This window comes from Microbulbifer bruguierae (assembly GCF_029869925.1).
Lineage (GTDB): Bacteria > Pseudomonadota > Gammaproteobacteria > Pseudomonadales > Cellvibrionaceae > Microbulbifer > Microbulbifer bruguierae.
The window spans coordinates 2,300,172-2,415,514 of the sequence record NZ_CP118605.1 but is presented as its reverse complement, the minus strand read 5'-3'; the positions used below and the strand labels follow the sequence as shown (position 1 = coordinate 2,415,514).

90 protein-coding genes and 2 tRNA genes (2 of these 92 cut by a window edge) are annotated in these 115,343 nt (G+C 58.0%); 60 read left to right on the top strand and 32 right to left on the bottom strand.

Features of this window, described 5'->3' with window-relative positions:
- The 4 genes from ruvX to gshB all read right to left on the bottom strand — a co-directional run.
- Positions 1-121 carry the start of a Holliday junction resolvase RuvX gene (gene ruvX, locus PVT68_RS10035; protein ID WP_280317658.1) on the bottom strand. Its footprint begins 317 nt before the window's first position, so only the first 121 of its 438 coding nucleotides appear in the window; the start codon lies at positions 119-121; the stop codon falls past the left edge of the window.
- 147 nt (positions 122-268) lie between these two features.
- The gene (locus PVT68_RS10030) at positions 269-862 is read right to left on the bottom strand and encodes a YqgE/AlgH family protein (RefSeq protein WP_280317656.1); all 594 of its coding nucleotides are present in this window, start codon (positions 860-862) and stop codon (positions 269-271) included.
- Positions 863-896: 34 nt separating this feature from the next.
- Entirely contained in the window at positions 897-1,838 is a 942-nt protein-coding gene (locus PVT68_RS10025) for an energy transducer TonB (RefSeq protein WP_280317654.1), read from the bottom strand.
- Positions 1,839-1,920: 82 nt separating this feature from the next.
- On the bottom strand, positions 1,921-2,877 hold the full coding sequence (gene gshB / locus PVT68_RS10020; protein WP_280317652.1) for a glutathione synthase: 957 nt from the start codon (positions 2,875-2,877) through the stop codon (positions 1,921-1,923).
- 415 nt (positions 2,878-3,292) lie between these two features.
- Here gshB and pilG point away from each other — a divergent pair, with 415 nt between their 5' ends.
- From pilG to PVT68_RS09990, 6 genes are all read left to right on the top strand, one after another.
- Complete coding sequence (pilG, locus tag PVT68_RS10015) at positions 3,293-3,688, top strand: twitching motility response regulator PilG (RefSeq protein ID WP_105102769.1); 396 nt, start codon at positions 3,293-3,295, stop codon at positions 3,686-3,688.
- A 240-nt stretch (positions 3,689-3,928) separates the two neighbouring features.
- Complete coding sequence (gene pilH / locus PVT68_RS10010; RefSeq protein WP_280317647.1) at positions 3,929-4,291, top strand: twitching motility response regulator PilH; 363 nt, start codon at positions 3,929-3,931, stop codon at positions 4,289-4,291.
- Positions 4,292-4,309: 18 nt separating this feature from the next.
- Positions 4,310-4,852: a chemotaxis protein CheW gene (locus tag PVT68_RS10005; RefSeq protein WP_280317646.1), complete on the top strand. Its 543-nt coding sequence runs from the start codon at positions 4,310-4,312 to the stop codon at positions 4,850-4,852.
- 262 nt (positions 4,853-5,114) lie between these two features.
- Entirely contained in the window at positions 5,115-7,271 is a 2,157-nt protein-coding gene (locus PVT68_RS10000; RefSeq protein WP_280317644.1) for a methyl-accepting chemotaxis protein, read from the top strand.
- A gap of 130 nt (positions 7,272-7,401) precedes the next feature.
- Positions 7,402-13,857, top strand: coding sequence for an Hpt domain-containing protein (locus PVT68_RS09995; protein WP_407666148.1), 6,456 nt, complete (start codon positions 7,402-7,404; stop codon positions 13,855-13,857).
- Positions 13,858-13,924: 67 nt separating this feature from the next.
- Entirely contained in the window at positions 13,925-14,410 is a 486-nt protein-coding gene (locus PVT68_RS09990; RefSeq protein ID WP_280317641.1) for a chemotaxis protein CheW, read from the top strand.
- A 94-nt stretch (positions 14,411-14,504) separates the two neighbouring features.
- Here PVT68_RS09990 and PVT68_RS09985 read toward each other — a convergent pair whose 3' ends face one another.
- Positions 14,505-17,195, bottom strand: coding sequence for a penicillin-binding protein 1A (locus tag PVT68_RS09985; RefSeq protein WP_280317639.1), 2,691 nt, complete (start codon positions 17,193-17,195; stop codon positions 14,505-14,507).
- A 155-nt stretch (positions 17,196-17,350) separates the two neighbouring features.
- Here PVT68_RS09985 and PVT68_RS09980 point away from each other — a divergent pair, with 155 nt between their 5' ends.
- From PVT68_RS09980 to PVT68_RS09940, 9 genes are all read left to right on the top strand, one after another.
- Positions 17,351-18,427: a pilus assembly protein PilM gene (locus PVT68_RS09980; protein ID WP_280317637.1), complete on the top strand. Its 1,077-nt coding sequence runs from the start codon at positions 17,351-17,353 to the stop codon at positions 18,425-18,427.
- 3 nt (positions 18,428-18,430) lie between these two features.
- A complete protein-coding gene (locus PVT68_RS09975) occupies positions 18,431-19,012 on the top strand; it encodes a PilN domain-containing protein (protein WP_280317635.1) in 582 nt (193 codons plus the stop codon).
- Between the two features lie 2 nt (positions 19,013-19,014).
- Positions 19,015-19,635: a type IV pilus inner membrane component PilO gene (locus PVT68_RS09970; RefSeq protein WP_280317633.1), complete on the top strand. Its 621-nt coding sequence runs from the start codon at positions 19,015-19,017 to the stop codon at positions 19,633-19,635.
- Positions 19,632-20,159, top strand: coding sequence for a pilus assembly protein PilP (locus PVT68_RS09965; protein WP_280317631.1), 528 nt, complete (start codon positions 19,632-19,634; stop codon positions 20,157-20,159). Before PVT68_RS09970 ends, PVT68_RS09965 begins: the two co-directional genes overlap by 4 nt.
- Before the next feature lies 1 nt (position 20,160).
- Complete coding sequence (pilQ, locus tag PVT68_RS09960) at positions 20,161-22,386, top strand: type IV pilus secretin PilQ family protein (RefSeq protein ID WP_280317629.1); 2,226 nt, start codon at positions 20,161-20,163, stop codon at positions 22,384-22,386.
- The gene (locus PVT68_RS09955) at positions 22,386-22,907 is read left to right on the top strand and encodes a shikimate kinase (RefSeq protein WP_280322498.1); all 522 of its coding nucleotides are present in this window, start codon (positions 22,386-22,388) and stop codon (positions 22,905-22,907) included. Before pilQ ends, PVT68_RS09955 begins: the two co-directional genes overlap by 1 nt.
- A gap of 90 nt (positions 22,908-22,997) precedes the next feature.
- The gene (aroB, locus tag PVT68_RS09950) at positions 22,998-24,083 is read left to right on the top strand and encodes a 3-dehydroquinate synthase (RefSeq protein WP_280317627.1); all 1,086 of its coding nucleotides are present in this window, start codon (positions 22,998-23,000) and stop codon (positions 24,081-24,083) included.
- Positions 24,084-24,488: 405 nt separating this feature from the next.
- Positions 24,489-28,940: a glutamate synthase large subunit gene (gene gltB / locus PVT68_RS09945; RefSeq protein ID WP_280317625.1), complete on the top strand. Its 4,452-nt coding sequence runs from the start codon at positions 24,489-24,491 to the stop codon at positions 28,938-28,940.
- Positions 28,941-28,954: 14 nt separating this feature from the next.
- Complete coding sequence (locus PVT68_RS09940) at positions 28,955-30,373, top strand: FAD-dependent oxidoreductase (protein WP_280317624.1); 1,419 nt, start codon at positions 28,955-28,957, stop codon at positions 30,371-30,373.
- Between the two features lie 76 nt (positions 30,374-30,449).
- On the opposite strand, the gene PVT68_RS09935 is transcribed toward PVT68_RS09940, so the two are convergent.
- The 3 genes from PVT68_RS09935 to PVT68_RS09925 all read right to left on the bottom strand — a co-directional run bounded on the left by PVT68_RS09935 (position 30,450) and on the right by PVT68_RS09925 (position 35,252).
- Positions 30,450-31,811, bottom strand: a complete 1,362-nt coding sequence (locus tag PVT68_RS09935) for a Na+/H+ antiporter NhaC family protein (RefSeq protein WP_280317622.1) — start codon at positions 31,809-31,811, stop codon at positions 30,450-30,452.
- Between the two features lie 134 nt (positions 31,812-31,945).
- Entirely contained in the window at positions 31,946-34,246 is a 2,301-nt protein-coding gene (locus tag PVT68_RS09930) for a TonB-dependent receptor (protein ID WP_280317620.1), read from the bottom strand.
- Positions 34,247-34,400: 154 nt separating this feature from the next.
- Positions 34,401-35,252: a helix-turn-helix transcriptional regulator gene (locus PVT68_RS09925; protein WP_280317618.1), complete on the bottom strand. Its 852-nt coding sequence runs from the start codon at positions 35,250-35,252 to the stop codon at positions 34,401-34,403.
- Between the two features lie 225 nt (positions 35,253-35,477).
- On the opposite strand from PVT68_RS09925, the gene hemE reads away from it, so the two are divergent.
- Complete coding sequence (gene hemE / locus PVT68_RS09920) at positions 35,478-36,563, top strand: uroporphyrinogen decarboxylase (protein ID WP_280317616.1); 1,086 nt, start codon at positions 35,478-35,480, stop codon at positions 36,561-36,563.
- Positions 36,564-36,878: 315 nt separating this feature from the next.
- Positions 36,879-38,249: an HD-GYP domain-containing protein gene (locus tag PVT68_RS09915; RefSeq protein ID WP_280317614.1), complete on the top strand. Its 1,371-nt coding sequence runs from the start codon at positions 36,879-36,881 to the stop codon at positions 38,247-38,249.
- A 28-nt stretch (positions 38,250-38,277) separates the two neighbouring features.
- Here the strand turns inward: PVT68_RS09915 and PVT68_RS09910 are convergent, their stop codons facing one another.
- The 4 genes from PVT68_RS09910 to rsgA all read right to left on the bottom strand — a co-directional run bounded on the left by PVT68_RS09910 (position 38,278) and on the right by rsgA (position 42,603).
- Positions 38,278-39,510 (bottom strand): MFS transporter, encoded by a 1,233-nt coding sequence (locus PVT68_RS09910; RefSeq protein WP_280317612.1) that lies wholly within the window; start codon positions 39,508-39,510, stop codon positions 38,278-38,280.
- A 118-nt stretch (positions 39,511-39,628) separates the two neighbouring features.
- Positions 39,629-40,480 carry an archaetidylserine decarboxylase gene (asd, locus tag PVT68_RS09905; RefSeq protein WP_280317610.1) on the bottom strand — a complete coding sequence of 284 codons (852 nt, stop codon included), beginning with the start codon at positions 40,478-40,480 and terminating at the stop codon, positions 39,629-39,631.
- A 244-nt stretch (positions 40,481-40,724) separates the two neighbouring features.
- Entirely contained in the window at positions 40,725-41,531 is an 807-nt protein-coding gene (locus tag PVT68_RS09900) for a sulfurtransferase (RefSeq protein ID WP_407666089.1), read from the bottom strand.
- 40 nt (positions 41,532-41,571) lie between these two features.
- Entirely contained in the window at positions 41,572-42,603 is a 1,032-nt protein-coding gene (gene rsgA / locus PVT68_RS09895; RefSeq protein WP_280317608.1) for a small ribosomal subunit biogenesis GTPase RsgA, read from the bottom strand.
- Between the two features lie 137 nt (positions 42,604-42,740).
- On the opposite strand from rsgA, the gene orn reads away from it, so the two are divergent.
- On the top strand, positions 42,741-43,283 hold the full coding sequence (gene orn, locus PVT68_RS09890; protein ID WP_280317606.1) for an oligoribonuclease: 543 nt from the start codon (positions 42,741-42,743) through the stop codon (positions 43,281-43,283).
- Between the two features lie 262 nt (positions 43,284-43,545).
- Here orn and queG read toward each other — a convergent pair whose 3' ends face one another.
- On the bottom strand, positions 43,546-44,676 hold the full coding sequence (queG, locus tag PVT68_RS09885) for a tRNA epoxyqueuosine(34) reductase QueG (protein ID WP_280317604.1): 1,131 nt from the start codon (positions 44,674-44,676) through the stop codon (positions 43,546-43,548).
- A 91-nt stretch (positions 44,677-44,767) separates the two neighbouring features.
- Here queG and PVT68_RS09880 point away from each other — a divergent pair, with 91 nt between their 5' ends.
- The 14 genes from PVT68_RS09880 to PVT68_RS09815 all read left to right on the top strand — a co-directional run bounded on the left by PVT68_RS09880 (position 44,768) and on the right by PVT68_RS09815 (position 60,997).
- Positions 44,768-46,273: an NAD(P)H-hydrate dehydratase gene (locus PVT68_RS09880; protein ID WP_280317602.1), complete on the top strand. Its 1,506-nt coding sequence runs from the start codon at positions 44,768-44,770 to the stop codon at positions 46,271-46,273.
- Between the two features lie 24 nt (positions 46,274-46,297).
- Complete coding sequence (gene tsaE, locus PVT68_RS09875) at positions 46,298-46,810, top strand: tRNA (adenosine(37)-N6)-threonylcarbamoyltransferase complex ATPase subunit type 1 TsaE (protein ID WP_280322495.1); 513 nt, start codon at positions 46,298-46,300, stop codon at positions 46,808-46,810.
- Positions 46,811-46,891: 81 nt separating this feature from the next.
- Positions 46,892-48,217, top strand: coding sequence for an N-acetylmuramoyl-L-alanine amidase (locus PVT68_RS09870; protein WP_280317600.1), 1,326 nt, complete (start codon positions 46,892-46,894; stop codon positions 48,215-48,217).
- Between the two features lie 400 nt (positions 48,218-48,617).
- On the top strand, positions 48,618-50,513 hold the full coding sequence (gene mutL / locus PVT68_RS09865; RefSeq protein WP_280317598.1) for a DNA mismatch repair endonuclease MutL: 1,896 nt from the start codon (positions 48,618-48,620) through the stop codon (positions 50,511-50,513).
- 13 nt (positions 50,514-50,526) lie between these two features.
- Positions 50,527-51,528, top strand: a complete 1,002-nt coding sequence (gene miaA / locus PVT68_RS09860; RefSeq protein WP_280317596.1) for a tRNA (adenosine(37)-N6)-dimethylallyltransferase MiaA — start codon at positions 50,527-50,529, stop codon at positions 51,526-51,528.
- Between the two features lie 180 nt (positions 51,529-51,708).
- Complete coding sequence (gene hfq, locus PVT68_RS09855) at positions 51,709-51,987, top strand: RNA chaperone Hfq (protein WP_280317594.1); 279 nt, start codon at positions 51,709-51,711, stop codon at positions 51,985-51,987.
- 177 nt (positions 51,988-52,164) lie between these two features.
- Complete coding sequence (gene hflX / locus PVT68_RS09850) at positions 52,165-53,502, top strand: ribosome rescue GTPase HflX (protein WP_280317592.1); 1,338 nt, start codon at positions 52,165-52,167, stop codon at positions 53,500-53,502.
- Positions 53,503-53,698: 196 nt separating this feature from the next.
- Entirely contained in the window at positions 53,699-54,850 is a 1,152-nt protein-coding gene (gene hflK, locus PVT68_RS09845; protein WP_280317590.1) for an FtsH protease activity modulator HflK, read from the top strand.
- A gap of 12 nt (positions 54,851-54,862) precedes the next feature.
- Entirely contained in the window at positions 54,863-55,738 is an 876-nt protein-coding gene (gene hflC, locus PVT68_RS09840; protein ID WP_280317588.1) for a protease modulator HflC, read from the top strand.
- Positions 55,739-55,885: 147 nt separating this feature from the next.
- Entirely contained in the window at positions 55,886-56,071 is a 186-nt protein-coding gene (locus PVT68_RS09835) for a DUF2065 domain-containing protein (RefSeq protein ID WP_280317586.1), read from the top strand.
- 76 nt (positions 56,072-56,147) lie between these two features.
- Positions 56,148-57,332: an ATP phosphoribosyltransferase regulatory subunit gene (locus PVT68_RS09830; RefSeq protein ID WP_280317584.1), complete on the top strand. Its 1,185-nt coding sequence runs from the start codon at positions 56,148-56,150 to the stop codon at positions 57,330-57,332.
- Between the two features lie 100 nt (positions 57,333-57,432).
- A complete protein-coding gene (locus PVT68_RS09825; RefSeq protein ID WP_280317582.1) occupies positions 57,433-58,755 on the top strand; it encodes an adenylosuccinate synthase in 1,323 nt (440 codons plus the stop codon).
- A 150-nt stretch (positions 58,756-58,905) separates the two neighbouring features.
- Positions 58,906-59,574 carry a PAQR family membrane homeostasis protein TrhA gene (trhA, locus tag PVT68_RS09820; RefSeq protein WP_280317580.1) on the top strand — a complete coding sequence of 223 codons (669 nt, stop codon included), beginning with the start codon at positions 58,906-58,908 and terminating at the stop codon, positions 59,572-59,574.
- A gap of 196 nt (positions 59,575-59,770) precedes the next feature.
- Entirely contained in the window at positions 59,771-60,997 is a 1,227-nt protein-coding gene (locus PVT68_RS09815; RefSeq protein WP_280317578.1) for a lytic murein transglycosylase, read from the top strand.
- A gap of 7 nt (positions 60,998-61,004) precedes the next feature.
- Here the strand turns inward: PVT68_RS09815 and PVT68_RS09810 are convergent, their stop codons facing one another.
- Positions 61,005-62,027, bottom strand: a complete 1,023-nt coding sequence (locus tag PVT68_RS09810) for a succinylglutamate desuccinylase/aspartoacylase family protein (protein ID WP_280317577.1) — start codon at positions 62,025-62,027, stop codon at positions 61,005-61,007.
- Between the two features lie 183 nt (positions 62,028-62,210).
- Here PVT68_RS09810 and PVT68_RS09805 point away from each other — a divergent pair, with 183 nt between their 5' ends.
- From PVT68_RS09805 to PVT68_RS09780, 6 genes are all read left to right on the top strand, one after another.
- Positions 62,211-63,410 carry a multidrug effflux MFS transporter gene (locus PVT68_RS09805; RefSeq protein WP_280317576.1) on the top strand — a complete coding sequence of 400 codons (1,200 nt, stop codon included), beginning with the start codon at positions 62,211-62,213 and terminating at the stop codon, positions 63,408-63,410.
- Positions 63,411-63,639: 229 nt separating this feature from the next.
- The gene (locus PVT68_RS09800; protein ID WP_280317575.1) at positions 63,640-65,349 is read left to right on the top strand and encodes a phytoene desaturase family protein; all 1,710 of its coding nucleotides are present in this window, start codon (positions 63,640-63,642) and stop codon (positions 65,347-65,349) included.
- Positions 65,350-65,514: 165 nt separating this feature from the next.
- Positions 65,515-66,204, top strand: a complete 690-nt coding sequence (locus PVT68_RS09795; RefSeq protein ID WP_280317574.1) for a TetR/AcrR family transcriptional regulator — start codon at positions 65,515-65,517, stop codon at positions 66,202-66,204.
- A 124-nt stretch (positions 66,205-66,328) separates the two neighbouring features.
- Positions 66,329-67,492 (top strand): iron-containing alcohol dehydrogenase, encoded by a 1,164-nt coding sequence (locus tag PVT68_RS09790; protein ID WP_280317572.1) that lies wholly within the window; start codon positions 66,329-66,331, stop codon positions 67,490-67,492.
- A 21-nt stretch (positions 67,493-67,513) separates the two neighbouring features.
- Positions 67,514-67,960, top strand: coding sequence for an acyl-CoA thioesterase (locus tag PVT68_RS09785; RefSeq protein WP_280317570.1), 447 nt, complete (start codon positions 67,514-67,516; stop codon positions 67,958-67,960).
- A 307-nt stretch (positions 67,961-68,267) separates the two neighbouring features.
- Positions 68,268-68,936: a pseudouridine synthase gene (locus PVT68_RS09780; protein WP_407666088.1), complete on the top strand. Its 669-nt coding sequence runs from the start codon at positions 68,268-68,270 to the stop codon at positions 68,934-68,936.
- A 138-nt stretch (positions 68,937-69,074) separates the two neighbouring features.
- On the opposite strand, the gene PVT68_RS09775 is transcribed toward PVT68_RS09780, so the two are convergent.
- A tRNA-Leu gene (locus PVT68_RS09775) sits at positions 69,075-69,161 on the bottom strand.
- Between the two features lie 182 nt (positions 69,162-69,343).
- Between PVT68_RS09775 and ppc the strand changes: the two genes are divergently transcribed.
- Entirely contained in the window at positions 69,344-72,001 is a 2,658-nt protein-coding gene (gene ppc, locus PVT68_RS09770; RefSeq protein ID WP_280317567.1) for a phosphoenolpyruvate carboxylase, read from the top strand.
- Positions 72,002-72,123: 122 nt separating this feature from the next.
- Here ppc and PVT68_RS09765 read toward each other — a convergent pair.
- Positions 72,124-72,210 (bottom strand) — tRNA-Leu (locus PVT68_RS09765).
- 365 nt (positions 72,211-72,575) lie between these two features.
- Here PVT68_RS09765 and rnr point away from each other — a divergent pair.
- Both rnr and rlmB read left to right on the top strand, forming a co-directional pair.
- On the top strand, positions 72,576-75,455 hold the full coding sequence (rnr, locus tag PVT68_RS09760) for a ribonuclease R (protein WP_280317565.1): 2,880 nt from the start codon (positions 72,576-72,578) through the stop codon (positions 75,453-75,455).
- A gap of 3 nt (positions 75,456-75,458) precedes the next feature.
- The gene (rlmB, locus tag PVT68_RS09755; RefSeq protein ID WP_280317564.1) at positions 75,459-76,214 is read left to right on the top strand and encodes a 23S rRNA (guanosine(2251)-2'-O)-methyltransferase RlmB; all 756 of its coding nucleotides are present in this window, start codon (positions 75,459-75,461) and stop codon (positions 76,212-76,214) included.
- Between the two features lie 247 nt (positions 76,215-76,461).
- On the opposite strand, the gene PVT68_RS09750 is transcribed toward rlmB, so the two are convergent.
- On the bottom strand, positions 76,462-77,316 hold the full coding sequence (locus PVT68_RS09750; RefSeq protein ID WP_280317562.1) for an alpha/beta fold hydrolase: 855 nt from the start codon (positions 77,314-77,316) through the stop codon (positions 76,462-76,464).
- Between the two features lie 288 nt (positions 77,317-77,604).
- Here PVT68_RS09750 and rpsF point away from each other — a divergent pair, with 288 nt between their 5' ends.
- The 5 genes from rpsF to dnaB all read left to right on the top strand — a co-directional run bounded on the left by rpsF (position 77,605) and on the right by dnaB (position 81,278).
- Complete coding sequence (rpsF, locus tag PVT68_RS09745; RefSeq protein ID WP_280317560.1) at positions 77,605-78,051, top strand: 30S ribosomal protein S6; 447 nt, start codon at positions 77,605-77,607, stop codon at positions 78,049-78,051.
- 12 nt (positions 78,052-78,063) lie between these two features.
- Complete coding sequence (rpsR, locus tag PVT68_RS09740) at positions 78,064-78,294, top strand: 30S ribosomal protein S18 (RefSeq protein WP_010133305.1); 231 nt, start codon at positions 78,064-78,066, stop codon at positions 78,292-78,294.
- Between the two features lie 70 nt (positions 78,295-78,364).
- A complete protein-coding gene (locus PVT68_RS09735) occupies positions 78,365-79,189 on the top strand; it encodes a hypothetical protein (protein WP_280317556.1) in 825 nt (274 codons plus the stop codon).
- Positions 79,190-79,223: 34 nt separating this feature from the next.
- Entirely contained in the window at positions 79,224-79,670 is a 447-nt protein-coding gene (rplI, locus tag PVT68_RS09730) for a 50S ribosomal protein L9 (RefSeq protein WP_280317554.1), read from the top strand.
- A gap of 162 nt (positions 79,671-79,832) precedes the next feature.
- The gene (dnaB, locus tag PVT68_RS09725; protein WP_280317553.1) at positions 79,833-81,278 is read left to right on the top strand and encodes a replicative DNA helicase; all 1,446 of its coding nucleotides are present in this window, start codon (positions 79,833-79,835) and stop codon (positions 81,276-81,278) included.
- A 123-nt stretch (positions 81,279-81,401) separates the two neighbouring features.
- Here dnaB and PVT68_RS09720 read toward each other — a convergent pair whose 3' ends face one another.
- Complete coding sequence (locus tag PVT68_RS09720; protein ID WP_280317551.1) at positions 81,402-81,893, bottom strand: L,D-transpeptidase family protein; 492 nt, start codon at positions 81,891-81,893, stop codon at positions 81,402-81,404.
- A 372-nt stretch (positions 81,894-82,265) separates the two neighbouring features.
- Here PVT68_RS09720 and bioD point away from each other — a divergent pair, with 372 nt between their 5' ends.
- From bioD to alaC, 4 genes are all read left to right on the top strand, one after another.
- Entirely contained in the window at positions 82,266-82,967 is a 702-nt protein-coding gene (bioD, locus tag PVT68_RS09715; protein ID WP_280317549.1) for a dethiobiotin synthase, read from the top strand.
- A gap of 151 nt (positions 82,968-83,118) precedes the next feature.
- Complete coding sequence (locus tag PVT68_RS09710; RefSeq protein ID WP_280317547.1) at positions 83,119-84,900, top strand: acyl-CoA dehydrogenase C-terminal domain-containing protein; 1,782 nt, start codon at positions 83,119-83,121, stop codon at positions 84,898-84,900.
- A 127-nt stretch (positions 84,901-85,027) separates the two neighbouring features.
- The gene (locus tag PVT68_RS09705; RefSeq protein WP_280317546.1) at positions 85,028-85,231 is read left to right on the top strand and encodes a DUF3094 family protein; all 204 of its coding nucleotides are present in this window, start codon (positions 85,028-85,030) and stop codon (positions 85,229-85,231) included.
- A gap of 175 nt (positions 85,232-85,406) precedes the next feature.
- Entirely contained in the window at positions 85,407-86,666 is a 1,260-nt protein-coding gene (gene alaC / locus PVT68_RS09700) for an alanine transaminase (protein ID WP_280317544.1), read from the top strand.
- Positions 86,667-86,785: 119 nt separating this feature from the next.
- Here the strand turns inward: alaC and PVT68_RS09695 are convergent, their stop codons facing one another.
- On the bottom strand, positions 86,786-87,244 hold the full coding sequence (locus PVT68_RS09695; RefSeq protein WP_280317541.1) for an EVE domain-containing protein: 459 nt from the start codon (positions 87,242-87,244) through the stop codon (positions 86,786-86,788).
- A gap of 162 nt (positions 87,245-87,406) precedes the next feature.
- On the opposite strand from PVT68_RS09695, the gene PVT68_RS09690 reads away from it, so the two are divergent.
- The 3 genes from PVT68_RS09690 to PVT68_RS09680 all read left to right on the top strand — a co-directional run bounded on the left by PVT68_RS09690 (position 87,407) and on the right by PVT68_RS09680 (position 90,007).
- Entirely contained in the window at positions 87,407-88,495 is a 1,089-nt protein-coding gene (locus PVT68_RS09690; protein WP_280317539.1) for a sensor histidine kinase, read from the top strand.
- Between the two features lie 42 nt (positions 88,496-88,537).
- Positions 88,538-89,350: a LytR/AlgR family response regulator transcription factor gene (locus tag PVT68_RS09685; RefSeq protein WP_280317537.1), complete on the top strand. Its 813-nt coding sequence runs from the start codon at positions 88,538-88,540 to the stop codon at positions 89,348-89,350.
- A 69-nt stretch (positions 89,351-89,419) separates the two neighbouring features.
- Complete coding sequence (locus tag PVT68_RS09680; protein WP_280317535.1) at positions 89,420-90,007, top strand: HdeD family acid-resistance protein; 588 nt, start codon at positions 89,420-89,422, stop codon at positions 90,005-90,007.
- 93 nt (positions 90,008-90,100) lie between these two features.
- Here PVT68_RS09680 and PVT68_RS09675 read toward each other — a convergent pair whose 3' ends face one another.
- A complete protein-coding gene (locus PVT68_RS09675; protein ID WP_280317533.1) occupies positions 90,101-92,872 on the bottom strand; it encodes a M1 family metallopeptidase in 2,772 nt (923 codons plus the stop codon).
- A 387-nt stretch (positions 92,873-93,259) separates the two neighbouring features.
- Between PVT68_RS09675 and PVT68_RS09670 the strand changes: the two genes are divergently transcribed.
- Positions 93,260-94,843, top strand: a complete 1,584-nt coding sequence (locus PVT68_RS09670) for a hypothetical protein (RefSeq protein WP_280317532.1) — start codon at positions 93,260-93,262, stop codon at positions 94,841-94,843.
- A 76-nt stretch (positions 94,844-94,919) separates the two neighbouring features.
- On the opposite strand, the gene gloA2 is transcribed toward PVT68_RS09670, so the two are convergent.
- From gloA2 to PVT68_RS09650, 4 genes are all read right to left on the bottom strand, one after another.
- A complete protein-coding gene (gloA2, locus tag PVT68_RS09665) occupies positions 94,920-95,303 on the bottom strand; it encodes an SMU1112c/YaeR family gloxylase I-like metalloprotein (protein ID WP_280317530.1) in 384 nt (127 codons plus the stop codon).
- 23 nt (positions 95,304-95,326) lie between these two features.
- A complete protein-coding gene (locus PVT68_RS09660; protein ID WP_280317528.1) occupies positions 95,327-95,950 on the bottom strand; it encodes a sugar O-acetyltransferase in 624 nt (207 codons plus the stop codon).
- Between the two features lie 66 nt (positions 95,951-96,016).
- Positions 96,017-96,604, bottom strand: coding sequence for an FMN-binding negative transcriptional regulator (locus PVT68_RS09655; RefSeq protein WP_280317526.1), 588 nt, complete (start codon positions 96,602-96,604; stop codon positions 96,017-96,019).
- Entirely contained in the window at positions 96,604-96,912 is a 309-nt protein-coding gene (locus PVT68_RS09650; protein WP_280317524.1) for a hypothetical protein, read from the bottom strand. The genes PVT68_RS09655 and PVT68_RS09650 overlap by 1 nt, the downstream gene beginning before the upstream one ends.
- A 146-nt stretch (positions 96,913-97,058) precedes the next feature.
- Between PVT68_RS09650 and PVT68_RS09645 the strand changes: the two genes are divergently transcribed.
- A complete protein-coding gene (locus PVT68_RS09645; RefSeq protein ID WP_280317522.1) occupies positions 97,059-98,003 on the top strand; it encodes a dihydroorotate oxidase in 945 nt (314 codons plus the stop codon).
- A gap of 199 nt (positions 98,004-98,202) precedes the next feature.
- Complete coding sequence (locus PVT68_RS09640; protein WP_280317521.1) at positions 98,203-98,721, top strand: peroxiredoxin; 519 nt, start codon at positions 98,203-98,205, stop codon at positions 98,719-98,721.
- Between the two features lie 122 nt (positions 98,722-98,843).
- Here the strand turns inward: PVT68_RS09640 and PVT68_RS09635 are convergent, their stop codons facing one another.
- Positions 98,844-99,632, bottom strand: a complete 789-nt coding sequence (locus tag PVT68_RS09635) for a DUF2884 family protein (protein WP_280317520.1) — start codon at positions 99,630-99,632, stop codon at positions 98,844-98,846.
- Positions 99,633-99,923: 291 nt separating this feature from the next.
- Here PVT68_RS09635 and PVT68_RS09630 point away from each other — a divergent pair, with 291 nt between their 5' ends.
- Positions 99,924-102,506, top strand: a complete 2,583-nt coding sequence (locus tag PVT68_RS09630) for a TonB-dependent receptor plug domain-containing protein (RefSeq protein WP_280317519.1) — start codon at positions 99,924-99,926, stop codon at positions 102,504-102,506.
- A 315-nt stretch (positions 102,507-102,821) separates the two neighbouring features.
- Here the strand turns inward: PVT68_RS09630 and PVT68_RS09625 are convergent, their stop codons facing one another.
- Positions 102,822-103,967 carry a pyridoxal phosphate-dependent aminotransferase gene (locus PVT68_RS09625; protein WP_280317518.1) on the bottom strand — a complete coding sequence of 382 codons (1,146 nt, stop codon included), beginning with the start codon at positions 103,965-103,967 and terminating at the stop codon, positions 102,822-102,824.
- A gap of 51 nt (positions 103,968-104,018) precedes the next feature.
- Complete coding sequence (locus tag PVT68_RS09620) at positions 104,019-104,837, bottom strand: sulfite exporter TauE/SafE family protein (RefSeq protein ID WP_280317517.1); 819 nt, start codon at positions 104,835-104,837, stop codon at positions 104,019-104,021.
- 202 nt (positions 104,838-105,039) lie between these two features.
- Here PVT68_RS09620 and PVT68_RS09615 point away from each other — a divergent pair, with 202 nt between their 5' ends.
- Positions 105,040-107,430 carry a zinc-dependent metalloprotease gene (locus PVT68_RS09615; RefSeq protein WP_280317516.1) on the top strand — a complete coding sequence of 797 codons (2,391 nt, stop codon included), beginning with the start codon at positions 105,040-105,042 and terminating at the stop codon, positions 107,428-107,430.
- A 27-nt stretch (positions 107,431-107,457) separates the two neighbouring features.
- On the opposite strand, the gene PVT68_RS09610 is transcribed toward PVT68_RS09615, so the two are convergent.
- From PVT68_RS09610 to PVT68_RS09600, 3 genes are read right to left on the bottom strand one after another with little or no spacing between them, the layout of a single operon-like run.
- Complete coding sequence (locus tag PVT68_RS09610) at positions 107,458-108,702, bottom strand: GGDEF domain-containing protein (RefSeq protein WP_280317514.1); 1,245 nt, start codon at positions 108,700-108,702, stop codon at positions 107,458-107,460.
- 50 nt (positions 108,703-108,752) lie between these two features.
- Entirely contained in the window at positions 108,753-109,565 is an 813-nt protein-coding gene (locus PVT68_RS09605; RefSeq protein WP_280317513.1) for a transglutaminase domain-containing protein, read from the bottom strand.
- Between the two features lie 12 nt (positions 109,566-109,577).
- Positions 109,578-109,808, bottom strand: coding sequence for a DUF350 domain-containing protein (locus PVT68_RS09600; protein ID WP_280317511.1), 231 nt, complete (start codon positions 109,806-109,808; stop codon positions 109,578-109,580).
- 213 nt (positions 109,809-110,021) lie between these two features.
- Here PVT68_RS09600 and PVT68_RS09595 point away from each other — a divergent pair, with 213 nt between their 5' ends.
- Positions 110,022-110,411 (top strand): hypothetical protein, encoded by a 390-nt coding sequence (locus PVT68_RS09595; protein WP_280317509.1) that lies wholly within the window; start codon positions 110,022-110,024, stop codon positions 110,409-110,411.
- 239 nt (positions 110,412-110,650) lie between these two features.
- Here PVT68_RS09595 and PVT68_RS09590 read toward each other — a convergent pair whose 3' ends face one another.
- Together PVT68_RS09590 and PVT68_RS09585 are read right to left on the bottom strand one after the other, a co-directional pair.
- Positions 110,651-110,776 carry a hypothetical protein gene (locus PVT68_RS09590; RefSeq protein WP_280317508.1) on the bottom strand — a complete coding sequence of 42 codons (126 nt, stop codon included), beginning with the start codon at positions 110,774-110,776 and terminating at the stop codon, positions 110,651-110,653.
- 144 nt (positions 110,777-110,920) lie between these two features.
- Positions 110,921-111,319, bottom strand: coding sequence for a globin (locus tag PVT68_RS09585; RefSeq protein WP_280317507.1), 399 nt, complete (start codon positions 111,317-111,319; stop codon positions 110,921-110,923).
- 471 nt (positions 111,320-111,790) lie between these two features.
- Between PVT68_RS09585 and PVT68_RS09580 the strand changes: the two genes are divergently transcribed.
- Positions 111,791-115,343: the beginning of a PQQ-binding-like beta-propeller repeat protein gene (locus PVT68_RS09580; RefSeq protein ID WP_280317506.1), read on the top strand. Its footprint extends 7,277 nt past the window's final position; the window shows 3,553 of its 10,830 coding nt (coding positions 1-3,553); its start codon is at positions 111,791-111,793; its stop codon lies beyond the right edge, outside the window.

The following is a 115,343-nucleotide window of genomic DNA, read 5'->3' as shown; positions in this document are numbered from 1 at the left end:
TGGCAGGCAACGGGTCTAACTCGCGTGCACTGCCGGTCAGACTCTGGCCATAGGCGAGACCGATGGAGTTAGTGCCGAAATCGAAGGCCAGGGCAGTAATAGGATTGTTGCTTTTTGACAAGGAAACCTCGGGAAAACGTAGCGAGTGCGCATGGCGCTTGTGCGCTGGAGCGGAGCAAGCGGAGTGTACTTGAACTACATGGGAATTGTGACCGGGCTGGCGCACCAGCGCCGCCATGCTCCGGCGCAGCAGTTTTAGTGAGGTTTCTTAAGCATGGCCGGACTGGGTGCCAATGCCGCTCAGGTCGATACCGTGGCGGGCTGCGGCAGTCTGCCAGCGCTTTTCCCAGGGGGTCGCGAAGAGGATTTCCGGTTCTGCGGGCAGGGTGAGCCAGGCATTTTCCGTGATTTCCTCTTCCAGCTGCCCGGGCCCCCAGCCTGCGTAGCCCAGTGCCAGCAGTACGTCGTCTGGCCCGCGACCGGCGGCGAGGGATTCAATGATGTCCTTGGATGCGGTAAGGCTGATGTGCTCGGAGACTTCTGCTGTGGACGCAAACTGCATGCCGCGACCGTGCAGTACAAATCCTTGTTCCTGAGCTACCGGGCCGCCTACCAGCACCGGTTCGTCGCCGCGCAGGCTGGCGTCGTCGAGGGACAGCTGGGCAAAGACTTCCTTCCAGGTCACACGGCTGGGGGCGTTGACGACGATCCCCATGGTGCCTTCGCTGGTGTGCTCGCAGATAAAGGTAACCGCCTGTTTGAAGCGCGGATCCTGCATGCCGGGCATGGCGATCAGGAACTGCCCGCGCAGACTGCTGTGGGTAAGATCGCTGTCGATATTCTGGGATTGTTTGAAAGGCATGGGGGTAGTTTAGCGTTAGCTGGCCCGGACTGGGTCAACTGCGATTGTCGGATTTGCCGGCAGCAGTGGAGAAACCGGTCATTTCAAAGCGCCAGGTGCGAATAATCTCCAGGCGGTCTGCCTGCTTGCGGATTTCCGGCGGGAAAGGTGCAAAGGGGGCCGCCAGGCGCACTATCTGCTGTGCGGCGTCGTCGAGGATGCGTTCGCCAGAGGACTCGAGGATGACCACTTCCTCCACGGCCCCGGTGGGCAGCAGGCGTACCATGAGACGCAGGTCGCCAGTGATCTGGCGCGCGAGCGCCTCCTCGGGGAAGTTGTCGTTGCCGATGGCTTCCACCTTCTGGCGCCAGTCGTGCAGATACGCGGCATCTGCTGAGGCTTTGGTCGCTACCGATGTAAGGCGGCGCACCCGTGGGCGCTGGGCGATGGTTTGGCGGATCTTGTCCAGGCGCGCCTGCAGGCTGGCGATCTCGGGGTTGGTGGGTGGCAGATCGGTGGGGGCATCACCGCGCTTTTCTTCCGAGCGCTTGTCTTCCGCAGGCAGTTCCGGAGCCCTGAAAGGGCTGTCGCCGATGGTGGTCACCAGCTGGCGCAACTGGTCTGCGGGGCGCGCCGCTTGCTGTTGCGGCAGGGGGCTGACCTGGCGAATGCTGGTGTCTGCGATTTCCGCACGGCGGTCGGTGGAAAGCTCCTGCGGGGTATCGGCAGTGCCACTGGCCTGCTGGTTGTGCTGGGCCAGGTAGTCGGCGTCTTCTGGTGCATCGAGGGCGCGGTGCTGTGCCAGGGTGACTTCCAGTGTGGGGGGCGCCTCGCGGGCCTCCGGTGCGGAGAAGGCTACACCAAAAATGATCAATGCGTGCATTGCGCAGGCCAGAAACAGCGCAAAGGTAAAACGGTCCCCTTGGGTGGTGGGGGTTGCCGGAATGGGTGCCGACGGATTGGTCTCGGCTCTGGATTGGCTGGCTGCTGCGGTCATTGTGGTTATTGCTTTTACTACTGCCGTGAAACTGCCGCCGCCCGGATGTGTCGATACCCGGTTGCGGCGGCGAGGGGTGAGTTTACCCTTTTTGAACCAGTTGGTCTGTGATCGCGCGCATCAATAGTCCGCCGATGTCGGTACCGTAGGCGGCATCGATTTCGCGCACGCAGGTCGGACTGGTGACATTCACTTCGGTAAGGTAGTCGCCGATGACGTCGAGACCGACAAACAGCAGTCCGCGTTTTTTTAGTTCAGGGCCGACCCGGCGGGCTATCCACAGGTCCCGTTCGGACAGGGGGCGTGCTTCGCCGCGGCCCCCGGCCGCCAGATTGCCGCGGGTTTCACCGGCTTCGGGGATGCGCGCCAGGCAGTAGGGTACCGGTTCACCATCCACCATCAGAATGCGCTTGTCGCCATCTTTGATTTCGGGAATATAGCGCTGGCCCATGATCTGGCGCTTGCCGTTGTCGGTGAGCATTTCCAGAATGGCACCGAGATTGCCGCCGTCCGGTTTGACGTGAAACACGCCGGTGCCGCCCATGCCGTCTAGCGGTTTGAAAATCGCGTCTTTGTGTTTTGCGTGGAAGGCGCGTAGCTGCTGCATGTCGCGACTGACAATCAGCGGCGGGCAGCATTCGCCAAAATAGGTGGCAAAGATTTTTTCATTGCAGTCGCGCAGGGACTGGGGGTTGTTGACCACCAGGGCGCCAGCGCGCTCGGCGGCTTCAAGGATGTAGGTGGAGTAGATGTACTCGTTGTCGAAGGGTGGGTCGACCCGCATCAGCAGCACATCGAGATCTCCCAGGTGTACGGGGTTGCGCTCGCCCAGTTTGAACCAGTTGTCGGGATCCTCGAACACCTGTAGTGGTGAGCCGTTCCCCATTGGTTTGCCGCAGTCCAGATACAGATCCGATTGCAGAAAATACACCAGTTCGAAACCTGCGCGCTGGGCGGCGAGCAGCATTGCCAGGGTGGTGTCTTTTTTGTAGTTGATGTTGGCGATCGGGTCCATGACCACGCCGAGGGTCTGGCTCATAGGGCAGTCCGTAAATCTGATGTTGCAGCGGGAGGGAAATAGCGGCACAGGGGTATTCTTTCCAGTGTCCGCTTGTTGTTCATCGAAAACTCAGAGCCGCTAAATTAAAAGTAGTAGAGTGAGTCTGCAAGGCCGGCTTGCGCGTTTCAGTCAGTTATAACTGCGCTATTGCTCACAAATTGATCATTGGTCCCCATGGGCTCCGGTCGTCGCTAGATTCACTGTGGTATCTGTGATAAAAGTTTGCCTTGATCTGCGCTTGCCAGCACGCAGTGGTGGTTACAGCACTTCTCGACTGAACGCGGCGACGATCGGACCCCGTTAAGAGGTTGCGCATAAGGCGCTGCGATGGATGACGATTTACCGCGTTTTACGCAGCGCCTGGAAAAATAAGTAAAGGGGATTCAGGAACACTATGGAGCTCAACTGGGAAAGTCTCACCGTGATGGTGATCGACGACAGTAAAACTATTCGTCGCACCGCCGAGACGCTGCTGCAGAAAGCAGGCTGTACGGTGGTTACGGCTACCGATGGCTTCGATGCGCTGGCAAAGATCGCCGATTCACGTCCCGACATCATTTTTGTAGACATTATGATGCCGCGCCTTGATGGCTATCAGACTTGCGCGCTGATCAAAAACAACAGTGAATTCCGCAGTACGCCGGTCATCATGCTCTCCAGTAAGGATGGCCTGTTCGACAAGGCGAAAGGTCGTGTGGTGGGGTGCGACCAGTACCTGACCAAGCCTTTCAGCAAAAGCGAACTGCTGGGGGCAATTTCTGCGCACGCAAAGCCTCACCATGCAGCTTGAGACTCGTATCTCATTTTTTGTGTGAAAGGCTATGCGGAAATGGCGTAGACTGTGCCAAATTCTCGTTCTTTGGCGCTGGAACCATTAAATAAAAGCAAAAAAGTTCCGCACGGCACAAAAGTCAACTTCATATAACAAAGCGTGTGGTCGCGACGTCGATTTCGGCGTCCGGCCTGTAGCAACAACAGTCACCCGGATGTAAGCGATCAGTCGGGTGGGAAACACTATCTCGGGGGAAACATGGCCAGAGTTCTTATCGTAGATGATTCGCCAACCGAAACTCACAAGCTGACCACCATTCTGGAAAAAAACGGCCACGCGGTGCTTACTGCCACCAGTGGCGAGAGCGGCGTCGACACGGCCCGCGAGCAGCGTCCTGATGTAATCCTGATGGATATCGTTATGCCGGGGCTGAATGGTTTTCAGGCTACCCGTCAGCTGAGCAAGGGCGACGAAACCAGTGGGATTCCGATTGTTATCGTAACCACCAAGGACCAGGATACCGACCGCGTATGGGGTATGCGCCAGGGCGCGCGTGCTTACCTGACCAAGCCGGTTGACGAGAGTAAGCTGCTCGGCACCATCGAAGAGGTGTTGGCCTGAGGCCGGCATTGAACCTCCGTGCATTCCACACTTACCCCGTATCTCGCACTGGTTGATATAGCCCGGCGTGCGAAAGCACAAGCGCAGGGACTGCCTGCTCGCCAGGAAATTAAGCCTTACTGGACGGGCATTGGTTTTTCCCTGTTGGGCCATCGTTTCGTTGCCGCCATGGAAGATGTGGTGGAACTGTTGGAAGTGCCCCACTACACCTTCATTCCCGGGGTTCAGCCCTGGGTGCGTGGGGTGGCCAACGTGCGTGGCCGCTTGCTGCCGCTGTTCGATATGGCGGCGTTTTTCGGCGGCCACCTGACCAGTCCGCGCCAGCGTCGCAGGGTGTTGGTACTGGAGCGGGATAAGGTGTACGCGGGTCTGATTGTCGATGAGCTGCACGGTATGCAGCATTTGGCTCTGGAATATGGCCAGATGCCGCCAGCTGACCTGGCGGAGCCGTTTGCACCCATGGTCAGCGGCCAGTTTGTGTTGCAGCAGGGGCGCTGGTTGGTGTTCGACCTGCAGGCCCTGATAGGTGATTTTCAATTTGCGGATGCCGCGGCTCATTGAGCTGCGGCTTTCTGTTTTTGGTGGTACGTACTCGCGGGCCTGGTTTTAACCCTGCCCAAAGGTTACTGAGGTGAAGCGCATTTAGTGCGTTACACCTCTATAGGGAGCGGGCCGTTACCCCGCCCCCGGCAATATCCCTTGTCGGTGTCTGCCGATTTAGGGGCGCCCAAATGCTTGGGCAGTTAAGGGATGGGGGGCCGTAGGCCCAGAAAGTGGTGATAACAAGAGTTGGCCTGAGGGACAGGTTCGCCAGGAGTAATTTATGAAAACAGGCTCCCAGAGTTCATTTTCCGCGCTGCGCAGTAATCCTGCCGCGCTGTTTATGGGTTTGCTGGTACTCGCCACACTGGCGGGACTGATCGTTAGCATCTTCTTGGTGCAGCGCAACGCCGACCGCGACCAGGAACACCTTGAGGATGTGGCCGAATTGCGCGCACTGTCCTATCAGGTGGTGTCCTACGCGCCCGCAGCCACCGCCGGCGATGAGCAGGCGTTCGTAGACCTGGAGCGGACCGTCAACCAGATGTCGGCCACCTGGAGCGAGCTACAGGGGATGGATAGGGCCAGTAGTAAGGCACTGGAGAGCGAACTGGCCAACTACGGCCAGGTATGGCGCCAGCTGCGCGAACAGGCCGATACCATTCTGGGCAACAAGGATTCGATCATCTTCCTGAATGACGTGGCGAGTACCCTGAACGACTCGCTGCCGGAACTGCAGGCAGAGCACAACAATATTGTGGAAATCCTGCTGGCTAACAACGCCCCGGCGAACCAGGTCGAACAAGCCCAGCTGCAGGTATGGCGCGCCGAACGTATCGGTCGAAACATCGATAAAATGCTGCAGGGTGGTGATGACGCGGAATCCGCGGCGGACCAGTTCAATACCGACGCCAGCCTGTTCGGTAAAGTGGTTGAGGGCATGAAGGGCGGCGACGTGGTGATGGGTATCTCCCGCGTAACCGACGACGAAGCCCGCGAGTCCCTGGAAGAAATTACCGAACTGTTTGAATTCGTAAGCTCCTCGGTACGCGAAATCTTTGAAGCCACGCCAGCGCTGTTCGCCACCCGCCAGGCCGCTGACGGTATTGCTACTTCTTCGCCGCAGCTGCTGGAAGCTCTGTCTATCCTGAACGACCGTATTGTCAGCCTGTCCGACGAGCGTCAGCCCAATAACCAGACCATTGCCATTATCGCCGGCGTCTTCGTACTGTTGATCTTTGCCATGATGGTGCAGGCCTTCTCCGGAACCCGCCGCAGTCTGCGTGAAGAGTCCGAAACCAACGAGCGTAACCAGCAGGCGATTATGCAGCTGCTGGACGAACTGGCCGACCTTGCAGACGGTGACTTGACCACCACCGCAACGGTAACCGAGGCCTTCACCGGTGCGATTGCGGACTCTATCAACTACACCATCGACCAGCTGCGGGTACTGGTATCGCGAATTAATGGCGCGGCTCAGGAAGTATCTTCCCTGTCTCAGGAAACCCAGCAGACGGCATTACACCTGGCCGAAGCCTCCGAGCACCAGGCGCAGGAAATTGCTGGTGCATCTGCGGCGGTAAATGAGATGGCCGTGACCATTGACCAGGTATCTGCTAACGCCGCCGAATCGGCGCAGGTAGCGGAGCGCTCGGTACAGATCGCGAGCAACGGCGCCAAGGTGGTACAGAACACCATCAAGGGCATGGATACCATTCGCGAGCAGATTCAGGACACCTCCAAACGAATCAAGCGCCTGGGTGAATCCTCCCAGGAGATCGGTGACATCGTTAGCCTGATTAACGACATTGCCGACCAGACCAACATTCTGGCACTTAACGCCGCCATTCAGGCGAGCATGGCCGGTGATGCCGGTCGAGGCTTCGCGGTGGTTGCGGACGAGGTACAGCGACTTGCGGAACGTTCCGCCGCTGCAACCAAGCAGATTGAGGGCCTGGTAAAAGCGATTCAGTCGGACACCAACGAAGCGGTTGTATCGATGGAATCCACCACCACCGAGGTGGTGCGCGGTGCCCGCCTGGCACAGGACGCGGGTGTTGCCCTGGAAGAGATCGAAACGGTATCTACCAACCTCGCATCCTTGATTCAGAACATCTCCAACGCGGCACGCCAACAGGCCTCGTCCGCAGGTCATATCTCCAACACGATGAACGTGATTCAGGAGATTACCTCGCAGACTTCCGCGGGTACCCAGGCCACTGCACAGTCCATTGGTAACCTGGCCCAGACCGCTTCTGCCCTGCGCGATTCCGTTGCCGGCTTCAAGCTGCCCACCGATGACGAGGTGGAAGGCGAAAGTGACCTGTACGATGGGGATCTGGCGGAGCTGTCTGAAGAGTTCCCAATGCTGGACGACGATACCATCGGCGAAGACGCACTGGATACTGAGCGGGAGCGCGAAGAGCGAGCTCTGGCCTGATAAGCCGCTAAACCCATAACGAAAAGCGGACGTCCCCGTATCGGTGAGAGCGGGGGTGCACAGTCGCAGACCGGGTGTCGCCCCCGCGCGTTACCCGGCTGCGGCGAAATCGAATTACCGAGGACTTGGCGTGAATCGGGACAATCCCAATTTTGTAGCCCTGGATTGGCTGATAGGCGAAATCAACGAAACGCTGGCTCAGGCGCGTCAGCACCTGGAAACTTTTGCCTCGGATTCTTCCACGCCGGATAGTTCCGGTGATTCCTCCGGTTTACTGAAAAACTGCCTGGACCTGATTCACCAGGTGCACGGCTCCCTGCACATGGCGGAGCTTACCGGTGCCGCCATGCTCGCGGAAGAGATGGAGCAGTTGGTGCAAGCGCTGGCCAGCGGCGAAGTCGAGAACAGCGATGAAACCCGCGAATTTCTTATGCGGGCATTGCTGGAGCTTCCCCTCTACCTGGAAAAAACCGCATTCCAGCGCCGTGACAATGCGGTGCTGTTGTTGCCGTTGCTGAATGATTTGCGCGCGGTACGCCGCGAGAGACTGATCACTGAGGGCGCGCTGTTTGCCCCGGATTTGTCTGCGCTGGAAGAGATCGTGGGCAAGCGCCAGGCCCTGCTGAATAGCCCGGAAAAACTGCAGCAGCTGGTGCTCAAATTGCGCAAGATGTATCACGTTGCGGCGGCTTCGCTGATTCGCGATGTGAACAGCGGTGAGAGTATCGCTTACCTGGGTAAGGTCAGTGAGAAGATGGCGCTGTTGTACAGCGGCAGCCAGCGCCGGCACCTGTGGGAAATACTGCAGGCACTGCTAGAAGGCATCTCCGACCACCGCATCAATGTGTTGCCCGCCTTGCGACAGCTGCTGCGCCGCATCGATGTGGAATTCCGTCTTCTGCAGGGCCAGGGTGTGCGGGTACTGGATTTGCGTCCGGATCGCGATTTGCTGCGCAACCTGCTGTTTTACGTATACCTGAGCGGACCCAATGGACCGCGCACCAGCGCGCTGTATACGAAGTACGCCCTTGATCAGGCTGTGCCGGGTACCCCACGACCGGATACCGAAGATGCACTGGCTATGGGCCCTGAGGCGATGGGTACCGCAGTCGCTGCACTGCGGGAAGAACTCGCCAGCGTGCGCGAAGCGTTGGACCCCAGTGTTACCACTACCGAGCGTCCACCGCTCGCGGATACCGCGATAATTGCCAAGCGCATCGCCGACACCCTCGGCGTGTTGGGCCTGGAAAATCAACGCACCCGCGCGCGCAGCATATACGAACATCTGCGTGACGCTTCTCGCAGCTCCGATCCGGATGAGTTGCTGATGCAGGCAGCGTCAGAACTGGTGCAACTGGACTCGGGTCTCGCTGCGGCGGTGGAGCGCGACAAAAAGATCGACAGCGATTCCCCGCTCATGGGAGAAGCCACCGAACGCGTACTGCGCGAGGCGCGTATTGGCCTGGAAAATGTAAAAGAGGCCGTTGTCGAGTACATCGCCAGTCACTGGGATGCCGGCCAATTGTCACAAGTGCCGCAGCGTCTGCAGGAAGTCTGTGGCGGCCTGGATATGGTGGGTTACCAGCGCGCCGCTGAAATCGTCGGAGCGTGTAAAAAATATATTGAAGAGCGTCTGATCCACGCCGGTGAGCAGCCGGACTGGAAGCTGTTGGATACCCTGGCCGACGCCGTTACCAGTGTCGAGTACTACCTGGAGCGTCGCGCGGAGGGCATCGAAGATGCGGATATGCTGTTGGCCCTGGCGGAAGAAAGCGTCGCTACGCTCGGCTACGCCGTTGCCGGCGGCCAGGATCCCGAGAATATCCAGAGTCAAAAGACTCTGTCCGATAGTGTTATAGAGCCGCCGGATCTGGATGTTATAGCGGAAGACCAGGCACTCTCACAGGAGCAACTGGAAGAGCGGGGGCTCGCCAGTTTTGAATTTTCGCTCGATGACATAGCCGCTGAAACCGCGGTTATCGACGCATCGGAAAGCGCAGATCCGCTGGCCGATCTGGCGGCCGGTCTGACCGCAGAGCCAACAACAGATCTGACAAAAGAATCGTACGCGGATGAGCGCCTTTATGAATCTGCCGTAGACCACTTCGCCGTAGATTCGGCGAGGCCGGTGACACCAAATACAGTACCTGCTCCGGTGTTGGCGGATGACGATGAAACCAGCATCATCGACGACGAAATTCTGGAAATTTTCCTCGAGGAAGCGGCGGAAGTACTGGAGACCATCGAGCATTACTTCCCGCAGTGGGTGGCCAATTTTGGCAACCGCGATGCGCTGGTGGAATTCCGACGGGGTTTCCATACCCTGAAAGGTTCCGGCCGCATGGTGGAAGCGATGGAAGTCGGTGAGCTGGCCTGGGCCGTGGAAAATATGCTGAACCGGGTCCTTGATGACACCATCACCCCGGGCCGTGCCCATGCGTTGCTGATTGAACAGGTGCTGGCGAAACTTCCTTCCATGGTCGACGCTTTCCGCACCCGCAGCGGTGATCCCGAACCCGCACGTACTGCGGAGCTGGAACACTGGGCCAAGCAGCTTTCCATGGGGGAAGTTCCCCAGGCGTTACTGCAGTCCGCCGAGCAGGAGGACGAGACCGGCGCGGCGATTGAAGATGAATTGGTTGACGCTGATGACAATGCCCAGCTGTGGGAAATTTTTGCCCAGGAGGCAGAGACACACCTGGCGACCGTGGCAGAATTTCTGTCGGAGATGGACCGTGCTGCGCCACTGTACGGGATTCCTTCCGATCCGCTGCACCGCGCCCTGCATACCCTGAAAGGCTCCGCGCACATGGCCGAGGTTACCCCGGTTGCGGAATTGATGGCGCCGCTCGAGCGCTTTGTGAAGGAATTGCGCACCTATCAGGTCCCCATCGATAGCGATATCTACGAGCTAATCGGCGATGCAGCCAGCTATGTAAAAGTTGCGCTGAACCAGATTTATTGCGGCGAGCCACTGTTGGTGGAGCGCAGTGAGCAGTTTCTGGCGCGGGTGGCTGAGCTGCAGGAACGCGCGGTTGGGCACCTCATTCGCGAACGCGAGGCCAACGAACCGAAAGCGGTAGATCCGCAGTTGCTGGCGGTCATCATGGCCGACGGCATGAAAGTATTGCTGGATGCAGATCAGATGCTGCACCAGTGGCGTCAGCAGCCGATGGATACGAGCATCCTGCTGCCGGTTGCGGAAGAGCTGGATGTGCTGCAACAGGCCGCCGGTCAGGCGCAATTGCCAGCCCTGCAGGAGTTGTCACAGTTGCTGTTGGCAGTATATCGCCAGGTCATCGACGGACACCTCGAAGTGGAGCCCGCACTATGGGCGGCCCTGGAGCAGGGACACAACGAGCTGCTGGATCTCGTCGACGCGGTGGCGGCGTCTACCGACCTGCCTCCAGTAAGCGAAGCAGTGGGTGAGGCTCTGCGCTATCTGGCTCAGGGCGACGATGGTGGCGAGGACGAGGATATCGACCTGTCCGAATACGGCATCGACAGCGACGTATTCGGCGTAGAGGACAACGGTGATTCCGTCGTTGCGGAAGCGGACGAATCGGAACTGCTCATTGAACTCGAACTTCCCCGTGACGAGGCGGGCGAAGAAATTGTTATCGAGATGTCGCAAGTCGACGCTGATGGCAATGAAGGAATGCTTGCCGACCTCAATTTCGACGACCTGCTGGCAGAACAGGCGGCCCGCAGCGATTCCCTGATTCCGCAGGCGACGTCGGACAGTGAAATTCCGGAACAAGAGCCGGAGCTCACCGTCGAATGGCTCGAAGCCGAGTTGAGTGCGGCGCAGTCACATGTTGAGCCTGAACTGGACGATATCGTTATCGTCGACGTGCCGGAAGCGCCGGTTACAGAAGACTCAGTCGAAGAAAGCCAGATTTTTGATGAGATGGCGGTTGTTGGCTCGTCAATTGAAGACCAGTCTGCACCGGTAAACGCCGCCGAGGTGGAACCTGAAGTGCCAGCGCAAGAGATTGCGAGCGAACAGGTTTCTGTGCCAGTTGCGCCGGCTCTCGAGGTTGAGCCGGGCACCGGTGAAATCAGTGAATCTCAGCGTGGCCTGCTGGCGGATATCGATCCGGATGTGGTGGAAGTATTCCTGGAAGAGGCTAGCGACCTGATGGATGAGCTGGAAGAGCTGATCCAGAACTGGGAGCAGTCTCCAGAAGACCGTGAGCCCCCCGAGGCGCTCAAGCGTGTGCTGCACACCTTCAAGGGCGGTGCACGCATGGCGGCATTGATGGGACTTGGTGAAGTCGCGCACCGTTTTGAAACGGTGATCGAAAATATGCAGAGCGGCAGTTCGCCCTCCGCTGAGTTCTTCGCCGATGCCCACGCAATCTACGATCGTCTCGCCGCCGGTGTCGAAACCGTGCGCGCATGGATGGGGGGCGATGAGCTGCCCGCTTTCTGCGCCCTGCTGGAAACCAGTTGGGCGGATGAGCAGGTGGCGGTAGACGCAAGTCCCGTCGACTACGGTATCGAAGCCACTGAACCGGATACCCGGCCTGAGCCGGAGCTGCTGTCCGAGGATCGCGACGAGACCCCTGAAGTGGTTGCTGAAGAACCGGATTCCGGCGATGTCAAACTGCCGGCGGTGGAAGTGATCGAGAAGGTAGCTGCGGCGCAGGCTCCAGTGCCCGCCAGCAACGTGCTGCCGTTTGTGCGCAAATCGAAGAATATTGGCGAGCGCGATGGCGGCCAGCCGCGCAACCAACCCCAGGAAATGGTGCGGGTTGCCTCGGAGCTACTTGAAGAACTGGTAAACCTCGCCGGTGAGACCTCGATTTCCCGCGGGCGTCTGGAAGAGCAGGTCAGTGAGTTTGGTCTGGCGCTGGACGAGATGGACTCGACCCTCTCCCGCCTCAACGAACAGCTGCGCAGGCTGGACAAGGAGACTGAAGCTCAGATCCAGTTCCGTCAGGAGCAGCTGGCGGAGCAGGACGTTGATTTTGACCCGCTGGAAATGGACCGCTATTCGTCCATCCAGCACCTGTCGCGCTCACTGCTGGAGTCCACCTCGGACTTGCTGGAGTTGCGCCAGACCCTGGGCAACAAGGCCCGGGATACGGAAACCCTGCTGCTGCAGCAGTCGCGGGTAAACACCGAACTTCAGGAAGGCCTGATGCGCAGCCGCATGGTGCCTTTCTCCCGCCTGGTGCCGCGACTGCGCCGTATTGTGCGCCAGGTAAGCGCGGAATTGAGCAAACAGGTGGATCTGGTGTTTTCCAACGTTGAGGGAGAACTGGACAGATCCATGCTGGAGCGCATGGTGGCGCCCCTGGAGCATATGCTGCGCAACGCGGTGGACCACGGGATTGAATCGCCGCAGGCGCGTCGCGACGCCGGCAAAGCGGAACGCGGGCGTATTTCCGTGGCGCTCGCACGGGAAGGCAGTGAGGTGGTGATTACCATCAGTGACGACGGGGCCGGGATCAACCTGATGCGGGTGCGCGAAAAGGCGATCGAAACCGGCCTGATGCGCCCGGACGCAGAGCTGTCCAATAGTGAGATTATGCAGTTCATTCTGCATGCAGGTTTCAGTACCGCAGAGCAGGTCACGCAGATTTCGGGCCGTGGTGTCGGCATGGACGTGGTGTCTGCGGAAATCAAGCTGATTGGTGGCAGTGTAACCATCGCCTCCCAGGCGGGTGAGGGCACCGAGTTTGTGGTGCGGCTGCCGTTTACGGTTTCCGTGAACCGCGCGCTGATGGTGAAAGTGGGCGAGGATATGTTCGCACTGCCGCTGAACACCATCGAAGGTATCGTGCGTCTCAGCCCGTTCGAGCTGGAGCATTACTATCGCACGCCGGACGCACGCTTCGAATACGCCGGTGAGCCCTACCTGGTGAGTTATTTTGGTAGCCTGCTGCAGTCCAGTGCGCAACCGCGCCTTGTGGTGGAAGACATGCAGATGCCGGTACTGCTGGTGCGCTCGGACAATTCCGCCATGGCCCTGCAGGTCGACGCCATCCTGGGCAGCCGCGAGATTGTGGTGAAGAGCCTCGGGCCGCAGTTCGCCAGTGTTCAGGGGGTATCCGGTGCTACGGTGACCGGTGACGGGACGGTGGTGGTGATTCTCGACGCCCACGCCCTGCTGCGGAAGCACTCGGCACAGTTGGCACGTCCGGAGATTCCCCTGCTGGAGGAAAAGCCTGTAATCAGTGGTCGCGAGGAGCCGGAAACCCAGAAACTGGTGATGGTGGTGGACGACTCGGTAACGGTGCGCAAGGTAACCACTCGCTTCCTGGAACGCGAAGGCTTCCGGGTGATTACCGCGAAAGACGGTCAGGACGCCATTATCCAGCTCCAGGATGTCATTCCGGACGTGATGTTGCTGGATATCGAGATGCCGCGGATGGATGGTTTCGAAGTGGCGCGCAATATGCGCTCGAGTGGCCGCTTGCGGGATATCCCGATCATTATGATCACCTCCCGTACCGGTAAGAAGCACCGGGATCATGCCCTGTCGTTGGGGGTAAACCACTATCTGGGTAAACCCTATCAGGAGGAAGTGCTGTTGGCGGCGATCCGCGACTTTACCGATGCGGAGGCCGAGGTGTGATGGCGACGGCGTCAGCAACGAGCAACGAATATATGCAAGCCCGAGTGCGCGGCGGAGAACACAAAGCATGAGCGGAGTAGACGCCTTGCCCACTACCGAAGTACCGCAGGAGGTCAGCAGCCTGCTTTTGCCGCTGGCGGATGGTCAGTTGCTGGTGCCGGTGGAAACCCTATCCGAAATTATTGCGCTGCAGAGCCCTGTCACCGCGTTTGATGCGCCGGACTGGTATATGGGGGAGTTACACTGGCGGGAATTGCGCCTGCCGCTGATGTCCTTTGAGGTGATGCGCGGCAATCCTATGCCTACCCTGCGCAGTAACTGTCGTATCGCGGTCCTGAGTACCGGCCAGGCGGAAGGCGATCTGCCGTTTTTTGCCCTGGTACTTCAGGGTACACCGCGTCTGGTCCGGGTTACGCCGGAAGAACTGGCGGGGCGCGATGCCGAATGCGCCATGGGAGAGTTGATGCACGTGGCACTTTCCGGCGAAGCGGCGGTGATCCCTGATCTGGCAGAAATGGAAGAAGCCTGTCTGGCGTACCGCAAACGCCGCTGATTTTCCTATTGCAACGACTGCTGGACATAAGGCCAAAAAAAGCCGCCCTGTGACATAACAGGGCGGCTTTTTTGTTTCTGCCCTTGGTAGGAGGTCAGAACAACTCTTCTGGCAATGACTCCTGGGCCTGGTCGTCATTTGTCGCCGGCGTATCCGGGCTCTCTGAGTAAATCGACGGGTAGTTACCATAGTTTTCGCGCCCCGGCAGGCGGTCCGCACGGAAGATCTCGAAGATGCCGCCGCGGGATGTGCGCAGTCCGGTGCGTGGATTGATACGCATGGTCACTATATCGTCTGGCTGCGCCAGGTGGCGCTCCGGCAGGCCTTCGAGTGCCTCGGACATGAAGTCGATCCAGATTGGCAGCGCTGCCGAACCACCGTACTCATTCTTGCCAAGTTCAGAGTTGGAGTCGAAACCGACCCAAACACTGGTCGCCAGGTGGGGACTATAGCCTGAGAACCAGGCGTCCCGGGGGCCGTTTGTGGTGCCGGTTTTACCGGCGATATCACCGCGCTTCATGGATAGCGCCATACGTCCGGTGCCCTTCTTGATGACATCCTTGAGCATCGAATCCATGATGTAAGCGGTCTCCGCCGAGATGGCGCGGGGTGCCCTTGGGCGGGCCTGTTCATCCGCATGCAGCGGTGCAACCGGCAGGGTCCGCAATTCCAGTGGTTCTCGTTCACCGGATGCCAGCGCTGTTTCCTGGGGAATTGATTGAAGGTCGATGGGCTCGGGCTCACCGCCATACTGCTCACTGGTTTCCGGGCAGTCACTACACACAGTCAGCGGCAGCGCCTGATAGATAGTGTCACCGTGTACGTCCAGAACCTGGTCCACCAGATAGGGCTCGACCCGGAAGCCGCCATTGGCGAAAGCCGCATAGCCCCGCGCGATCTCAAGCGGCGTCAATGCCGAGCTGCCAAGGGCAATAGTGAGGTTGCGCGCGAGCTTACTGCGATCGAAACCGAAGTTTTCGACGAAGTTGAGCGCGTAGTCGATGCCCAGGGCCTGCAGCAGGCGGATGGATACCAGGTTTTTCGACAGATACAGCGCCTGGCGCAGGCGAATGGGGCCGAGAAAATCACCACTGGAGTTTTCCGGACGCCAAACGTCTTCGAGGTTGGTCTGTTCAAAGATGATGGGGGCATCGTTAATGATACTGGCGGCGGTGTATCCCCGCTCGATGGCGGAAGAGTAAATAAAGGGTTTGAAATTGGAGCCGGGCTGGCGCGCCGCCTGGGTGACGCGATTGAAGTGGCTCTGGCGGAAATCATAGCCGCCAACCAGGGCACGGATAGCGCCGTCTTCCGGTTGCAGCGACACCAGCGCACTCTGCGCTGCCGGTACCTGGGTCAGGTGCCACTCTTCACGGGGCTGAGGCGTTTCCGTTTGTTCGTCGTCAGCGAGTCCTTCCGGAGTCGTGAAGGGGTCGTCGGTAACGGTGGCATCGGCGAGCGATTCTGCGGCATTCTCAATTGCTGCCACACGGGCATTTTCCCGTTCTTTTTCCACCTCTTCTGCGGAGATGAGTACCCTGCGCAGGCGCACCACGTCACCAGGGGCGAACATTTCGTCGGCGGACTTGAGCCGCGGACCGCGGGCGTTTTCAGAGATATAGGGGCGAATGGTGCTGAGGCCGCGATCCCAGGGAATTTCAATTACGCGGCGGTCCCGCAACTGTACACTGAGGCTCTGTGGCGCTACCGCGGTCACCACGGCGGGCTCCAGGTCGCCGAGTAGCGGGATCTCCCGCAGCAGATCAACCAGTTGGTCATTGTCCGCCAGAAGCTCAGGGTCAAGCCGCTGCTCTGGGCCGCGGTAGCCGTGGCGGCTGTCGTAGGTTTCGAGGCCATTCTGCAGAGCCTTGCGCGCCGCGTCCTGCAGCTTGCTGTCGACGGTGGTGATTACCTGGTAGCCGTCGGTGTAGGCGGCGTCGCCGAACAGCTCCACAGCTTCCTTGCGCGCCATTTCCGCCACATAGGGCGCGCTCATGTCCAGATCGCGGCCGTGATAGCGGGCGGTAACCGGCGCAGTGATGGAGTTTTTGTAAGCGTCCTGGTCGATATACCCCAGATCCAGCATGCGCTTCAGGATCCAGTTGCGGCGCACCAGCGCGCGGGAGGGATTGGCGATGGGGTTATAGGTGGACGGCGCCTTGGGCAGGCCCGCCATCATCGCCCACTGGGCCAGATTCAGCTCGTTGATGTCCTTACCGTAGTACACCTGCGCTGCAGCCTGGAAGCCGTAAGCGCGGTTGCCCAGAAAGATCTTGTTGATATACAGGGCCAGGATTTCGTCCTTGCTGAGCTCCTGTTCAATCTGCAGCGATAGGAGAATTTCGTTGAATTTGCGGATAAAGTGCTGATCGCGGCTGAGAAAGAAGTTTCGCGCCACCTGCATGGTGAGGGTGCTACCGCCGGACTGGATGGAGCCACTGGCCACCAGCTGGCGTGCGGCGCGCATCAACCCCTTAATGGAGACACCGCTGTGGGAATAAAAGGCGTCGTCCTCCGCGGCCAGAATGGCCTTGATGAACATGTCCGGGGTCTGCGCGATGGTAATCGGACTGCGGCGTTTTTCGCCAAATTCGCCGATTAGCTTCATATCTCGCGAGTATATCCGCAGGGGGGTTTGCAGGCGGATATCGCGCAGGCTTTCCACCGACGGCAGTCCGGGCTTCAAATAGAGATAAATGCTGGAAAACGCCATAGCACCGGCGGCGGCGCCGGCGAGAGCCAGCCACAGCAGGGAAAGCAGGCGGTTGCGGGCTTTTTCGGTCATGGAAATCTTTCTGTCTACGTCTTGATCAATTATATCGGCACTGTTCGACAATTATACGAATAATGTGCACTGTTACCTATGCAAAAGGCGGTTGCGACGGTAATTTAAAGTGCTATACCATCAAACCTCCATAACCCACGGAAAAGATAAGAAAAATGGGGATGCTCCCTTTTCTCAGTAAGGGTCCTAAAGCCATGCTTGGGCTCGATATTAGCTCCACCTCGGTAAAGTTGCTCGAACTGAGTCGCAATGGCGACAAATACCGCGTGGAAAGCTATGCAAGTGAGCCGTTGCCCCCGAATGCGGTGGTGGACAAAAATATCAACGACGTGGGTGCCATTGCCGAAGCCATCCGCAAGGTCGTACGGCGTTCCAAGACTCGCCTGCGCCAGGCTGCAGTGGCGGTATCCGGGTCCGCGGTAATTACCAAGACCCTGGACATGCCTGCAGATCTCTCGGACGACGCTCTGGAAGCGCAGATTGCGCTGGAGGCGGACCAATATATCCCCTATCCGCTGGATGAAGTGAATCTGGATTTTGAGGTGCAGGGACCGTCGGAGCGCGGCGAAGGCCAGGTGGAAGTGCTACTGGCGGCATGCCGCAGCGAGAACGTGGAACAGCGCGTATCCGCTTTGAACGAAGCGGATCTACTGCCCGGGGTGGTGGATGTGGAAGCCTACGCCATTGAGCGGGCCTATACCCTGATGGACAACCAGTTCCCGGCTCAGGAGCAGCTGGTGGTCGCGGTGATCGATATCGGTGCCACCATGAGTGCGCTTTCGGTGCTGGTTGACGGTCGTACCGTATACACCCGCGAACAGCTGTTTGGCGGGCGTCAGCTTACCGATGAAATCCAGCGCCGCTACGGTCTGTCTTCGGAGGAAGCCATGCTGGCCAAGCGCCAGGGTGGCAGCGGCTTGCCCGACGACTACTACCCCGAAGTGCTGGAGCCTTTCCGCGATGCGGTAGTGCAACAGGTCACTCGTTCCCTGCAATTCTTTTATTCTTCGACCTCCTACAGCGATGTGGATTACATCCTGCTCGGTGGCGGCGTCGCCGCGATGGACGGGCTCGCTGAGCTGGTGGGTCAGAAACTCAACAAGCCCACTATGGTGGCCAATCCCTTCCGGGATATGAGTGTGGCCTCCCGGGTCAATCGTCAGGCACTGGCGGTGGAAGCGCCGTCACTGATGATTGCCGCGGGTCTCGCCATGCGCGAGCGGGAGTTTTAACACATGGCAAAGATCAATCTACTCCCGTGGCGCCAGGAATACCGGGAGCAAAAGCAGAAAGAATTCCAGCAGGTCGCCGTGCTGGTTGTGATTGTTGCTGCTGTCTCAGTCTTTATGTGGATGAAGACGGTCGATGCGCAAATCGATAATCAGAAAGAGCGCAATCAGCTGTTGAATACAGAAATCATGGCGCTGAATAAGCAGGTGAGGGAGATCAAGGATCTCAAGAAGCGTCGCCAGCAGCTGATCGATCGTATGCGCGTGATTCAGGAGCTGCAGGGCAATCGCCCGCTGGCAGTGCGCTACTTCGATGAGATGGTGCGGGCAGCGCCGGAAGGTCTGTGGCTCACCAACCTCAAGCGCACCGGTAAGACCCTGAAGATATCCGGGGTAGCAGAGTCCAACAACCGGGTGTCCTCCTTTATGCGAAGCCTCGACCAGTCTGAATGGTTTGAGTCTCCGAATCTGACCGGGGTGACGGCGAAGCCGGCATTTGGCGAGCAGGCCAGCGCATTTGAGATGACAGTCAGTGTCAGCGGCCGCAAAAAAGAAGAAGATGGCGATGCCGCCAACAATGGAGCCTAATCGTGGCGCTTGAAGATACTCTCAAACAGCTGAATCAGCTGGATATCAGTGATATCGACTTTTCCCGTGTCGGCGTCTGGCCGTTGGCGGGGCGGATAGTGTTGTTGATCGTAATTGCCGCGGTGCTGGTGGGCGGAGGATATTATTTTCTGGTCAAGGACCGCTACGCCGCGCTGAACATCGCCGTGAATAAAGAGCGTGATCTGTTTACCCAGTTTGAGCGCAAATCCCACGAGGCGGCCAATCTGGATGTCTATCGCGAGCAGCTTGCCGAAATGGAAGAAACCTTCGGTGCGCTGCTCAAGCAGTTGCCCAAAGATACTGAGGTGCCGGGGCTGCTGGAAGATATCGACGAGTTCGGTCGCGGCAGCGGCCTGACAATTCAGAAGATTGCGCTGGAAGGCGAGCAGGTAGGTGAGTTCTATGTCGAACTGCCAATCCGTATTGAGGTCCAGGGCGGCTACCACGAGTTCGGAGCCTTTATCAGTGGTATCGCGGGCATGCCGCGGATTGTCACACTGCATGATTTCGATATCAAAACGACGAAAAATAGCGCGGCGCTGTTGAACATGGTAGTGAGCGCAAAAACCTACCGTTATAAGGATCAGGGGGAAGAGGGATGAAAAAGTACTTCGCTCTGACCACCGTGCTATTGGCGATGGCTGGCTGTAGCATGGACGGGGGGCACGCGGATCTTCGTAAAAAGATGACCGAGGTCAAACTCAAGCCGCGCGGCCAGATTGATCCTATCCCCACCTTTACGCCTTACAGTCCCTATGTATACAGCGCTGCCGCGCTGCGCAGCCCGTTCCTGCGCCCGGTACTCGAGGCCGATCAGCGCCTGGTGGGGCGCAAGCTGGATGTGGCCCCGGATTTGAACCGAAAAAAAGAAATGCTGGAAAGCTACCCCTTTGATGCGCTGGCCATGGTGGGCACCCTGTCCCGGGGCGGGCAGTTATGGGCGCTGGTGAACGATGGTGATGGCGGTATCCACCGCATCACCATCGGCAATTACATGGGTAAAAATCACGGGCGTGTGGTCAACGCCTCATCGTCGCAAATCGATGTACTGGAAATTGTGCCGGATGGTACCGGTGGCTGGATTGAACGGCCGCGGGCTCTGACTTTGGAAGAGAAGGAAAACTAAAATGATCACCACGCAACTCGCCAAAGTATTGGCGCGGATCGCCAATGCACTACCGCGTGTGAAAGCACTGTTGTTTGGCCTGGTGTTGCTGCCGCTGGCGGCTCCGTCTCTGGCCAGCCAGCTGAACGATATCCAGTTTTCCGAGCTGCCCGGCAGCCGCCTGCAGCTGCGCCTCACTTTCAGTGATGTGCCGCCGGAACCTACGGGCTACACCATCGAGCAACCGGCCCGTATCGTTATGGACTTTGCCGGGGTCGAGAGCGTGCTGCCGCAGAAAAAATACAGTCTGGATATCGGTGCCGCGCGCAGTGCGGTGATCGTCTCCGGTGAAGATCGCACCCGTCTGATTCTCAATCTGGACCAGCTGCCGGTGTACACCAGTGAGCGCATTGGCAATCAGGTGATATTGGAAGTGGGTGCGGACGTTGCGACAACCGCTGCAGTGACAGCTGCACCGGTACTCAGCAGCACCAATATTGGCGGTAACGCCCAGTTCAAGCCTGCGGGCGGTGTGGCGATCAGAAATGTCGACTTTCGCCGCGGTGAGGGCGGCGAGGGCAAAGTGATTGTCAGTCTGACCGACCCCGCAGTGAACATTGATGTAGAGCGCACCAAGGGCAAGATTATTCTGACATTCCTCGGTGCTGAACTGCCGCAGTCCCTGCGCCAGCGTCTCGATGTCACCGACTTTGCTACCCCGGTGAACGCCATCAGTGTTGATTACGATGGTCGCAATACCGTGATTTCTGTAGATCCCCACGCTGGTGATTACGACTACCTCGCCTACCAGGCGGACACCGAGTACGTTCTGAGTGTGAAACCACTCAGTGTTGCCCAGGTACGCGAAAAGCAGCAAGAATTCCAGTTTACCGGAGAGAAGCTGTCCCTGAATTTCCAGGATATCGAGGTTCGTTCGGTATTGCAGTTGATTGCCGATTTCACCGATCTCAACCTGGTGGCCAGCGATACCGTACAGGGGCGTATTACCTTACGCCTTGACGGTGTGCCCTGGGACCAGGCGCTGGAGTTGATCCTCAAGGCCAAGGGCCTGGACAAGCGCCAGGACGGCAATGTAATCATGGTGGCGCCGGCGGCAGAGATTGCCGAGCGCGAGCGCCGCGAACTGGAGACCCGCAAGCAGCTGGAAGAGCTGGCGCCGCTGCGCACCGAATATATCCAGATTCGCTACGCCGATGCCCGTGAACTCTTTTCCCTGTTTGCCGGAGCTCAGGGTGGCAGACAGGGTGGCGGTATGGGGCGGGGTAACTTCGCCGGTGGGCGCGAGGATCAGGAGAGCCGCAGTATCCTGTCTTCCCGCGGTAGTGCCATTGTGGACGAGCGCACCAATACCATTATCCTCACCGATACCGAAGACAAGATCGCCCAGTTCCGCGATCTTATCGGCGCCATCGATATCCCCATCCGCCAGGTAATGATCGAGGCGCGTATCGTGACTGCCAACACCGACTTTGAGAAAAGTCTCGGTGTGCGCTGGAGCTATATGGAGGATCACAACACCAGTGACGACACCATTGGTATTGGTTCCGGTGGTCTGGCCTCGTTCCCTTCAGACGGTGACGGCAATGGCCCAGACATGTCTGCGCCGACCACGTTGCACGATCCGATGCTGATCGACTTGGGAATCACCAACCCGGCGGGTAGTGTGGCTTATGCGATCCTGAAAGAAGACTTCCTGCTAGGTCTGGAGCTGTCTGCGCTGGAAGATTCCGGCAAGGCGGAAATCGTCTCCCAGCCGAAAGTAGTGACGGGTGACAAACAGGAAGCGAGCATCCGTTCCGGTGTACAGATTCCCTATCTGGAAGCCACTTCTTCCGGGGCCGCTTCGGTGACCTTCAAGGAAGCGGTACTTTTATTGAATGTGACTCCGCAGATCACTCCGGATGACAACATCATCATGGACCTGAACATCGACCAGAACAGTGTCGGTGAGCTGTTCACCAATGTGGTTACGGGTGCGCAGATTCCGGCGATCAACGTGAACTCCCTGCAGACCAAAGTGCTGGTTGCCAACGGTGAGACCATTGTGCTCGGTGGTATCTTCGAAGCGCAGTCCATCGAAGGTGAAGTGAAGGTGCCATTGCTGGGTGACATCCCGTTCCTGGGCCATCTGTTCAAGCAGTCCACCAGGCAGGAAGACAAGCGCGAGCTGCTGATCTTCATCACCCCGCGCATCATGCAAGACGAGTTCCTGTCCTTCAGCAAGTGATTTCCCAGCCTATCTTCCTTGTCGGCCCCATGGGGGCCGGCAAATCCACCATCGGTAAATTACTGGCGACCCAGCTAGGGTTGCCTTTTGCCGATTCCGACAAGGTGCTGGAAGATCGCACCGGAGCCGATATTCCCTGGATTTTTGATGTAGAGGGGGAGGCCGGCTTCCGCCGTCGTGAAAGCGAGGTGTTGCGGGATCTGTGCAGTGGTGCGCCGCAAGTTGTCGCTACCGGCGGCGGTATCGTATTGCTGCCGGAAAACCGCGTTCTGCTCAAACAGCAGGGATTTGTTGTGTACCTGCGGGCGGGGCTTGACCAGCTTGTGGAGCGCACTTCAAAAAGCAACAATCGGCCATTGCTGCGGGTAGCGGATCCGCGCACAAAGTTGCAGGAAATCTTGCAGCAGCGCGAGCCGTTTTACACCGAGGTTGCGGACCTGGTCTGCGATACCGATCACTGTAGCCCCAGGCAGGCGGCGCAGCTGGTAGCGGACCGGCTGTTTGCTGAGACGTCTGGCTAATACAGCGGTTCTCCCGTAGGCACGCAGGCCTGTGCTAGAGTGCCGCCCTCCTGAATTTTCTATTTATTGTGTACGCGAAAGGGAGCAGCCATGCACAGTCTCAATGTCGACCTGGGTGAGCGCAGTTATCCGATTCTGATCGGATCCGGATTACTGAAACAATCCATGTATTTCGCCGAGCATATTCGCGGCCGGCAGGTTCTGGTGGTCACCAACGAGACCATTGCTCCATTGTTTCTGGAAACACTGCTATCGAGTCTGTCCTCATTCGATAAGGTCGACAGCGTGCAGCTCCCCGACGGCGAAGCCTTCAAAACCCTGGATACCCTCAATCGTATCTTTGATGCACTGCTCGAAAAACGCCACGACCGTAGCACCACCATTGTTGCCCTCGGCGGCGGAGTGGTGGGAGATATGAGCGGCTTTGCTGCGGCTTGCTATCAGCGCGGCGTGGATTTCGTACAGGTTCCCACGACCCTGCTATCCCAGGTGGATTCCTCCGTTGGTGGTAAAACCGGCGTGAATCATCCTCTGGGAAAAAATATGATCGGCGCATTTTACCAGCCGCAGCTGGTGCTGATCGATATCGATACTCTTGCCACCCTGCCGGATCGCGAATTGTCGGCGGGCATCGCCGAAGTGATCAAATACGGCATGATTTGTGATGCGCCGTTTTTTGCCTGGCTCGAGGAAAACATGGATGCCCTGCTGGCGAGGAACCCGGAAGCACTATCCTATGCGGTTCAGCGCAGTTGTACTGACAAGGCGGCCGTTGTCGCCGAAGATGAGCGGGAGTCCGGGCGCCGCGCGATCCTCAATTTTGGCCACACTTTTGGCCACGCCATCGAGGCTGTGCAAGGTTACGGCAAATGGCTGCACGGCGAAGCGGTCGCTGCGGGGATGGTGATGGCAGCCAGGTTGTCGCACTTGCGCGGCTGGATCTCTGCGGGCGACGTAGATCGTCTTTGCTCGCTGCTAAGTAGAGCCAATCTTCCGCAACAATCCCCTTCTGATATGACGGTGGATGATTATCTGCAGGCAATGGCTGTGGATAAAAAGGTGCAAAATGGCAAATTGCGCCTGGTGCTGCTCGAGGCCCTGGGAAATGCGCAAATTAGCGACGACACGCCCAAAGATCAGCTGGTAGAAGCTTTGCGCGCCTGTGGTGCAAAGTGACAGGGATTTGGGATTTTGCGCTGGGTGAGGAGTATTTGACAAAACTGCGTCAACAAAGAAGATAAGTCGGTTGATAGGCTTACTGGCAGCGAATAAATCTGGCGATTCTTGCAATTACAGGGGGGCACGAGTAATATTGCGCGCCCCCTCGGTGAAAGCCGGGGAAGTGAGCCAATAACAACAAGCGCAGGCACGTGATATCCGTGCAAAAACAAAGCCCCGCAAGCGGGCTTTTTTTGTCACTGGAGTACGGAAAAATCAGTGGAATCTGCGGCACCATTGGCTCGAAAGTAGATAAATATACCCCCAGGGGCGGTCCGCGGACTGTGAACTGATGGCCATTGCGTGAATTGACACTCTGGCGATCGGCGCGTAAGGGGTAGCAATAACACTTTGAGGAATTCTATGGGTAGCGGTCTGTATCGATTGGATGAGTTCAAAGATAACTGTGGCTTTGGTCTGATTGCCCACCTGAAAGGGCAGACCAGCCACAAGTTGTTGCAGACAGCGATTGAGTCGCTGACCTGCATGACTCACCGCGGGGGCATAGCCGCCGACGGCAAAACCGGCGACGGTTGCGGCTTGTTGCTGCAAAAGCCGGATGCCTTTCTGCGCAATGCCGCCAGGGCAGCTTTTGGTGGTGAGCTGACCGATAACTACGCCGTGGGCTCCATCATGCTTCCGCTGGATGAAGCGGAAGCCGCTGCCGCGCGCAAAATCCTGGAAGCAGAAGTCGTCGCGCAGGGCCTGAACGTGGCTGGCTGGCGTCCGGTGCCCACCAATGCCGACTGCCTCGGCCCCATTGCGCGCGAGTCGCTGCCGCGCTTCGAGCATCTGCTGATCAACGATGCCGAACAGCCGCTGGGCGACCAGAAGTTTGCCGCACGCCTGTTCGTGATCCGGCGCAAGGCGGAACAGCAACTGGGGGACGATACCTACATCGCCAGCCTCTCCACCGGGGTGGTTTCCTACAAGGGCCTGATGATGCCGGCGGATCTGCCGGCGTTTTTCCCGGATTTGGCAGACCCGCGCCTCGAGACCGCCATTTGTGTGTTCCACCAGCGCTTCTCTACCAATACCATGCCGCGCTGGCCGCTGGCGCAGCCGTTCCGCATGCTCGCGCACAACGGCGAGATCAACACCGTTACAGGCAACCGCAACTGGTCCGTGGCGCGCACGCCCAAGTTCAATACCGAGTTGCTGCCGGAGCTGAACGAGCTGGCGCCGCTGGTCAACCGCACTGGCTCCGACTCCTCCAGTCTCGACAATATGCTCGAGCTGTTGATGGCGGGCGGCATTGATATGCACCGCGCCATCCGCATGCTGGTCCCGCCGGCGTGGCAGAACGTGGACACCATGGATTCCGAGCTGCGCGCCTTCTACGAATACAACTCCATGCACATGGAACCCTGGGACGGTCCCGCCGGCCTGGTACTGACCGACGGTCGCTACGCCGTGTGCACCCTGGACCGCAACGGCCTGCGCCCGTCCCGCTGGGTGATCACCAAGGACGACTTCATCACTGTTGCGTCCGAGGTGGGTACCTATCAATACGACCCCGCCGACGTGGTGGCCAAGGGCCGTCTCGGCCCGGGCCAGATCCTGTCGGTGGATACTTTGGAAGGCAAACTGCGCCACACCGCCGAAGTGGATGGCGAGCTGAAAAAAGCGCATCCCTACAAGCAGTGGCTGAAGGCCAAAGCGCGTCGTATCCGCTCCACTCTGGTCACCGCGCCGGTGGACAACAATTTCTCGTTCGAGCAGTTCAAGGTCTACCAGAAGCTGTTCAGCTCCTCTCTTGAGGAGCGCGACCAGGTGATCCGCCCGCTGGCGGAATCCGGTCAGGAAGCCGTGGGCTCCATGGGTGACGACACCCCGATGGCGGTGCTGTCGCAGGGCAACCGCTGTCTGTACGACTTCTTCCGCCAGCAGTTCGCGCAGGTCACCAACCCGCCCATCGACCCGCTGCGGGAAACCATCGTCATGTCCCTGGAAACCTGCCTGGGCCGTGAGAAATCCGTGTTTGAGGAAACCCCCGAGCACGCCGACCGCGTGATCCTGTCGTCGCCGGTACTGTCGCACATGAAGTACACCGCGCTACTAGACCTCGGCCGCGAGGAGTTCAAGGCGAAGGTATTCGACCTGAACTACGATCCCGCAGAGTTGGACCTGAAGGGCGCCATCGAGAAACTGTGCCAGGACGCCGCCGACTCGGTGCGCAACGAGGGCACCGTGATCGTGGTGCTGTCGGATCGCAGTATCGAAGAGGGCAAACTGCCCATCGATGCACTGCTTGCCACCGGTGCGGTACACCACCACCTGGTGCACAACGGCCTGCGCTGCGACTCCAACGTGGTGGTGGATACGGCCACCGCGCGCGACTCGCATCAACTGGCGTGCCTGATCGGCGTTGGCGCCACGGCGGTGCACCCGTACTTCTCCTACAGCATCATCAACCACCTGATTGAAACCGGTGAACTGTTGCTGGACGCCGCCACCGCGCAGAAGAATTACCGCAACGGCATCATCAAGGGTCTGCTGAAAATCCTGTCGAAGATGGGTATTTCGGCCGTAGCCTCTTACCGCGGCGCGCTGCTGTTCGAACTGGTGGGGCTGTCCCAGGACGTTATCGATCTGTGCTTCCCGGAAGCACCGGCGCGTGTGCTGGGTGCTGGTTTCGCGGAGTTGGAAGACGATATGCGCGCGCGCGCCGAGCTGGCGTGGAAGCCGCGTAAGAAGGTATCCGCCGGCGGTCTGCACAAGTTTGTCTACGGCGAGGAATACCACGCGTTCAACCCGGACGTGGTCAAGGCGCTACAGGAAGCGGTGCGCTCTGGTGACTACGGCGCCTGGCGGGATTACGCGAGCCTGGTGAACCAACGCCCAGTTGCCACCCTGCGCGACCTGCTTGGACTGAAAAAGGATCTGCAGCCGATTCCGCTGGAAGAAGTGGAACCGGCGGAGAGTATCCTGCGTCGCTTCGACAGCGCCGCCATGTCTCTGGGTGCGCTGTCGCCGGAGGCTCACGAGTCCCTGGCCCAGGCCATGAACCGCCTCGGTGGACGCTCCAACAGCGGTGAGGGTGGTGAGGACCCGGCCCGTTTTGGCACTGACAAGGTGTCCAAAATCAAGCAGATCGCCTCCGGTCGCTTCGGTGTCACCCCGCACTACCTGGTGAATGCGGAAGTCCTGCAGATCAAAGTTGCCCAGGGCGCCAAACCCGGCGAGGGCGGCCAGCTGCCCGGCGGCAAGGTCAACGAATTGATCGCGCGGCTGCGCTACTCGGTGCCCGGTGTGACCCTGATTTCACCGCCGCCGCACCACGATATCTATTCTATCGAGGACCTGGCACAGCTGATTTATGACCTGAAACAGGTCAATCCGGATGCGCTGGTATCGGTGAAACTGGTATCCCGCCCCGGCGTCGGTACTATCGCCGCCGGTGTGGCCAAGGCCTACGCGGACCTGATCACTATTTCCGGTTACGACGGCGGTACCGCTGCGAGCCCGATTACCTCTATCCGCTACGCCGGTTCCCCGTGGGAGCTGGGCTTGGCGGAAACCCACCAGACCCTGCGCGCGAACGACCTGCGCGGCAAGGTGCGGGTGCAGACCGATGGCGGTCTCAAGAGTGGTCTCGACGTGGTCAAGGCGGCGATTCTTGGCGCCGAGAGCTTCGGCTTCGGCACCGCGCCGATGGTGGCGCTGGGCTGTAAATACCTGCGTATCTGCCACCTCAACAACTGCGCCACCGGTGTCGCCACCCAGAACAAGGATCTGCGTGACGAGCACTACATCGGCACCGTGGAAATGGCGATGAACTTCTTCAGGTTTATGGCCGAGGAAACCCGCGAGTGGATGGCGAGCCTGGGTGTGCGCACCATGGACGAGCTGGTGGGGCGTGTGGATCTGCTGGAAACCCTCGAGGGGCAAACCAGCAAGCAGAAGACCCTGGACCTGTCGCCGTTGCTGCACACCGATGCGCTGCTCGACAGCAAGCCGCAGACCTGCCAGCAGCCGAAGAACGAGCCCTGGGACAAGGGTCTGTTAGCCGAGCGTATGGTGGTAGAAACCCTGCCGGCAATTGAGAACCTGTCCGGCGGTGAGTTCAGTTTCAAACTGACTAACTGCGACCGCTCCATCGGTGCGCGCCTGTCCGGCGAGATTGCGAAACGCCACGGCAACCAGGGTATGGTGGATGCGCCGATCAAGCTGCGTCTCACCGGCGTTGCCGGTCAGTCTTTCGGCGTGTGGAACGCTGGCGGTCTGGAGATGTATCTGGAAGGCGATGCCAACGACTATGTGGGCAAGGGTATGGCTGGCGGCAAGCTGGTGATCCGTCCACCCGCGGGTAGCAACTTCAAGTCCGAGGAAACCAGCATCATCGGCAACACCTGTCTGTACGGTGCCACTGGCGGTAAGTTGTTCGCTTCCGGCTGCGCCGGCGAGCGTTTCGGGGTGCGCAACTCCGGTGCCTTTGCGGTGGTTGAGGGTGCGGGTGATCACTGCTGTGAATACATGACTGGCGGCATGATCGCCGTGCTGGGCAAGACCGGGGTCAACTTCGGTGCCGGTATGACCGGTGGCTTTGCCTACGTGCTGGATATGGACCGCGACTTCTTCGACAAGTGCAACCATGAGCTGATCGAGCTTAGGCGCATCAGCAGTGAGGCGCTGGAGGAGTACCAGAGCCACCTGCGCGAAGTGATCGAGGAGTTCGTCGCCGAAACCGGCAGTGCCTGGGGACAGGAGCTGCTGGACAACCTCGACGACTACCTCAACAAATTCTGGCTGGTGAAGCCGAAGGCCGCCAGCCTCGCCGGACTGCTGTCCGATGTACGCAAGCGCGGCGAATAAGAGGGAGATTTACTATGTCACAGCGTCTGAACAACGATTTCCAGTTTATCGACGTTGGCCGGGTCGACCCCGCCAAGAAAGACATCATCACCCGCACCAACCAGTTCGTGGAGATCTACCAGCCGTATACCGAACGGCAGGTAGCCAGCCAGGCGCACCGCTGCCTGGACTGCGGCAACCCCTACTGCGAGTGGAAGTGTCCGGTACACAACTATATTCCGAACTGGCTGCGCCTGATCAGCGAAGGCAACATCATGGAGGCGGCGGAGCTGAGTCACCAGACCAACTCGCTGCCGGAAGTGTGCGGCCGTGTGTGCCCGCAAGACCGTCTGTGCGAGGGGGCTTGTACCCTGAATGACGGCTTCGGTGCGGTGACCATCGGCAATGCCGAAAAATACATTACCGATACCGCCTTTGCCCTGGGCTGGCGCCCGGATATGAGTGCGGTGAAGAAGACCGACAAGCGTGTCGCCATCGTCGGTGCCGGACCTGCCGGCCTTGCCTGTGCAGATGTGTTGGTGCGCAACGGTGTACAGCCGGTGGTGTTCGACAAGCACCCCGAAATCGGTGGCCTGCTGACCTTCGGCATCCCCGAATTCAAGCTGGAAAAGTCCGTGATGCAGCAGCGCCGCGCGATTTTTACCGAGATGGGCGTGGAGTTCTGTCTGGAAACCGAGATCGGCAAAGACATCAGCTTTGATCAGCTGATGGCCGATTACGATGCGGTTTTCCTGGGTATGGGGACCTACAACTACATGAAGGGCGGTTTTCCCGGTGAGGACCTGCCGGGCGTGTACGACGCATTGCCGTTCCTGATTTCCAACGTCAACCGCAACATGGGTTGGGAGAAGAATCCGGAAGAATTCATCTCCGTGGACGGCAAGCGCGTGGTGGTGCTCGGTGGTGGTGATACCGCGATGGACTGTAACCGTACGTCCATCCGCCAGGGGGCCAAACGCGTGACCTGTGCTTACCGCCGCGATGAGGAAAACATGCCCGGTTCCCGCCGCGAAGTGGCGAATGCGAAGGAAGAGGGTGTACGTTTCCTGTTTAACCGCCAGCCGGTGGAAATTGTCGGTGACGGCAAGGTGGAAGGGGTTAAAGTGGTTACCACCCAACTGGGTGAGCCGGACGAGAACGGCCGTCGCCGTCCTGAAGTGGTGGCGGGTTCCGAAGAAATCATTCCGGCAGATATTGTGCTGGTTGCCTTCGGTTTCCGTCCAAGCCCGGCGGAGTGGTTTGGCGATCACAATATCGACGTCGCCGAGTGGGGCGGTGTGGTGGCTGCTGAAAAGCAGGAATACAAGTTCCAGACTTCCAATGAGAAGGTCTTTGCCGGCGGCGATATGGTGCGGGGTTCCGACCTGGTGGTGACAGCCATCTGGGAGGGGCGCCAGGCCGCCGAGGGGATTCTTGACTTCCTCGCGGTATAAACGAAAAAAGGGGCTTTAAAGCCCCTTTTTTTGTGTCTTCACATCGCTCTTGTCTGCTGATTGCTATTCCCGTGGATCAAGTGAACATATATCCCAGAGCGATAAATCCCACACTGGCGACGGCTGCCGCAATCAGTGCGTAGGGTAGCTGGGTCAGGGCGTGGCTCATGGGTGAGCAACCGCTGCCCTGGGCCGCCAGTACCGTGGCATCACCATAGAAACAGGCGTGGCTGCCAAATGCACTGGCGGAGAGCAGTGCGCCGATCGCCAGTGGCAGCGGACAACCAGTGGCCTCCGCCAGTGGCACAATAATCGGGATCGTAATGGCAAAGATCCCCCATGAAGACCCTGTCGCAAACGAAATGAGTGACATCGAAAGAAAGGCGACCAGGGGTAACCACTGCGCAGTCATCAACGGCTTCACGGAGTCGATGACGTACTGGGGCATACCGAGACTGTCATTGACCGCTTTGAACATGAACGCGGCGACCACAATGGCGAGCGGCGCAATCATGGTTTTAAAGCCTTCCAGTATCGTGTCGAAGATGTCTCCCAGGGAAAGCAGGCGTTGCAGTGCGAGTAGCGGTACGGTTATCGCGAGCGCAGCGATCACGCCTTTCAGCACGTCGATATCGTAAAGCCAGCTGAAGATCACCAGACTCAGGATCGGAATAATGAAGTTCCACGCGTGGTGCTTGCGTCGAACGGCCGCTGCGCCCAGTGATGCGGGCACCAGTTCTACATCCCTTTCTACCGGTGGCGCGTCCACTGCCTGCGCTTCGGCCGGTTTCATTGGACCAAACAGCGGAATAACACCTGTTGCCACAAACGGTACAATCAGCAGTGCCAGCCAGGAATACAGCATAAACGGGATGGCGCTGATGTAGAGGCTCATCCCGGAACCTTCACTGCCGGTACCGGAAGACTCCAGTACTCCGGAGAAATAAACCGCCCAGGTTGAGATGGGAATAAGAAAACAGGTCGGTGCTGCGGTGGAGTCCGCGACATAGGCGAGCATCTGACGGGAAATTCGGAATTTGTCCGTCAGCTTTTTCATAGAGGCGCTGACTGCCAGTGCATTGAGGTAGTCATCGATAAAAATCACCAGCCCCAGCAGCCACGTGCTGAGCAGGGCGCGGGCGCGGGTATTGGCTCTGGCAGCAAGTGTCTCTGCAAAGGCGCTGGCGCCACCGGCGCGTATCAGTAATGCAATCAAGCTGCCGAACAGACCGCAGACAAGGATGATCCAGCCAATCGTCTCGTCCATCATGACGGACAAAGCGGTATCCGCAAGCGGTGTCATGATATTACTTGGATCGAGCATCACCAGTGCCACGACTACACCGGTGACGAGAGCAATGATCGGTCGACGGGTCAGGACTGCAGTGGCGACCACCACAGCAGTAGGCAGCAAACTCAGAAGTCCATATGTGTCCATGGTTAAACTCGAATGGCGAGCCAGGGATGCCGGCCCGACTGGATTGATGGGGATAGGCGATGGATGCGCGATGGTTGTGCAGTGAGCATGGACATACCCGGCGCATTTCGCCGCCGGGCTGTCCTCGTCGCCCATTAGAACTGCATGGTGAAATCCATGCCGGCGGTGCGCGGTTTGCTCGGCCACACCTGGGTGTTTACCAGGCCGTATCCCCACTGGTTATTTACGTCGGCATTGGCCCAGCCGCGTTCGAAGTACTGCTCTTCGAACAGGTTCTCTACCCACAAGGTCAACTTCCAGTCTGCACTGGCGTGGTAGCCCAGCCGCAGGTTGGTTTCCTGCCAGGCTTTCTGTGCAACCAGCTCGATATTATCGATATCGCTGTACTGTTTGGATTGGCCGATCTGCTCCAGGCTAAACAGCAGTTCGCCGGCGTCGAGAGGGTGTCGATAGGTTGCGATGAAGGCTGTGCTCAGCTCTGGTGAAAATGGCAGAGACTTGCCCTTACAACCGGATTCATCACAGGCTTTGCCGCGAATATCGTCGTCGTTGGTAATCTCTGTGTCCATATAAGACAGCGTGAAGAAGAAATCCAGACGCTCATTCGGCAGGTAGCGCAAGTCGAATTCGGCGCCGCGACCGCCTGCTTCCCCGAGGTTTTCTACCAGCTGGCTGCCGTTATCGAAATAAACGAACTGCAGGTCCTCATAGGTGTACTGGTAAATGGCCAGGTTGGCCTGAAGGGAATTGTTCAGCAGCTTGCTCTTTACGCCTGCTTCAAAACTCTGCACGGTCTCCGGGTCAAACTGCATGGGGGTGGAACCAGGCATGGCAATGCCATCGTCATCCACACCGGCAAGGTCTACGCCAAACGTGGCGAAACCACCGGTCTTGTAGCCGCGGGCCGCGTTGGCATAGAGGCTGATTTCCTCGTTCAGCGCAAAGTTCGCCGCAATACGGGGGGTAAATGCGCTCCACTCGTCGTCCGCTGAAATCCACTCGGGTACTGCGAATTCATAGTTGAAGTTGTTGCCCAGCCATCCCCCGGAATCCGGGATGCGCATGTCCATTTCTTTTTTGTCGACGGTGTAGCGGGCGCCGAGCATCAGGTCGAGCTGGCTGGTGGCGGACCATGTGGCGTCGGCAAACGCCGCCCAACCGGAAGATTTCACCAGGTTGAATGTGTCTTCTCGCTTATTGATCGCCAGCTCTTCCGCGGTCGGTGCTTCATCGGCTTCCCAGTAATCAAGCCAGAAACCGGGATCGGCACAACCGCTGACTTCACCGTCGAAGTCTTCGGCATCGGTGCGGCTGATCGCGCGGCAAAGCGCATCTTCGTCGTAGAGTGCGGAAGCGAGGTTGTCGATATCCTCGCGGTACAGGCTCGCACCGGCAAACCAGACGAAGTCGCCGCCGTCATCGAAGTTGATGCGTATTTCCTGGCTCAGGTAGTCGACCTTGGAATCCTGCAGGTAGTTGTTCACCCGCTCCGGACTCGCGTCATAGTCTTCCAGATAGAAGAAGTTGAAGGTCTTGAACCCGGTAATGGACGTCAGGGTGTACTGGTCGGAGAGGTTCACCGAGATATTTGCCGTGGCGGAGAAGATTTCGCCTTCGTCAATGGCGTCGCGACCACGCAGGTCGCTATTCACCTGGTCTTCCGGCAGGCCGGCTTCCGGATTCCAGTAGATAGAACTGTTCTGTTCACGATCTTCGTAGTTCAGAGTCAGGGTTGCGTCGGTACGCTCATCCACATAGCGGAGGGCGGCGCGGGCAGCGCTGCGTTCGTGGAAGCCAAAGTCCTCACCACCCTGCTGGTTCTCCAGCCAGCCGTCTTCACTGAGACCGTAGACACTGCCGCGGAAGTACAGATTGTCCGTGAGCGGCACATTGATGGTGCCAGTCGCTTCGCGTTTGTCGTACTGGGCTACACCCAGTTGTACCTTGCCTTCGAACTCTTCTGTGGGCTTGTTGGTAAATACGCTGACGGCGCCGGCGATGGCGTTACGGCCAAAGAGAGTACCCTGTGGCCCCTTAACCACTTCAGCGCGCTGGATGTCAAAGTAGCTGGTTTGCACACCGCCATTGCGGCCCTGCCAGACGCCGTCCATAAAAATGGCAACGGAGGGATCGCCGCCGACTCCGAAATCGTTGGTGCTGATACCCCGCATTGCCATGGCGTCGGAGAAGCTGTCTTCAGTGGCACCATTGAATCCGGGAGATAGGGCGACGAGACCGCGAACGTCGTCTACGTTGGCTTGCTCCATAAAACCGTCGCTGAACGCGGATACGGCGATTGGAACTTCCTGCAGGGTCTGTTCTCTTTGTTGGGCGGTAACAACGATTTCTTCAATTTGTTGAGCATCGGCGGCGACCGATGCCAGGCCAGCCACGGCAGCCGCGAGCGCACGACGGCGCAACGGTACATTTCTCATAGTTGAGTTCCCGGTACATTATTTTAATTATCATCGCTGGGAGGTGCCTTAGTTGTTATCGAGGACTGTTATCGCGTGTTGTTATCGCGCAGTGGCACTAGGGACATACTATGGAGAGGTTTGGATGCGGGGTATACCCCATATGGGGTAGAACTCAGGAATCTGCCTGCATATTCATATAGGTAAAGAGTGGATCTACATTGGGGGTGTGATCAAGGCAGTGGAGCGAGCTGAGAAACAGGGAAAAAAGTTCGTTCTGGGAGCTGATGTCGAGTTTACGGTAAATATTTTTGCGATGGCGGCGCAGCGTTTCTGCGGAGATACCCAGGCGTTCGGCTGCTACCCGGCTGTTGTAGCCTTGCAGGATAAGTCCGAGCACATCACGCTCTCGTCCAGTCAGCATAGACTGTCCGAACAGGCCGAATGCCCGCTCTACACTTTTTTCCATCCCCGGCGGCGCAGCGGGCGGAGGGGGGCTTAGTTTCAGGTGCTGTCTGAGCAGCGGGGTAATTACCGGTTCCGCTAATCGAAGAAACTCCAGCTCCCGATCGGTAAAGCGACCAGCGGTGTCGCCGCGCATCAGACATACCTGCAGAGAGCTGTCCGGGTTGATATCCGCAATAAAAACGATTTCGTCGGTGGCCTTGAGCAGCGCGTAGTAGCTTTTGTAGTAGTCGCTCTGTTCAAAACGCTGTGCTGCAATTTCGGTGAGGCGGTAAACACCGGGCTCTCCCGCTTCGAATGCGGTCAGGTAAAAGGGATCGAGACGATAGGACCCGGCAATATACCGGTCAATCTGATTGGGTTCGTCCCCTGGCGGCAGGTCGTAGTAGAGGGCTGAGGGTCTTTGTTCCCGGTGATACAACCAGATTTGCGGGTAGTCCACTGGCACCCGGGAGTGGATGGTCTCCAGCAGCTGGCGGTAAAAAAGATCGCTTCCCAGTGCTGTTACGAGCTGACCCAGGGTTTTGTGCCAATTGGCCTGCTCTTCTCTTCCGTTAATCACGATGCGTTCCGTGTCGCCATGCCGTACCGCCATGGGTATCGCCGTAGAGGTGAGTTGCCGGTCAGATTGTGAAATGTTGATATCATATGCGCAGTGACGATAGCCCCACATGATCGGGCGGTCAATTGCCCGTAATCCGGGGATTATGCTGCTTTTTGCCGAATCCTGTTTTCCCTCGCAGCACCCCGCTACAATAGCCGCGATTTTAACCAGCCTGTGGTAGCCATGTCTGAATCCAAGCTTCCTGAATTGAAGAACGACCGTTTCCTCCGCGCCCTGCTGCGCCAGCCCGTCGATCGCACTCCCGTGTGGATGATGCGTCAGGCTGGTCGTTATCTACCTGAATATCGCGCCACCCGTGCCCAGGCCGGCACTTTTATGGACCTGTGCCGCAATACCGAACTGGCCTGTGAAGTGACCCTGCAGCCGCTGGAGCGTTATCCCCTGGATGCCGCCATTCTGTTTTCCGATATCCTCACTATCCCCGACGCCATGGGCCTGGGGCTGTATTTTGAGGAAGGTGAAGGCCCCAAATTCAAAAAGCCAGTGCGCTCCAGTGCGGATATCGCCGCCCTGGAAGTGGCGAATACTGCGCGGGATCTCAGTTATGTTACCGATGCCGTCACCGCCATCCGCCGCGAACTCAATGGTCGCGTGCCCCTGATCGGGTTCTCCGGCAGTCCCTGGACCCTTGCGACTTACATGATTGAAGGGGGCTCCAGCCGGGATTTTGCCCGCGCCAAGGAGATGCTCTACAACCGCCCGGAGGACATGCACCAGCTGTTGACCGTCCTGGCGGACTCGGTGGTCGAATACCTTAATGCCCAGATTCGCGCCGGCGCGCAGGCGGTGCAGATTTTCGACACCTGGGGCGGGGCTCTGAGTCACGCGGCTTACCGCGAGTTCTCGTTGCAATATATGGCGCGCATTGTGCAGGGGTTGATCAAGGAGCACGACGGTCGCCGGGTTCCAGCGATCCTGTTCACCAAAGGTGGTGGCCAGTGGCTGGAAGCCATGGCGGATACCGGTGCCGATGCCCTGGGTCTCGACTGGACCACGGATATCGGCGCTGCCCGCAATCGCGTCGGCGACCGGGTTGCACTGCAGGGGAATCTGGACCCGTCGATTCTGCTGGCCAGTCCGGCGCGAATTCGGGAAGAGGTGGCAACCATTCTGGCGGCTTACGGGCAGGGCAGTGGTCATATTTTCAATCTCGGCCACGGTATTACCCCGCAAGTGGATCCGGCCCACGCGGGAGCGATGATCGAAGCGGTGGTCGAGTTATCGGCGGCTTACCACTCCGGTATATAGATCCAGAGGTAGCCTCTGGTACCCATAGGCGGATGCTTATTGGTTGAATGTAGAAAATTGTGCCAACGTGGCTGCCATTGGAGTCAAATAAATGCGCGCCACTGACGCTCAGATATGTTTCCGTGATATACATCACACAATTCGTGTCTACTCGGGAGTAGACTTGCGTGACAGATAGCCCCGTCTTGGTGGTCATCACCGAACGGGGCATTTTCCTGCGTGTCGAAAATTAGCGCGAAAAAGGCGCTACCGGCATTAGTGGGAAGAAGGTACCAATAACTCGACAATAAACGGCAATACGCGGCACACATTTCAGTGGCAATCCAGCAAGCAAAAGTATTTGTTGAAGACCTGCAACGGGGCATGTTTGTGTCCCGTCTGGATCGTCCGTGGACGCGCACGCCGTTTGCGCTGCAGGGATTTTATATCCGCGATCAGGAAGAAATTCGCCAGCTGCAGAAATACTGTCGTTACGTCTACGTCGATGTAGTCAAGAGCGTGGGTGAGATTGGGGCCAAGCTCCGCAAGATTACCGGCGCCGCCAGCCAGGCGGCTACTGACAAGTCAGCCTCGCCCAAACGCCGCGTTCCCGTAGCCATCAATTGCAAGCCGGTGCAGGTCAAGCACAACAGCTATCTGCGGCCAGAACCGGTGCGCAAAGAGGCCGCCAAGGCCAGGCAGTTGCACGGCCGTATTGTCCAGGGCATGCACGAGGTGATGGTGCAGATCAAAAGCGACCGTCCGCTGCCAATTGGCGATGTCAATCATGTGGTCACGCAGATGGTCGACAGTGTGTTGCGCAGCCCCGATGCCTTTTCCTGGTTGGCGCGGGTGCGGGATAAAGATGAGCACACCTATAGCCACTCGGTACGCGCCAGCGTCTGGGCAGTAGTATTTGGCCGCCATATCGGCCTGCGACGCCAGGAACTGGTACAGCTGGGGCTGGCCACTCTGCTAAAGGATGTGGGCAAACTGTACCTTTCGGACAAGGTACTGAAAGCCGAGAAGCGCGATCCGCGCGCAGAGCTGGAATACCGCAAGTTCGTTGATTACAGCGTGAAACTGCTGTCTACCGATCCGAACATCGATCAACAAGTGCTGAGTATCGTGCAATGTCACAAGGAACAGTACGATGGCAGCGGATATCCGCGCGGTTTACGCGGTGGTCAGATACCGATACTGGCGCGTATGTGCGGTATCGTCACCTTTTACGATGAAGCGACCAACCCCCGTGGTGCGGAATTTCCGGTGCCGCCGTCCAAGGCGGTTGGGCAACTATACGAATTGCGTAACAGTGCTTTTCAGGAGCAGCTGGTGGTGGAGTTTATCCAGTCCATTGGCCTGTATCCCACGGGTACCCAGGTAGAGCTCTCCACCGGTGAGGTTGCGGTGGTGGTGGAGCAGAGTTACCAGCGTCGTCTGAAACCAAAAGTGATGCTGGTGACCGATGCTGAAAAAAACCTGCTGGCAAAGCCGCGCCTGTTTGATATGGCTGCGGACGATGATCGCAAGCAGGCGCTGGTGGAAAAAGGTAAAAAATCTCTCGCCGAAGTCGGCTTGATTACCATCACTCAGGACCTGGATCAAAGCCGCTATCCACAGATCGATGTCGCCGCGGTGCGCGATCAGTATATGTTTGAGCAGCGCCTGCCGGCGTTTATTGCACGCTTGCTTCCCAAGAGCTAAATCTCGCCTGCGTTATTCCTCTTTTTCCTTATCTTTCCCCTCGGTCGTAGTGCCCAACCTGCTTGTTGCTAGTGGCAGTCGCCAGTGTTAGCAGAATTGCGCCCACGACAATGCCGGCCAGCAGCAGTGCGATGCCGGTCACTTCCCACCCCCGATCAAGCAGGGCGCCCATCAGCAGCGGAGACGCGGCAGTGGAAAACACCATGGTGGCCTGGGAAATAGAGCGAATGGCCCCCAGGTGAGTGCTGCCATAGCGCTCCGGCCAGAGCGCACTGCCGGCGGTGCCGGTGCCTGCCTGGGCAACGCCAATCAGGGCGAGATAAAGGTAGGGAACCCAGGGTTGCCGGCAGACGGCGAGTAGCAGTAGCGCGCCCACCATGGGCATCAGCGCCACTGGCAGACTGCGCTGGGCCCCGAAACGGTCAACGAGTCCACCCGCAAATAACAAAGCGAGCAGGTGTCCTGCGGCATAGGCGCCGAAGGCACCGGCGAGTACCTGCAGGGACCAGCCGCGGGCGTCGGCGATGGCACCCTGGTGGAAAAGTACCGCGGTTACCACAAACGGCGTCATCAGGGCTGCTGGCAGCAGACAGTAAAACCCCCGGTCGCGTAGAACCTGGGCGCGGGTGAAGTCGTTGGCTTGTGAAGAGCTTTCCTTCGCTGGCTGCTCGGATTTTTCTCCTGCACTTCCCGCCAGCCAGATCAGCGCTGGCAATACGACAAGTAGCAAAACCCCAGCTGACAGCAGCCATACACTGCGCCAGCCACTGTGCGCTACCAGCAGTGAACCGCTGGTGGGAAGCAGTGCTTCGGCGATCGGGAAGCCGAGTGCAGCCAGGGCAATCACCTTACCGCGATTGCTGGTGAAGTAGCGCCCGGCAGTGGTCATGCCCATATGGGTCATAAATCCCTGGCCCGCGAAGCGCAGCAGGAAAAATCCGGGCAGCAACATCCAGACGCTGTGCGCCAGGCCGATTACCAGGCAGCCGGCACACAGCAGCAATACCCCGAGTGCCGCAACACGTTTGAGTGGCCAGCGATCTACCAGGGTGCCTGCACCGAGCAATACAAAGGCGGACAGCAGGGTTGCTCCACTGTAGCTGGCACCGTACCAGCTGTTGCTCAGTTGAAACTCGTCGCGAATGGCGCCGCCAAAAATGGCGATAAAAAATGTCTGGCCGAAACCGGAGGCGGCGACGGCGAGCAGGGAGAAGAAGGCGAGTTTGGGATTGCTGCGGATAAATTGGGGGACAGCAGACATTTTGGTGGAGGAGCCTGTTTGTTAGGTCGAAGTCGAGCGCTGGATACTAAGGGTGTGATGGCGGGGACTGGTCCCCAGCAGCACGACCGCCGAGGACTTACCGGAGGGAATCTGGGACTTAATTCAGATCGCCGAAGTGCTCTCCCATCTTCACCGGGGTTTCCGCGGTCAGTTCTTCCAGCCACTTTACCTTGTCCGCGCCGAACAGCAGCACTACGGTGGAGCCGAGTTTGAAACGGCCCATTTCTTCGCCTTTTTTCAGCTCGATGGGTTTTTGTTCGTCGTAGCGGGTGGTGCGTACCTGACGCTTGAGTGGCGCGACCTGTCCGGCCCAGACGGTCTCGATGGCCGCTACGATCATGGCGCCGACGAGGATCATGGCCATGGGGCCGGCGGCGGTGTCGAAGATACACACCAGGCGTTCGTTGCGGGCGAATAACCGCGGCACGTTTTCGGCGGTGGTGGTATTGACGGAGAAGAGTTCACCGGGAACGTAGATCATGCGCTGCAGAACGCCGTCGATGGGCATATGTACCCGGTGGTAGTCTTTCGGTGAAAGATAGATGGTTGCGAATTTTCCGCCGGTGAATTGCGCAGCCACTTCAGGGTCGCCGCCGACCAGTTCCAGCAGACTGTAGTCCTGGCCTTTGGCCTGAAAAATTCGGCCATTGTGGATTTCGCCCAGCTGACTGATGGCTCCGTCGGCACAGCCGGCAATGGTTCCTTCCCCTTCGACAATCGGGCGCGCGCCTTGTTTCAATGCTCGAGTGAAGAAGTCATTGAAGCAGGTGTAAGCGGTGTAATCCTCTTCCTGCGCTTCACTCATATTGACTTCGTATTTCTCCACGAACCATTTGGTAAACGGATTTTTGATACCGCCAATACGGGTTTCCGCCAGCCAGCCTGCGGCTCTGGAGAGCAGGTGTTGTGGGGTGATGTATTGCAGGAAGATAAACAGTTTCGGGTGCATTGAAAATTTGATTCCTGTGGGCGCTGGATTTCAGGGGCGCTGTTAATCACGTTTAGTGGCGGTCAGGCATCGAGGATTCGTTTTCGAAACCGCTGTGAATACATCCATGTACGCTTTCGAAAACGAATCCCCGCTACCTGACCTTCAATTTGAGTATTTTGACTTCGTCAGCGATCGCATTTACTGAAGATTTATTTTTCGTCATTCCCGCGCAGATAGGAATCCGGCGGGCAGTCGCGCTAAATTAATTCTCCACCGGTGTATCCGGCAAATTGCCCCACTCACTCCATGAGCCAGGGTAAGCTTTTATGGGGAATCCCAGGGATTTTCCCACCAACCAGGTAAACGCCGAGCGGTGGTGGCTCTGGCAATGGGTGGCGATTTCTTTCTCGCCGTTTATTCCCAGGGCGGCCAAAAATTCCTTCGCATCCTGGCGGATTCGCAAGTCGCGCTGTGGGTCCATCAACTGCGTCCATTCGCAATTGATCGCACCGGGAATATGGCCTCCCTTCATTGCCAGTACCCGTTCACCGCTATGTTCGGCGGGGGAGCGGGCATCCCATATCTGAAAGTCGTTGTGACCGAGGCGCTGCCGGATTTGTTCCGCGTCGATCAACGGCGCACCTGCGGCGATGGCAATTTCGATTTCGCTGGGGGTGACACTCACCTCTTCGGTGGAAAGTGGCAGGCCGGCGGCTTTCCAGGCGTGCATGCCGCCGTTCAGATAGCTGTATTTTGTATGGCCGATCACTTCGAGGGTCCACAGCAGGCGCCCGGCCCAGCCGCCGCCTTCGTCGTCACAGGCGACAATATGGGTGTCCGATGTGAGACCAATAGCACGGAAGACTTCGGTGAGCCGTTCCAGTGAAGGCAGTTTTCCCGGTGCCGGCGGGGTGCCTGCCATCAGTGCCTGAAAGGGCAGGCCGATGGCGCCGGGAATGTGGCCGGCAAGGTAGTTGGCGGGCGCGCTGAGATCGACGATTTTGATTTCTTCGTGTTCCAGCAATGGCACCAGTTGTTCCGGTTCCAGGATCAGGGGAATTTCACTCACGGTGTTTTCCTAAATCATTTTTGGCCTGTGTTTTTTTGGCCTATTCGTTTTCCAGGCTATTGCGCAGGTGCAGATAGCTTTCCATGCGTCGTTCGCTGATGTCGCCGCGCTCCTGCGCTTCCTGAATGGCGCAGCCGGGTTCACTCTGGTGGCGGCAGTCGCGGAAGCGGCAGTGGCCGATAAATGGGCGAAATTCTACGTAGCCTTCCAGCAGTTCCTGCTCGCTCATGTGCCAGAGGCCGAATTCGCGGATGCCGGGGGAGTCTATCAGATCGCCGCCACTGGGCAGATGGAACAGTTCAGCGGCGGTGGTGGTATGAGTGCCTTTGCCGGTGGCTTGCGACAGTGCACCGGTGCGGGCGTCGGCACTGGGGAGCAGGCCGTTGATCAGGGAAGATTTGCCGACGCCAGACTGGCCGACAAACACGCTGGTGCCCTCGGCGAGGGTGGTGAGCAGGCCGTCGAGTCCTTCGCCGGTCTTGGTGGACAGTTTCAGTACCCGGTAACCGAGACCGGGGTAGGGGGCCAGCAGCTCGTCCAGACTGTCGCGGTTGCCGTCGTCGATGAGGTCAATTTTGTTCAGCAGCAGCAGGGGTTGTATACCGGTACTTTCGGCGGCGACCAGATAGCGGTCGATCGCGTTGGCGAAGGGCTCGGGGTAGGGCGCGATGACGATGAGGATGCGATCGATATTGGCGGCAACGGTTTTCATGTCGCCGTAGCGATCCGGTCGCTGCAGTTCCGAGTGCCGCGGCAGGCGGGCACCAACGACGCCGACCCCGCCGGTGGATTCACCGGTGGCAGGATTCCAGGCTACCCGGTCACCGGTGACCAGCGTGTCGATATTGGCCCGAACATGGCAGCGCTGTCGCAACTCACTATCCATGCTGCTTTCGACCAGCACCTGGGTGCCATAGTTGGCGATGACAAGGCCGGTCTGCTCTGCACCGAGGTCGCCGACTTCTTCTGCGTGCCCGAGGTTTTCTTCCCGCTTGCGTGCACGCGCCTCGCGCTCCTGCTGGATTTTGGCGATGCGCCACTGTTGGCGGCGGTTGAGTTTGCGTTTGCTCATGGGGGCTCGGTTTGCGGAAAGTCGGGGATTATAACTTGCATCGGGGGTGGATTGCGGTACCGTGCGTTCTACCTACTATTCCACCCTCCCACCTGTAACTTCGCCGTCTTCCGTTTGCGGCCTGATAGGAGACTACTGTGGATCAGAATAATCTGATCTGGATCGATCTGGAAATGACCGGCCTCGATCCCGAAAAGGAACGCATCATCGAGATTGCCACCGTGGTGACGGATTCCCGCCTGAATGTGCTGGCGGAAGGGCCGGTGATGGCGATTCACCAGAGTAATGCGCTGCTGGATGCCATGGACGATTGGAATACCGAGCAGCACGGTGGGTCCGGTCTGGTTGCGCGGGTGAAAGAGTCGCAGATCAGCGAGCGCGAGGCGGAACGCGAAACCATCGAATTCCTGCGCCATTGGGTGCCGGAAGGCGCGTCCCCCATGTGCGGCAACTCGATCGGGCAGGATCGCCGCTTTCTGGTGAAGTATATGCCGCTACTGGAGCAGTACTTTCACTACCGCAACCTGGATGTCAGTTCGGTCAAGGAACTGGCGCGGCGCTGGCGACCGGATGTATTGGATGGGGTGAAAAAGACTTCTTCGCACCTCGCACTGGATGATATTCACGATTCGATCAATGAGCTGAAGCACTATCGTGAGCACTTTTTTCGTATGAGTTGAACGATATATGATGGCTTGGAAGCAGGCGCGCTGGCGGTGGAGCGACGGGGATCGGTTTTCAAAACCGGGCTAGGCGCCCCCCTTCAATACTTCCCTGTACGCTGCGTCGGCGACGTCCTTGTCGCCGACGCTTTTGAAAACCGATCCCCGTCACTCCACCTTAAATTTCGGTTTTTGTACTTCGTAAGCCTCAGGTGTCCCGCCGCCTACGCCGCCTCTAAGGTGACAACAGAGCACCAAATACCACTGAAGTAGGAGTGGTCTAGGGAGTTCGTTTGATTTTCCGTTTCCGACGTCGCCCACTCCGCAATCTTCCCAAAGCCCACTCAATATGTTCCGCCACCAACGGTGAGACAGAATCAAGCGCTCCTTCCAAAACAGCAATTGTTTCCGGAGCGGGATCCGAGTTCCCGAGCGCCACAGCCAAATTCCGCTGCCACCGCTCAAACCCGATCCGCCGAATTGCTGAACCTTCGGTTTTTTTCAGAAATTCTTCCTCGCGCCAGCGAAATAGGTCCAGTAGCTCGCCACTGTCCAGGCCGTGGCGCGGGTGAAAATCGGATTCGCTGGTAGGCTTGGCGAACTTGTTCCAGGGGCAGATGATCTGGCAGTCGTCGCAGCCAAATACCCGGTTGCCCATAGGCTCACGGAATTCCTCGGGGATGGGGCCGTTGTTTTCGATGGTGAGGTAGGAGATACAGCGGCGTGCGTCCAGGGTGTAGGCATCCACAAATGCATCTGTGGGACAGACCTTCAGGCAGGCGGTACATTCGCCGCACTGGTTGGGCTCTTCGCTCACATCCACCGGTAGCGGAAGGTTGGTGTAGATCTCACCGAGAAAAAACCAGCTGCCCGCCTGACTGTTGATGACCATACAGTTTTTGCCAATCCAGCCGAGTCCCGCCTTTTCAGCCAGCGCCCGCTCCATCACCGGCGCGCTGTCGGTAAACGCCCGTCCACTGGCAGCAATGCCGCGCTCAGCGCAAAAACGATCTATCTGCTGTGCCAGCTGCGCCAGTCGCTTGCGGATCAGTTTGTGATAGTCGCGGCCGTTGGCGTAGCGGGACACATAGGCTTTGCCGGGGTCTTTCAGAATTCTGACCGGCTCGGTATCCGGAGGCAGGTAATCCAGGCGCGCGCTGATTACCCGCAGGGTGCCCTCTTCCAGCAACTGCGGCCGCCAGCGCTTGGCGCCGTGGCTGCCCATCCACTCCATATCGCCGTTGTAGCCCGCCTCCAGCCAGGTCTGCAAACGTTCACCGTGCTGTTCCAGCTGGCAATCGGTAATCCCCACCTGCTGGAAGCCCAGCTCCCGCCCCCAGCGGTGGATATGGGCGGCGAGCTCGGTGAGCATCTCGTCGGAGCAAGAACTGGCAGGGGAGGTGAATGTCATTGGGGCGGTTGCTGGAGTGAAGCGGTATAATTCCGGGTATTTTGCCACAGTTTAAAAATTGACCACAGTTTGGATGCAGTACGAATCACCTATGGATAGCCAGAAGGCCCCGGCCAGCACAACCCCACAAAAACTCTACTCCGCCGCCGCCGTGCGCGAGCTGGACCACAATGTCATCAACCAGCAGCAGGTACCGGCGGTCGCGTTGATGAAACGCGCCGGTCGTGTCGCTTTTGATACGCTGACCGCGCGTTGGCCCGATGTGAATGCGCTGCAGGTGTTCTGCGGGGGGGGCAACAATGGTGGCGATGGTTTCGTTATTGCGGGGCTCGCGGCTCAGCGCCAGTTGCCGGTGACCGTGTATATGGCGGTGCCCGCAGGCAGGCTGCAGGGCGAAGCTCTGGAAGCCTACCGCTTCGCCGAGCGCGAGGGCGCTACCCTGGTGTCGGATCTTGGCGGCCTGCCCGCGGTAGAAAAAAACACCGTGCTGGTGGATGCTCTGCTCGGTACAGGTTTCAGCGGTGAATTACGCGCGCCAATGGATACTGCCGTGGCCCATATCAATCGCGCTGGTGCGCCGGTACTGGCAGTGGACATCCCATCCGGCCTGAATGCCGATACCGGCGTGGCGACAGACGCAGTGCGGGCTGACCTGACGGTAACCTTTATCGGCCGCAAGGCCGGGCTTTTTCTCGGTCGCGGTCCTGCCGTGACCGGTGAGGTTCTCTTTGACGATCTTGGTGCCGCCGAAACCATCTATGCAACGGTGCCTGCGGTGGTGCAAAAATACCATGGTGATTCCCTGGAGCGCCTAGCGCCCCGCGCGGCGGACAGCTACAAAAACCTGTTCGGCCATGTAATGGTGGTGGGCGGCGACCACGGCTTCGGCGGTGCTGCGATGATGGCGGCGGAGGCCGCTGCCCGCACCGGCGCAGGCCTGATTTCCCTGGCCAGCCGGCCGGAACATGTGGCTGCGGCGCTGACCCGCTGTCCCGCGGTGATGGTGCACCCGGTGGTGTCCGGGCAGGAGCTGGAGCCATTGCTGGAAGCTCCGACGGTGATCGCAGTGGGTCCGGGGCTGGGCCAGTCTCCCTGGAGTGAACAGTTACTGGCCCGCGCCGGCCGCGCTAAAGCAGCGTTGGTGGTGGATGCCGATGCACTGAATATTCTCGCCGGAGGTAGAGTTCTGGCGGGTATAAAACGGGATGACTGGGTGCTGACCCCCCATGTGGGAGAAGCCGCGCGTCTGCTGGGTATTTCCCGGGAGGAAGTCATGGCCGACCGGGTTGCCGCGGCGACGGCAATTCAGCGCAAGTTCAGTGGCGTGGTGATACTTAAAGGCACAGGCACCCTGATCGCCCATGACGACGGCGTGGACCTGATCAACACCGGCAACCCGGGTATGGCTTCTGGTGGTATGGGCGATCTGCTCAGCGGAATTATTGCCGCTCTGATTGGTCAAGGTATGGCCTTGCCGGCAGCAGCGCGGCTCGGCGTATGGCTTCATGGGGAAGCCGGTAATCTCGCCGCTGCGGATGGCCAGCGCGGTTTGCTGGCGACGGATCTGCTGCCTTGCATCCGTAAACTGGTCGACTGAGGAACAGGTGTGAGTGCACAGCCAATGGCAAGTTCCCGGTTTCTCGCCGACGAGGCCGCCACCGTCGTTGCCGGCGAAGAGTTGGGTCGGGCCTGCCGGGATACCGGCCTGCATCAGGGACTGGTGATTTTTCTCGGCGGACAGCTGGGCGCGGGCAAGACTACCTTTAGTCGCGGCGTGCTGCGGGCATTTGGTCATCGCGGTGCAGTAAAGAGTCCCACCTATACACTGGTGGAGCCTTACGAATTTGGCGAGCACAGTGTTTACCATTTCGACCTGTATCGTCTGGGGGATGCCGAAGAGCTTGAATACATGGGGGTGCGAGACTACTTCGGCCCAGGCAGCCTGAGCCTGGTGGAGTGGTCCGAGCGCGGTACCGGTGTGTTGCCGGCGCCGGATCTGGAAGTTGCACTCAATTTGCATACCCAGGGGGATGTACTCGGCCGCGACCTGAGTATCGCCGCATTGAGTGCGACCGGCGAAGCGGTACTGAAACAGTTCGCGCTACAGTCGGATCAGGCAAAGCGGGATCAGTAACCGCCGGATGCAGAATAAAAACCGATTAACGGGGCAATAAGAATGATTGCAGCAGGAATCCCGCAGGGACCGAAATCATCCATGGCGAATGAATTTGTCATCGGCGTGCTGCGGCTGCTCGCGTTGTTTGCCGCGGCACTTTTTCAGCCTGTGTCTGCCACCGAGGTGGAGGGGGTGCGCCTGTGGCGAGCCCCGGATCACACCCGCCTGGTGTTCGACCTTGACGGCCCTGCCGAACACAAACTGTTCACACTGCAAAATCCTGACCGGGTAGTAATTGATGTGAGCGGGGCCAAGCTCGCCGCGCCGGTGGAGGGGCTGCCCATCGCGGATACCCCCATCTCGGGTATTCGTCACGCCACCAAAGACAAGCGCGACCTGCGGGTGGTGCTGGATCTCAAACAGCCGGTCAATCCCCGCAGCTTCGCCTTGCGCCGCCACGAACAGCTTCCCGACCGCCTGGTAATCGACCTGCACGACCGCGACAAGGTGGAGGAAAAAACCATCGAGCAGGTTCAGGTCAGAGGTGAGCGGGACATCGTCATCGCCATCGATGCCGGCCACGGTGGTGAAGATCCGGGGGCCCTGGGTCCGGGTGGGGTGCGCGAGAAGGACGTTGTGCTGGCCATTTCCCGCCAGTTGCATAAGGCGCTTGACCGCGAGCCGGGATTCAGTGCCAGGCTGGTACGCACCGGGGATTACTATATTCCGCTGCGTGATCGGGTGAAAAAAGGGCGGCAATTGCGCGCGGACCTGTTTGTTTCTATCCACGCGGATGCCTTCAGTCGCAAGGAAGCCCGCGGTGCCGGTGTGTATGCGGTGTCCTCCCGCGGTGCGACCAGTGAGACGGCGCGCTTTCTGGCGCAGCGGGAAAATGAGTCGGATTTGATCGGTGGTGCCGGCAGTCTGAGTCTCAGCGACAAGGACGATACCCTGGCAGGTGTTTTGCTGGATCTGGCGATGACCGCGACCATGAATACGAGTCTGGATGTTGGCACCAGTGTGCTGAACTCCCTGGGCAGTTTTACCCACCTGCACAAGAAAAAGGTGGAGCAGGCGAATTTCTCGGTGCTGCGCAATCCGGATGTGCCGTCGATCCTGGTGGAGTCCGGTTTTATCACTAACCCCCAGGAAGCGCGGAGGTTGCGTGACCCTGCGTTCCAGAAACGCATGGCAGAAAAACTCAGCGAAGGTATAGTGGCCCACTTCAAAGCGCGCCCCCCGGCGGGCAGCTGGCTCGCTGCCAACGCCAGTCGCATCGACCGCCGGCACACGATTTCCCGCGGTGATACTCTGTCCGGTATTGCGGCTCGCTACAACATTTCCGTCGCGGACCTGAAGAGGGCCAACGGAATGGCTACGTCGATGATTCGGGTGGGGCAGACACTTACCATTCCATCCGGCTGATGTGGTACCTCGCTGCAACAGCGGACGTTGATAGTTGCTTCTGTGGCGGCAGTATACTGGGGATAGGTTTTCAGAACCGCTGTGAACCCATCCCTGGGCGCTGCGGCGCAAACATCCTGTTTGCGACGCTTCTGAAAACCTATCCCCAGTATCCAGCCTTCGCGTCAAAGGATCGTGGCTTGGCACCCTGCAGCTGCTGACGAAGAGCAAAGTTTCAATTGGAAGCCGGATTGCCGGGTATGGATTTTTGAAAGCGTCGGCGACAGGGATGTCGCCGACGCAGCGTACAGGGACGTATTCACAGCGGTTTCAAAAATCCATACCCGGTGATCCGGCGCCACTGCAATACAAAGAACCCCGATATTTGGGGTGGCACAGACGACGAACTTACCAAGATCCAATGCCAGAAAATATCCAATTACTTTCCCCAAGACTCGCCAACCAGATCGCCGCCGGTGAAGTGGTCGAGCGCCCCGCTTCGGTGATCAAAGAGCTGTTGGAAAACAGCCTCGATGCCGGTGCCACACGGCTGGAATTGGATCTCGATGCGGGTGGGGTCAAACGCATCATGGTGCGGGACAATGGCAAGGGGATCGAGAAAGAAGACCTGCACCTGGCACTGGCCCGCCACGCCACCTCCAAGATTCACGCGCTCGAGGATCTCGAGGCCGTCGCCACTCTGGGATTTCGCGGCGAGGCCCTCGCGAGTATCTCCTCCGTTGCGCGTCTCACCCTGACCAGCAGCCGCGATGACACCGGTAAAGGCTGGGCGGTCTCCGCAGAAGGGCGGGAAATGGAAACCCAGCTGGCGCCAGCGGCACATCCCCGCGGTACCACCGTCGAAGTGCGTGACCTGTTTTTCAACACGCCTGCGCGGCGAAAATTTTTGCGTACGGAAAAAACCGAATTCAATCGCGTCGATGAAACCGTCAAGCGCCTCGCTCTGTCCCGTTTTGACGTGTCGATCAGCCTGCGTCACAACGGCAAAGGCGTGCACAACTTGCGCGGGGGCACCAGTCGCGCGGAAATGGAGCGGCGGGTGGCGCAGTTGTGCGGTCCGGCGTTTATGCAGAATGCCCTGCATATCGAAATCGAGCGCAGTGGGCTGCGTCTGTGGGGGTGGGTGGCGGAGCCGGCGTTTTCGCGCTCCCAGGCCGACCTGCAGTTTTTCTATGTCAACGGCCGCGCCATTCGCGATCGTGTCGTGAGCCACGCCGTGCGCCGCGCATTTGCCGACGTGCTGTACCACGGTCGCCATCCGGCGTTTGTGCTGTATCTGGAGTTGGACCCCGCGGCGGTGGATGTCAACGTGCACCCCACCAAGCACGAAGTGCGTTTCCGGGATAGTCGCCTGGTGCACGACTTTCTGTTCGGTTCTCTGCATCGCGCACTCGCGGACGTGCGGCCGGGGCAGAAAGATGAGGTGGAAACGGCGGCCCCGCAGATTTCCGGTCTCGCGGCCGGCGAGTTTTCAGGGCAGGAGCGAATGTCCCTGTCCCAGGCTCCGGAGGCTGCACCGGCATCCGTGGCTGGATACACACAGTCCGGGGTAGGCGAGCGCAGTTCGCCACAGCGTATCCAGCAGCAGATGCAGGGGTACGGACAGCTGCACCAGCCCTACGCAGGGGCCGTGCAGGAAGCCCCGGTATTCTCACGAATGCCGCCTGCGCAAGGCTGGAATACGCCGACACTGGCTACGGATGAAGGCGAAACACCGCCCCTGGGGTTTGCCATTGCCCAGCTCCACGGCATCTATATTCTGTCTCAGAATGAACATGGCATGGTGGTGGTGGACATGCACGCGGCCCACGAGCGCATTGTCTATGAACAGATGAAAACCGCCCATGCCGCTGGCGGTATTCAGGCGCAGCCGCTGCTGGTTCCCGTCAGCCTCGCAGTGAGCGAGGGTGAGGCGGACTGTTTTGAAGAGCGCGAGGAAGTGTTCAGTGCGCTGGGATTTGTGCTGCAGCGCGCAGGCCCGGAGACCTTAATGGTGCGGCAGGTGCCAAGTATGCTGCACGGAGCGCCGGTGGAACAGCTGGTGCGGGACGTGTTGAGTGATCTGCTGGCAGAAGGCAGCAGTGATCGTATCGGCAATCAGATCAATGAGATTCTCTCTACCATGGCCTGCCATGGCTCCGTGCGCGCCAACCGCAAGCTGACGATTCCGGAAATGAATGCGCTGCTGAGGGATATGGAGCGCACAGAGCGCAGTGGCCAGTGCAACCACGGCCGCCCAACCTGGACGCAGGTCAAACTGTCGGACATGGATAAATGGTTTATGCGTGGCCAATAAAAAAGGTGGCCTTATGAACACCCTGGGTGTGCGGAGCCCCGGCTCCGCGACCGCTGCAGCGGATGTCGAGAAGCCCCGTGCCATTTTTCTGATGGGCCCCACCGCTTCAGGCAAGACCGATTTGGCCATGGCCATCAGCGATCATCTGCCGGTCGAGTTGATCAGTGTGGATTCCGCGCTGGTATATCGGGGCCTGGATATCGGCTCCGCCAAACCCACCCCGGATGAGCTGGTCCGCTATCCCCATCGCCTGATCGATATTTGCGACCCAGCGGAAAGCTATTCCGCTGGACGCTTCCGTGAGGACGCGCTGGAGGCCATGGCTGAGATCACTGCGGCGGGAAAAATCCCTCTGCTAGTGGGCGGAACCATGCTTTATTTCCGGGCGCTGCTGCATGGCATGGCGGAATTGCCCCAGGCCGATCCCGCTTTTCGTGCGGAGGTTGAGGCGCGAGCCCGGCGCGAGGGCTGGCCGGCTCTTCACAAAGAACTGGCGAAAATCGATGCCGCGCTGGCTGCCGAGCTGCACCCCAACCACTCGGTGCGTATCGAGCGGGCGCTGGAGGTCCATCACCTCACCGGTAAAACCATGTCCGAACTGCGCGCCGAGCAGGAGCGAGAATCGCCAGTGGGCCACTACCGGGTTCAGCAACTGGCGATAGTCCCCCGGGATAGGGCCATTCTGCACCAGCGTATTGCCCAGCGTTTCGAGAGGATGCTGGAGCATGGCTTTATTGATGAAGTGAAAGCGCTGCGTGCCCGGGGGGATCTGCACGAGGATCTTCCGGCGATTCGCGCCGTGGGCTACCGACAGGTGTGGCAATACCTGGCGGGTGAACTGGACTATACGCAGATGGTGGACGCGGGCATTGCTGCCACCCGCCAGCTGGCCAAGCGGCAGTTGACCTGGCTGCGCGGCTGGGAGCAGGTGCACTACATTCACGCCCAGGAGCCTGACGGCAAAATCCGCAAAATTGACGAAATGTTGGATGAGGCCTTGAAATTTCTCGGTTGAGCAGCCATAACGTGAGTGGGACGGTGTATCCGTCCCAAGTCAGTCAGTTATTCACAGAGCCTTGGTTACTTTTGGCTCTTTTTTATGCGCCTTATCACCATGGCCGTTTTTTAGTCCGCGGAATTCGCGGGCGCGATCGTGTGTCATCTGGCGATTTATCTTTTGGCAAGGAGAAAAAAGATGTCAAAAGGGCACAGCTTACAAGACCCTTACCTCAATGTTTTGCGTAAAGAGCGTATCCCGGTTTCCATTTATCTGGTAAACGGCATCAAGCTGCAGGGCCAGATCGAATCCTTCGACCAGTTCGTGGTGTTGCTGAAAAATACCGTGAGTCAGATGGTCTACAAACATGCAATTTCCACCGTTGTTCCCTCTCGCGCTGTGCGCGTGCCGTTGATGAACCCGGCTGCACAGGGTGAAGGCGGTGCGCCTGAAGGGGGCGGCGATACCTTCGGTTGATCGCAGTAGATTAACGGTTGTCTGCGGTGATGTTACTGGTGGGCCGCGATCGATACGGTCGATGCCAGCAACGCCTCCGCCCAACCTGAACGTTGTAAGCAGCGCCCCGGTCCGTCCGGGGCGTCTGTTGTTCGGCACCAGCTACCCGGTGCATTTTTGAACCCAAGAGAATAATCCTTGTTTTTTGATCGCCCGGAATCCGGAGAGCTGGCTGTGCTGGTTCACCTGGAGCTTTCCGCCATCGACAGTCCCGACGACCCGCGGGAATTTGAAGAACTGGCGCTATCCGCCGGTGCTGACCCGGTGGCATTCATCTTCGGCCAGCGCGCCACGCCGGACCCCAAAACCTTTGTCGGTCGCGGCAAGCTGGAGGAAATCCACGAGACCGTGAAAAAGCACGGCGCCGAGCTGGTGATTTTTGATCACACCCTATCGCCCAGCCAGGAGCGCAATATCGAGCGCGAGCTCAAGTGCCGGGTGCTGGACCGCACCGGTCTGATTCTCGATATCTTTGCCCAGCGCGCCCGCACCCACGAAGGTAAATTGCAGGTGGAGCTGGCGCAGTTGCGCCATATGGCCACGCGGCTGGTACGCGGCTGGACTCACCTGGAGCGCCAGAAGGGCGGTATCGGCCTGCGCGGGCCCGGTGAAACACAGCTGGAAACTGACCGCCGCCTGCTGCGGGCGCGCATTGATTCCATCGAAAAGCGTCTGGACAAGGTGCGTCGCCAGCGCGAACAGGGCCGCCGCGCGCGCAGTCGGGCGGACGTGGCCACCGTTTCCCTGGTGGGGTATACCAACGCCGGCAAGTCCACCCTGTTCAACCGCATCACCAGTGCTGAGGTCTACGTGCGCGATCAGTTGTTCGCCACCCTGGACCCGACCATGCGTCGAGTGGAGCTGCCGAACGTCGGGGCAATGATTCTCGCAGACACGGTGGGCTTCGTATCTCACTTGCCGCACAAGCTTGTGGAAGCCTTCCGCGCGACGCTGGAAGAGGCGGCTAATGCCACGCTGCTGCTGCATGTGGTGGATGCTGCGGCGGAAAACCGCCTGCATCTGATTGAAGAGGTACAGGCCGTATTGGAAGAAATCGGTGCGGCGGATTTGCCCCAGATGCTGGTGTACAACAAACTGGACCTGCTGGCGGATATGGAGCCGCGTATTGATCGCGACGACCAGGGCGTACCGCGTGCAGTGTGGCTGTCTGCAGCCACCGGCGCTGGATGTGATCTGCTGGTGGAGGCTATTGCCGAGCGGCTCGGCGAGCAGATGGTGAGTGGTGTGCTGGTGATCCCGCCACAGCACGCACGCCTGCGCGCGCAGCTGTTTGCCGGCAATGCGGTGCAGAAAGAAAATTATTGCGACAATGGCGATGTGGAGCTGGCGGTGCTGTTGCCGCGCTCCGAGCTGCAGCGGTTGCTGGCGCCGTTCAAGGACGCGCAGAATCCGCCCCGGTGGTTGCCAGAAAAGCCCGATCTGGAGCCGAAACCGGAAGACTGGGAAATCGAGTAAACGTCGGCGACTCCGGAAGAACATCGCCGGCTCTGCGAATACGTGGGGCTATTCGATGCTAGAATTTCGCGACAGCTATTTTATAAGTGGTAATTAAAGGTCACAGAGTGCCTTTTTGACCGTCGCATTGCCCCGGCCACCTGCTTTATGTGCCGGGTGAATAATGATCAATAAGTTGAAGAGTTGGAGTTGATAGATGGCCTGGAACGAACCGGGTGGTAATAACAAGGACCCATGGGGCGGCGGTAATCGCAACAACGATGGCCCGCCGGATCTCGACGAGCTGTTGCGTAAAATGCAGCAGAAACTGAACGGCCTGTTTGGCGGCAAACCCTCTGACTCCCAGGGCGGCAGCGGCAATGGTGGCAGCTTTCCCTGGTCTCTGGTACTCATCGTGCTTGCCGTGGTCTACGGTCTATGGGGCTTTTATCAGGTGGAGGCCAACGAATCTGCCGTGGTTCTGCGCTTGGGTAAATACCACTCCACCGAATCGTCCGGTCTGCACTGGAATCCGCCCCTGATCGATCACGTCACCAAGGTGAACATGACCGAGGTGCGAACCGAACGTACTACCGGACAAATGCTCACCGAAGACGCCAGTATCGTCGACGTGGTACTGCAGGTGCAGTGGCATATCGACGATGCCGAGTCTTTCGTGCTGCGTGTCGCCGATCCGCTCAAGAGTCTGCAGGAAGCCACCGACAGCGCCTTGCGCCATGTAGTGGGATCCCAAACCCTGAATGGTGTTATTTCCCAGAATCGTACCCAGGTGGCCGCGGACACCCAGGTACGCCTGCAGGAATACCTGGACCTGTATATAACCGGAATTCGCGTCGATGTGGTCAACCTCACTGACGCCAAGGCTCCGCGTGAAGTGCAGGACGCGTTCGATGACGTAGTGCGGGCGCGCGAAGACGAGGTGCGTCTGCAGAATGAAGCCCAGGCCTACGCCAATCAGGTGATCCCGGTGGCGCGCGGTCAGGCCCAGCGTATGCTGGAAGAGGCGGAAGCCTATAAATCCCGCGTGGTGGCAAGTGCCCGCGGTGAGGCGGCCCGCTTTACTGCACTTTTGAAAGAGTACCAGCTCGCTCCCGGAGTAACTCGCGAGCGCATGTACCTGGAAACTGTTCAGGATGTGATGAGCAACACCTCCAAGGTGATGGTGGATGTCGAAGGCGGCAACAACATGATGTACCTGCCGCTCGACAAACTCGGCCAGGGCAGTGGCACGTCCGCCGCTCAGCGGCAGCAGGTTTCTCCGCAGGTGGTCGATGAGATCTCCCAGCGGGTCATCAATCAGCTGCGCACGGAAGCCGCTAATACTCGTCGCAGCCGCGAAGTGCGTTAAGGGGGAGCTGTAATGAACAACAACAAGTCGCTTTTTGTGATTGCGCTGATTCTGATCGGCCTACTGGTGCTGTCCGGCAGTGCTTTTGTGGTGAAAGAGACCGAAAGGGCCGTGCTGTTGCGCTTCGGTGAGCTGGTGCGTACCGATTACAAACCGGGCCTTTACTTCAAGATTCCTCTGGTGCACGAATTGCGCAAATTCGATGCGCGTATACAGACTGTCGATTCCCAGCCTGTGCGTATGCTGAACAGTGAAAACAAGTTCATGATGGTGGACTCATACGCGAAATTCCGCATTTTTGATGTGGGTCGTTTCTACGTCGCAACCCGAGGTGACGAGCGCAACGCCGTACGCCTGCTGGCAGAGCAGATCAATAACCGCCTGCGTAACCAGTTTGGTGTGCGCGATTTGCACGAGGTGGTCAGTGGTCAGCGGGATGAGCTGATGGCGGAAATTACCAAGAATCTGAACGAGACTGCGCAGACCGATCTTGGGGTGGAAATTGTCGATGTCCGTGTGAAGCGTATCGACCTGCCACCGGAAGTGTCCGAATCGGTGTTTCAGCGGATGCGCGCCGGTCGTGAGCTGGAAGCCCGTGATCATCGTGCCAAGGGTGCTGAGGCGAGTGAAAGGGTGCGTGCCAACGCCGATCGCCAGAGGGTGGTGATCGAGTCCGAGGCTTACCGCAAGGCGGAGGAGCTGCGCGGTGCCGGTGATGCGGAAGCGGCGAGTATCTACGCCAATGCTTACAGCAAGGACCCCGAGTTCTATCGCTTCTCCCGCAGCCTTACTGCGTACCGGGAATCTTTCAAGGACAAGACGGATATGCTGCTGGTGGAGCCAGACAGCGAGTTCTTCCGCTACCTGAAAGACCCCGGGGGCAAATAAGGCCCTGCAAATACCGGAACTGGTCACAGGCCCGGTATTTGGTGGTAAAATCCCCAAAACCGGGCCGGCGCCCGGTTTTTTTGTGCCGGCCCCATTTGTTGAGTCTCTGATTGCTGGTCTTGTTGCAGGATTAAGTGGAGCTGCAAAGTGTGGGAAGAGCTGGCGCGGGCCATCGGTCTGGTGCTGATCATCGAGGGCGTTTTGCCTTTTCTCTACCCCAGGCGCTGGCGCGCACTGGTACAGCAGCTGGCATCTGTGGATAATCGCAGCCTGCGCACGGCGGGGCTGATATCCATGCTCGCCGGCATCACCCTGCTGATACTGATACGCTGACTGTATAGTTTGCCTGTCACAATCGAGGTTCACCCCGGTCTCGCGACCGCATAGTTAACTGTCGAACGCTCACACCATGACCCAAGCCGAACGCTGGATGCTACCGGATGGCATCGCCGAGATTTTGCCTGCGGATGCCAAGCGGGTAGAAACCCTGCGCAGAAACCTGCTGGACCTGTACCACCGCTGGGGCTACGAGCTCATCATTCCGCCGATGGTGGAATTCACGGAATCCCTGCTGATCGGCATGGGGCGCGATGTGGATATGAGCACTTTCCGGGTTACCGACCAGCTGTCTGGTCGTATCCTGGGCATCCGCGCGGATATTACCCCCCAGGCCGCGCGCATCGACTCTCACAGTTTTCCCCGCAGCGGTGCCAACCGGCTCTGCTATGCCGGCCAGGTGCTCTACACGCGCCCGCGCGCGCCCATGGGGCCAAGAGCGCCGATTCAGGTTGGTGCCGAAATATATGGTGTTGAGAGCCTGCAGGCAGATATCGAAATCATCAGCCTGATGATCGCGACACTGCGCACTGCGGGTATCCGCCAGATTCACCTGGACCTGGGACATGTGGCCATATTCCGCAGTCTTGCCGAGGCCGCGGGCCTCGACAGCGAGCAGCGCAACGAGTTGATTGCGCTGCTGCAGAGCAAGGCGGTGGCGGATATCTCCAGCTGGGTGGAAAGCAACGTGAAGGATGCCGATGCCGCCCGGTGGCTGCGCGCCCTGCCGCGTCTGGCCGGCGGCAGCGAATGCCTGGAGCGGGCTCGCGAACTCTTCGCCAACGGCCCCGAAGCCCTGCGCGCGGCGCTGGAAGAGTTGCAACAGGTTGCCGATGCGGTGGCCCGTCGTTACCCGCAGGTCGCACTGTTTTTTGATCTCAGTGAGATGCGGGGCTATGACTACGAAACCGGTCTGGTATTCGCCGCCTACTCACCGGGGCACGGTCAGGCGCTCGCCAACGGCGGACGCTATAACGGCATCGGCGCGGTATTTGGCCGCGACCGGGCGGCCACCGGATTCAGTAGTGACCTGGTGACCATCAATGCCCTGGGGGATAACGGCCTCCGTGAAGGGGATGCGATACTGGCGCCCGCCAGCGATTGTGAACAGCTGTGGCAGCTTGCCGAGCAACTGCGGGACGCCGGTGAAGTGGTCATCAGCAGTATGCCCGGCGGTGGCGATGACAGCGAGACGCTGGCGCGTTGCGATCGCGAACTGGTGCAGGAAGGCGGCCGCTGGGTGGTAAAACCCCGCTAAGCTGGTTAGTTGATTTACAAAATTTGGTCGCAGGACGGGCGCGGCCGATTTTTTCTTTTCGCCCGTTTAACGTTGAACTGACGACACGAGATTTACGCACATGGGCAAGAATGTAGTGGTGCTGGGCACCCAGTGGGGCGACGAAGGCAAAGGCAAAATTGTCGACTTGCTGACGGAAAAAGTCGCGCTGGTAGTCCGCTTTCAGGGCGGTCACAACGCCGGCCACACACTGGTGATCAACGGTGAGAAAACCGTGTTGCACCTCATCCCCTCCGGCGTACTGCGTCCGGACGTGACCTGTCTGATCGGCAACGGCGTGGTGCTGTCTCCGGAAGCGCTGCTGAAAGAGATGGCCGGACTGGAAGCTGCCGGTGTACCGGTGCGCAAGCGTCTGCGTCTGTCGCCCGCCTGCCCGCTGATTCTGCCGGTGCACGTGGCCCTGGATCAGGCCCGCGAGAAAGCCCGCGGCGACAAGGCCATCGGCACCACCGGTCGCGGCATCGGCCCGGCCTATGAGGACAAGGTCGCCCGACGCGGCCTGCGCCTTGGCGACCTGTGCAACTGGGACAACTTCTGTGCCCAACTGAAAGAGTTGCTGGAGTACCACAACTTCGCCCTGACCCAGTACTACAAGGTCGAGCCGGTGAGTTATGAGGAAACCCTCAAGGTCGCCGAGACCTGGCGCGAAGAGCTGGTGCCGATGATCATCGATGTGGCAGACCATCTGCACAAGGCCCGTGAGAACGGCGAGCACATCCTGTTCGAGGGCGCCCAGGGCTCCCTGCTGGATATCGACCACGGCACCTATCCCTATGTGACCTCTTCCAACACCACCGCCGGCGGCACCGCCACAGGTTCCGGTTTTGGTCCCCTGTACCTGGATTACGTGCTGGGCATCACCAAGGCGTACACCACCCGTGTGGGCGGTGGCCCTTTCCCCACCGAGCTGGACTGCGATGTAGGCCGTCACCTGGGTGAAAAAGGTCACGAGTTCGGTGCGACTACCGGCCGCCAGCGCCGCACCGGTTGGTTCGATGCCGTCGCCGTGCGCCACGCTATCCGTATCAACAGTATCTCCGGTCTGTGTCTGACCAAGCTGGATGTACTGGACGGTCTCAAGGAAGTGAAGATCTGTGTCGGCTATCGCAACGCTGCCGGTGAAGACGTGCCGGTACCCTTCGATGCCGCCGGCTGGGAAGGTGTAGAGCCGGTGTACGAATCCATGCCCGGCTGGACCGAGACGACCTTCGGCGTGCGCCGTGAAGCAGGCCTGCCGCAGGCTGCAAGGGATTACATCGCCCGTATCGAGGAGTTGGTGGGTGCGCCTATCGATATCATCTCCACCGGTCCGGACCGTGTGCAGACCATCGTGCGGGAGTCTTCGGCCCTGTGCGAAATGGGTATCCACAGCCCCAGCGTCTGATTACCCATTGCTTTGGGACCGGTGAAACCAACCGGTCCCAAAGATTCCTTGCCTCCCGATGCGCCAATCCCGATCATTGGGACTGCATATAAATTTTCGGTCACATTTTTCTGCCATACTGGCAGCCCTGTGCCAAACGGGAGTTTCCCCATGTCCAGCAGCACCTCAAGCAGTATCGGCAGTCGCTATAGCCCTGCAGAAGAAATTGCCAACAGCCTGACCCACGGCATCGGTGCGCTACTGGCCATTGCCGGCCTCGGTGTGCTGTGTGGCTTTGCGGCCTTGCGTGGTGATGCCTGGCATATCGTCAGCAGCAGCATATACGCCGCCACCCTGATTCTGTGTTTTGCGGCATCTACCCTTTACCACAGCATCACCCATATCAGCGCCAAGCAGATTCTGCGGACCGTCGACCACTCATCGATTTTCCTGCTCATTGCCGGTACCTACACCCCCTTCACCCTGGTTACCCTGCGCGGCCCCTGGGGCTGGTGGTTATTTGGCATCATCTGGGGACTGGCACTGCTTGGTCTGATCATCCAGTTCACCCCGTTGAAGAAAATCCGTGCACTCTCCATTACCCTCAGTGCGCTGATGGGCTGGGTGGTGATTGCGGCGATCAAGCCGTTGATGGATAACCTGGCCCCCGGGGGCCTGCTGTTACTGGTTCTGGGCGGCCTCTGTTACACCGGTGGAATCGCGTTCTACCTGTGGCGGAGCCTGCGTTTTCACCATGCGATCTGGCACCTGTTCGTACTGGCTGGCGGTGTACTGCATTTCTTCGCGGTGCTGTTTTACGTGATTCCTCCCGCGGCGTGATTCCGTTCGGTGCTGTACTGCCCTCGAGCATGTTGTGAAGGGGCGGCGCACGCGTGTGCGCTTAGAGCGCGTGGTCAATTACCAATGAAAAGAGTGTCGCCCCGGTCACAGGCTGGGTGAGTGACGCTATTCATCCCTTTCCGTCAGGCGCCTTCCGTTCTACCCTTGTGCGAGCTGTTACCGTCAAGGAGATGTCATGGGCCTTTTCGCCTCTACCCCCTCACGCCGTTCGTATCTGTGTTCTAGTTTGTTTAGCCTGCTGGTGATGGTGCCTCTGCTGGTCAGCGCAGCGGCGGATCCCGGATTTGAAAAGTGGAAAAAGGAATTTCGCCAGACGGCGATGAAAGAGGGGATCTCTGCAGAAACTTTTGATCGCGCCTTCAAGGGGGTCGACTCGCCAGACCAGTGGGTGTTGGACAAGGCCAGCTACCAGCCCGAATTCAAGGCCCCGGCCTGGCAGTACTTTGACAACCGCATCACCAAGTTTGCCGTCAAACGCGGTCGAGACAAGAAGCAGGAATTGCAGCCATGGCTGGATAAAATCGAGAAGCAGTCCGGGGTCAACCCCAATATCCTGCTTGCGATCTGGTCGATGGAGTCGAGCTTTGGTGCGATTCTCGATAACCAGACGGTAATGCGCAGTGTTATCCGCTCCCTGGCGACCCTCGCGTACGCAGATCCAAAACGCAAAAAGTTCGGCACCAGCCAGCTGCTTGCCGCACTCAAAATTCTACAGAGTGGTGATATCGATGAAAGCCACCTGACTGGATCCTGGGCCGGTGCCATGGGGCACACCCAGTTTATTCCCACCAGTTACCAGGCCTACGCGGTGGATATGGATGGCGACGGCAAACGCGATATCTGGAACTCAGTACCGGATGCCCTGGCGACCGCGGCCAACCTGCTGAAGGAGAACGGCTGGCGCAGCGGCGAGACCTGGGGTTATGAGGTCACCATTCCCGACAACAAATTGCCTGCGGGGAAATTGAAAATCTCCGAGTGGGAAAAGCTCGGCGTAACACGGGTAAGCGGAAAGGCGTTCCCGCGCCCGGATGATATTGCGGAGCTGAAAGTCCCTGCTGGTCGTGGTGGCCCCGCCTTCCTGATGTTGAAGAACTTCTTCGTCATCAAGCGCTACAACAACTCCGACCGCTACGCCGCCGCCGTGGGTATTCTCGCGGACCAGATCGGCGGTGGGGCACCTTTAACCAAAGACTGGAAGCGCCCGTTCACACGCCTTGATCACGACGAAGTGGTGGAGCTGCAAACCAAGTTGAAGGAAAAAGGCTTTTACGACGGAGAGATAGACGGCAAGGCCGGAGGTGAAACGCGCAAAGCCATTCTCAAGTTCGAGGAAAGCGCCGGGGTTGAATTGCAGGGGTTTCCGAGCAAGGAAGTTCTGGAGTTGCTTCGCAAGCAATAAACCTTTGTTAGAAGTTATCCTCCGGCAACAGGGTATCCTGAAGTAGCTCCAGGTTTTCCAGTACCTCGTGGGGTTCGTGGAAGTAGGCGATGTGGTACATGGCTTCGCCTTCCTGCACCAGGGGGATATTCTGTTTGCCGATGATGATGCCATCGGCATCCGCCAGTACCTTGTCCAGCTCGTTGCCGTACAGGTCGGCGATGGTAGCGAGGACTTCACCTTTTTTTACGTGGTCCCCAAGGTGACGCTTGTGGTTCACAATGCCGCTGTCACCCGCCCGCAACCAGCCACTGCGACGCGCGATAAAAGGTTCGATACCGAGCCTGCTCTTGCGCGGTGGCAACATGTTCAGATGACGCAGTACATTGAGTACACCCTTTACGCCGGCGCGAATACACAGTTCATCAAAGCGCAGGGCTTCGCCCGCCTCATACAGCAGAATTCGCACCCCGAGATCGGCCGCCGCCTGGCGCAATGAGCCATCCCTTAGGGTGGAATTCAGCATCACGGGCACACCAAAAGCACAGGCCATGGCGCGGGTCTGTTCATCGTCGAGATTTGCACGAATCTGCGGCAGGTTACTGCGGTGCAGTGCACCGGTGTGCAGGTCGATGCCGTAGTCGCACTTGGATACGACCTCGTCCAGAAATACATGGGCCATACGCGCCGCCAGGGAGCCGCGGGCAGAGCCGGGGAAGGAGCGGTTGAGATCCCTGCGGTCTGGCAGGTAGCGGGATTGTTGCAATACGCCGTAGACATTGACGACCGGTACCGCAATCAAAGTGCCGCGCAGCGAGCGGAGTGCCTTGCTGTTGATCAGGCGGCTGATGATTTCCACTCCGTTCAATTCGTCACCGTGAATAGCGGCGCACACAAAAATGGTCGGGCCGTCTTTCTTGCCGCGGTGAACATAGACCGGTATCGCCATTTCTGTATCGGTGTACAGGCGAACAATGGGAAGCTCGATTTTACGGGTTTCACCGCGGGAGACCGTAATGCCGGCAACTTTGAAGCTTTTGTCCATCTGCATCGGATCGTCCCGCGGGTATAAACAGCCAATATTGTAGAGGGGCTCTGGCAAATCGTGGAAGTGCTTGCCCTCGGCCCTTGATCTTTGTCCCTTGGCTCGTTGTGGTGTGCTGTTAGAATCGACACACATATGTTCGGGCGCAACGGGTCCGGCCGCCTCAGTATCCGGAATTACCAGGTTTATATGAAGTCTGAATTTATCAAAATGGCCCTTGTCCTCGGGCTCCTGAGTTGTGTTGGTCCCTTTGCGATCGATATGTACCTGCCGGCAATGCCCGCGATGGCCGACGACTATGACGTGCCGGTGGCCATGTCGCAATACACCCTGGTGTCATTCTTTATCGCCTTTGGTATCTGCCAGCTGTTCTATGGGCCCGCAGCGGATATGTTCGGGCGCAAGCCGCCGTTGTATTTCGGGCTGACCCTGTTTCTGTTTGCATCTCTCGGTTGTGCGCTTGCACCTACTATCGAGTGGCTGATCGGACTGCGGTTTGTCCAGGGGATTGGTGCCGCGGCGGTAATGTCTATCCCGCGGGCAATAATCCGAGACCGCTACACCGGTACCGAGGCTACGCGTTTGATGACAACTGTGATGCTGGTGGTGTCTGTTTCGCCGATGCTGGCACCACTGGTTGGTAGCCTGTTGATGGCGCCCTTTGGTTGGCCTGCGGTATTTTATGCGGTGGCGCTGGCAACAGTATTCAGTTTGCTACTGATTTATTTTGTGCTGCCAGAAACACTGCCGGTAGTGGATCGCGTGCCGGTAAAGGTCTCCGCCATGCGCGATGCGCTCAATGTGCTGGTCAGAGATCCTCACTTTATCGGCATGACCCTGATCGGCGGTATGGGCATGGCGAGTTTCTTTTCGTTCTTGTCTATCGCCGCTTTTCTGTATACGGACTATTACGGATTGACGCCTACTGAATTCAGTTTTGCGTTTGCGTTGAATGCGCTGGGATTTTTTGTGGCCAGTCAATTTGCGGCGAATCTTTGCGAACGTTTCGCCGGTGTGGCTGTGGTGAAATGGGCAGTAAGTGGATTTGCCCTGAGCGCCGTAGTGAATTTGCTGTTGAATTTCGCCGGTATCGATAATTTTGGGGTGCTGGTTGGGCTGCTACTTGTGGGTAACGCGTTTCTCGGGCTGGTAGTTCCGACCACGATGGTCCTGTCGCTGGATGACCACGGCCCCATTGCCGGCACCGCAGCCGCGGTGGGTGGCACCTTGCAAATGATGTTGGGCGCAGCCGCTATTGGTATTGCCAGTGCAGTTTTCGACGGGAAGCCACTGACGCTCGTCGCCGCTATCGGTGCGTGTGGCGTGATCGCGTTACTGATATGTATAGTGACACTGCGGCCGTCGCCGCAAACTCAAGTTACGACTTAACACGGCTGTAGTTTATCTGATCTGATATCGGTGCTTCTGCTATAGAAATACTGGCAGACAGTATTGGTCGCTCTCTCACCAATCCCGATCATGAAATTTTCGTCCGCATTTTCGTGCTCGAGATTTCGCAGGGCTTTATCTGGTCTGCCTGCTAATACATTGCACATATCCGGCGAGCGGACTAAGGTGGCTTACGGAATATAAAAACAGCAAAAGTCCGAGGTGATCCATGTCCGGTTCTGCCCGTTCACAGTCTACTGCGCCACCACCGGGCCGAGTGCGTATCGGCCGTCGCTACCGCCCTTCACGGCTGGATGGCCCCTACGATGTAATTGTGATTGGTTCCGGAATTGGTGGCCTTACCAGTGCCTCATTGTTGAGCGCGGCGGGGAAAAAAGTGCTGGTACTGGAGCAGCACTATACTGCCGGTGGTTTTACGCATGCCTACGAGCGTCAGGGGTACGAGTGGGATGTGGGGGTGCATTATATCGGTGATGTGGGGGACCATCTCACCATGACCCGCAAGCTGTTTGATTTTATTTCTGGTGGCCGCCTCAAATGGGCGCCGATGGATCCCACTTACGACCGGATTTTTCTCGCCGACCAGCAGTATGATCTGGTGGCAGGGCGCGACGAGTTTGTCGGGGAATTGTCGCGACAGTTCCCGGGTGAACGGGAGGTAATAGAAAAGTACCTCCAGCGAGTGATGGCGGTGTCGAAAGCCATGCCGGTGATCACCCTGGAAAAGTTACTGCCTCGCTGGTGCGCGCCACTGCTGAATATCTACAAGAAGCTGCGTTGGCCCGCCTATCTTCACAAGACCACTTATGAGGTCCTGCGTGAACTGACCGACAACGAAACACTGATCGCGGTGCTAACCGGCCAGTGGGGTGATAACGGTATGACGCCCAAGACCGGCAGTTTCATCATCCACGCATTGATCGCGAAGCACTATCTATACGGCGGTTACTACCCGGTGGGCGGCGCCAGTCGGATTGCTGAAACCATTCTTCCACAGATACAGAACGGCGGCGGCGAAGTGTTTACCTATGCATCAGTGGAGACCCTGCTGCTGGATGGAAAACGGGTGATCGGTGTGCGCATGGTGGATGGCTGCGAGATTATGGCGCCGACGGTAATTTCCAATGCCGGTGTGTTCAATACCTTCGAAAAACTGTTGCCACAAAGTGCTTGTGTTGCCGCAGGTTATCCAGCCAGGTTGCAGGCTGTGAAGCCTTCCATGAGCCATGTGTGTCTGTATATAGGCTTGCAGCAAACCGCCGCGGAATTGGGGCTGCCAAAAACCAATTACTGGATTTACCCCAGTATCGATTATGAAAAAGATACTGCCGCTTTCCTTGACCACCAGAGTGCGGAAATTCCGCTGGTGTATATTTCCTTCCCGTCGGCGAAAGACCCAGCCTTCACCCAGCGCCATCCCGGTCGGGCCACCATTGAAATAGTGGCGCCGGCCAAATTCAGCTGGTTTGAGTCCTGGCAGCGGGAGACCTGGGGCAAGCGGGGCGCGGACTACGAGGCGCTGAAGCAGCAGTTCAGTGAGCGTCTGCTTGAACACCTGTACCGGCATTTGCCCCAGTTGCGCGGCCAGATCGATTACTGCGAACTGTCCACACCGCTGTCTACCCGCTATTTCTGCGAGTATCAGCACGGAGAAATTTACGGCCTGGATCACGACCCTGCGCGTTTTCGCCAGAGCTGGTTGCGCCCGAGAACCCGTATTCGGGGGCTCTACCTTACCGGCCAGGACATTGTGAGCTGTGGTGTGGCAGGGGCGCTGTTCGCTGGCGTGCTTACCAGCCAGAGTATTCTGGGGTGGCGTCGCGGTTTTCCTCTGTTGAAACGGATCTTCAGGAGCGAAGGATCACCGCACCCTCGAGGCTCGGGAGCCAAGCCGCCGGAACGTCATACGGTCGTCTAGAATTTGAAAAGGTAAGCCATAATTTCGGTGCGTGATCGAGCAATTTTGTGGTAATCCAGGCATTATTTTTTTGCACGATTGACCAATAATTGACCTTTGTATAGGGTTTCGCACTCCTTTCGCTCACTGCTGTTTAGATAGCGATTTTCGTCCGAGGCAATACACATGGCTTCCATTAGCGGAATTCCCCACAAAGCGCCGACGGCCAACAAAAAGGCCGAAAAGCGCGAAATCGCCAAGGCGAAAATCCTGAACGCCACGCTGGATATTATTGCCCGCAACGGTCTGGCAGCGCTGTCGCACCGGACCATTGCCAATGAAGCTGGTGTACAACTGGCAATGACCACCTATTACTTCGGCACGCTGGAAAACCTGATTGAAGCCGCGTTTGACCTGCATCTGGAGCGGGAAAGGCCCTGGCGCGATGAAATAGCGCGAAGAGCCGAGGCGCTGTACCACCGGTTCATCAGTACTTCAACCGGTGCATTTGCGGATAATCCGGGGGAGCTCGAGGATTTTGCGGAAGCACTGGCCGATGAAATTGTCGAGATTATTTATGAAGAGTCGACCGTCAAAAAAAATATGATTTCGGCCGAGTGCCAGTTCGCGTTTGAGCAGAACCTGCCGGAGGCGCTGGCCAGAAAAGTGCGCGCCCTGGACAACTCGCTGTGGGATATCGCCGAGGTCAGTTGTCGCAGACTGGGCAGTTCCGCCCCCAGGATAGATGGACGCCTGCTGGTCTTTACCATGCGCGAGTTACAACTGATGGCGGTAAGAAGCAGCGTACTTCCTGACAAGGGTATGATGCGCGCCTGCATTGGGCGCCTGCTGCGGGGGTTTCAGCTGCAGAGTTGAGCCCACTTCAGCGACCGTTTCGGAGGTGATTCACCGTGTTGAGCGGTGGACCCGAAGTCCGAGGTAATGGCAAAGCGGCCCTTGCGCGCCTTTCAATGGGTCCCTGTAACTGTATGGGGATCCTATGAAGACTTTCTCCTTTTCCACCACCAATACCATTCTGTGCGAAGTGGATGGCGCTGCACGGTTGGCGCAGCACTGTCGCGCAACCGGTGCCAGCCGTGTGCTGCTGGTGACCGATGCCGGTATCCTCAATGCCGGTCTCCTGGACGGGCTGCTGCCGGGATTTGACTGCGCGGATCTGCGCCTGGGCATCTTCGACAGGGTTGAGGCGGACCCCAAAAGCGCTACGGTGGAGGCGGCGGTACACGCGGCGCGGGCACTGGGAGCGGAGCTGATCGTCGGTTTCGGTGGCGGCAGCTCCATGGATGTGGCCAAAGTCGTGGCGGTGCTGGCACACCCGGATTGCCGGCAGTCGCTGGACGAGCTCTATGGGGTGGGCAATGTGCGTGGCCCGCGCCTGCCGCTGCTACAGGTGCCCACTACCGCGGGCACCGGATCAGAAGTGACACCTATCGCCATCGTCACCACGGGGGAGACCACCAAGGCAGGTATCGTTTCCCCGCATTTGCAGCCGGATATCGCCTTGCTGGATCCGAAGCTCACGCTCGGCCTGCCGCCAGCGGTAACCGCGGCCACCGGTATCGATGCGATGGTGCATGCCATCGAGGCCTACACCTCCGCGCACAAAAAGAATCCGGTATCCGATATGCTGGCGCGGGAGGCACTGCGGCTACTCGCGAGTAATATTGCCACTGCCACTCACAACGGCACCGATCTTAAAGCCCGCGGAGACATGCTACTGGGCGCCCTGTATGCGGGGCAGGCCTTCGCCAATGCACCGGTGGCGGCGGTACATGCACTGGCTTATCCTCTCGGTGGCCACTTCCATATTCCCCATGGCCTCAGCAACTCGCTGGTACTCCCACAGGTTATGCGTTTCAACGCCCCGGCGGCAGCGCCGCTGTATGCACAGTTGGCTCCGCTGGTGATGGGGGGAGATTGCCGTGATGGTGGCCCCGAGCAGATGAGCGAAGCGCTTATCGGCTGGCTGGAAAATCTGATTGCGGAACTGGGATTACCCTGTCGGCTGCGTGACTGTGGTGTAACTGAGGAAAGTCTGCCGCAATTGGCTGCGGATGCCATGCAGCAGCAGCGGTTGCTGGTGAATAATCCGCGCGCGGTTAGCGAGGCCGATGCCCTGGCGATGTACCGTGCGGCTTACTGAAACGCGAGAAATAAACGAGTTATGCAGCAGGACAATACGACGTCGGGGGATCACTATACCCGCGATCATTATCGGGTTTTCTTTCCTATCAGCACCCGCTGGCACGACAATGATATCTACGGTCATGTGAACAATGTGACCTATTACAGTTACTTCGATAGTGCGGTAAACCGCTACCTGATCGAGGAGGGGGGGCTGGATATCCACAGCGCTGCGGTGGTTGCCTTCGTGGTCAATTCCAGCTGCGACTACCGCGCGCCGCTGGCCTACCCGCAGCAACTGGAGGCGGGTATCCGGGTGGAAAAAATTGGTAACAGTTCGGTGGTGTATCGGGTGGCGATCTTTGCCGCCGGAGAAGTTCAGGCGGCGGCCGGTGGCCGCTTCACCCATGTGTTTGTTGAGCGCGAGGGGAATCGTTCGACCCCCATTCCTGAGCGTATCCGGCAGGCACTGGCGCGCATCGCTTAGTGTTCCAGTCGCACTTTGCCGGTTAACGTCGAAAAATTTCCTGAGGAGAATCTGCGCCCGCGTATTCAACCGCGTTATCAATGGGTATTGCAGCTATCCGCTAACCTGAGTGTTGCGCCACCCTCCCGCCCGTTATCCCTGGTGGCGAATACTTCCACATGGCAGGTGGCTTCTCATCCTGTGCTGGGGAAGCTTGAACGTACGGTAAGGGGGCAAGCTGAGATCGATCGTAAATGCGCGCAGGGCCGGGGAAAATTGCGTAAGCTACGACCCCAATCCATTCTTCGACATGCCCCGAGTCCGAGTTTTGCGCCCCTACAATCCGCCCACCGAACCCTTTCTGGATATCGTCTACAGTGACGCCCACCTGCTGGTGCTGGACAAACCCAGCGGTCTGCTCACCGTGCCTGGTCGCGATCCGGCCCACAAAGACAGTCTCGCCATTCGCGCCCAGACAGAATACCCGGACGCCCTGATTGTGCACCGCCTGGATATGGATACCTCCGGGTTGGTGGTGATGGCGCGCGGGCCGCAGGTGCACCGCCAGTTGAGTGCCCTGTTCCAGAATCGACAGGTGGAGAAGAGTTATCTCGCGCGGGTGTGGGGTGAGCCGGATGGGGACGAGGGTGAGGTAAATCTGCCGCTGATCTGCGACTGGCCGAACCGGCCAAAGCAAATCGTAGATTTCGAACACGGCAAGCCGTCGCTGACCCGCTGGCGCAAGCTCGACAGCGATGGAGTGTCCACCCTGATGCAGTTGATCCCGGTTACCGGCCGTTCGCACCAGTTGCGGGTACATATGCAGGCTATCGGCCACCCGATTCTCGGCGATCCCTTCTATGCCCAGGGTGACGCACTCGCCGCTGCAACCCGGTTACTGCTGCACGCGCAGGAGCTGGGCTTCGAGCATCCAGTGCTACAAAGGCCAATGCATTTTTTGTGTAATCCGGGGGCTGAATTTACTGTTTCGGCGTGATCGATTATGGGTGGGAGTCTGGATTTTTGTCCCGGGGAGGTTGATCCGGGGAGTGGGTTGCCTGCCGACAGACTCATGCCGGATAGCGGATGAGCAATAAAAAAGGCCGACTCTTGCGAGTCGGCCTTTTTACAAAGATGGTGCCCAGGAGAAGACTTGAACTTCCACGACCGTAAGGCCACTAGCACCTGAAGCTAGCGCGTCTACCAATTCCGCCACCTGGGCATACAGCGGTGTATGCCGCTGAGGCTGCGCACTATAGTGAATTTATTTGGCGTGTCAATTGTTCGGTGTGACCAAAAAGACAGACTTTTTGTAGTTAAATTACAAAAAAATCGCAGGCCGGTCTAAATGTGCGCTGAAATATGTAAAAATGGCGGAAATGTTCCAACAGAGAGATAACTTCCGTGGATCAGGATCAAAATGCCCCATTGCGGGAAGATGTGCGCCTATTGGGCGAAGAACTGGGTAAAGTTCTGCAGGGACAGGCTGGCAAGGGACTGTTCGAGACCGTCGAAACCATCCGTCAGGTGGCTGTGGGAAGTCGTGGACAAGGGGAAATGCCGGTAGCCAAGTTACGGGAGCTGCTGGATCCGCTGGAGGACGAGACCCTGCTGGAGGTGGCGCGGGCGTTCAGTCAGTTTCTGAACTTTGCCAATATCGCCGAACAGCGCCACCGCGAGCGTCTGCGTCGTCAGCACGCGCGTTTTCCCGGCGACCCCGATACCGACCGCGGACTGCGCCAGGTGCTTGTCGAGCTGAAAAATGCCGGCGTGGAAGGTGAAGAGATCCGCAAAGTGCTGTCGGACCTGTCTGTAGAGCTGGTGCTCACGGCGCACCCCACCGAAGTGACCCGCCGCACCCTGATCCGCAAGTACGATCAGATTGCCGATCTGTTGACCGAGCTCGACCGGCCAGACCTCAATGAAGAGGAGGTGGAAGACCTGCGCCGCCTGCTGCGGGAGCAGATTCTCTCCGCCTGGAGTACCGATGAGATTCGCCGCGAGCGCCCGACGCCGGAGGATGAAGCCAAGTGGGGGTTCGCCACTATTGAGCAGTCCCTGTGGCAGGCGGTGCCAAAAGGCATGCGCGATATTGAAGATGAATTGGTGCTCGCCGGACTGGCGCCGCTGGCGGCGGACTGGGTGCCGATCCGCTTTGCCTCCTGGATGGGTGGCGACCGCGATGGCAACCCCAATGTCACGTCCGCTGTGACTCGTCAGGTGCTGACGCTGGCGCGCTGGATGGCGGCGGACCTCTATCTGCGGGATGTGGAAAACCTGCTCGCGGATCTTTCCATGCACCGTGCCAGCGAAGAGCTGCTGGCTTCTACCGGTCCCAGTCAGGAGCCGTACCGACTGTTCTTGCGTGAGGTGCGCGACCGTCTGCGCAATACCCGCGCACTGATGGAGGCGCGGGTCAACGGCGCGGTGGAGTCGGAAGGTGAGATTTACAGGACCGGCGAGGAGCTGCACCGGGAGTTGAGCGTCATCGACCGCTCCCTGCGCGCGGTCGGTCTGCAGGCGATTGCTGAAGGCCAGCTCAAGGACACCCTGCGGCGCCTCAAGTGCTTCGGGATTACCCTGTTGAAACTGGATATCCGCCAGGAATCCACCCGTCACGCCAACGTCGTGGATGCCATTACCCGTTACCTGGGTCTGGGCAGCTATGCCAGCTGGGGGGAGAAGGTAAAACAGAAGTTCCTGTTATCCGAACTGGAAAGCCGTCGCCCGCTGGTGGACAGCGCTTTTTACCAGAGCGAATTCTGTACCGATGAGGTGCGGGAGGTGCTGGATACCTGTGGTGTTATCGCCGAGCAGGGTGCCGAGGGTTTGGGCGCCTACGTGATTTCCATGGCGCGAACGTCCTCCGACGTACTGGCCGTGATGCTGCTGCAGAAGGTGGCCGGGGTGCGTGAGCCCATGCGCGTAGTGCCGTTGTTCGAGACCCTGGATGACCTCAATAACGCCTATGACACCATGAGTGCACTGCTGGATATTCCGTTCTATCGCGAGCGGGTGAAAGCCGGGCAGGAGGTGATGATCGGTTACTCCGATTCTGCGAAGGATGCGGGTTTCCTGGGTGCGGCCTGGGCGCAGTTCCGCGCCCAGGAAAAGCTCACCGGAATTTTTCGCGAGTACGGCATTCCTCTGACCTTGTTCCACGGTCGCGGCGGCTCCATTTCCCGCGGTGGCTCACCCACGCGCATGGCGCTGATGTCGCAGCCTCCGGGTTCGGTTGCCGGCCGCATCCGGGTGACCGAGCAGGGCGAGATGATCCGTTTCAAATATGGTCGTCCCTCTGTTGCAGCTTACAACCTCGAGCAGTATGTGGCAGCGACCCTGGAGGCGACATTGCTTCCGCCGGCGGAACCGCGCCCCGAGTGGCGCGCAGAAATGGATCGTCTGACCCAGGCTTCTGTGCGCGCCTACCGCGAAGTGGTGCAGGACGATCCCGCACTGGTGTCTTACCTGCGCACCGTTACTCCGGAAACCGAGCTCAGCCGCCTGGCCCTGGGCAGCCGCCCGGCGCGGCGCAAGCCCGGCGGTGGGGTGGAAACCCTGCGCGCAATTCCCTGGGTGTTTGCCTGGACCCAGATGCGTCTGATGCTGCCGGCCTGGCTGGGTACTGGCGCGGCGCTGGAAACCGGTCTCGACAATGCCCCGGAAACCCTGCGCAGCATGAGCGAGGAGTGGCCGTTCTTCCAGACCGTGGTGGATATGCTGGAAATGGTGCTGGCCAAGTCCGACACCCGCGTGGCCCTGTGGTACGAAGAGCGTCTTACCGATGATCCTGAGTTGCAGCGCCTGGGTATCGAACTGCGCAGCCGCCTCGCGCGCACCGTCAATGCCCTGAGCCGCCTCACCGGGCGCGAAAGCCTGCTGGATAATAATCCGGTCATGCGCTGGTCCATCCGCGTGCGCGATCCATACACCGATCCGCTGCACCTGCTGCAGGCGGAGCTGATGTCACGTCTGCGTACTCGTGAGGAGGATCCGGTACTGGAGAGTGCCTTGATGGTGACCATTGCGGGGATTGCGGCGGGGATGCGCAATACCGGTTGATCTGAGGGCGGGAGGGCCGGCTGCACCAGTTGTGCAGTCGGTCGCTTGCGGCGCGGAATGAAATTTCGTGCGTCAGAAACGAAAAAAGGCCGCCTCTTTCGAGTCGGCCTTTTTTGCGGATATGGTGCCCAGGAGAAGACTTGAACTTCCACGACCGTAAGGCCACTAGCACCTGAAGCTAGCGCGTCTACCAATTCCGCCACCTGGGCAAACAACGGTATGCTCCGTTGAGGACGCGCACTATAGTGATTTGCCCAGGGGGTGTCAAACCTTTTTGTGGCAATTTGTGCCACCCCGAACAGGGGCTCGGCAGAGGGCTTGAAATTCGGGGAAAGTGAGGGCGCTGAAGTGTTAAATCGAGTCGGGATTCGACCCCTAAATCGCTTATACTGCCGACGATGTGCAATATCCCAGGTGGCAAGGCTGCCCCAGGCATTCGCCGCTCCAACCGCGCGTCTGTGCTATTCGTAGCATGTGTGATCTGTAGTGACAGACGCGAGCCATTGCAACCACTCATACCACTGCGCCGGACGCATGCCGGGGCCGCCGAGACAACGCGGTCTATCGCAGAACAATGGAAGCTGTTTTGAACCAGGAAAACCCCAATTCTCCCTCCCAACCCGCCAATCTGGACGACCCTCATGCGGAGCGCGAGGCGGAAAAATACGAAAAACCCATCCCCAGCCGTGAATTCCTGCTGGACCTGCTGGAGCAGCAGCCCGGGCCGGTGGCCTGGGAAGCGGTGGCCGATCTGCTCAGCCTTGAAGACGAAGACCGTCGCGAGGGCGTACGCCGCCGCTTGATCGCCATGTCCCGCGACGGCCAGATCGCCAGTAACCGCGCCGGTGATTTCGGTGTGCTCGACAAAATGAGCCTGGTACGCGGCCATGTGATCGGTCATCGCGACGGCTTCGGTTTCGTGTCGCCCGGTGACGGCAGTGACGACCTGTTCCTGTCCCACCGCCAGATGCGCAAGGTGTTCGATGGCGACGAGGTGCTGGTGCGGGAAACCCCCGGCGGCTACCGCGGCAAACGCGAAGGTGCGGTGGTGCGGGTGATCAAGCACAACACCCACCAGCTTGCCGGTCGCCTGTACCGGGAGGACGGCATCTGTTTCGTGCGCCCGGATAACCCCCGTCTGACCCTCGACGTGATGGTGCCGGAAGGCAAGTGCGCTGATGCGCAAAGCGGCCAGTATGTCGTGGTCGATATCACCCTGCAGCCGGGTCGCAATAACCTGCCCCAGGGGGAAGTAGCGGAAGTGCTCGGCGACCACCTGGCGCCGGGAATGGAAATCGACGTCGCCATTCGCAACTACGGCATTCCTCACAGCTGGCCGGCGGCGCTGCAGGCCGAGGTGGAGACCATTGCCGACGAGGTGCTGGAGGAGGACAAGAAAGCCCGTATCGACCTGCGCCCGTTGCCGCTGGTTACCATCGACGGTGAAGACGCGCGGGATTTCGACGATGCGGTTTTCTGTGAGCTGTTGCCCGATGGCAGCTGGAAGCTGCTGGTGGCCATCGCCGACGTGTCCCACTATGTTCAGGTGGGCAGTTCGCTGGATGTGGAAGCGCATCAGCGCGGGAACTCGGTGTATTTCCCCGACTTTGTCGTACCCATGCTGCCGGAAAAACTGTCCAACGGTCTCTGTTCCCTGAACCCGGAAGTCGATCGCCTGTGCATGGTGTGCGAAATGCGTATCGACGAGTCCGGCAATATTCTCGACTACCAGTTCTTCGAAGGCGTGATGCGCAGTCACGCGCGCTTTACCTACACCCAGGTGGGGGAAATCGTGGAAGAGCGGGGCAATCGCGACAGTGGCCTGCGCAAGCAGTATGCCGCGCTGACCCCGCATCTCGACAACCTGCACGACCTCTACCGGGCGCTACGCGGTGCGCGGGACCGCCGCGGCGCAATCGATTTCGAGACCACCGAAACCCGCATTCTGTTCGACGCGCAGCGCAAGATCGATCGCATCGTACCGGTGGTGCGCAACGACGCACACAAAATGATCGAGGAGTGCATGCTGGCGGCCAACGTGTGTGCCGCACAGTTGATGGAGCTGGCGGAGCTGCCGGCGCTGTACCGGGTGCATGACACGCCCAAGGCGGAGCGGCTGGAAAACCTGCGCGCTTACCTGGGCGAACTCGGTTTGCGCCTGGAAGGTGGCAGCGAGCCCCAGCCCAGTGATTACCAGAGCCTGTTGGCGCAGGTAGAGGGTCGCCCGGATTTCCACATCATCCAGACCATGTTGCTGCGCTCCATGAACCAGGCGGTGTACCAGCCGGAAAACCGCGGCCACTTCGGCCTCGACTACCGGGCTTATGCACACTTCACCTCACCGATCCGCCGCTACCCGGACCTGCTGCTACACCGTGGTCTGCGCTGGCTGATCCGCAATGGCAGCGCCAACGCCAGTGCGGTGGCGAAGAAGGTTCGCCTGGCACCGGGTGCCCACGCAATCGAGCGCGGGCATATCCTGCCCTACAGTCCCGCGGCGATGGTGGAGCTCGGCGAGCACTGCTCGATGACCGAGCGCCGCGCCGATGACGCCACTCGCGATGTGGTCAGCTGGCTGAAATGCGAGTATCTGCAGGATCATGTGGGTGAGGTATACCGCGGCGTGATCAGTGCCGTGACCGGTTTCGGTCTGTTCGTCGAGCTGGACGACCTGTATGTGGAAGGTCTGATCCATGTCACTGCACTGCCCAAGGACTACTACCATTTCGAGCAGGCTCACCAGCGATTGATCGGCGAGCGCAGCGGCGCCCGCTACCACCTGGGTGACCAGGTCACCGTACAGGTTGCGCGGGTGGACCTGGAAGAGCGCAAGGTGGATTTCACCTTTGTGGAGCTGCACCCGCGCCCCAGTTACCAGAATCCCAAGTACCGTAAGCCGAAGGCGCTGAAGCGCAGCGAGGAAAATGTGCAGGAGGAGCGTCCAGTCCCCGAATCCAGACCCGAACCCAAAAAGGCCAAAACAACCAAGTCCGGTGCCGAGTCGACCCGTGTCAGTGGCCGCGCCATGGAGATGGCGGTGGAGTTCCAGCAGGAGCGCAAGCGCAAGCGCAAATCCGACTTCAGCGCGGAAGCGCAAAAAGCGAATCCCTGGGGCGGCGGGCTGAAGAAAAAGGCCGAGGCTGATGTGGATGATGCGCCGCGACCGGTGCGCAGGCGCAAGGTCGGCAGTGACGAAACGGAGGTGGTGCCGCCATCCCGCGAGTTGGTTGCCGACACGACTGAGGATGAATCGCGGGCTGTGGAGCCCGGCGACGGCGAGCCGCGCAAGAAACGCGGGCCGCGCAAAACCCCGCCTCGCAAAGGCGGCAAGCGCCCGGCGGTAGCTGCGCGCAAGGCGGCCCATAAAGCATCCAAGGCAGCGGTTGCGAAAAAGGCGTCGCAGAAGAAGGCGGGTAAGAAACCTGCCAAAAAGAAACCCGGCAAGAAGAAATAATTCGTGGCTCAGCAATTGGTTTACGGCTTGCACGCGGTGCAGGCGTTATTGAAAAGTTCTCCGCAGCAGGTGCAAGAACTGCTGTTGTTGCGTGGGCGCAAGGATCAGAAACTGCAGAAAATTATCCGTCAGGCGGAGCAGAACGAGATCGCCATCCGTTTTGTGGATCGTCGCGCACTGGATGACAAAGTCGGTGACGAGGGCAATCACCAGGGGGTGCTGGCCATCTGTGTCGGTGATACACGGGTGTACGACGAGCAGTTCCTGAAATCCCTGCTGGCGGAGCTGGAAGAGCGTAGCGAAGCCCCCTTTCTGCTGATCCTCGACGGTGTGACGGACCCCCACAATCTCGGTGCCTGCCTGCGCTCCGCGGAGGCCGCCGGGGTACATGCGGTGATCGCGCCCAAGGACAATGCCGCCGGACTCACGCCGACGGCGAGAAAGGTCGCTTGCGGTGCCGCCGAGGTGTTGCCGTTTGTTACCGTCACCAATCTCGCGCGCACCCTGAAAATGCTACAGCAGGCGGGAGTGTGGATTTTCGGTGCCGCCGGCGAAGCGGAGCAGGATATTTATCAATCGTCGCTCACCGGCCCCGTTGCCCTCGTGATGGGGGCGGAAGGCCCCGGCCTGCGGCGCCTCACCCGGGAACATTGCGATCACCTGATCAAGATTCCGATGGCGGGAGAGGTGAGCAGTCTCAATGTTTCTGTTGCCACCGGCGTGTGTTTGTTCGAGGCGGTGCGGCAGCGGGCCAAATAGCCTCGGGATTGCGCAGGCTGAAAGGACATCCGACTGTGTTTTTCTGCTGAGGGAAAGCGGGGCGGGGAGAAAAAATAAAGGGGGCGTGTGCCCCCTGCTAGGTTTTATCCCGTTTGTTTTTCTTGGGTCCCTGTAAATTATTGTTATTATTTCTGGGTTATTTTTGCGACCTTCACTTATCAAGACGTACACGGCTCGCAACCCCTCAAGGAAAATTCGGAATTAACCTGGATTTTCTGCTCTTGCCCTAATGTACCGCTGCGTCTTGCGCAGATTCATCCAATCGCCGCTGCACGATTTCCAGTACGGGATCCGGGTTCCTGATCCAGCTGAGGTGCGGGTTGCCCTTGTGGTAGGTCGCCGGAATCAGGCGAACTTCGCCGCCAACTAGTGCTGCCAGCCGGCGTGTGGCGTTCAGTGGTGCGAAGGGATCGCGTTCGATACACAGGTGCAGAGGTTGGTGTTGTAGGGCGGCCGCTTGCGGGATGCGGGATTCCGGTGTGAAGCGCCCGCGGATAATACCGTTGCCCCAGTCACGCATCAGGGTGGAGGCCTCGCGCCCGCCAAAGCGCAACTGTTTGCCGGGAAAGTAGCCCAGCAGTCGGGTGCTGGCGTGAGCGGCAACCGCGGCTCCCACTACTGCGGCCCGCTTCAGGCCGCGCCAGCTGCGGCTGTCCAGGTGTCCCGCGGCCACGCTGACGACTTGGGCGTTTCCGGTCAGTCCGGCGCGGGCGGCGAGTGTCGCGGTCTGGCCGCCAATACTGTGGCCAAGAACCAGGACCGGATCCTTTCCAAACTCCCCGCGCAGGGCCGCCAGCGCCAGGGGAATCCACTCGAATACCAGGTCGTTGTACCCATAGTCCGCCGCGCGCCCCGGCTGGGGGTGGCTCTCGCCGGTACCTGGCAGCTCACAGATGGCACTGTGGTAGCCCCGCGCCGCCAGGGATTCCATCAGAAGGCTGTACTTGACCGCGGGCACGCCCAGGGCGGGTAGAATCAGTGCCACGGGGTGCTCACCGGGCAGGCGATGCAGGGTGAGGGGGATGTGAAAGTTTCTGAGCTGCAGGTTGTGCACCTGCACCTTGGGGGTGTTTGCGGTCATGGGGCTGCCTGTTTAGCGCTGCAGTGTGGAATATATCCACCGGCATATCGGGTGCCCATGACCAGACCGCTCCCCGGCATGGGCGACTTCGACAGCGGGTGGCGTCAGGGTTTTGATTAGCGAATCGATCAACTTGCAACCAGTTGGTGGTGCGCATAGAATACGCCGCCCGCAATAGGCCCAATGTCGGCCCTGTTGCGTACTCCTTGCCTCACCGGGCAGTCACTGTTTTTCTTGTTTATGGACAGCGGCAAGCCAGGAGGCTGTGTTAACCCGTAAGGAGCAAAAATGCGTCATTACGAAATTGTATTCCTGGTTCACCCGGACCAGAGCGAGCAGGTGCCCGGCATGGTCGAGCGCTACACTGCGACCATCAAAGAAAGCGGTGGCGATGTTCACCGTCTGGAAGACTGGGGCCGCCGCCGTCTGGCTTACCCGATCAACAAAATCCACAAGGCTCACTACATTCTGATGAATGTTGAGTGTACTGAAGAAGCGCTGGCGGAACTGACCACCAACTTCAAGTACAACGATGCGGTGCTGCGTAACCTGGTGATTCGTGAAGACGAAGCCATCACCGAAGAAAGCCCGATCATGAAGGCCGAGAAAGAGTCCCGCGAGCGCAAAGCAGCGCGCGCAGAGCGCTCTGAGCGTCGCGAGCGTGCCGAGAGGGAAGACGATTCCTCCGACGCTGACGAAGCTGAGTCTTCCGACATCAACGAAGACGAAGAGTAAGGGGATAATCAGATGGCACGTTTTTTCCGTCGTCGTAAGTTCTGCCGTTTCACCGCCGAAGGCGTAAAGCGTATCGACTACAAAGATCTCGATACCCTGAAAGCCTACGTTTCTGAAACTGGCAAAATCGTACCGAGCCGTATTACTGGCACCAAAGCCAAGTATCAGCGCCAGCTGGCCACCGCGGTCAAGCGCGCGCGTTACATTGCGCTGCTGCCGTACACGGACAGCCACGAAGCCTAAGCTGCGCTTTGCTTCGTAAGCATTGTTGTAAAAGAGAAGCTATCTAGTGCGCGCCATCGCTGAGTTCGCTATGCGATCGCGCGTGCGGGCGGTGATCCTCACCATGGTGGGAATCCCGCTGATCAGCCCCGCGGTGCTTGCACTGGTGGGGTTGCGCCGCGGCAGTGGCGACGGCCTGTTTGTTCTGGCCTGGGCGTTACTGCCGGTGGTTGCCGCCGCCGGTGCCAGCTATATGTCGCCGCTGATGTCCGGTCTGGCGATCACCCACTTTGTGGCGGTGCTGGCCGCAGCTCTGGTGCTGCGGGCTACCCGGACCTGGAGCTGGGCATTGCTGATGCTCACCGCGGTATCCGCGCTGGGTATTCTGGCGACCTCGCAGGTTGCCGGCGGCGTGGTGGAAAGCCTGCAGCAGGCGGTCAATGAGGCCGCGGGTGGTGCTACCACCCCGGAGGCCCAGCAGTTGAGCCAGGCGTTTGCCAGCGAAACTCAGGCCACCGGTTACCTGACCTGGGTGTCAGTGATCAGCGCCATGTTGGCTCTGATGCTGGGGCGCTGGTGGCAGGCGCTGCTGTATAACCCCGGTGGTTTGCGGGAAGAAATGCACTCCCTGCGCATGCCATTGCCGATCGCGGCTGCTGGCATGCTGTTGTGGGTCTACTGTCTCGTGAATGAGCACTTTGTGTTCTGGGGTGCGGTAGCGGCATTTCCCATCATGGTGGCGGGCATCTGCCTGATTCACTGGATGGTGGCACGCAAGGGCTGGGGGCGCGGACCGCTGATTGCCATGTATGTAATGCTGGTGATTGGGGCGCTGCCGCTGGCAGGCTTTCTGTGCGGCCTGGCACTGATCGATAGCTGGATTGATATTCGCGCGCGCTCGAGCGACGACCGCTGAGCGGCGCACAAGAACTGAAACTGAGGGTTCCGAGATGGAAGTTATTCTGCTCGACAAAGTAGGCAAACTGGGCAACGTGGGCGACCGCGTTGACGTGAAAGCCGGCTTCGGCCGCAACTACCTGCTGCCTACCGGTAAAGCCGTACTGGCCAACGCAGCGAACGTCGCTGAGTTCGAAGCCAAGCGCGCTGAACTGGAAGCTGCCGCTGTAGCCAAGCTGAGTGCCGCTGAAGAGCGCGCTGCCAAGCTGCAAGATCTGGTTGTGACCATCGCTGCCAACGCTGGCGACGAAGGCAAACTGTTCGGCTCTATCGGTACGCGCGACATCGCTGAAGCGATCACCGCTGCTGGCGTTGCCGTAAGCAAGGCTGAAGTGAAGCTGCCGCAAGGCGCTCTGCGCGAAGTTGGTGAGTTCGAAGTCGACGTGCAGCTGCACTCCGACGTGATCACCACCGTTAAGGTTGTTGTAGAAGCTGAATAAGCTTCTGTAACCGCTTTGCGGCAGGCTGGTAAACGGAATTGCCCGTTTGCCGTCTGGGCGCGCTACAATCGGGCGCTGAATTCCCCCTTTCTTGAAAGTCGGGAGTTCAGCGCCTGATTTGTTTTTGGCGACCGCAAACCTGAAAGCCCAGTAAATTTCCCCATGAACGACTACGTCACGTCAGAACAAGAGTCCCAGGAGTCCCAGGCCAGCTCGCCGTTGCCGCATTCGGTTGAAGCGGAGCAGTCGGTGCTGGGTGGTCTGATGCTGGATGCCAGCCGCCTGGACGCTGTGGCGGAACAGCTGAGCGAGTCGGACTTCTTTGTCGCCAGCCACCGGGTCATTTTCGGCGTGATGCTGGCGCTGTCCGGCGGCGAGCAACCGCTGGATATCGTTACCCTCGCCGAGGGCCTTGCCAGCCGCGACCTGCTGGCGGAGATCGGCGGCCCCGCCTATCTGGCGGAACTGGCAGAAAACACCCCCTCAGCAGCCAACATCGTTGCTTACGCCAAGATCGTGCGCGAGCGCTCCATGTTGCGTCAGTTGATCGCCGCGGCGGGAGAGATCAGTCGTACCAGCTTCAATCCCGGTGGCCTGGGCTCTGCAGACCTGCTGCAGATGGCTGAGCGCCGGGTTGCCGAAATCGCCGAGGGCCGCGCCAAAGAGGGCGGCTTTGTCGGTGTCGATGCGCTGCTGAAAAAGACCGTCGAGCGCATCGATGAGCTGTTCAAGTCCGAGGGTGACCTCACGGGGCTCAGCACCGGTCTCACCGAACTGGACCAGCGCACCTCCGGCTGGCAGCCCGGGGAGATGATCATTCTCGCCGCCCGTCCCTCCATGGGTAAAACCGCGCTGGCATTGAATTTCGTCGAAGCGGCCATGCTGAGCCAGGAAAAGCCGACCCTGGTATTCAGCATGGAGATGCCGTCTGACAGCCTGGTGATGCGGATGCTTTCTTCTATCGGCAAGATCGATCAGGGGCGTATCCGCAACGGCAAGTTGCAGGAAGAGGATTGGCCAAAGCTGTCCAGTGCGGTGCAGAAGATGAAGGGCAAGGGCCTGTACATCGATGATACTCCGGGCCTGTCCCCGTCAGAGGTGCGGGCGCGGGTGAAGCGCACGGTACGCGACCATACCAACAAGCTGATGCAGCAGGACCCCAAACTCTCCCGCGAGGAGGCCGAGCGCCGCGCGATGCCGGCCATGGTGATGGTGGACTACCTGCAGCTGATGCAGGTGAAGGGCAGTACCGAGGGGCGTACCCAGGAGATCTCGGAAATTTCCCGCTCTTTGAAAGCCCTGGCGAAAGAATATGAGTGCCCGGTGATTGCGCTGTCGCAGTTGAACCGGGGGGTGGAGCAGCGCCCGAACAAGCGGCCGATGAACTCGGACCTGCGGGAATCCGGTGCGATCGAGCAGGATGCGGACGTGATCCTGTTTATCTACCGCGACGAGTATTACAACGAGGACAGCCCGGACAAGGGTATGGCAGAGCTGATTATCGGCAAGCAGCGTAACGGCGAAATTGGCACCTGCCGCGCGGCGTTTGTGGGTAAGTACACGAGGTTTGATGACCTCGCGCCCGAGTATTACCAGCAAGAACATTAAGTCGATTCGAAAAACTGGCCCCAGCCCCCGGCCTTCAATTCGAATATGTTTACGCTGTAGCTTGGAAGGTCGGGAGCAGGGGCGTGTTACGTCGGGAGCACGAGGTGCTCCCGAACTCGGAGATCAAGGGAAAATTTCAATCGGCGTGCCGGTATTCACCATCGCCCAGATCTCATCCATTTCCGGGTTGGTTACCGCGATACAGCCGTCGGTCCAGTTCATCCGGGTCAGGTATTTTTCGATACCTTTCCAGTGCGGCTTCTGGCCGTGGATCATGATGGCACCGCCGGGATTTTTACCCAGTTTGGCTGCCCGCGCGCGGTCTGCCGCATTCGGGTAGGAAACCTGGATGGCCCGGTAATAGGTGCTGTTTTTCTTTTTCCAGTTGAGGGTGTAGCGACCTTCCGGGGTGCGCGAATCGCCCGCATACTGCTTGTGCCCCTTGGGGTTCTTGCCGAAGACCACCTTGTAGCTTTTCACAACCTTGCCGTTGCGCTTCAGCTGCATCAGGTGCTTGGACTTGTACACCACCACTTCATCAACGGGCTTTACCTTGGCAAACGCCAAAGTCGGCAGCAACATCAGGGCTAACAGAGTCAATTTAATCGTTCGCATGGCTCTCATCGGTAGTTGTGGCAGTGGCTATGAAATTTGTGGTTGAACACTTCGCTTTCGAGCAACCGCACTTCCACTTCCCTGTATCTGGCGGGGGGCATCGGATCTGTGGCGAAATAGATCACCGGCAGAAAAGCAATGTGGTTGCGCAGTTTCGTCCAGTGGCGCAAATATGTTATGACAGCGTTGTCTTTTACTGTCAGCCCGGTCCAACGGCGGGGCTAATATTAGGCAATTGTCCTAACCCGGGCCGTTTATGGCGAAGTGGGTTGTATGAATATCGCTCTGAGTGGTCAATCTATCACCAGTTAGACCACGTTTAAAGAGGCGTCAAAAAAAAGACAGACCAATGTCCAGTGTGAGGAGTTTTCTGTGACCCGGACTTTTTTCGTGACCGGTACCAATACCGAAGTGGGCAAAACCTATGTTTCCGCGGCGTTGTTAAAAGCCGCAGGCGATAGTGGGCTCAATACCGCTGCGGTGAAACCGGTGGCTTCGGGCTGTGAGCAGACCGAGGATGGCCTGCGCAATGTAGATGCCCTGACTTTAATGGACGCGATGACGCAGGAGCTGCCGTATCAACAGGTGAACCCGATTGCACTGGAACCCGCCATCGCACCCCATATCGCCGCTATGGAGGTGGGCAGGCGCCTGGATCCCTCGCGGCTGGTGGGTATCTGCCGGGGAGTGATGAGCGGCGGGGCTGATTTTGTGCTGGTCGAAGGGGCCGGTGGCTGGCGGGTGCCACTGGCGCCGCGGCAGTTCCTGTCCGATTTGCCGCGGGAGCTGGAGCTCCCGGTCATTCTGGTGGTGGGCATGGAGCTCGGTTGTATCAATCACGCGCTGCTGACCGCAGAGGCCATCCGCCGGGATGGTCTGCCGCTGGCGGGGTGGGTGGCCAATTTTATCCGCGGCCCGCAGGCACAGATGCCCAGGGCGGAGGAAAACCTGATGACCCTGCGGACGCTATTGCCGGCGCCGTGTCTCGGGGTCATACCCTTTGATGATTCTGGCGACTACCGCAATGGTGCCGCGCATCTGGACCCTTCGCCGCTGCTATCTTCTTCAGACTGACCTGCAATCTGACTGACCCACAGGCCGGATTCCCGTGTCCGGCTTGACTTGGGGATATCTTGGGCCTAGATTTCAAACATTCGTTTGAAACAAACGCTTGAACCAATTTGTGGGGCTCGCCCCCGCGTCTACACACCTGAGAGGCAAGAGCATGGCCGAGTACAAGGCGCCACTGCGCGAGATGAACTTCCTGCTGCACGAAGTATTTGAAGCGGACAAGCTGTGGGCAAGCATGCCAGCGCTGGCGGAAACCGCCGACCGCGAAACCGCCGATGCGATTCTGGAAGAGATGGCCAAGCTGGCCGCCAACACCCTGGACCCCATTAACCGTACCGGTGATGAAGAAGGCTGTCAGTGGAATGACGGCGTCGTGACCACGCCGCAGGGTTTCCCTGAAGCCTACACCACCTATTGTGAGGGCGGTTGGGGTGCACTGGTGGGCAACCCGGAATTCGGCGGTATGGGCATGCCGAAAATGCTCGGCGCTCAGGTGGAAGAAATGATCTGCGCCGCCAATATCTCCTTTGCCCTGTATCCGGTACTCACCAACGGCGCCTGTCTGGCGATCGACGCCCACGGCAGCGAGGAACTGAAGCAGAAATACCTGCCGAACATGTACGCCGGCACCTGGGCCGGCGCCATGGATCTGACCGAACCCCACGCCGGTACCGACCTCGGCATTATCCGCACCAAGGCGGAGCCGCAGGAAGATGGTAGCTACAGCATTACCGGTAGCAAGATTTTCATTACCGGCGGCGACCACGATCTGTCCGAGAACATCATTCACCTGGTACTGGCCAAGCTGCCTGACGCACCCAAGGGACCGAAAGGTATTTCCCTGTTCCTGGTGCCGAAGATCCTGGTAAACGAAGACGGCAGCCTGGGTGAGCGCAATGGCGTTAGCTGCGGCTCGATCGAACACAAGATGGGCATCAAGGCCTCTGCCACCTGCGCCATGAACTTTGACGGCGCCAAAGGCTGGCTGGTGGGCGAAGTGAACAAAGGCCTCGCGGCTATGTTCACCATGATGAACTACGAGCGTCTGGGTGTGGGTATCCAGGGTCTCGGTGCTTCTGAGCGCTCATACCAGAGCGCCATCGAATACGCCCGTGACCGCGTGCAGAGTCGCTCCCCGGAAGGGGCCAAGCAGCCGGAAAAAGCCGCAGACCCGATCATCGTGCATCCGGATGTACGCCGTATGCTGCTGACCCAGAAGGCCCTGATCGGCGGCGGTCGTGCACTGTCCACCTATGTGGCCAAGTGGCTGGATATTTCCAAGTTTGGTGAGGGTGAAGAAAAGCAGCACGCGGAAGCGATGGTTGCGCTGCTGACACCGGTGGCCAAGGCTTTCTTCACCGATAAGGGCCTGGAGTGCACCGTACTCGGCCAGCAGGTGTTTGGCGGCCACGGCTATATCCGCGAGTGGGGCCAGGAACAGCTGGTGCGCGACGTGCGTATTACCCAGATCTACGAAGGTACCAACGGCATCCAGGCCCTCGACCTGATCGGCCGCAAGACCGTCGCCAACGGCGGCGCTCTGTTCGAGCTGTTTGCGGCCGACGTGCAGACCTTTATCGATGCCAATGCGGACAATGAAGCGCTTGCAGAATACATCCAGCCCCTGGCCACCGAACTGCAACGTCTGAAAGACGTGACCGCAGCGGTATTGGAGGCCGCCAAGCAGGATCCCAATGCGCCCGGTGCCGCATCCGTAGAATATCTGCACCTGTTCGGTTACGTTGCTTACGCCTACATGTGGGCCAAGGTCGTCAGCGTTGCCGCGCCAAAGGCCGCAGCAGACGACTTCTATCGCTCCCAGGTCAAGACCGCGCGCTTCTACTTCGCGCGTCTGTTGCCGATGACCGCCGGCCTTGCCGGTAGCGTACTCGCGGGCAGCGAAACCCTGATGGACCTGGAAGAAGAGCTCTTCTGAGTCCTTCTATAAAAGGCGCTGCAATAGTCAGTGCCCTTTAAAAAAGCCCCGCAGTCGCGGGGCTTTTTTCGTTTTCGGGTCTCTTATAGACTCTGGTGACACAATAAAAATACCAGTGGCCCGATCCATGCCCGAACAAGACCCCCAGACTCCGCTCAAAAAGCTCTCCGATGAAGACCAGGCCAAGGTCGATCACTACCTCAAGACCGGCTATAACGATGTCGAGCGCAAACCCTTTCGCCCCCTGCTGCTGCTGGTGATAATCGTCGGCGTCCTGACGCTGCTGTCCCTGCTGAGTTTGATTATTGCGCGCACCAAAGGGGTAGTCTGAATAGGGAGTGTCACTTTTTCTTGGGGGGCGCTCTCTGGTTGGTGCTGCAATAAGCCGCCACCAATTTTGACTGTCTATTCACGAAAATAAATTCTTCGCCTATGATGCCGGGGTCGCCACCCGGCGGCATGCGTCGCTCGGACGGTTCCGGGCGCTTACGTGAATAGAGGAATTTATGACCAAGGATATGAGTGCGCCTTGCGAGCGCCGTTTCTCCCGTATTGATCGCCTGCCCCCCTACGTTTTCAACATTACCGCCGAACTGAAAATGGCTGCGCGACGGCGCGGCGAAGACATTATCGACTTCAGTATGGGCAACCCCGATGGGCCCACGCCGCAACACATTGTCGACAAGATGTGTACCGTGGCCCAGCGTGAAGACACCCACGGCTACTCCACTTCTCGCGGCATACCCCGCTTGCGTCGGGCGATTGCTCACTGGTACGCAGACCGCTATCAGGTGGAAATTGATCCGGAAGAGGAGGCGGTGGTCACCATCGGCTCCAAAGAGGGGCTGGCGCACCTGATGCTGGCGGTACTCGACCACGGCGACATGGTGCTGGTACCAAACCCGAGCTACCCGATCCATATCTACGGTGCGGTCATTGCCGGCGCCCAGGTGCGTTCGGTGCCGCTGGTGCCCGGTATCGATTTTTTTGCCGAACTGGAGCGGGCCATCACGGAAAGCATTCCGAAACCCAAAATGGTGATTCTCGGCTTCCCCTCCAACCCTACCGCCCAGTGTGTTGAGCTGGATTTTTTCGAGCGGGTAGTGGCACTGGCCAAGCGCTACGGGATTCTTGTGGTGCATGACCTGGCTTACGCGGACATCGTCTACGAAGGTTGGAAGGCACCCTCCATCATGCAGGTAGCCGGCGCCAAAGAGGTGGCGGTGGAATTTTTCACCCTGTCAAAAAGCTACAACATGGCCGGCTGGCGGGTGGGTTTTATGGTGGGTAACCGCGACCTGGTCAACGCCCTCGCGCGCATCAAGAGCTACCACGATTACGGCAGTTTTACCCCGTTACAGGTCGCGGCCATTGCGGCCCTGGAAGGGGATCAGCAGTGTGTGCGGGACATTGCCGAGCAGTACCGCCAGCGCCGCGACACTCTGGTAAAAGGATTGCACGAGGCGGGCTGGATGGTGGATATCCCCAAAGCCTCCATGTACGTGTGGGCGAAAATTCCGCCGGCATATCGAGAAATGGGGTCGCTGGAATTTGCCAAAAAACTGCTGGCGGACGCCAAGGTCTGCGTATCGCCGGGTATCGGCTTCGGTGACTACGGCGATGACTATGTGCGCTTTGCCCTGATCGAAAACCAGAATCGTATCCGTCAGGCGGTGCGCGGTATCAAGGCGATGTTTCGCGCGGACGGCCTGTTGACGGAGCGCAAAGCCGAGGGGAGCGGGGAGAAAGGCGCGAAAAGTCGCTGACCGTTTTGGCGTAATTCATCGACTATCGTAGGAGCCTGCTTGCAGGCGAATGGTTTTTCCCTGGCGGTCCGCATTTTCGCCTGCAGGCAGGCTCCTACAAATAGGGTGATCAAACCCTGTCAATTTCCCAGCTGTTCGACAAGTCGCCACTCGGCAGCAGTGACCGGCTGGATTGACAGGCGCCCCTGTTTTACCAGCACCATCTCTGCCAGCCGAGGATCCTGCTTGATGTCTTTCAGGGATACCGGTCTGGGAAAGGTGCTCTGCCACTGCAGGTCCACGCAGAACCAGCGCGGCTGATCGCTGCTGGCCTTGGGGTCGAAGTATTTGGATTCCGGGTTGAACTGGGCGGGGTCGGGGTAGGCGGCACGGGCCACGCGGGCGGTGCCGACGATGGCGGGTACCTTACAGGCGCTGTGGTAGAAGAATACTCCGTCGCCTATTTGCACTGAGTCCCGCAAAAAATTCCGCGCTTGGTAGTTGCGGATGCCGTCCCAGCGCCCGGTTTGACCGGGTTCACGCTTGAGGTCATCAATACTGTATTCATCCGGTTCCGACTTGAACAGCCAGTAGTGCATTTATCTCTACTCCTCTTCACTCTCTCTCTATTTCCTCGGCATTCCCGTCACTTTCTGCGGCAGTCCGGCGGATTGTTGCGTTTTCCGGTATTTCGCGCGGGTCTTCCGTCCATTAGGCTATTTTCCCAGATTGGCGCACTCTTTGCGCATGAATGGAGAAATATGGGTAATTCGGTTTTCAATTGGCTTTCTGACTGGCTGGCGACAGAGCGCAACCAATACTTTGCGCTGCAGTTCAGCGGCTGGGCCGGCTATACGCTGCTGACCTTTATCGGCGGCTCTTTCTGGGTGGAGAATCACTGGCTCTACACCGGCTATATCGCCGTGGCAACGGCCTCCGGGGTTGCCATATCCGAGGCCATGCGCCGCGGTTTCCAGCGGCTGTGGGACAAGTCACCGGCGCATCGCTTACTGGGTACCCTCGGGGCCGTGATGGTGGCTGCGGTGCTGTGGGCGGCGATCAAGCTCGGTGGTTCGCTGTGGTTGTACGGCAAGGAAAGCGACAATCATCCGGTAGTACAGGCTATCTACTGGTTTTCATACTCGTTCCTTATCTATCTGACCTGGACGGCGCTCTATTACGGCATCAAGTATTACCAGGCGTCGCTGTTACAGCAGGAAAAAGCACTGAAGGCGGAGTCCATCGCTCACCAGTCCCAGCTCAAGATGCTGCGCTACCAGCTCAATCCGCACTTCCTGTTCAATACCCTGAACGCTATTTCCACCCTGATCCTGGATCAGGACGGCAAGACCGCCAACAGCATGGTCACGCACCTGTCCCAGTTCCTGCGTCACTCCCTGGACAACGATCCAATGCAGAAGGTGACACTGGCGAAAGAAGTGGAAGCGCTGATGCTGTACCTGGATATCGAGAAAGTGCGTTTCGCCGACCGCCTGCGGGTGAATGTGGATCTCGACGGCGATGCGACGCGGGCGTTGGTGCCGAGTTTACTGTTGCAACCGATCGTGGAAAATGCAATCAAATACGGTATATCCCAGCGGGAGTGGGGTGGTGAGATCACCATCAAGGCGCGGGTATTTGCCGGCGAGCTGCTCATTGAAATCAGCGATAATGGTCCCGGGGTATCCGAGGCGGTATTGGCGGGACTCGGCAGTGGCAGTGGTGTGGGTATACGCAACACCTGTGAGCGTCTGCGCGCCCTCTACGGCAATGAACAGAAAACGCGCTTCTGTAATCGCGCAGAGGGCGGCCTTGCGGTGCACCTGCGCATTCCCTTCGAACAGGATTAACCGGCACCGCGCGCAACACTAATCAGGGGAGTTATAAAAACCGTGAGTGACAACAATCTTAAAGTCATCATTGTTGACGACGAGCCTCTGGCCCGCCGCGGTTTGCGCCTGCGCCTGGAAAACCTGGCGGGCGTCGACGTACTGGCGGAGTGTGGCAATGGTCGTGAAGCGCGGGAGCAGATCCTGGCGCTGCAGCCGGATGTGGCTTTTCTCGATATTCAGATGCCGGGGGTGAGTGGACTTGAGTTGGTGCAGCTACTGCCGAAGGAGTCCATTCCACAGATCGTATTTGTAACCGCCTACGATCAGTACGCGGTGGAGGCCTTTGAAGTCAACGCCGTCGACTATGTACTGAAACCCATCGAGGAAGAGCGCTTGAACAAGGCGCTGCAGCGAGTGCGGGAAAAACTTGGCAGTGAGAATCTGGCCGCACAGCGCGAGCAGCTGCTGGAAGCGGTGGCGGATCTCACTCAGGAGACACCCCAGGCGCTGGAGCAAAAACTCGCGGCAGGGGAGTTCGGAAGCAGCCGCTACCCGGAGAAAATCGCGATCAAGGATGCGGGAAAAATTACCCTGGTACCGGCGCGGGATATCGACTGGATCGACGCTGCTGGTGACTACATGTGCGTACACGCCAGCGGCGAAACCCATGTAATGCGCATTACCATGAAAGAGCTGGAACAGCAGTTGGACCCGAAAGTATTTCAGCGTATTCACCGCTCCACCATCGTCAATCTCAAGCGGGTACGGGAGATCTGCGCGCATATTAATGGCGAATACCACCTTGTGCTGAATAATGGCGAGCGCCTGAAAATGAGCCGCAGTTATAAAAACAAAGTTCAGCACTTCATTTGAATTTAAGCCTCTAATACCGCGCCAGCCTATAACTCTCGACGCAACGGATTCAATTCGTCGAGAGTGCTTATGGCCAATCAGAATATCCCCATGTCGACCCGCCCGCTGTTAAAACTGCTGGCAGACAACTGGTGGGTTGCGCTGCTGCGGGGCTGCTTTGCGATCCTTTTCGGAGTCCTTACTTTCGTCTGGCCCGGTATCAGCCTGCTCAGCCTTATTATTTTGTTTGGCGCCTACTCACTGGTCGATGGCGTTATTGCGCTTTACGGTGCATTCAAAGGGCGCGGCTCGGTCACCGGTTCATCCATCTGGTGGTTGATCTTCGTGGGCATCACCGGCATTGCCGCGGGTATTGTTACCTTCATTTATCCGCAGGTGACGGCGTTGGTACTGGTCATCTTTATCGGTGCCTGGGCACTGGTGCGGGGGATATTTGAAATCATCGGTGCCATCCGCCTGCGCAAGGAAATCGATCACGAGTGGCTGCTGATTTTTGCCGGCGTGTTGTCGGTGATATTCGGACTGGTACTGCTGCTGAAACCTGGCGCCGGTGCGCTGGCGCTGTTATGGCTGATCGGCACGTACGCCATTCTGTTTGGCATTATTCTGGTGTGGTTGGCATTCCGCTTGCGCAAAGTGAAACACACAGGGCGCTAGTGTAGGGGCACCGATTGCGGGTGCGCTGTGAACCAAAAACGGCAGCCAAGGGCTGCCGTTTTTGGTTTAAAAGATATCTCGGGAAAATTTCTGCTACAGGCTTTCGACCAGAGCGCGTCCTTTTTCTTCCTGCGCCATACACAGATTGATACTCTCTTCGGTCTGTGCCAGTGCGCGTTCGTAGCCGGGTACCCGTTTTTTGTGTTCCCTGAACAGCGACTGTACCTGTTGCAGGGCGTTCTGGTCGCAGAAATGATTGGCAAAACGCGGCGTATTGCGTCGCCACTGCTCGGGGATTTTCTCCACTACCTGGGAGAAGTTCTGCTGTAGCCATTGCCAGTTCTGGGCCTGCACCGAAGGTACCGCCATTGCGTTCTGGATCAGGCCGAATGCTTCCCGAGCTCCCATGTTGTCGCTCAGTACCAGACTGTGGATGGTGCCCAGCTGTGCCGGATCTGCCACACGACCGAGGGCATCGGCGCTGGCGCTTTCAAATAGCGGATCGTCCAGCTCGCCGCGGGCTGCAATCAAGTGGTCCACAAAGGCTTTGCCGGAATCCTGTACCGCGACAGTGAGTGCGCTTTGATAAAGGTCTGAGTTGAGAGCCTGTGGATCCCGCGGTTGCTGGAACCCGGTAAAGCGTTCCGCCATTTCGCGCAATTGTTGGCGCGCTTGCGGATCCTTGCCATCCAGTGCCAGGAAACCCAGCAACTGGCTGTAGAGCAGCTTGCTGTCGTTGTCGCTGCTGTTAGCAAGTGCTTGCTGTTTTTTACCGTAGAGCGATTGCAGGAAGGACTGCCAGCGTCCGGCCTGCTGCGTGCTTATGTAGTGGTCGGAATATTTACTCAGGTACTCCAGCGGCGCGGCCACCACCTGGCGCTTGTCCGCCTCGGCTGAGAGACGGATAACCTGGGTGAGTATTTGCGGTTGCAGCGCGCCGGCTTCGAACGCGGCGAAAGCGCTGTCGATAACGGCGAGTTGTTCCACCGCTTGCAACTGGGCAAATTGCTGCAACAGTTGCTGCCAGTACTTCTCTTGCAGGTTGAAGCGGTAATAACCCGCACCGTTGGCGTTGGGCATTACCCAGGTCGGGCACTCGCCACCGGAAATATCCAGAGTCTCTTCCTGCGCGGTCACGATCTTGCACTGCTCCACGCCGGAGCTGGCGCGCACGCAGAAAGGAATACTCCAGGTTTGCCCGCTGTCATTGATTGGCGAGCCGAGGGGTTTGTAACGCTGTTGTTTGACCAGCAATCTGGCATGGTCTTTGGTGCTGCAATCGACGGTAAGATCCAGCAGGGGCACACCTTTTTGCTCCACAAAGGAGCGAAAGGTTTCGGTCAGCCGTGGACTGTTGGTCTCTTCACCAATGACTTTGTAGAAGTCCGGAGAGTCCGCGACACCATCGGCAAAGGTCTCGATATAGCGCCCCAGTGCAGGACGGAAAGTGTCTGCGCCGAAGTACTCATCCACCATGTGGATAACGCCCAGGCTCTTGGCGTAGGTGATGGCGTCGTAGGCGTTGCGGATATCGTTGTTGTCGTCGATGGGCTCGCGAATTGCACGGGTGCTGGCGAGGGAATCCAGCTTCATGGCGCTGATGGCGCGCACCGCCGCGTTGAGGTCGTGGCCACCTTCGGGCTCCATGATGGTGAGTGCCAGTGGGGTGCCCCAGGTGGCGAAGCCTTCTTTCAGCCACAGGTCATCCCACCAGGGCGGGGTGACCAGGTTGCCGAACCACATATGGGCGATCTCGTGGGCGTGAACCCCGAGCAGCGCCAGTCGCAGCCCCGGTGCCGGTTCATCGCCCTCGACCAGAATGCGCTGTTCGCGGTAGGTGATGGCGGCGGAAAGTTCCGTAGCGCCACTGGGCCACTGGGGCGCGGCAATGATATCGAGTTTCTTGAACGGGTAGGGGCGCTGCAGCTGCTCCTCAAAAATGCGCAACATCTCCGGTGTCACATCAAGGATGTATTTCAGGTCCTTGCCGCGGCCCTTGCGGGCAAAGCCACGCAGGGGCAGTTCCTGTTTACGGTATTTGTTCGCTGGTATTGCGGCTCGCTCAACCACGTCGAAGGGGCCTACCGCCAGGGACAGCAGATACGTAGACATGGGGCGGGTCTGCGCAAAGGTCACCTTTTCCATACCGTTGCCGGCATCACTGCGGTTCAGCTCCGGTGCATTGCTGATGGCGACATAGCCCCGGGGGATGGTGAGGCTGATGTCGTAGGTCGCTTTGAGCCCGGGCTCATCGAAGCTCGGCAGGAAGCGCCGAGCCTGAATGGACTCGGATTTGGCCAGTGCATAGGCCTCCCCCTGCTCTTCCACCTTGAACAGGCCGGCGAGGTTTTTATCGAAGGGGGCACTGTAATTGATGCGCAGGGTAACCTCTCCCGCGTCAACACCGCCGGGCAGGTCTACCCGCACCACGCCACTCTCCAATACCTGCTGATACTGGGCCTCAATGATCTTCTTCTCAGTCTTTTGCTCTGCGGACTTCTGCTTGTCGCCGTCGCTGGTGACGAGGGCCTGGATATCCTCCACCTCAATATGGTTGCCGTGCATCCAGAGATGGTCGCTGGGGTTGTCCAGCTCTATGTCAATTTCCACCTGTCCGTGGAATCTGTCCTCGCGTGGGTCGAGGGTCAGGTCGAGGCGGTAGGCTTTGGGGCGTACGCCGTCCGGCAGTTTGCCGGCAGGAGCCTGTGGCTCCTGCCGTTTGACCGAGTCCGTCAGTGCTGTGTCACTGGCGGCAGGTCTGTCCGCGGTTTGTTTGGGGGTGTTTTGGTTCCCGGTGTCGCAGCCGGTAAAGAGCAAAAGACCGGCCAGCAGGGGGGGCAGGGCAAGCAGGGGAAAATGTCGCATATCGGTTGGATTGGAAAACTCTGACTCAATCGTTTTTCAATTGTAGCGGTTCGGGTATACGGGGCAGGAGTGCAATGGGACGGGGCGGTCGGCAAAGACGATAGATTGATTAAGGCGCCGAATAATTGTCCGGCATGCTTGTTGGAAATGGTTGTTAGAAATGGTTGATAGACCTAGGTGTCTGGGCGTACGCCGGGATCTGACGGTACACGGTGTAGCGGGGAGGTGGTGGGTGACCGAGGGGTCTTTATTCTCAGAGTGAATTACGGGTTCCCGTTTAATGTTGTTCTTTTTTTAACCAGTAAAAACCTGTAATGTGCTTATTCGCGCAGCGCTGGTTAAAAAGCAGACAGCTGCCAACTTTGCGAAAGACCGGGTGGCCAGAATATGTTTTCACGATTCATCGCTTCCATAGCCATATTTTCCAGTGCATTGCTGTTTGCTGGCACTGCCATGGCCGGCAATATCGCCAAAGACACCTGGTACCAGATCGACAGTACCAACTTCCACATTATCACCAACGGTGATGCGCAGGCGGTGCGCACGCTGGCCCGGGACCTGGAGCGCTACCGTGCAGTGGCGCTCGACCTGCTGGGGGCCCGGGATGACGGCGCCAAACTCACTATTTATGCCGCTGCCGACCGCGACAGCTACGCGGGTCTGGTGGGGGACGATCTTTCCGAGCTGACCAATGGGCTGTTTGATACCACCGCAGAGGGCAGTTATGCACTGGTAAACCTGGACGGCCGCACCGGTGAGCGCCAGCTGGAAGCGCGGGAGTTCCTGTTTCACGAATACACCCACTTCCTGAGCTACAACGGCACCACCACCCACTACCCCTACTGGTACAGCGAGGGCTTTGCCGAGTTCATGTCGACCATGACATTCGGGCCCGACAACACCTACCAGATTGGCGCTATCCCCGGTGAGCGCGCCATGACCCTGCTGTACACCAGTCAGATGCCGCTGCAGGAGCTGTTGCGCGCCACCGTCTACAACACACCCGATGAGGAGAAGGGGCGTGTTTATGCCAGTGGCTGGATGCTGGCACACTGGATCATCATGGAGAGCGGCAAGGCCAAGGCATTCAAGCAGTTTGTGAAGGACTACAACAACGGCGCTGACCCGGTGAAAGCCCTGAGTAAGAACCTGGGTATGTCGATCAAGGAGATCGAGCGTCACTACAATGCCCAATTTGAAAGTGGCCGGTTCGACCTCGCCCGCGGCCAGGTACCGGCGACCTTCAAGCCCGCGAACCCGAAGGTCAAGGTCATGAGCGGTCAGCAGACCGTGGTGGAGCTGGCGCGCTTTCTGGTGAAGTCCGGTTATAACGCCCAGGGTCTCGAGGACCTGGTGCGATACGCGCAACGGGAAAAACTCTACGCCCCCGAGCTTACCGCGGTGCGCGCCGATGCCGCCACCCGGGCCGGCGACTACGACGGAGCCGCCCGCCTGCTCGCCCAGGTTGCACCTACACAGCACAAAGAGTTCTGGTTTCAGAACGCCCAGGCGTGGTTGTGGCTCAACCGGGAAATTGGCTCCATGGGGAGTGACCGCAGCAAAACCATGCTGAAGGAAGCGCGCAACAAGTTTGTAAACCTGGTCAACAATCAGTCCGATCAGGCCATGAACTGGTATGGCCTCGCCATCACCATGCAGATGCTGGGTTATCCCAAGGCCCAATATGTTGAAATGCTCGAGCAGGCGTACCTGCGTGCCCCCCGGGAAGTGCACATTGCCCAGTGGATGGCGCGGGAGCTGTACGAGAAAAAAGACGCGGACTATTTTGCCGAAGTGGCGCAGCCCCTACTGCTGGAATTGACCAGCGAGGCTGAATACAACCAGATGAAAACCATGCTGGCGGAACTCAAGCCGCAGGTCGCCGAGCAGTCCATCAAGCAGGGCAAAGCGCTGGTGAAAGATAACAAGGCTGCGGCTGCTGCAAATACAAAGAAAAAAGCATCGCCCTAAGAGCAGCGCTGCAGCCTGAGTGATGAGTTTTCCAGGGGAGCCAGGCTCCCCTTTTTAATACCATTCAATAGCCGCACTACAGCTGATAGAGCTCCAGCGGCAACCCGTCGGGATCGCTGAAAAAGGTAAAGCGCTTGCCGGTGTATTCATCGACGCGCACCGCTTCCACCGCGATTCCCTGAGCCTCCAAACGGGCCTTGCACTGGTCCACCGAATCTACCGCAAATGCCAGGTGTCTCAGTCCCTGGGCTTCAGGGTAACTGGGGCGCGCCGGCGCACCGGGAAAAGAAAACAATTCCAACTGTCCGCCGTCGGGTAACTGCATGTCCAGTTTCCAGGAATTCCGCTGCGCGCGGTAATTCTCCGCGATTGGTCTTAGGCCGAGGATGTTTACATAGAAATGTTTCGCGCGCGCATAATCGGAGCAGATGATGGCGGCGTGGTGGATGGACTTGAGCATGGTATCTGCGTGTATCACGTGTCTCAAGGTGAAGTCTCTGGCGAGGATTCTGACGAGGAACTTGAAGAGGAGCTTGAAGAGGAGTTTGACCCGGGCTCCAAAGTGCGAATAACCCTCGCCGGATTGCCCGCGAGTACGACGTTGTCACCAAAGCTTTTGGTCACCACCGCACCGGACGCCACCACCACATTATTGCCGAGTGTCACCCCGGGATTGATGACGGCCATGCCGCCAATCCAGCCGTTGTCACCGATGGTGATGGGCTTGGCATATTCCAGCCCGCTGCATCGCTCGCGCGGATCCAGCGGGTGTGTTGCCGTATAGATCCCTACCTGTGGTGCCAGCATACAATTATCCCCGAACCGCACCTCCGCAACGTCGAGAATCACACAGCCAAAATTGGCGAAAAAATTTTCGCCCACATGAATGTTCTCGCCGTAATCGCAATGGAACGGGGATTCGATCTGGATTTGCTCACCGGTACTGCCGAACAACTCGCGGATCAGATGGTCGCGGTGCAGCCTGTGTTGTTGGCTGGTGTTATTCAGTTCTTCCGATATTCTCCGCGCCCGCTGTCGCATTTCCGCGAGCTGCGTGTCTGCCGGGTTATACATCTCGCCGGCAAGCATTTTCTGCTTTTCATTCATGATGATCTCGTTTCTTCGTTGTCAGCCTGGGGGGCGCACCTACTGTTGACGTAAACTTCTGTTGGTTCAGGGGTTGTTGTGCTGGATGATTGCCTGGGCCATGGCGGCTTCCCCTTCTGCATGCAGGGCATCCACCACCTGTAAGCGATCCTGCTGCGGACGGTTTTGGCTCAGTTTGTAGGTCCCCTGAATTTCGGAAATCTCTATTTCCACACCAACGATGGCCCGCAGCAATTTGGGAGAGTAGTCCGGTTGCCAGGGAGCATCGACGCCGGATTCATATTTTTCCGACAAGCTGTCTACCATTGTCTTCAGGCGCTGCTCGTCAGTGAATGATCGCGCAATACCATGCACATGCACTGCCTGGTAGTTCCATGTAGGTACCCCGGGTTTGGTATACCAGCGAGGCGAAATATAGGCGTGGGGTCCGTTGAAGATCACCAGCACCGGGTGGCCGTCGATGGCGTCCAGTTGATCGTTCTGTCGTGCGAGATGGCACATCAGGCGGTGGCCACCCTCGTCGAGAAGGAATGGCAAATGGCTGGCTTGCAATTGGCTCTGGTGATTGGAAATCAGCGCGCCGAATCCATTGTTGTGGATAAACTGCAAAAGCTCCTGCCGGTCGCTAACGGCAAAGTGATTGGGCGTGTACATCAGGTCTCCGAGCGTGTGCGTACATAGCTGGGGGATTCGTATTGGCTGTAGTCAACCTCTGCGAATATCCAGGATGCGGGGGGCTGTTGTTTGCGTTCGGCGAGCGTTTTTCCGAATATCTCCAGATGTATCCTTTCCATCAGTTGGGCCAAATCCGCCTTGCTGCTTAGCCCCAAAAATATTCCCGCTTGCATAAACCCCTCAAGACGATGCCGCTCTATGGCGGGTATCGGGTACCCACTTTGGGACGCTTTGAATAGCAGGGCAAGGCGACGTTCGACTTCGTTGAGGAAGAGAGTTTGATCCATTCACTTTTCCGGTTGGCGGTTAAGATTGGGCGCAAAGGTTGACGGCGGGTGACATCGCTTGGGTTTAATTTCGTCACCGGGCGCAAAAAATAACCTATATGTAACTATATTTGCAGTACGCCATTCTACCTGAAAGAAACCCCGCAATGACCTACGAAACCTCCCTGGCCACGGTAGTTGCCGGTTGCCCGCTGAGTTCCTGCCTGTACAACGCCTCCGGCCCGTTGTGCACCACCGCCGCGGAACTGGATGCCGTGGGAAGCAGCGAAGCCGGTGCCATTCTCAGTAAAAGTGCCACCCTGGAAAAGCGCCAGGGCAACCCTTCACCGCGTTATTTTGAAACGACCTGGGGCAGTATCAACAGCATGGGGTTGCCGAATGAGGGATACCGCTACTATCTGGACTATGCCAAACGCGCCGCCACATTCAACAAACCCTATTTCATCTCGGTTTCCGGGCTGGGGTTCGAGGACAATGTGGCGATTATCCGCGCGCTGTCGGGGCAGGAACATGTCAGTGCCATAGAGCTCAATCTCTCCTGTCCGAATGTCCCCGGTAAGCCACAGACAGGGTATGACTTTGAGCAGAGCCGGGTGCTGTTGGAAATGATCTTCGAGCATGTGACCACGCCACTGGGGGTAAAACTGCCGCCGTACTTCGATCTGCCCCATTTTGAAATGATGGCCGCCGTACTGCGCGATTTTCCCATCGCTTTTGTAACCTGTATCAACAGTATCGGCAACGGCCTGGTGATTGATACGGATCAGGAGTCGGTAGTCATCAAACCCAAGTCAGGTTTCGGCGGTATCGGTGGGGATTTTATCAAGCCGACGGCGCTGGCGAATGTGCGCAAGTTCTACACCCTGCTCGACAAGGATGTCGCCATCATCGGCTGCGGCGGGATAAAAAGTGGTATGGACGTATTCGAGCATATTCTCTGTGGTGCCAGTGCGGTTCAGGTCGGCACCCAGTTGATGCGCGAGGGGGTTGGGTGTTTTGCGCGTATTGCCGCAGAGCTGCGGGAAATTATGGGGGGCAAAGGCTACAGAGATATTGATAGCTTTAAAGGTAAATTGAAGACCCTGGAATAAGTACGGACGAATCGCCCTACAAGGGTAATACGCGGGGGGTAATGTCTGGCTCATTCGGCCAGACAGTGCGAGAATCAATTGCCCCTGGTTCGCTTGTCTCTATTTTTATGAATAACGAACCGTGGCGCATCCAAAAGCTGGTACTGGCCGTATAAATCCGGCGAATAATAACTGACCTGTAAGAATGGGGAGAAAGAAAATGAGAAAATTACTGTTGTCGTTCACATTTATGCTATTGGCGGCGCCGGTTTTGGCCCTCCAGCCTGGGGATGAAGCGCCCGCATTTACACTCGCAGCCTCCGACGGCAAGAGCTACAGCCTGAGTGACTTTAACGGCAAGCAGGCCGTAGTCATTGCGTGGTATCCAAAGGCATTCACCAAGGGTTGTACCATTGAATGTAAATCCCTGGCGGAAAACGGCCATTTGATTCGTGCGTACGATGTTGCCTATTTTATGGCGAGCACCGATGAGGTGGAAGACAACACCAAGTTCGCAGCCGAACAGAAGGCGGACTTTCCGTTGCTCAGCGATCCTACCGGTGAGGTGGCCAAAGCCTACGGCGTAAAAATGCCGGTGCTGAATATGGCCAAACGGGTCACTATTTATATCGGTAAGGATGGCAAGGTGCTGAAAGTCGATAGCGACATCAAACCTGCCACCAGTGCGGAAGATATGGCAAAGACGCTGGAAGAACTCGGTATCGCCAAAAAGTCCTGATATTTTTTCCACAAATAACACCCCGTTTCAAGAAAAGAAAATAAAAAAAGGCCGCAGGGCGGCCGAACACTTGGGGGTGTATCTCAACTACGCGGATACTGGTTTGAGGCCTGTATCCGCAATTATTTTGTTGTCACCAGGTTCAGGCCGTCGAGCTCCGGAATCACCTGATGTAATTGGGCCTCGATAGTATCCAGCTGGTGCAGCTGTTCACACAGTCTTTCCGCTCTGGCTTCCAGCAAGTCTGCTTTCTTTTCTATGGCCTTTTCCGCTGCCTCGGTTGCGGCTTCTGCCTGTGTTTCTATGCTCTTGCCGCCGGTAAATACCGCTTTCATTGCATGCCAGGCAATTCTTCCCGCGGATTTTTTTGCCAGTGCCTCTATTTTTGGTTCCAGCTCCATTTCCAGATGTTCTTCCAGTGTGCCGCCCATCCAGGAACCACCCAGGGTGTAGACGTTGGGAGAATTGTGGGCGATGAATTTTTCCCGCAATTGCAAGGATTCCTGCAGAAACTCCTGTGTGTCCGGATCTTCCGGCCCCGCCAGGGCGGCGAGCGCAATAGCGACGCCACTTAGGGCAACATCCATCGCCTCCAGTGAAATGGCATTCACTTCACGTCCGGCGCTGTGCAGCGCTGCGTGGTATCTCCGCATCAATTCCTGTTGTTCTGGTTGAAGAATGACACCGGCGTCTCCCACTGCCAGTTGATCCGGCGCGCGATAGGCGAGCAACAGGTTGTTGCCGGCTTCGTCGTAAGTCTCGATGAAATCAGGGCCAACGGTGACCTGTTGGTGCAGCTCTATGGCGCAGTGGTCGCCGTTTTTCGAATGCAGGTTGATATCCGTTGCCAGGGCAATCGGAGCCAGTGTGGTGGCAATCAGGGCGGCGGTGAGCGTGCCAAAACGAATCATGTGTGTATTCCATTCATGGGCATATGCGGATAAGACGGGGTCGCTCTCAACTTTGGATGCAAGGGGTGAAATAAAAATTTAGTTCTGGTCTGGCATACATATTGCTGAAGTTCCAATAACAACGATTAGTTCGAGGCTGCAAATTCTGCAGCCCGGTCTGCACCGAAAAAGTACCCACGATTGTCGATGTTTGACCTGTCTGCGCACCGTCCGTGTGCGTGGCGTGGGCAGCTTTTGCCTTAAAAAAATAACGGTTATGGCATTTGATAAAGCAGGAGAAAGGGGTCGTTTATGAAACGTAAGTCTCTGAGTTGTGCAGTAATAGCAATCGTCGCCGGTAGCGCGGTAACACCCATGCAGCCGATACTGGCGGAAGAGCTCGAGGAGGTGGCGGTAACCGGCGTGCGCGGCAAGCCACGCTCTGTTTCCGACTCCCCGGTGCCAGTGGATGTGTTTAATAGCGAGGCGCTGGAATCAGTATCCTACACCGATACCAACGATGTACTGAAAACCCTGGTGCCATCTTATAGCCTGGGGCGGCAGCCAATCAGCGATGGCGGCACCTTTATCCGCCCTGCGCAATTGCGGGGCATGCCCACCGATAAAACGCTGGTCCTGGTAAACTCCAAGCGTCGTCACCGCGCGGCACTGGTGGAGATTGGTGGATCCGGTACCCAGGGCCCGGATATTGCCACCATCCCGAGTTCAGCGCTTAAATCGGTAGAAGTGCTGCGCGACGGTGCAGCGGCACAGTATGGTTCCGATGCCATCGCCGGGGTGATGAACTTTATTCTGAAGGATAATGCCGAGGGTGGATCCTTTGGTGTGCGCGCCGGGGAATACAGTGAGGGCGATGGCTTTCAGACTACCGCGATTGGCAATATTGGTATGCCCCTTGGAAGCGACGGCTTCCTGAGTATTTCCGGTGAGATGTCCAAGTCTGATTTCACTTCTCGCGGAGAGCAGTATTGCGAATCCTATTTCTGTCTCGACAAAAACAACCCGATCTACGATAGCACGGCCGGTTACGCGGCTTACACTGAAGACCCCGACTTCATGGAGGCGACGAAAAATGCCTCCCTGGAAGGGGATGTCGTGCAGCCCTGGGGTCAGCCGAATGCCGAATCTGCGCGCATGTTTTTTAATGCGGGCTACGATCTTGGCGGCGGCAAGGAACTGTATGCTTTTGGTAACTATTCGGAAAGCGAGTCCGATGGCAGCTTTTATTATCGCTTCCCGGGCAATGGCACCATCATGGATCTGCGCGAGGAGGATGGTTCTATTTACAGTCCTCTGGAGAAATTCCCTGGCGGTTTTACCCCGCGCTTTTTCGGTGAAATTACCGACTACTCTCTTGCGACCGGCCTGAAAGGCGAGATGAACTCGGGACTGGTATACGATTTCAGTGCCCGCTACGGCTTATCTGAAGTCGACTACACCCTGAAAAACACCATCAACCCTTCCATGGGCCCTGATAGTCCGACCTCCTTTAAACCCGGGAGTCTGGCGAACGAAGAAATCCAGATTCAGGCCGATTTTTCCAAAGAGCTGATGGTAGGCCTGAACAGCCCGCTGGTGGCTGCCTTTGGTGTCAGCTATATGGATGAATCCTACGAGCTCACCGGAGGTGACCCGGATTCCTACGCGGCTGGTCCTTATGCGACCAAGGATCCCTGGGGATTCTGTGATAGCGGTGCGGCTACCGCTGCCGGCCAGGCCGTGATGGATGCGGGGCAGGATCTGGACTGTGCGGATCTAAGCGACCCGGTATATACCGTAGTGGGGGTTGGCTCCAATGGGTTCCCCGGTTATTCACCGGAGTACAGCGGCAGCTACTCCCGTGACTCTTACGCGGTATACGGTGACCTGAGCACGGACCTCACTGATCGACTGTTTGTACAGGGCGCGGTGCGCTTCGAGGACTATTCGGACTTTGACTCCGAACTGGTGGGTAAGTTGGCCATGCAGTTTGACCTGACCGAAAATATCGGCCTGCGTTCTTCCATTGGTACCGGCTTCCGCGCACCGACCCCGGGGCAGCAGGGGACGACGAACGTGTCCACACGACTGCCGGACGGTGTACCGGTGGCGACCGGTCTGTTCCCCGCCAGTAGCCCCGTTGCCCAGGCACTGGGCGCAAAAGCACTCAAGCCGGAAACCTCGACCAACTTTGCCTTTGGTTTCACCGCGGATTTCGACAAGCTGAACCTCACCGTCGACTTCTATCGCATTGATGTGGACGACCGCACTTATTCAATTTCTGAACTGCCCGTCTCTACGGACAGTGGCAGTGGTTCTGCCTACGAAAACTACCTGGCGCTGGTAGCCGCCGGTGTCGTCGGCGCGGAATCTATTGGTGCTGTAAACTACTTTACCAATGCATTTGATACTCGCACCGAGGGTGTCGACGTCGTAGCGACCTATCCGCTGGAGTGGGCCGATGCGGGAATCACCAATCTCACCGCTTCTCTTAACTACAACAAATCGGAATTTACTTCCGACCCAAGTGAATATCTGAACGAAGAAGATCAGCACGATTTCGAAAATTTTGATCCGAAACTTCGTGGCGCATTTACAGCAATGCATGCAATGGGTCCGCTTTCACTGATGGCGCGAGCCAACTGGTATGGCACTTCAGAGAACTTCAATGGAGGCCTGATCCAGAAGTACAGCTCGGTGGTGCAGGTGGATCTGGAGGGTAAATATCACTTTACCGAATCCACGTCCGCCAGCCTGGGCGGCCGCAACGTGTTTGATGAGTATCCCGATAAGGACAAGATTGGCGATTACTGCTGTGGCGCCATCTATCCGCCCGGCTCTATGGTGGACTGGCAGGGCGCCTTCTACTACATGAGCCTGAATCACAATTTCTGATAGACATCTTGTCTTCTACAATCGTTGATCCCCGCTTTGCGGGGATTTTTTTTTGGCCGCTTGCCGTGTATTTGGCAAATGCGGCAAGTCTGGTAAGTGGAGTGCAGCCACTGTCTGAGAGGTAAGGCGGAGAGGTAGGGGAATTTAATGGTCTGATATCACGCTCTCTCAACGTAGGCATGGGTGTTATTGTGAAACGGACGGATACACAACTTTTCGTAAGGGACATTGGTGCCAGCACACAAGAAAATCCAGATATAAAAAAGGCCAGCGAATGCTGGCCAGTAGAGCGAATCTAATTCTCGGGATTACCGATCAGCTCATGCGATGCAGAACCTTGGGCAGCGCCGAAGTGTACTGCTTAACATCTTCCAGGTAACCCATGCTGACGCGGGACCAGTTGGTGTAATCGCGATAGATACCGCGGATCAGAACCCCTTCTTTTTCCATTTCTGCGCGGAAGGTTTCGGCATTCAGGTCGCCCAGGTTGACGAACATGAAATTGGTCACCGATGGCAGCGCGGTCAGACCGTTTTCTTTCACTGCGGCGGAGACCATCTCCCGCGCCTCTTTTACCTTGTTGCGGCAGTAGTCCATAAACTGGTGATCTTCGTAGCTGGCAATGGCAGCGGCGAGACCGGCCTGGTTCAGCCCGTACCAGCCGAGTCCAAAGCGCTCCATTTCTGCGATTTTTTCCGGCTGTGCGATCAGGTAACCCACGCGCATACCGGCGAGACCATAGATTTTGGAGAAGGTGCGGGCAACGATAATATCGTGACCTTCCTTGATCAGCGGAATCACCGTATTGGCATCGCTGTTGTCGGTCAGTTCGTTGTAGGCTTCATCCGCCAGTACGGTGCATTTTTTCGCGGCTTTCACGCAGAAATTGCGCATCGCAATCGGGTCAATCAGCATACCGGTGGGATTGTTCGGGTTGGTCACCTGAACCATGGAAATGGAATCGTCGATGGCGGCATACATGGCGTCAAGGTCGATGGCCAGGGACTCCAGCTTGGGCAGGCGTTTGATCTCACCGAGGTTCTGAATTTCAACGACCCGGGAAGTGGTGTCCCAGAACAGGTCCGGTCCGAGAATATTTCCTTTGCGGCCGGCGACGATCGCTGCTGCAGCCAGGCCCGCACTGGAGCCGGAACCGAGGGTAACGTGATCCGGCGTCAGGCCGTGACGCTCCGCGATCATGGTTTTCAGGCGCATGACGCTGTCGAATACGTAGTAAGCCCCCTTCTGGCTCGCTTCCATCATGGCTTTGAGCGCGGCAGGGCTGGGGCCGTAGGGGTTTTCGTTGGCGTTGAGTTTCGCGATACCGGGGGGCGGGCCGTAGAGTGGCACTGGCCGGTTGATTTCTTTGGCGGAAACTTTGGCGACGCCAGCCATCGAAGCCGCTGAAATGGCAGCGGTGGCGCCCTGTAGGAATAACCTTCTGCTTAGTGATTTATGCATTATTGTGTTCTCCTCATGGTGTCGTTTTAGTAGATAGAGAAAAAATTCACATCAGGCCTTGGCGAACATGGCCGCGGATACCGCTATCAGGTACAGGCCAAACAAACGCTTGAGGTGCAGTTCGTTCAGGCTGTGGGCCCATCGTGCACCGATGGGCGCGGAGATGATCGAAAAGGCGGAAATCGCGATCAGTGCAGGGATATTGATGTAACCGATGGAGCCCATGGGCAGATTTGGTGCGCCCAGACCCATGATCAGGAAGCCAATGGCGCCAGGCAGGCCGATCAGAAAGCCGATTCCGGATGCGGTTGCCACCGCTTGGTGCGCGGGACGGTTACACAGCACCATCGTCATCACTGTGATGGTGCCTCCGCCAATTCCCAGCAGGGAGGAAAAGCCACCGAGGAAGCTTGCCAACCCTGCCCGGGCAATACCGGTGGGCATTTCCAGTTTGCCTTTGAGACCGTCAAACAGATTGGGAAACAGGAAATAGATGGAGTAGAGCAGAACACCGGTGGCAAAAACGTATACCAGGCTTTTACTCTCGGTAAAGGAGGCGACATATAGGCCGGCGAAAACCCCCAGTACTATCCAGATCGACCAGTCCCGCAATACCTTGAAGTCCACTGCCCCGCGTTTGTTATGGGCCTGTACCGAACGCGCCGAGGAAATGACGATAGACGCCAGGGAGGTGCCAACGGCCACACGCATCATCTCGTCCGATGCGCTGTGTAAAAACGGGAATACCGCCAGCAGCGCCGGCACAACAACAAATCCGCCACCGTTGCCAAACAATCCTGCGGTTATTCCCGCAATCAGCCCAGCTGCACACAGCAACAGAATAAACAGCGAGATTTCTTCAATGCTCATTGGTAACCCCCGATTTACTTCGATGAACAAGACCAGAAAAGCATTAACCGTGCCAACGACCAGATAGAGTGCTGCGATAGAGGTAAAGAGAGTTATTGGCGCGTTTAAACGAATTTGGCGTTATTGGCGGGTTTACTGCGATCTGGCAGGTGATAACCTTCACTTCGATAAAAATTCAACACACTGAATTCCGGGGGGATTTATGTTCAGAAGGCTGATATTGGCCGTTGCGGTCCTGCTCAGTATTACCGTCCAGGCGGAAACCATAAGTGGCGTTACCGCAGGTATGGACAGACAGCAGGGGCTGTTTGATTTTTACTGGGACAAGCAACAGGGGCGGATACTGCTGGAGATAAACCAGTTTGATCGCGAGCTACTGCTGCTGACCGGGCTGGCCCAGGGACTGGGATCCAATCCGGTGGGGCTGGACCGCAACCAGGTGGGCGACAGCCGGCTGGTCAAGTTTGAACGGGTGGGTAACAAGGTGCTGCTGCATCAGGTCAACCTGAAGTATCGCGCGCTGTCTGACAACCCGGCGGAACGTCGCGCCGTCTCTGAAGCCTTCGCCACATCGGTGCTCTGGGGATCTACGGTGCTGGCGGAGGAAGGTGATGCCGTTTTGGTGGACTTCACCCCGTTTGTGTTGAGCGACCAGCACGGTATTGCCCAGCAGCTCAAGCAGCGCAAACAGGGTAGTTTCAGTATCGATGACAGCAAGTCGGTGGTCTACCTGCCGCGTACCAAGAGCTTTCCGCAGAATACCGAGTTTGAGGCGCAGCTGACATTCGCCGGCAGCGAGCCCGGGGAGTATGTCCGAGAGGTGGTGCCCACCCCGGGCCTGGTGACTCTGCGCCAGCATATTTCACTGGTGGAATTGCCGGATGACGACTATCTGCCGCGGGATTTCCACAGCAACAGCGGCTACTTCGCGCTGAAGTATTACGACTATGCCACCGCGATCGACCAGCCCAGGGAGCAGCGTCGGATCTACCGTCACCGCCTGCAGAAAAAGCCGGGCAGTAATGAGGTCGTGGAACCGATTGTGTATTACGTGGATCCCGGGGTGCCCGAGCCGGTGCGCAGCGCACTGATCGAAGGTGCCAGCTGGTGGAACCAGGCTTTTGAGGCGGCGGGATTTGAAAACGCGTTTCAGGTCCAACTACTGCCGGAAGGGGCTGATCCGCTGGATATTCGCTATAACGTGATCAATTGGGCACACCGCTCCACACGCGGGTGGTCCTACGGTCAGGTCATCGAAGATCCGCGCACCGGTGAGATCCTCAAGGGCAGTGTTACTCTTGGCTCCCTGCGGGTACGTCAGGATTTTCTGATCGCCCAGGGCCTGTTGCAGCCCTATGGCGACAGCGAGGTGGGCACCGAGCATATCAAGGCCATGGCACTGGCGCGTATTCGTCAGCTCTCCGCCCACGAAGTGGGGCACACCCTGGGACTCGCCCACAACTTTATTGCCAGCACCGAAGACCGCGCTTCGGTAATGGATTACCCGGCACCGCTGGTTACCCTGGGGGATGGCGAACTGCAATTGCAGGAGGCCTATGACACCGGCATCGGTGAGTGGGACAAGCTGGCGATCCGCTACGGCTACGGTATTGCCGAAGGCGATGAGGCAAGTTATCTGGCTGCGGTGATCGAAGATGCCAGCAAACAGCAGCTGCGTTTTATTACCGATGCGGATTCCCGCGGTGTAAACAACGCTCACGCCGGATCGCACCTGTGGGATAACGGCGCCGATGTGCTGGAAGAGTTTTCCCGTATGTCTGAGCTGCGCCGCTATGCACTGGATAATTTCAGTGCTGCGGCCAATCGTCCCGGTGATGCGCGCTCGTCACTGGATGAAACCCTGGTGCCGGTGTATTACGGTTATCGCTATCAGGCGGAAGCCGTGGGCAAGTTGATCGGCGGGCTGGATTACCAGTACCTGTATAACGACGCCGGCCCCGAGAGCTATGCCCTGGTGGATGCGGACAAACAGCAGCAGGCCATCGATGCGCTGACAGAGACCCTGAAGCCGGAATTCCTGACCTTGTCGGAAAAAATTCTGCGGCTGCTTCCGCCGAAATCCTACGGATACCAGCGCAGCAACGAGAGCTTTCCGGCCTATACCGGCGTTGCCTTCGATGGCATCGCCATGGCCGAGGCCGCCGCTGGCCACAGCTATTCCATCCTGCTTGATCCCGAGCGCGCCGCCCGCTTGCAGGAGCAACAGGTGCGTCGCGGCATGGGCCCCGGTTTCAATACTCTGCTGGCACAGCTCACCGAGCAGGCGCTGGCGCGGGATGAATATCAGGGTTTGCAGGCCGCTATCCACCAGCGGGTGAATCACGTGTACGTGCATCAGCTGATGCTGTTGGCGAGCAACAACAGTGCCGCGGAGTCCGCCCGCGCCCGCGCTAATTTCGAGCTGGTAAAATTCCAGCACGCCATCGGCGAAATGCGGCTTTTTGGCGACGACCCCCAGGGGTACAACGCCCACTATTTCTATGAGGCCAACCGCATTGCGGCGTTTATGAATGGCGACCTGAAAGTGGAACCCGGAGATATCAAACCGATGCCGCCGGGATCGCCGATCTGACGGGACATTGCCGGTAAAAAAGCCGCGTTAAATGAACGCGGCTTTTTTTGTTTGAGTTTGGCGGGCCGCGGCTCTGGATGCCATACCGGCACCTGAACCATTTTTTTCAGCTGTTGCGCCGGCCGCTTCATCGACTATGCAATTGCGTCCAAGCGCCTTGGCTTGATAAAGCAGACTATCGGCTTTGGCAATTGCCTGATCAATCGCATCGGGATCCTGTGAAACACTAACCAATCCGAAACTGGCCGTCATGCGGAAGTGCCATTGCTTTCCTGAGACCGTCGTGGTTTCGATTGCATCTTTCAATTGCAGAAGACGTTTCCGGGCAATATCCAGATTAGGCGCTCTGAATAGCAGTGTGAACTCCTCCCCGCCCATACGAGCGGCGATAGAGTCCTGAGGAAGTTTGTCTGCAATTACCGCTGAAATACGTCGGAGGGCTATATCTCCGGCGATATGGCCATAGCGGTCATTAATTTTTTTGAAGTAATCGATATCGGTTATGGTCAGGTAGACTCGATTGTCTGCACGTAAATTACGTTGAATATAGAGCTCGGCAGCTTCAAAAAAGCCACGGCGGTTCAATAAACCGGTCAGCTGGTCTGTGGTCGCGAGGCGCCGCATTCTCGTTGACAGGTCATCCGCGATCAGGAGGACTGTAAATAAACCTATTCCACTGTAGGCTGCGGGCATTGCCATAAAATTGACCTGGCTATAGAGATTCAACCAGTACTCATCTCTTTCCGCGCCTTGCATGAGCCCGAAAAAAGCGGTGGTTATTTGGGTGGCCGCATAAATGGCAAATATGATCGCAGTCGCTTTTTCCGCGGGACGGGAAAATTTACTGTTGTGGTACAGGGCGTGGATACATAGGGTTGACATAACTACGCTCGATAGCGGAGTCAGGGCGACGCGTAAGCCCATATGGTGATTCACCAGGGTGAAATATCCGATAGATACTTCCACCAACAGGAGATACCCCAGTATTGAACGGGGCAGCGGGTTCAAACCTGCGCGATTCCGATATCCGGAAATGGCAAGGCCCTGAACAATTAGTGAGGTGGCGTTGACGAGCATCCAGTATATTTCTGGATTGGGCATCCAGTCTTTTGTGGCATTCATCAGCATGTTGACAATGGATACACCGTAAAGGATCGACCACAGGATGGTGTGTAATTTGCGTTCGATGGTGATCCATGCAATCAAAAATATACTGCAGAGCATGGCGCTGGTTAAAAGCATGGTAATGTAAATGTAATGCAGTGCCGTCATGGAGGATCGCTTATATTTATCTTGAACCTTTTCCTATCGACAGAAAAAGGTTATCCGCGAATAAACTGTGACTTTCTTATCCAGTGTTTGCCGCGGTAATTACGGGTGGGGGCTGAGCTGGTTTTGGCCCAGAAATAATTCCGGTTGAACTGGAACTCAACGTCGTAACTTTCGGCGAGCGCCGCAAGGGGCATCGCTTGCCAGCCGGACTGGCGGCGCTTGCTGGTGGCTTCCAGTAAATATTCGGTGTTGTTCACGATGGCCACCACCCAGGCGTGGCCTTGGCCTTTATGAGTGCCGAGTGCTACCCGCGCATCGACGCCTAAATTGATGAGCCAGTCTGCCAGCAGGATGGCGTGGTCTTCGCAGTCGCCGCGTTTCTGGTAATAGGACTGACGGGAAGTTTGCCAGATATCTGCGAGGCCGGAATATTGTAAGTGGTCGTACTGGTATTCCTTGCGGATTGCCAGGGTATAAAGGGGAATCCACAGTTCCCGGGTTTCAAACGGCTGGAAACCTACCAGATAACTATTGGCAAAATGATGCAGGCTATCGAGTCCGCGTGCCGAGGCCGTAACATTTTCCAGACCCTGCCAGTTCCAGATGGAAATGTAGCCGCTTTCCATATCGGATCGCTTTCCCACCGCCTGCTGCACCATGGCTTCTGTAAGGGGCGAGTGGCTGCCGGTCACCAGTACCGTTCCGCGCTGGTTGTCCGGCTTTTCCGAGGTATTTCCCTCGCGGTCTGTAAAGTGTAGTTGCCCCACCAATTCGCTTTCGCGTAGCGAGGCATTCCGTTGCTGGATCAGTTCCGGCAGCATCATCAGCATGCCCAGAAGTATTCCGGCGAATAGCAGGCGCATGGAAAATTTGCCTCAGCCTTTCAAACCGAAGGAAATAATCATTGCGACAAACACCAGAATGGTGGAGGCAAATATCGCTACAGCGATATTACCCTTCTTGAGTTCCTGCTGAATGTCTACTTGTTTCAGCAATTTTTTATCGATAATCAGCAGCGCGACCATGCCCACAAATATGGCCAGTACTGTGTAGATAAGGTTAATACCGAGATTGAACAGAGTGGCGGTCAGAAATTCGGATTGCACGTTTTTTGTCCAGCGTAAGACTTTAAGTGCCCAATTAGAGCATAAAGGAGGTCACTTTTCCGCATTTTGGAAAAAGCTGATATTGACAAAACCAGGTCGAAGGATGGGGTCGGATTAGCTCGCCGCGATTGAAAAAATTATTGGGAATTTTGTTGGGGACCGCTTTCGGCCGTGAGTAGACTTTGTCACACGTTGGAAGAGGAGGAGCTTTCCATGCGTTACTTACTACCAGTCGTACTGTTCTGTTCACTCTCTGGTGTCGCCCTTGCGGACCAACCGATGACCCAGCTTCCCGCGGGTGCTTCGGAAGTTCAGATCATGGGGAAAACCTACTGGCACAGCGGTGATAACTTCTATCAGTTCAATGAAAACACCGGCCAGTTCTATCAGGTTCCTCAACCCACTGTGCAGGCGCATAAGGACCGTGTATCACAGGCACATATGTACCAGCGCAGCCAGACCCTGCCGGCTACCAATTTGAGCAGTGATCAGATAGAAGGTTGCCGCAACGCAGCGGCGGATAAATCCAATGCTGTGCCCAACCGCGGTAGTGATGTCTATATCAGCGAATACAACAGCTGCGTCAGAGATCTTCAGCAGTAATTATTCACTGATCTGAAAGAGATAAAAAAGGTTTGCCGGTGTCCCGGTAAACCTTTTTTGTTGCTCACAATCTTCGGATTGGCACCAAATCGGGTGTCAGATCTGAGTGAGATCAGGGGTAACGCGGTCGCAGGCCATCGCCATAAATGCCGCGCCGGTTTAACCGTTCAGGGAGAACGGGATACTGCAGCGGGTAGACACGGCGATATATAGCACGATATGTAGCTTGGCTTTGTCGATCACCGTGGCGCAAACGAAAGCCAGTCGATCTCGCCGCGGGCGGCGAGAAAAAATTCCCCGGTGACGAAGATGCGGTTGCTGGTAACGATGCCCGGTTTTGTGACGTTAAAGTAGTGCTTGAGCATAGCAGTAACCGAATCGCAATCCCACTTGGAGTGGCTAAGGTCGTATGTCCTTTGGGATATCGTTGTAAAAAGAAGCTGGTTAATGTCGATATATTTTGCCGAGCCTAAATCCTAATCCAGTGCAATTGTCGACTGATATTGTCTTCAATAAGCGCCGCGAATCGTTTCGATACCGGGTTCGATCGCTCGCCGCCAAGCCTGTGCCGTGGAATCGTCGAAGTTGGGATCGTACTGCCGCAGGGTCGCCAGCAACGCGTCCAGCCACAGGCCGTACCACTCGGGGCGGATATTGAAGCCGGTGCGCGAGTGACTTTTCCCCAGCGCCTGCAGTTTGGTGTCCGGCATGCCGCGGGCGTGGAGTACCAGCTGCATGATGCCATTGCGCAGCAAGTGGCGCTGAGCCGGCATATTGGTGTCCACGAACAGAGCTCTTATTTCTGCGGAGCTACCCATAAATCGGTCGTAGAAGTCGATAAAGAAGCTCTCGTTATTACAGCAGCGCCCGTAGCTTTGAAATACCAGGTCGCTATCGGCATTCCCCATTTATCAACTCCTTTCTGGATAACTAGGATCACTCTGTCGATATGGATGTTCAGCAGCCAGTGCTCTGAATAGCCATTTTTCAAGCGGCAGCGATTGTAGATGTGACGTCGGGGACAAAATTGATCCAGATCAATTTGGCAGCGTCCGGAAATCCGGGGCATCCAAAATATGCGTTGTTGGTAAGTGCTACCTCACTCCGGATGGCTGATTTTTATTGTGCGAGTTAAATGAATAATTTCTTTTCGCGTGGAAAATCTGCAAGACATTCGCGCACTCGAGACAAAACAGGCATCTATCGCCTGACGAAAAACGTTAAAAATCCCTAATCCTATTTCGCCCAATATGGCCCGAAAGGGCTATTTAGGCGCCATCCCTATTCTGTTAACGTCGTGGCAATTTTATCTCCGTTGGCCATTGGCCGGTGTTTAAACGGAAGTTCGTATAAAGCAAAAACCGGAAGGAGTGGAGCCGATGCGCCACCTTGGTCTTGGATTGGACAACTTAGTCAGTGGGGCAGGTCTGTACGCGAAGGCCGTACAAAAAATAGCGCTCGCGGGGCTGCTTTTTCTGGGGGCTGGCTCGATTCAGGCGCAGGAAGAGCATCCGGTGCTCGTCTGGGATAACGGCGCTACCGAGATCGGTACGGAGGTAGTTTCCCAGCCGGATACCGTCGGCGGGGATTATTATTTCGAGATTACACCGGAGGCGGCTGCGGGCCAGGCCTGGAGGACCGTACTGCGGGTTTCCCAGGGCGAGGCGCACCTGTATATGCAGCAGGGCGTCGTCCCCACCGGGAATGGCAGTAGGTACTCTGCACTAGTTGGTGACGATGCGGTGGTCATGCGCGATGGCACGTTTGCCGCGGGTGAAAAGTGGTATATCCGGGTAAGCGCGACTGCCGGCGCGGAGTGGACGCTGGTATCTGGCGATCTGTTTGTGCATGACCTGGGCGCTCTGGCCGCTTACGACAGCGACGCTTCCAGTGCTGCGAGTATTACCGTTGGGCCAGAGCAAACTGCATTCTTTAAAACAAGGATCAGTGGCGCAACCAAGGCATGGCGCCTGCACCTCAATGGTGATGAATATCCCATCTATATCAAAAAAGATCGGCCCTCCTACACCCTGAATGACGGTGTGGAAAAGGATAATCGGCGCGAAGGCGATGCCTCGAAGGGTTATTACAGCCAGATGTTGCTGGTACCGCCTTATCTGGAGGCTGGTGAGTATTATATTTCGGTGCGCGCCGCCAAAGGCACCGTTATCAATCTGGATTCCCGCGAGCAGGAAATTCGCACCCCGGTTGCCCAGCCAGGCTATTCCGGTAGCGATAACTTCGAATTCAGCCTCACCGGCACTAATGATGACCAATATGGTTTCATCACCTATGCGGTAAACGTGCCGGTGGAGCAGCTGGGCTGGCAAGTCAATCTAGAGTCCGCCAGCGGCAACGCGGATTTTTATGTGCGCAAGAGTTTTGTGCCCAACCTCTGGATCAATGATGCCTTCTCCGAGCTGCCTGCGAGTATTGATGACAGCGTTACCGTAGTACCGCCGCAGCTCACCGATACAACCTGGTACGTCACCGTGGTTGGGGAAGGTGAATTCAGCTTTTCCATGGCCAGTAGCGAACCACAAATCGATGATATTGACCTGGTCAATGTCGATCCACCCATCGTCAATAACGACACCGATCGCAGCGGTTGGCGCTACTACCGTATGAACAGTAATTCCCTGGTCGACACCGTGCAGTTGTGGGAGCTGACGCTCGCGAACCAGGTGGCGAACTCGGAAATTGCGTTGCGTCGGAATGCGTTGCCCGCACGCTGGGATTATCGCAATGGAACGACGACCGTTTACCAGGGCTCGAATGTCGATGAGTCCGGCACGTCCGGTTTTTTACAGCAACAAAATCACGAAAAAGATATTTGGTATGTGGGGGTCTACACGCCGTACGCGGCTCTCGGTGCTTTTGAACTGACGACCGAAGCCGTTCTCAACGACACCCTCGTCTTTAATGGCGGAAGCAAAGAGGTTACTGGCCAGGCGGCAGATTACTGGCAGTATCACAAAGTAACGGTACCAGCGGGCGCTTTGGGTTGGGATATCCAGGTCACTAACGTCAGTGGCGGTTCACCCCGGATGGTAATTCGCCGCGATGTGCTTCCCGATACTTTGCAGTCCACCCAGCATATTGAGAAACAGAATGTCTGGAGTACTGGCAATCAATGGGCCGCCGGCAGCGACTGGACCGGTCTTGTTACTAACCCGGATGGCAGCACGGAGAATTATAAACGGCTGACCATTGGGCTGGGCTCGCCGCTGAGTCCGGGCAATTACTACGTGGGCGTATACAACGCGGCTGGCAGCGGTGAAATGACGTACACCCTGGAGAGTCGGGGTATCGGTATTGGCAACGACAGCAATGGCAACCCCTGGTCAGTACAGGTTCAGGATTTGGCTTTTGAAGGGAATGTTGCCGGTACGGCGCTGGCGCCGCGGGAACAGGCTTACTATCGGGTGCAGATTCCGGAGTCCCAGATTGCCTGGAATCTGACACTGGGTCCCGCCAGTGGCCATGAAGCCAAACTCGTGGTGCGCAAAGAGGCCCTGGGAAATGTGGCCGCTTATGGAAACGGTTCCGATAGTACCTATTCCTATGGTGCCAGCCGCGATACCGCAGGCGGCGAAGTGTTTAATAAATTCCACTCGGATGCCTCCGAGTTCCTTGAGGCAGGGACGTATTACGTCACCGTGATCAGCCAGGGGCAGAACCCGGTATCTGGTCGAGTGGGCGCCGACGGGATTGACTACACGCTCAGCAGTACCGGCGAAGTTTCCGTTGAAGATAAAACCGATACGCCGGTAGTCGAAGGGGCAGACGTCAGCTGGACAGGACAAGGTCTTTCCGAGCAACAGCAAAAATTCTACCGCATTCGCACCGGTGCCGATCTGACGGTACTGGAATTGAGTCTGGAAAATGTATCCGGCAGCGCTCAGTTTTGCGTTTCCCAGATGGAGGACGGAGAAATTCATCTTCCCGCAGGGGGATATGCTGAAGGTGGCTACGGCATAAAAGGCTGCAGCTCAAGCCTGCTCAACCTTACCGCCCCCACTGGTGATTACCTCGTCACCGTAATGTCGACCAACGCTGCCGATGTCTCTTTTGATTTGCGGGCCAGCGGTCGCGGAGAGGAGGCTGTGGCATTCAACGGTGGAACGTCGAATACCGTCGAGCAGGCTCCGGGTACCTGGAAACACCACCGTATTGTGGTACCGGAAGATGCCTTGGGTTGGGATGTTCGGCTCAAAGATATCAGTGGTTACAGTACGCCGCAGATGGTGATCAGGCGCGACGAGCTGCCGGATTACACTAGCTCATCCAGCAATATTAATCGCTTCGACACTTGGCCCAGCGGTCAGCGCTGGGGGATAGGTAACGACTGGACCGGGCTCGGCTACGAGGCCGATGGTTCCTATGCGGGTCCCGGGCTGACGGTAGGTATGGGCTCGCCTCTGGAGCCGGGTGTTTACTACGTCAGTGTATTGAACATCTCTACCACCCAGGTAACCGGATATACCCTGGAGAGCCGTGGTATCGGCATGGGTAGCGACAGTGACGGAAATCCCTGGGCAATTCAGGTGCAGGATCTGCCCTTTGAGGGTAGTGCGGTGGTGACCGGCCTGGGGGCGCGTGAACTCGCCATTTATCGGGTACAGGTGCCCGAGTCGCAGATCGGCTGGTCACTGAATCTGGATCTGGCCGAAGGGCATGAAGCTGCGCTGGCCGTTCGCCGGGAGGTAATCGGTAACGTCACTGCATCTACAGGACTCGGCAATTATTCTGACTCTGTGGGCTGGTATCAGGGCATCAAGCGGAACACCGACGGGGCAGAGTATTTTTATAAATACCATTCGCAAACCAGTGAACTCCTGGAAGCGGGAACCTATTACGTAACCGTTATCAGCCAGGGGCAGAACCCCACTTCAGGTCGTGTTGGCGCTGACCCCATCGACTTTACCCTGA

What these genes read in the sequence shown, in the direction of transcription:
- PVT68_RS09650 (WP_280317524.1), bottom strand. Translation starts at nt 96,912, where the DNA reads ATGGATCAAACTCTCTTCCTCAACGAAGTCGAACGTCGCCTTGCCCTG.
- rnr (WP_280317565.1), top strand. Translation starts at nt 72,576, where the DNA reads ATGGAAGCTGTTTTGAACCAGGAAAACCCCAATTCTCCCTCCCAACCC.
- PVT68_RS09870 (WP_280317600.1), top strand. Translation starts at nt 46,892, where the DNA reads ATGGCGAATGAATTTGTCATCGGCGTGCTGCGGCTGCTCGCGTTGTTT.
- gloA2 (WP_280317530.1), bottom strand. Translation starts at nt 95,303, where the DNA reads ATGCTCAAGTCCATCCACCACGCCGCCATCATCTGCTCCGATTATGCG.
- PVT68_RS10000 (WP_280317644.1), top strand. Translation starts at nt 5,115, where the DNA reads ATGAAAACAGGCTCCCAGAGTTCATTTTCCGCGCTGCGCAGTAATCCT.
- miaA (WP_280317596.1), top strand. Translation starts at nt 50,527, where the DNA reads ATGAACACCCTGGGTGTGCGGAGCCCCGGCTCCGCGACCGCTGCAGCG.
- PVT68_RS09975 (WP_280317635.1), top strand. Translation starts at nt 18,431, where the DNA reads ATGGCAAAGATCAATCTACTCCCGTGGCGCCAGGAATACCGGGAGCAA.
- PVT68_RS09615 (WP_280317516.1), top strand. Translation starts at nt 105,040, where the DNA reads ATGTTCAGAAGGCTGATATTGGCCGTTGCGGTCCTGCTCAGTATTACC.
- PVT68_RS09625 (WP_280317518.1), bottom strand. Translation starts at nt 103,967, where the DNA reads ATGCATAAATCACTAAGCAGAAGGTTATTCCTACAGGGCGCCACCGCT.
- rpsR (WP_010133305.1), top strand. Translation starts at nt 78,064, where the DNA reads ATGGCACGTTTTTTCCGTCGTCGTAAGTTCTGCCGTTTCACCGCCGAA.
- PVT68_RS09705 (WP_280317546.1), top strand. Translation starts at nt 85,028, where the DNA reads ATGCCCGAACAAGACCCCCAGACTCCGCTCAAAAAGCTCTCCGATGAA.
- PVT68_RS09990 (WP_280317641.1), top strand. Translation starts at nt 13,925, where the DNA reads ATGAGCGGAGTAGACGCCTTGCCCACTACCGAAGTACCGCAGGAGGTC.
- pilG (WP_105102769.1), top strand. Translation starts at nt 3,293, where the DNA reads ATGGAGCTCAACTGGGAAAGTCTCACCGTGATGGTGATCGACGACAGT.
- PVT68_RS09630 (WP_280317519.1), top strand. Translation starts at nt 99,924, where the DNA reads ATGAAACGTAAGTCTCTGAGTTGTGCAGTAATAGCAATCGTCGCCGGT.
- PVT68_RS09595 (WP_280317509.1), top strand. Translation starts at nt 110,022, where the DNA reads ATGCGTTACTTACTACCAGTCGTACTGTTCTGTTCACTCTCTGGTGTC.
- PVT68_RS09620 (WP_280317517.1), bottom strand. Translation starts at nt 104,837, where the DNA reads ATGAGCATTGAAGAAATCTCGCTGTTTATTCTGTTGCTGTGTGCAGCT.
- PVT68_RS09810 (WP_280317577.1), bottom strand. Translation starts at nt 62,027, where the DNA reads ATGCAGATGGACAAAAGCTTCAAAGTTGCCGGCATTACGGTCTCCCGC.
- PVT68_RS09645 (WP_280317522.1), top strand. Translation starts at nt 97,059, where the DNA reads ATGACCTACGAAACCTCCCTGGCCACGGTAGTTGCCGGTTGCCCGCTG.
- hflK (WP_280317590.1), top strand. Translation starts at nt 53,699, where the DNA reads ATGGCCTGGAACGAACCGGGTGGTAATAACAAGGACCCATGGGGCGGC.
- PVT68_RS09690 (WP_280317539.1), top strand. Translation starts at nt 87,407, where the DNA reads ATGGGTAATTCGGTTTTCAATTGGCTTTCTGACTGGCTGGCGACAGAG.
- PVT68_RS09660 (WP_280317528.1), bottom strand. Translation starts at nt 95,950, where the DNA reads ATGAATGAAAAGCAGAAAATGCTTGCCGGCGAGATGTATAACCCGGCA.
- PVT68_RS09930 (WP_280317620.1), bottom strand. Translation starts at nt 34,246, where the DNA reads ATGAGAAATGTACCGTTGCGCCGTCGTGCGCTCGCGGCTGCCGTGGCT.
- pilH (WP_280317647.1), top strand. Translation starts at nt 3,929, where the DNA reads ATGGCCAGAGTTCTTATCGTAGATGATTCGCCAACCGAAACTCACAAG.
- PVT68_RS09735 (WP_280317556.1), top strand. Translation starts at nt 78,365, where the DNA reads ATGCGATCGCGCGTGCGGGCGGTGATCCTCACCATGGTGGGAATCCCG.
- PVT68_RS09910 (WP_280317612.1), bottom strand. Translation starts at nt 39,510, where the DNA reads ATGTCTGCTGTCCCCCAATTTATCCGCAGCAATCCCAAACTCGCCTTC.
- gshB (WP_280317652.1), bottom strand. Translation starts at nt 2,877, where the DNA reads ATGAGCCAGACCCTCGGCGTGGTCATGGACCCGATCGCCAACATCAAC.
- mutL (WP_280317598.1), top strand. Translation starts at nt 48,618, where the DNA reads ATGCCAGAAAATATCCAATTACTTTCCCCAAGACTCGCCAACCAGATC.
- rsgA (WP_280317608.1), bottom strand. Translation starts at nt 42,603, where the DNA reads ATGAGCAAACGCAAACTCAACCGCCGCCAACAGTGGCGCATCGCCAAA.
- PVT68_RS09670 (WP_280317532.1), top strand. Translation starts at nt 93,260, where the DNA reads ATGTTTTCACGATTCATCGCTTCCATAGCCATATTTTCCAGTGCATTG.
- dnaB (WP_280317553.1), top strand. Translation starts at nt 79,833, where the DNA reads ATGAACGACTACGTCACGTCAGAACAAGAGTCCCAGGAGTCCCAGGCC.
- PVT68_RS09585 (WP_280317507.1), bottom strand. Translation starts at nt 111,319, where the DNA reads ATGGGGAATGCCGATAGCGACCTGGTATTTCAAAGCTACGGGCGCTGC.
- hemE (WP_280317616.1), top strand. Translation starts at nt 35,478, where the DNA reads ATGTCTGAATCCAAGCTTCCTGAATTGAAGAACGACCGTTTCCTCCGC.
- PVT68_RS09720 (WP_280317551.1), bottom strand. Translation starts at nt 81,893, where the DNA reads ATGCGAACGATTAAATTGACTCTGTTAGCCCTGATGTTGCTGCCGACT.
- PVT68_RS09695 (WP_280317541.1), bottom strand. Translation starts at nt 87,244, where the DNA reads ATGCACTACTGGCTGTTCAAGTCGGAACCGGATGAATACAGTATTGAT.
- hflC (WP_280317588.1), top strand. Translation starts at nt 54,863, where the DNA reads ATGAACAACAACAAGTCGCTTTTTGTGATTGCGCTGATTCTGATCGGC.
- PVT68_RS10030 (WP_280317656.1), bottom strand. Translation starts at nt 862, where the DNA reads ATGCCTTTCAAACAATCCCAGAATATCGACAGCGATCTTACCCACAGC.
- rplI (WP_280317554.1), top strand. Translation starts at nt 79,224, where the DNA reads ATGGAAGTTATTCTGCTCGACAAAGTAGGCAAACTGGGCAACGTGGGC.
- PVT68_RS09675 (WP_280317533.1), bottom strand. Translation starts at nt 92,872, where the DNA reads ATGCGACATTTTCCCCTGCTTGCCCTGCCCCCCCTGCTGGCCGGTCTT.
- trhA (WP_280317580.1), top strand. Translation starts at nt 58,906, where the DNA reads ATGTCCAGCAGCACCTCAAGCAGTATCGGCAGTCGCTATAGCCCTGCA.
- PVT68_RS09640 (WP_280317521.1), top strand. Translation starts at nt 98,203, where the DNA reads ATGAGAAAATTACTGTTGTCGTTCACATTTATGCTATTGGCGGCGCCG.
- PVT68_RS09965 (WP_280317631.1), top strand. Translation starts at nt 19,632, where the DNA reads ATGAAAAAGTACTTCGCTCTGACCACCGTGCTATTGGCGATGGCTGGC.
- PVT68_RS10025 (WP_280317654.1), bottom strand. Translation starts at nt 1,838, where the DNA reads ATGACCGCAGCAGCCAGCCAATCCAGAGCCGAGACCAATCCGTCGGCA.
- PVT68_RS09830 (WP_280317584.1), top strand. Translation starts at nt 56,148, where the DNA reads ATGACCCAAGCCGAACGCTGGATGCTACCGGATGGCATCGCCGAGATT.
- gltB (WP_280317625.1), top strand. Translation starts at nt 24,489, where the DNA reads ATGGGTAGCGGTCTGTATCGATTGGATGAGTTCAAAGATAACTGTGGC.
- PVT68_RS09880 (WP_280317602.1), top strand. Translation starts at nt 44,768, where the DNA reads ATGGATAGCCAGAAGGCCCCGGCCAGCACAACCCCACAAAAACTCTAC.
- PVT68_RS09935 (WP_280317622.1), bottom strand. Translation starts at nt 31,811, where the DNA reads ATGGACACATATGGACTTCTGAGTTTGCTGCCTACTGCTGTGGTGGTC.
- PVT68_RS09635 (WP_280317520.1), bottom strand. Translation starts at nt 99,632, where the DNA reads ATGATTCGTTTTGGCACGCTCACCGCCGCCCTGATTGCCACCACACTG.
- PVT68_RS09750 (WP_280317562.1), bottom strand. Translation starts at nt 77,316, where the DNA reads ATGACCGCAAACACCCCCAAGGTGCAGGTGCACAACCTGCAGCTCAGA.
- PVT68_RS09610 (WP_280317514.1), bottom strand. Translation starts at nt 108,702, where the DNA reads ATGACGGCACTGCATTACATTTACATTACCATGCTTTTAACCAGCGCC.
- PVT68_RS09590 (WP_280317508.1), bottom strand. Translation starts at nt 110,776, where the DNA reads ATGCTCAAGCACTACTTTAACGTCACAAAACCGGGCATCGTTACCAGC.
- PVT68_RS09605 (WP_280317513.1), bottom strand. Translation starts at nt 109,565, where the DNA reads ATGCGCCTGCTATTCGCCGGAATACTTCTGGGCATGCTGATGATGCTG.
- asd (WP_280317610.1), bottom strand. Translation starts at nt 40,480, where the DNA reads ATGCACCCGAAACTGTTTATCTTCCTGCAATACATCACCCCACAACAC.
- hfq (WP_280317594.1), top strand. Translation starts at nt 51,709, where the DNA reads ATGTCAAAAGGGCACAGCTTACAAGACCCTTACCTCAATGTTTTGCGT.
- PVT68_RS09815 (WP_280317578.1), top strand. Translation starts at nt 59,771, where the DNA reads ATGGGCCTTTTCGCCTCTACCCCCTCACGCCGTTCGTATCTGTGTTCT.
- rpsF (WP_280317560.1), top strand. Translation starts at nt 77,605, where the DNA reads ATGCGTCATTACGAAATTGTATTCCTGGTTCACCCGGACCAGAGCGAG.
- PVT68_RS09795 (WP_280317574.1), top strand. Translation starts at nt 65,515, where the DNA reads ATGGCTTCCATTAGCGGAATTCCCCACAAAGCGCCGACGGCCAACAAA.
- PVT68_RS09985 (WP_280317639.1), bottom strand. Translation starts at nt 17,195, where the DNA reads ATGACCGAAAAAGCCCGCAACCGCCTGCTTTCCCTGCTGTGGCTGGCT.
- PVT68_RS09940 (WP_280317624.1), top strand. Translation starts at nt 28,955, where the DNA reads ATGTCACAGCGTCTGAACAACGATTTCCAGTTTATCGACGTTGGCCGG.
- alaC (WP_280317544.1), top strand. Translation starts at nt 85,407, where the DNA reads ATGACCAAGGATATGAGTGCGCCTTGCGAGCGCCGTTTCTCCCGTATT.
- PVT68_RS09790 (WP_280317572.1), top strand. Translation starts at nt 66,329, where the DNA reads ATGAAGACTTTCTCCTTTTCCACCACCAATACCATTCTGTGCGAAGTG.
- PVT68_RS09980 (WP_280317637.1), top strand. Translation starts at nt 17,351, where the DNA reads ATGGGGATGCTCCCTTTTCTCAGTAAGGGTCCTAAAGCCATGCTTGGG.
- PVT68_RS09680 (WP_280317535.1), top strand. Translation starts at nt 89,420, where the DNA reads ATGGCCAATCAGAATATCCCCATGTCGACCCGCCCGCTGTTAAAACTG.
- tsaE (WP_280322495.1), top strand. Translation starts at nt 46,298, where the DNA reads ATGGCAAGTTCCCGGTTTCTCGCCGACGAGGCCGCCACCGTCGTTGCC.
- PVT68_RS09710 (WP_280317547.1), top strand. Translation starts at nt 83,119, where the DNA reads ATGGCCGAGTACAAGGCGCCACTGCGCGAGATGAACTTCCTGCTGCAC.
- PVT68_RS09805 (WP_280317576.1), top strand. Translation starts at nt 62,211, where the DNA reads ATGAAGTCTGAATTTATCAAAATGGCCCTTGTCCTCGGGCTCCTGAGT.
- pilQ (WP_280317629.1), top strand. Translation starts at nt 20,161, where the DNA reads ATGATCACCACGCAACTCGCCAAAGTATTGGCGCGGATCGCCAATGCA.
- PVT68_RS09800 (WP_280317575.1), top strand. Translation starts at nt 63,640, where the DNA reads ATGTCCGGTTCTGCCCGTTCACAGTCTACTGCGCCACCACCGGGCCGA.
- PVT68_RS09825 (WP_280317582.1), top strand. Translation starts at nt 57,433, where the DNA reads ATGGGCAAGAATGTAGTGGTGCTGGGCACCCAGTGGGGCGACGAAGGC.
- aroB (WP_280317627.1), top strand. Translation starts at nt 22,998, where the DNA reads ATGCACAGTCTCAATGTCGACCTGGGTGAGCGCAGTTATCCGATTCTG.
- queG (WP_280317604.1), bottom strand. Translation starts at nt 44,676, where the DNA reads ATGACATTCACCTCCCCTGCCAGTTCTTGCTCCGACGAGATGCTCACC.
- PVT68_RS09785 (WP_280317570.1), top strand. Translation starts at nt 67,514, where the DNA reads ATGCAGCAGGACAATACGACGTCGGGGGATCACTATACCCGCGATCAT.
- PVT68_RS09655 (WP_280317526.1), bottom strand. Translation starts at nt 96,604, where the DNA reads ATGTACACGCCCAATCACTTTGCCGTTAGCGACCGGCAGGAGCTTTTG.